79 protein-coding genes and 1 tRNA gene (1 of these 80 running past the window's edge) are annotated in these 115,343 nt (G+C 66.6%); 54 read left to right on the top strand and 26 right to left on the bottom strand.

Annotated features, from left to right (window positions below; all coding sequences use genetic code 11):
• Positions 1–21: 21 nt before the first annotated feature.
• Both NGB94_RS12235 and NGB94_RS12240 read left to right on the top strand, forming a co-directional pair.
• Entirely contained in the window at positions 22–105 is an 84-nt protein-coding gene (locus NGB94_RS12235) for an integrase core domain-containing protein (protein ID WP_418910588.1), read from the top strand.
• Between the two features lie 160 nt (positions 106–265).
• On the top strand, positions 266–1,816 hold the full coding sequence (locus NGB94_RS12240; protein WP_325790921.1) for a TIGR01906 family membrane protein: 1,551 nt from the start codon (positions 266–268) through the stop codon (positions 1,814–1,816).
• Between the two features lie 69 nt (positions 1,817–1,885).
• Here the strand turns inward: NGB94_RS12240 and NGB94_RS12245 are convergent, their stop codons facing one another.
• The gene (locus tag NGB94_RS12245) at positions 1,886–3,700 is read right to left on the bottom strand and encodes an AMP-dependent synthetase/ligase (protein ID WP_325790922.1); all 1,815 of its coding nucleotides are present in this window, start codon (positions 3,698–3,700) and stop codon (positions 1,886–1,888) included.
• Between the two features lie 38 nt (positions 3,701–3,738).
• A complete protein-coding gene (locus tag NGB94_RS12250) occupies positions 3,739–5,433 on the bottom strand; it encodes a dolichyl-phosphate-mannose--protein mannosyltransferase (protein WP_418910650.1) in 1,695 nt (564 codons plus the stop codon).
• Between NGB94_RS12250 and rsmI the strand changes: the two genes are divergently transcribed.
• Entirely contained in the window at positions 5,432–6,325 is an 894-nt protein-coding gene (rsmI, locus tag NGB94_RS12255) for a 16S rRNA (cytidine(1402)-2'-O)-methyltransferase (protein WP_325791035.1), read from the top strand. The two genes, NGB94_RS12250 and rsmI, sit on opposite strands and share 2 nt — an antisense overlap.
• A 131-nt stretch (positions 6,326–6,456) precedes the next feature.
• Entirely contained in the window at positions 6,457–7,935 is a 1,479-nt protein-coding gene (locus tag NGB94_RS12260; protein WP_325790924.1) for an NAD-dependent succinate-semialdehyde dehydrogenase, read from the top strand.
• Between the two features lie 78 nt (positions 7,936–8,013).
• Here NGB94_RS12260 and NGB94_RS12265 read toward each other — a convergent pair whose 3' ends face one another.
• From NGB94_RS12265 to NGB94_RS12275, 3 genes are read right to left on the bottom strand one after another with little or no spacing between them, the layout of a single operon-like run.
• Positions 8,014–10,434, bottom strand: a complete 2,421-nt coding sequence (locus NGB94_RS12265; RefSeq protein ID WP_325790925.1) for a DUF3488 and transglutaminase-like domain-containing protein — start codon at positions 10,432–10,434, stop codon at positions 8,014–8,016.
• Complete coding sequence (locus tag NGB94_RS12270; protein ID WP_325790927.1) at positions 10,431–11,897, bottom strand: DUF58 domain-containing protein; 1,467 nt, start codon at positions 11,895–11,897, stop codon at positions 10,431–10,433. The genes NGB94_RS12265 and NGB94_RS12270 overlap by 4 nt, the downstream gene beginning before the upstream one ends.
• A 3-nt stretch (positions 11,898–11,900) precedes the next feature.
• The gene (locus NGB94_RS12275; protein ID WP_325790928.1) at positions 11,901–12,956 is read right to left on the bottom strand and encodes a MoxR family ATPase; all 1,056 of its coding nucleotides are present in this window, start codon (positions 12,954–12,956) and stop codon (positions 11,901–11,903) included.
• A 179-nt stretch (positions 12,957–13,135) separates the two neighbouring features.
• Here NGB94_RS12275 and NGB94_RS12280 point away from each other — a divergent pair, with 179 nt between their 5' ends.
• Both NGB94_RS12280 and NGB94_RS12285 read left to right on the top strand, forming a co-directional pair.
• Positions 13,136–14,053 (top strand): TatD family hydrolase, encoded by a 918-nt coding sequence (locus NGB94_RS12280; RefSeq protein ID WP_325790929.1) that lies wholly within the window; start codon positions 13,136–13,138, stop codon positions 14,051–14,053.
• A gap of 258 nt (positions 14,054–14,311) precedes the next feature.
• Positions 14,312–15,436 carry a ubiquitin-like domain-containing protein gene (locus NGB94_RS12285; RefSeq protein ID WP_325790930.1) on the top strand — a complete coding sequence of 375 codons (1,125 nt, stop codon included), beginning with the start codon at positions 14,312–14,314 and terminating at the stop codon, positions 15,434–15,436.
• Positions 15,437–15,500: 64 nt separating this feature from the next.
• On the opposite strand, the gene NGB94_RS12290 is transcribed toward NGB94_RS12285, so the two are convergent.
• Positions 15,501–16,739: a helix-turn-helix transcriptional regulator gene (locus NGB94_RS12290; protein ID WP_325790931.1), complete on the bottom strand. Its 1,239-nt coding sequence runs from the start codon at positions 16,737–16,739 to the stop codon at positions 15,501–15,503.
• 232 nt (positions 16,740–16,971) lie between these two features.
• Here NGB94_RS12290 and rsmA point away from each other — a divergent pair, with 232 nt between their 5' ends.
• Genes rsmA through NGB94_RS12305 form a run of 3 tightly spaced genes read left to right on the top strand, consistent with a single transcriptional unit; the run spans position 16,972 to position 20,697 of the window.
• On the top strand, positions 16,972–17,850 hold the full coding sequence (rsmA, locus tag NGB94_RS12295) for a 16S rRNA (adenine(1518)-N(6)/adenine(1519)-N(6))-dimethyltransferase RsmA (protein ID WP_325790932.1): 879 nt from the start codon (positions 16,972–16,974) through the stop codon (positions 17,848–17,850).
• Positions 17,847–18,815 (top strand): 4-(cytidine 5'-diphospho)-2-C-methyl-D-erythritol kinase, encoded by a 969-nt coding sequence (locus NGB94_RS12300; RefSeq protein ID WP_325790933.1) that lies wholly within the window; start codon positions 17,847–17,849, stop codon positions 18,813–18,815. The genes rsmA and NGB94_RS12300 overlap by 4 nt, the downstream gene beginning before the upstream one ends.
• Positions 18,816–18,837: 22 nt before the next feature.
• Positions 18,838–20,697, top strand: coding sequence for an ABC-F family ATP-binding cassette domain-containing protein (locus NGB94_RS12305; RefSeq protein ID WP_325790934.1), 1,860 nt, complete (start codon positions 18,838–18,840; stop codon positions 20,695–20,697).
• Between the two features lie 21 nt (positions 20,698–20,718).
• On the opposite strand, the gene NGB94_RS12310 is transcribed toward NGB94_RS12305, so the two are convergent.
• Positions 20,719–21,777: a TetR family transcriptional regulator gene (locus NGB94_RS12310; protein ID WP_325790935.1), complete on the bottom strand. Its 1,059-nt coding sequence runs from the start codon at positions 21,775–21,777 to the stop codon at positions 20,719–20,721.
• 152 nt (positions 21,778–21,929) lie between these two features.
• Between NGB94_RS12310 and NGB94_RS12315 the strand changes: the two genes are divergently transcribed.
• From NGB94_RS12315 to NGB94_RS12410, 20 genes are all read left to right on the top strand, one after another.
• A tRNA-Gln gene (locus NGB94_RS12315) sits at positions 21,930–22,001 on the top strand.
• An 82-nt stretch (positions 22,002–22,083) separates the two neighbouring features.
• Entirely contained in the window at positions 22,084–23,595 is a 1,512-nt protein-coding gene (glmU, locus tag NGB94_RS12320) for a bifunctional UDP-N-acetylglucosamine diphosphorylase/glucosamine-1-phosphate N-acetyltransferase GlmU (protein ID WP_325791036.1), read from the top strand.
• Entirely contained in the window at positions 23,592–24,575 is a 984-nt protein-coding gene (locus tag NGB94_RS12325) for a ribose-phosphate diphosphokinase (protein ID WP_091606667.1), read from the top strand. Before glmU ends, NGB94_RS12325 begins: the two co-directional genes overlap by 4 nt.
• A gap of 332 nt (positions 24,576–24,907) precedes the next feature.
• Positions 24,908–25,501: a 50S ribosomal protein L25/general stress protein Ctc gene (locus NGB94_RS12330; RefSeq protein WP_325790936.1), complete on the top strand. Its 594-nt coding sequence runs from the start codon at positions 24,908–24,910 to the stop codon at positions 25,499–25,501.
• Positions 25,502–25,507: 6 nt separating this feature from the next.
• A complete protein-coding gene (pth, locus tag NGB94_RS12335) occupies positions 25,508–26,092 on the top strand; it encodes an aminoacyl-tRNA hydrolase (RefSeq protein WP_325790937.1) in 585 nt (194 codons plus the stop codon).
• Between the two features lie 539 nt (positions 26,093–26,631).
• Positions 26,632–29,250 (top strand): AAA family ATPase, encoded by a 2,619-nt coding sequence (locus NGB94_RS12340; protein ID WP_325790938.1) that lies wholly within the window; start codon positions 26,632–26,634, stop codon positions 29,248–29,250.
• Positions 29,251–29,264: 14 nt separating this feature from the next.
• The gene (locus NGB94_RS12345) at positions 29,265–31,946 is read left to right on the top strand and encodes a helix-turn-helix transcriptional regulator (RefSeq protein ID WP_325790939.1); all 2,682 of its coding nucleotides are present in this window, start codon (positions 29,265–29,267) and stop codon (positions 31,944–31,946) included.
• A gap of 189 nt (positions 31,947–32,135) precedes the next feature.
• Positions 32,136–33,194, top strand: coding sequence for a Gfo/Idh/MocA family oxidoreductase (locus tag NGB94_RS12350; protein WP_325790940.1), 1,059 nt, complete (start codon positions 32,136–32,138; stop codon positions 33,192–33,194).
• 5 nt (positions 33,195–33,199) lie between these two features.
• The gene (locus tag NGB94_RS12355) at positions 33,200–34,195 is read left to right on the top strand and encodes an NAD-dependent epimerase/dehydratase family protein (protein ID WP_325791037.1); all 996 of its coding nucleotides are present in this window, start codon (positions 33,200–33,202) and stop codon (positions 34,193–34,195) included.
• Positions 34,192–35,334, top strand: a complete 1,143-nt coding sequence (locus NGB94_RS12360) for a DegT/DnrJ/EryC1/StrS family aminotransferase (RefSeq protein WP_325790941.1) — start codon at positions 34,192–34,194, stop codon at positions 35,332–35,334. The genes NGB94_RS12355 and NGB94_RS12360 overlap by 4 nt, the downstream gene beginning before the upstream one ends.
• The gene (locus tag NGB94_RS12365; RefSeq protein WP_325790942.1) at positions 35,331–36,029 is read left to right on the top strand and encodes an acetyltransferase; all 699 of its coding nucleotides are present in this window, start codon (positions 35,331–35,333) and stop codon (positions 36,027–36,029) included. The genes NGB94_RS12360 and NGB94_RS12365 overlap by 4 nt, the downstream gene beginning before the upstream one ends.
• Positions 36,026–37,153 carry a DegT/DnrJ/EryC1/StrS family aminotransferase gene (locus NGB94_RS12370; RefSeq protein ID WP_325790943.1) on the top strand — a complete coding sequence of 376 codons (1,128 nt, stop codon included), beginning with the start codon at positions 36,026–36,028 and terminating at the stop codon, positions 37,151–37,153. Before NGB94_RS12365 ends, NGB94_RS12370 begins: the two co-directional genes overlap by 4 nt.
• The gene (locus NGB94_RS12375) at positions 37,150–38,685 is read left to right on the top strand and encodes an oligosaccharide flippase family protein (protein ID WP_325790945.1); all 1,536 of its coding nucleotides are present in this window, start codon (positions 37,150–37,152) and stop codon (positions 38,683–38,685) included. The genes NGB94_RS12370 and NGB94_RS12375 overlap by 4 nt, the downstream gene beginning before the upstream one ends.
• The gene (locus NGB94_RS12380) at positions 38,682–40,859 is read left to right on the top strand and encodes a glycosyltransferase (RefSeq protein WP_325790946.1); all 2,178 of its coding nucleotides are present in this window, start codon (positions 38,682–38,684) and stop codon (positions 40,857–40,859) included. The genes NGB94_RS12375 and NGB94_RS12380 overlap by 4 nt, the downstream gene beginning before the upstream one ends.
• Positions 40,856–42,856 carry a glycosyltransferase gene (locus NGB94_RS12385; protein ID WP_325790947.1) on the top strand — a complete coding sequence of 667 codons (2,001 nt, stop codon included), beginning with the start codon at positions 40,856–40,858 and terminating at the stop codon, positions 42,854–42,856. The genes NGB94_RS12380 and NGB94_RS12385 overlap by 4 nt, the downstream gene beginning before the upstream one ends.
• Positions 42,853–43,674, top strand: a complete 822-nt coding sequence (locus tag NGB94_RS12390; RefSeq protein ID WP_325790948.1) for a hypothetical protein — start codon at positions 42,853–42,855, stop codon at positions 43,672–43,674. Before NGB94_RS12385 ends, NGB94_RS12390 begins: the two co-directional genes overlap by 4 nt.
• Entirely contained in the window at positions 43,671–44,384 is a 714-nt protein-coding gene (locus tag NGB94_RS12395; protein WP_325790949.1) for a hypothetical protein, read from the top strand. Before NGB94_RS12390 ends, NGB94_RS12395 begins: the two co-directional genes overlap by 4 nt.
• Positions 44,381–45,802 carry an O-antigen ligase family protein gene (locus NGB94_RS12400; protein WP_325790950.1) on the top strand — a complete coding sequence of 474 codons (1,422 nt, stop codon included), beginning with the start codon at positions 44,381–44,383 and terminating at the stop codon, positions 45,800–45,802. The genes NGB94_RS12395 and NGB94_RS12400 overlap by 4 nt, the downstream gene beginning before the upstream one ends.
• On the top strand, positions 45,802–47,094 hold the full coding sequence (locus tag NGB94_RS12405; protein ID WP_325790951.1) for a hypothetical protein: 1,293 nt from the start codon (positions 45,802–45,804) through the stop codon (positions 47,092–47,094). The genes NGB94_RS12400 and NGB94_RS12405 overlap by 1 nt, the downstream gene beginning before the upstream one ends.
• A gap of 168 nt (positions 47,095–47,262) precedes the next feature.
• Positions 47,263–51,738, top strand: a complete 4,476-nt coding sequence (locus tag NGB94_RS12410; protein WP_325790952.1) for a DUF4082 domain-containing protein — start codon at positions 47,263–47,265, stop codon at positions 51,736–51,738.
• A 28-nt stretch (positions 51,739–51,766) separates the two neighbouring features.
• On the opposite strand, the gene NGB94_RS12415 is transcribed toward NGB94_RS12410, so the two are convergent.
• The 5 genes from NGB94_RS12415 to NGB94_RS12435 all read right to left on the bottom strand — a co-directional run bounded on the left by NGB94_RS12415 (position 51,767) and on the right by NGB94_RS12435 (position 58,413).
• Positions 51,767–52,852 carry a hypothetical protein gene (locus NGB94_RS12415; RefSeq protein ID WP_325790954.1) on the bottom strand — a complete coding sequence of 362 codons (1,086 nt, stop codon included), beginning with the start codon at positions 52,850–52,852 and terminating at the stop codon, positions 51,767–51,769.
• The gene (locus tag NGB94_RS12420) at positions 52,849–54,156 is read right to left on the bottom strand and encodes an MFS transporter (RefSeq protein WP_325790955.1); all 1,308 of its coding nucleotides are present in this window, start codon (positions 54,154–54,156) and stop codon (positions 52,849–52,851) included. The genes NGB94_RS12415 and NGB94_RS12420 overlap by 4 nt, the downstream gene beginning before the upstream one ends.
• Positions 54,157–54,163: 7 nt before the next feature.
• A complete protein-coding gene (locus tag NGB94_RS12425; RefSeq protein WP_325790956.1) occupies positions 54,164–54,880 on the bottom strand; it encodes a hypothetical protein in 717 nt (238 codons plus the stop codon).
• Positions 54,870–57,599 (bottom strand): WecB/TagA/CpsF family glycosyltransferase, encoded by a 2,730-nt coding sequence (locus NGB94_RS12430; RefSeq protein WP_325790957.1) that lies wholly within the window; start codon positions 57,597–57,599, stop codon positions 54,870–54,872. The genes NGB94_RS12425 and NGB94_RS12430 overlap by 11 nt, the downstream gene beginning before the upstream one ends.
• 181 nt (positions 57,600–57,780) lie before the next feature.
• Positions 57,781–58,413 carry an acyltransferase gene (locus NGB94_RS12435; protein WP_325790958.1) on the bottom strand — a complete coding sequence of 211 codons (633 nt, stop codon included), beginning with the start codon at positions 58,411–58,413 and terminating at the stop codon, positions 57,781–57,783.
• A gap of 227 nt (positions 58,414–58,640) precedes the next feature.
• Between NGB94_RS12435 and NGB94_RS12440 the strand changes: the two genes are divergently transcribed.
• The 11 genes from NGB94_RS12440 (at position 58,641) to NGB94_RS12490 (ending at position 81,719) form a co-directional block, all read left to right on the top strand.
• Complete coding sequence (locus tag NGB94_RS12440; RefSeq protein ID WP_325790959.1) at positions 58,641–61,340, top strand: helix-turn-helix transcriptional regulator; 2,700 nt, start codon at positions 58,641–58,643, stop codon at positions 61,338–61,340.
• Positions 61,341–61,517: 177 nt separating this feature from the next.
• Positions 61,518–64,307 (top strand): LuxR C-terminal-related transcriptional regulator, encoded by a 2,790-nt coding sequence (locus NGB94_RS12445; RefSeq protein ID WP_325790961.1) that lies wholly within the window; start codon positions 61,518–61,520, stop codon positions 64,305–64,307.
• Positions 64,307–67,030 carry a LuxR C-terminal-related transcriptional regulator gene (locus NGB94_RS12450; RefSeq protein WP_325790963.1) on the top strand — a complete coding sequence of 908 codons (2,724 nt, stop codon included), beginning with the start codon at positions 64,307–64,309 and terminating at the stop codon, positions 67,028–67,030. Before NGB94_RS12445 ends, NGB94_RS12450 begins: the two co-directional genes overlap by 1 nt.
• An 855-nt stretch (positions 67,031–67,885) precedes the next feature.
• Positions 67,886–69,364: a sugar transferase gene (locus NGB94_RS12455; protein ID WP_325790964.1), complete on the top strand. Its 1,479-nt coding sequence runs from the start codon at positions 67,886–67,888 to the stop codon at positions 69,362–69,364.
• Between the two features lie 416 nt (positions 69,365–69,780).
• The gene (locus NGB94_RS12460) at positions 69,781–70,269 is read left to right on the top strand and encodes a hypothetical protein (RefSeq protein WP_325790965.1); all 489 of its coding nucleotides are present in this window, start codon (positions 69,781–69,783) and stop codon (positions 70,267–70,269) included.
• Complete coding sequence (locus NGB94_RS12465; RefSeq protein ID WP_325790966.1) at positions 70,266–71,555, top strand: hypothetical protein; 1,290 nt, start codon at positions 70,266–70,268, stop codon at positions 71,553–71,555. Before NGB94_RS12460 ends, NGB94_RS12465 begins: the two co-directional genes overlap by 4 nt.
• A gap of 103 nt (positions 71,556–71,658) precedes the next feature.
• Positions 71,659–77,037: a PKD domain-containing protein gene (locus tag NGB94_RS12470; protein ID WP_325790967.1), complete on the top strand. Its 5,379-nt coding sequence runs from the start codon at positions 71,659–71,661 to the stop codon at positions 77,035–77,037.
• 55 nt (positions 77,038–77,092) lie between these two features.
• The gene (locus NGB94_RS12475) at positions 77,093–78,394 is read left to right on the top strand and encodes a DUF1972 domain-containing protein (RefSeq protein WP_325790968.1); all 1,302 of its coding nucleotides are present in this window, start codon (positions 77,093–77,095) and stop codon (positions 78,392–78,394) included.
• 3 nt (positions 78,395–78,397) lie between these two features.
• The gene (locus NGB94_RS12480; RefSeq protein WP_325790969.1) at positions 78,398–79,141 is read left to right on the top strand and encodes a CDP-alcohol phosphatidyltransferase family protein; all 744 of its coding nucleotides are present in this window, start codon (positions 78,398–78,400) and stop codon (positions 79,139–79,141) included.
• Positions 79,132–80,484, top strand: a complete 1,353-nt coding sequence (locus NGB94_RS12485; RefSeq protein WP_325790970.1) for a YveK family protein — start codon at positions 79,132–79,134, stop codon at positions 80,482–80,484. Before NGB94_RS12480 ends, NGB94_RS12485 begins: the two co-directional genes overlap by 10 nt.
• Positions 80,481–81,719 carry an O-antigen ligase family protein gene (locus tag NGB94_RS12490; protein ID WP_325790971.1) on the top strand — a complete coding sequence of 413 codons (1,239 nt, stop codon included), beginning with the start codon at positions 80,481–80,483 and terminating at the stop codon, positions 81,717–81,719. The genes NGB94_RS12485 and NGB94_RS12490 overlap by 4 nt, the downstream gene beginning before the upstream one ends.
• Here NGB94_RS12490 and NGB94_RS12495 read toward each other — a convergent pair.
• Entirely contained in the window at positions 81,695–84,280 is a 2,586-nt protein-coding gene (locus tag NGB94_RS12495; RefSeq protein WP_325790972.1) for a right-handed parallel beta-helix repeat-containing protein, read from the bottom strand. The two genes, NGB94_RS12490 and NGB94_RS12495, sit on opposite strands and share 25 nt — an antisense overlap.
• 121 nt (positions 84,281–84,401) lie before the next feature.
• On the opposite strand from NGB94_RS12495, the gene NGB94_RS12500 reads away from it, so the two are divergent.
• The 3 genes from NGB94_RS12500 to NGB94_RS12510 are packed head-to-tail and all read left to right on the top strand — an operon-like array spanning position 84,402 to position 88,260.
• Complete coding sequence (locus NGB94_RS12500; protein WP_325790973.1) at positions 84,402–84,863, top strand: adenylyltransferase/cytidyltransferase family protein; 462 nt, start codon at positions 84,402–84,404, stop codon at positions 84,861–84,863.
• Positions 84,860–86,035: a glycosyltransferase gene (locus NGB94_RS12505; protein ID WP_325790974.1), complete on the top strand. Its 1,176-nt coding sequence runs from the start codon at positions 84,860–84,862 to the stop codon at positions 86,033–86,035. Before NGB94_RS12500 ends, NGB94_RS12505 begins: the two co-directional genes overlap by 4 nt.
• Positions 86,032–88,260, top strand: a complete 2,229-nt coding sequence (locus NGB94_RS12510; RefSeq protein ID WP_325790975.1) for an acyltransferase family protein — start codon at positions 86,032–86,034, stop codon at positions 88,258–88,260. The genes NGB94_RS12505 and NGB94_RS12510 overlap by 4 nt, the downstream gene beginning before the upstream one ends.
• Before the next feature lie 36 nt (positions 88,261–88,296).
• On the opposite strand, the gene NGB94_RS12515 is transcribed toward NGB94_RS12510, so the two are convergent.
• Positions 88,297–89,565 (bottom strand): acyltransferase, encoded by a 1,269-nt coding sequence (locus tag NGB94_RS12515; RefSeq protein WP_325790976.1) that lies wholly within the window; start codon positions 89,563–89,565, stop codon positions 88,297–88,299.
• 157 nt (positions 89,566–89,722) lie between these two features.
• On the opposite strand from NGB94_RS12515, the gene NGB94_RS12520 reads away from it, so the two are divergent.
• Both NGB94_RS12520 and sufU read left to right on the top strand, forming a co-directional pair.
• On the top strand, positions 89,723–91,039 hold the full coding sequence (locus NGB94_RS12520; RefSeq protein ID WP_325790977.1) for a cysteine desulfurase: 1,317 nt from the start codon (positions 89,723–89,725) through the stop codon (positions 91,037–91,039).
• Positions 91,040–91,041: 2 nt separating this feature from the next.
• On the top strand, positions 91,042–91,491 hold the full coding sequence (gene sufU / locus NGB94_RS12525) for a Fe-S cluster assembly sulfur transfer protein SufU (RefSeq protein ID WP_325790978.1): 450 nt from the start codon (positions 91,042–91,044) through the stop codon (positions 91,489–91,491).
• Between the two features lie 2 nt (positions 91,492–91,493).
• Here sufU and NGB94_RS12530 read toward each other — a convergent pair whose 3' ends face one another.
• Positions 91,494–93,179, bottom strand: coding sequence for a sensor histidine kinase (locus NGB94_RS12530; RefSeq protein ID WP_325790979.1), 1,686 nt, complete (start codon positions 93,177–93,179; stop codon positions 91,494–91,496).
• 122 nt (positions 93,180–93,301) lie between these two features.
• Between NGB94_RS12530 and NGB94_RS12535 the strand changes: the two genes are divergently transcribed.
• Complete coding sequence (locus NGB94_RS12535) at positions 93,302–94,090, top strand: response regulator transcription factor (protein ID WP_325790980.1); 789 nt, start codon at positions 93,302–93,304, stop codon at positions 94,088–94,090.
• Positions 94,091–94,147: 57 nt separating this feature from the next.
• On the opposite strand, the gene NGB94_RS12540 is transcribed toward NGB94_RS12535, so the two are convergent.
• The 3 genes from NGB94_RS12540 to NGB94_RS12550 form a co-directional block, all read right to left on the bottom strand.
• Positions 94,148–94,522 carry a hypothetical protein gene (locus tag NGB94_RS12540; protein ID WP_325790981.1) on the bottom strand — a complete coding sequence of 125 codons (375 nt, stop codon included), beginning with the start codon at positions 94,520–94,522 and terminating at the stop codon, positions 94,148–94,150.
• A gap of 279 nt (positions 94,523–94,801) precedes the next feature.
• Positions 94,802–96,199: an NAD-dependent succinate-semialdehyde dehydrogenase gene (locus NGB94_RS12545; RefSeq protein ID WP_325790983.1), complete on the bottom strand. Its 1,398-nt coding sequence runs from the start codon at positions 96,197–96,199 to the stop codon at positions 94,802–94,804.
• Between the two features lie 107 nt (positions 96,200–96,306).
• Complete coding sequence (locus NGB94_RS12550) at positions 96,307–96,732, bottom strand: VanZ family protein (protein ID WP_325790985.1); 426 nt, start codon at positions 96,730–96,732, stop codon at positions 96,307–96,309.
• A 281-nt stretch (positions 96,733–97,013) separates the two neighbouring features.
• Between NGB94_RS12550 and NGB94_RS12555 the strand changes: the two genes are divergently transcribed.
• The 5 genes from NGB94_RS12555 (at position 97,014) to NGB94_RS12575 (ending at position 100,868) form a co-directional block, all read left to right on the top strand.
• The gene (locus NGB94_RS12555; RefSeq protein WP_325790986.1) at positions 97,014–97,526 is read left to right on the top strand and encodes an alternate-type signal peptide domain-containing protein; all 513 of its coding nucleotides are present in this window, start codon (positions 97,014–97,016) and stop codon (positions 97,524–97,526) included.
• Between the two features lie 96 nt (positions 97,527–97,622).
• Positions 97,623–98,186, top strand: a complete 564-nt coding sequence (locus tag NGB94_RS12560; protein ID WP_325790987.1) for a hypothetical protein — start codon at positions 97,623–97,625, stop codon at positions 98,184–98,186.
• Between the two features lie 8 nt (positions 98,187–98,194).
• Positions 98,195–98,935 carry a signal peptidase I gene (locus tag NGB94_RS12565; protein ID WP_325790988.1) on the top strand — a complete coding sequence of 247 codons (741 nt, stop codon included), beginning with the start codon at positions 98,195–98,197 and terminating at the stop codon, positions 98,933–98,935.
• The gene (locus NGB94_RS12570; RefSeq protein ID WP_325790989.1) at positions 98,935–99,849 is read left to right on the top strand and encodes a hypothetical protein; all 915 of its coding nucleotides are present in this window, start codon (positions 98,935–98,937) and stop codon (positions 99,847–99,849) included. The genes NGB94_RS12565 and NGB94_RS12570 overlap by 1 nt, the downstream gene beginning before the upstream one ends.
• The gene (locus NGB94_RS12575) at positions 99,846–100,868 is read left to right on the top strand and encodes a hypothetical protein (RefSeq protein WP_325790990.1); all 1,023 of its coding nucleotides are present in this window, start codon (positions 99,846–99,848) and stop codon (positions 100,866–100,868) included. Before NGB94_RS12570 ends, NGB94_RS12575 begins: the two co-directional genes overlap by 4 nt.
• A gap of 42 nt (positions 100,869–100,910) precedes the next feature.
• Here the strand turns inward: NGB94_RS12575 and nhaA are convergent, their stop codons facing one another.
• The 4 genes from nhaA to NGB94_RS12595 all read right to left on the bottom strand — a co-directional run bounded on the left by nhaA (position 100,911) and on the right by NGB94_RS12595 (position 103,961).
• Entirely contained in the window at positions 100,911–102,290 is a 1,380-nt protein-coding gene (gene nhaA / locus NGB94_RS12580) for a Na+/H+ antiporter NhaA (protein ID WP_325790991.1), read from the bottom strand.
• Positions 102,291–102,413: 123 nt separating this feature from the next.
• Positions 102,414–102,635, bottom strand: coding sequence for an SCO4848 family membrane protein (locus NGB94_RS12585; protein ID WP_325790993.1), 222 nt, complete (start codon positions 102,633–102,635; stop codon positions 102,414–102,416).
• Between the two features lie 27 nt (positions 102,636–102,662).
• Positions 102,663–103,160: a DUF2505 domain-containing protein gene (locus tag NGB94_RS12590; protein ID WP_325790994.1), complete on the bottom strand. Its 498-nt coding sequence runs from the start codon at positions 103,158–103,160 to the stop codon at positions 102,663–102,665.
• 111 nt (positions 103,161–103,271) lie between these two features.
• Entirely contained in the window at positions 103,272–103,961 is a 690-nt protein-coding gene (locus NGB94_RS12595; RefSeq protein ID WP_325790996.1) for a hypothetical protein, read from the bottom strand.
• Between the two features lie 282 nt (positions 103,962–104,243).
• On the opposite strand from NGB94_RS12595, the gene NGB94_RS12600 reads away from it, so the two are divergent.
• Entirely contained in the window at positions 104,244–105,941 is a 1,698-nt protein-coding gene (locus NGB94_RS12600) for a M28 family metallopeptidase (protein WP_325790997.1), read from the top strand.
• 212 nt (positions 105,942–106,153) lie between these two features.
• Entirely contained in the window at positions 106,154–109,768 is a 3,615-nt protein-coding gene (gene mfd, locus NGB94_RS12605; protein WP_325790998.1) for a transcription-repair coupling factor, read from the top strand.
• A 129-nt stretch (positions 109,769–109,897) separates the two neighbouring features.
• Here mfd and NGB94_RS12610 read toward each other — a convergent pair whose 3' ends face one another.
• The 3 genes from NGB94_RS12610 to NGB94_RS12620 are packed head-to-tail and all read right to left on the bottom strand — an operon-like array spanning position 109,898 to position 114,188.
• Positions 109,898–111,331 carry an FAD-dependent oxidoreductase gene (locus tag NGB94_RS12610; RefSeq protein WP_325790999.1) on the bottom strand — a complete coding sequence of 478 codons (1,434 nt, stop codon included), beginning with the start codon at positions 111,329–111,331 and terminating at the stop codon, positions 109,898–109,900.
• Positions 111,332–111,384: 53 nt separating this feature from the next.
• A complete protein-coding gene (locus NGB94_RS12615; RefSeq protein ID WP_325791000.1) occupies positions 111,385–112,842 on the bottom strand; it encodes an aminobutyraldehyde dehydrogenase in 1,458 nt (485 codons plus the stop codon).
• A 53-nt stretch (positions 112,843–112,895) separates the two neighbouring features.
• Positions 112,896–114,188 (bottom strand): glycosyltransferase, encoded by a 1,293-nt coding sequence (locus tag NGB94_RS12620; RefSeq protein WP_325791001.1) that lies wholly within the window; start codon positions 114,186–114,188, stop codon positions 112,896–112,898.
• Positions 114,189–114,296: 108 nt separating this feature from the next.
• Here NGB94_RS12620 and NGB94_RS12625 point away from each other — a divergent pair, with 108 nt between their 5' ends.
• Complete coding sequence (locus NGB94_RS12625; protein ID WP_325791002.1) at positions 114,297–114,908, top strand: TetR/AcrR family transcriptional regulator; 612 nt, start codon at positions 114,297–114,299, stop codon at positions 114,906–114,908.
• On the opposite strand, the gene NGB94_RS12630 is transcribed toward NGB94_RS12625, so the two are convergent.
• Positions 114,887–115,343 carry the final stretch of an ABC transporter ATP-binding protein gene (locus tag NGB94_RS12630; RefSeq protein ID WP_325791003.1) on the bottom strand. Its footprint extends 662 nt past the window's final position, so 457 of the gene's 1,119 nt are visible here — the last part of the coding sequence; its start codon lies off the right edge, out of view; the stop codon is at positions 114,887–114,889. The two genes, NGB94_RS12625 and NGB94_RS12630, sit on opposite strands and share 22 nt — an antisense overlap.

Raw genomic sequence — 115,343 nt, forward strand, 5'->3', positions numbered from 1 at the left:
AACCAAGCCCGCACCGATGCCCTGCAACCGTGGCTAGACTTCTACAACCACCAACGCCCACACAGCAGCCTCGGAGGCAAAGCACCCATCACCCGGTGTAACTAACGTGCTGTCTCAGTACACCTAGGCCGCTGCGCCTGGACAAACCCGTTGTCCGGACTCGCCGGTGACTCCTTCGGTTCAGGGACCCGTGGCCGGTAGTGTCTATGAAGGACGAAACCGGATACCCCCCCCCACCACCCCGGTGACTTCATACAGGATTGGGATGAGAGACGAAGCAGTGGCAAGCCAGGACCAAGACCCCACTACGGAAGGCGTCCCTTCAGGCCGAACGCCGGACGGACGCGGCGCCAGCCCGTCTGACGCCAGCGAGACGATAGTCAGCGGTACCCACGCCGCTGCGACAGGCTCCCGCGGGGACAGGACGGCTCCGGACGAACACGATGCCTGGGACGCAGAGTTCTCCGGGCTTGCTGGAACGGATCCGAATCCCGTCCAGCCCCCGGCCGCGTCAGACGACGGCAAGGAGACCACGGGCTCCCGCAGCGAGGAGGACGCGGCAGGAGCTTCGGCCGCCGCAACTGAATCGCGCGGTGGGACTGCCGCCGCCGAAGCCGCCTCCGGCGTACCCGCCGCGGAAGCCGGCGCCGGGGCTTCTGCGGCCCAGGCAAACGAAGCGTCCCGCAGCGCAGGCGGGTCCAGGCCAGGCCGTGAGCGCGAGGAAGTCCCGGGAGGCCATCCTTCCGTTGCACAGCGAAGCACGCTGCCGATGCGCGCTGCCAGCACCATGCCGGACCTGAGCCGCTACGACGCCCAGGAACAGTCCGGCACAGCCGACCGGGATGAATCACCCTCCGCCCGGGTTGAATCACCCTCCGCCCGGGTTGAATCACCCTCCGCCCCCCACCCAACAGCGGCAGAAGGCGGCCCCTGGTATGGGCCCGGGGCGTCGGAACCGCGGGAAGCGGGGCAGCAGGGTCCGGGGAACGCAGCCGAGTCCGAGACCACGTCCCAGGCCGCCGCAGACCCGGTCATCCCTGCCGACGAAGCCGCCCGCCGCAGTGCTGAACGCGAACGTGCTGCCAGCGCCAGGCCCGTCCTGGGCAGGATCATCCAGATTGCCGTCGCAGTATTCTTCCCGGTGATGCTGCTGGCCGCCGCCATCCGCGCCGTGGCCACTCCGGTCTTCCTCTGGTTTGAGTACAACCGCCCGGGATTCCCGGCCGACAGCTTCGGATTCAGCACCGAAGACCGCATGACCTACGGGTCCTATGCGGTCGACTACCTGCTGAACTTTGCGTCTCCGCGGTACTTGGGAGACCTGGTGACCCCGGACGGCGATCCGCTCTACCTGGCCAGCGAAGTTTCCCACATGGCCGACGTGAAGACGGTCCTGACCCTCGCGTTCGTGACGGCACTGGGGATGGCGCTGCTCAGCTTTGCGGGTGGGATCTACCTGGCCCGGCGCTGCCCCGGCGGAATCCGGCGGGCACTGTTCGCCGGAGCCGTGGCCACGCTCGCGATCATTGCGGGGCTGCTGGTGGCCGCTGTCCTGGCCTGGGAAGAGTTCTTCACCATGGTGCACAACATCTTCTTTGCCCAAGGCAACTGGACCTTCCGGCTTGATGACACGCTGATCCGCCTGTTCCCGGCACAGTTCTGGATGGACGCCGGTGCGGCCATCGCGGCGATCGTGCTCCTGGTCTGCGTGCTGGTCATGGTGTTCACCTGGCCCACTAAGAAGCGCCGGGAACGCTCGCGCCTTGCCAGGGAAGAAAGCCGGCGGCGCTACCTGGAATCCCTCGACGCGCTCTAGACGCACGTTAAAGGACTAAGGCCCGTTCCAACGGGCCTTAGCTCTTTAACGTGCTTACAACTGCGGCGGCTACTTCGCGTAAAGCTTCTCGACTTCCGCGGTGAAGTCCGCGATCACGGCCTGGCGCCGCAGTTTCAGCGTGGCCGTCACGTGGCCTGCGTCAAGGGAGAAATCCCGCGGCAGGACGGTGAACCGGCGAATCTGCTCGGCCCTGGAGACAGTGGCGTTCGCAGCGTCCACAGCTTCCTGCACCTGGGCCAGGACCAGCGGATGCTCGGCCAGCGGTGCTCCGGAAAGGCCGACGCCGTTTTCACGCGCCCAGGCGGCCATCGCCTCATCGTCGAGCGTTACCAGGGCACCCACGAAGGGGCGGCCCTCGCCAACCACCACTACCTGCGAGACCAGCCGGTGCTCACGGACCTTTTCCTCCAGCGGCCCTGGGGCTACGTTCTTGCCGCCCGCAGTGACCAGGAGATCCTTCTTGCGGCCCGTGATGCTCAGGAAACCGTCGTCGTCCAGCGCACCAAGGTCACCGGTGTGGAACCATTCGCCGCTGAACGCTTCAGCCGTCGCCTCGGGATTGCGGTGATAACCGGTGAAGACGCCGACGCCGCTGACCAGCACCTCGCCGTCGTCGGCAATGCGGATCGAGTTCCCCGGCATCGGCAGGCCAACGGTCCCAACCCGGGTCAGGGGAATGGTGTTGACCGAGGCCGGAGCCGTGGTTTCGGTGAGGCCGTAGCCTTCCAGGACTGCTATGCCCGCACCCCTGAAGAAGTGCGCCAGCTGCGGGCTCAGCGGGCTGGCTCCGGAAATGGCGATGTCCATGTCTCCGCCGAACGCTGCCCTCACCTTCGGGTAGAGGAGCCGGTCGAAGGCCGCGTGGCGGAGGCGCAGGGCCAGGGACGGACCCGTTCCGCCGCGGGCAGCGCTGTCCCGGGCCTCTGAATAGGCGATGGCTGTGGAGGCCGCGGATTCGAACAGCCGGCCCTTTCCGGCGGCGGTTGCCTTCTCCTGGGCGCCTGCGTAGATCTTCTCGAAGATGCGGGGCACAGCGAGCAGGAAGGTCGGCCGGAATGTGCGCATGTCATCGACCAGTGCGGCGGCGCTGGAACTGTGTCCGACGGTGACGCCGGCCGCCAGGCAGCCTACCTGCACGGCACGGGCAAGCACGTGGGCCAGCGGCAGGAACATCAGGGTCCTGGCGCCGGGCCGCTTCAGCATTTCCGGCAGCAGCTCGATCACGTTGACGGCGAAGACAGCGAAGTTGCCGTGGCTGATGCTGCAGCCCTTGGGGCGTCCGGTGGTTCCGGAGGTGTACACCAGGGAGGCCGTGTCGGAGAGCGTGCGGGAGGAGCGGACAGACTCCAGTTCCTCATCCGGGATGCCGCTTCCGGAGGCAGCGAGGGACGTCAGCGTATCCGGTCCCTCTTCGCCTGTCAGTTTCCAGATCCGGACCGGAAGCTCGGCTGCTGCCGCACCTGCTTCGATGACGCGGGCCTTGTTCTCATCGCCGGCAAAGACTATGCGCGCCCCGGAGTCGGTGAGGATCCACTGGACCTGGCTGGGGGAGGAGGTTTCGTAGATGGGAACGGTGACGGCGCCGGCGAACCAGATTGCCAGATCCACTACCGTCCACTCGTAGCGCGTTCCGGACATCACTGCCACGGTGTCTCCGGGACGGACGCCCTGTGCCATCAGGCCCTTCGCAGCTGCCCGGACCTGCTCCAGGAACTGGACGGCGGTCACGTCCTGCCAGCCGGAACCGGTCTGGCGTGCATAGAGCGCAAGATCAGGGGTCCGCGCTGCCGTAGCCAGCAGCAGGTCGGTGATATTGGAGTCCGCGGGGAGCTTCACGAACAATCCGGTGGAGGATTCGCGCACGGGCCCTCCCTTTCTGTGCAAGCACATTGCGTTGAGACCTAGATCCAGCTCGGCATCCAGATTCGGAGCCGCCAATCAGAATAGGGGATGATTTCAGCCGTCCAGACCGGATAGAAGAACACGGAGACCAGAACCACAGCGGCCAGGAAGCACGCTGTGAGGGTGGCACCGCGGCGTCTGCGCAACGGCGGATCGGCTGCCCGTCCCAGGGCCAGCCCCAGAGCGTAGGTCAAAGCCAGCACGAGGAACGGCACAAAGGAGACGGCATAGAAGTAGAACATGGTCCGGTCCGGAAAAGCGAACCAGGGCAGATAGCCGGCTGCGATGCCGGACAGCACGGCTCCGGCCCGCCAGTCCCTGCGGCCGAGCCAGTAGGCCAGGAGGACCAGCAGGCTCAGCAGTGCAGCCCACCAAATCAGCGGGTTCCCCAGCGACGTGATCGCCGAGGTACAGGAGTCAGCCCCGCAGCCGGCCTGCTGGGCGTCCGGGCTTTCGTAGTAGAAAGACGTGGGACGGCCCAGGAAGAGCCAAGTCCAGGCGCTGGCTTCGTAGGAATGTTCAGAAGAGAGGCCGTTGTGGAAGCTGTAGGCGCTGCGGTGGTACTCGGCGAGGGACCGCAGGGAATCCGGGACCCATCCGAGTCCCGGCGGGGCCGGATTGGACTGGGCCCACTGGCGTCCGTAGGCATCGCTTGAAAGCAGCCATCCGGTCCAGGTGGCCAGGTACGTTGCGGCAGCCAGCGGGATCATGGTCAGGAACGCAGGGATGCCGTCCTTCAGCAGGCCGGCGGGCCAGCTGCGGATGCCCGCCACCCGGCGGGCACTGACGTCCCAGAGCACGGTCATGATGCCGAAGACCGCCACGAAAGCCAGCGCCGACCACTTGGTTCCCACGGCCAGTCCGAGGCAGACGGCGGCTGCCAGGCGCCAGGGACGCCACAGCAGCCACGGACCGGTCCTCAGTGCAGCCGGCTCCGGCGGGACGTCCGGAGGCCGGTGCAGTTTCCGGGCAAGCCTTCGCCGTCCGTCGCTGCGGTCCAGGAGCAGCGCACCGAAGGCGGCAACAATCCAGAAGGTGAGGAAGATGTCCAGCAGGGAGGTCCGCGACAGGACCAGGTGATGCCCGTCAACGGCGAGCAGCAGGCCGGCAATGCCGCCCAGCAGGGGAGACCTGAAAAGCCGCCAGGCAATCAGCGCCAAGAGAAGTACGGTCAGCGTCCCGGCCAGGGCCGCCGAGAAGCGCCAGCCGAAACTCGAGCCGGGGCCGAACAAGGCCATGCCGAAGGCGATCAGCCATTTGCCTGCCGGCGGGTGGACAACGTACTCCGGTCCCTCAAGCAGGCCGTCCGGCTGCCCGGCAGCGAAGGTGTCATTCGCGTCTTCCGGCCACGCGCGTTCGTATCCGGAGACCAGGTAGGAATAGGCGTCCTTGACGTAATAGGTCTCGTCGAAAACCAGGGTCCCCGGTTCATCCAGGCGGACAAAGCGGAGCAGTCCGGCGAGCAACGCGGTGCCCAGGGCTGCGGCCCACGCCCATGAGCTGGAGGGGAGCGCCGCACCCAGCAGCCTCTCCCGCAGCGACTCTTCCGTGAAGGCCCTCCCCGGCGCCTGTATTACGGGTGCCGTGTCCCGGGCCGGGGCGGTGGGCAGGGGCTGGGTCACGGGCTCAACTCTATAGCCTGTCGCGTAGGGTTGGAGGGTGAACTCCAGCAGCAGCGAACCCAAGCAGCCCATTGACGCCGAGCACGCAGGGACGGGCGCTCCGGCAGGCACGGGCCAGATAGTGCTGGCCGCCACGCCGATCGGCAACATGGGTGACGCGACCGTCCGCCTGATCGACCTGCTGCAGCACGCTGACGTCATTGCCGCCGAGGATACCCGCCGCCTGCACCGCCTGGTCAGCGCCCTGAAAATCAGCACCAGCGGGCGGATCATGAGCTACCATGAGCACAACGAACAGGCCCGCACGCCGGAACTGCTCGAATTGGTGCGCGGCGGAGCCACCCTGCTGATGGTCACCGACGCAGGCATGCCCTCTGTCTCCGACCCCGGCTACCGGCTGGTGGAAGCCGCGGCTGCCGAAGGAATCGCCGTGACGACAGCCCCTGGTCCTTCTGCGGTCCTCACTGCGCTGGCACTCTCCGGCCTGCCCACGGACCGGTTCTGCTTCGAGGGATTCCTTCCCCGGAAATCCGGGGAACGTTCTGCCAGGCTTTCCGAGCTGGCGCACGAGCAGCGGACCATGGTGTTCTTCGAGGCACCGCACCGTCTTGAACCGATGCTGCGGGCACTCGACACGGCCTTCGGCCCGGAACGGCCCGCCGCCGTCGCGCGGGAACTGACCAAGCTGCATGAACAGGTGCTGCGCGGACCGCTGCGTGAACTGCTGGAATGGGCTGAAGCCAGCGAGGTACGCGGGGAAATCGCCGTCGTGGTCGGGGGAGCCGGAGAAGCTGAGCCGGAAGCCCCCGAGGACCACGTTGGTGCTGTCAACGACCTCATTGCCCAGGGATCCAGGCTCAAGGACGCGGTGGCTTCCGTCGCTTCCGATGCCCGGATCAGCAAGCGGGAGCTGTACTCCGCGGTGCTGGCCGCACGCGGCAGCACGCCGCAGCAGCCTTCCTAGCCAACTGCACAGGGTTGCCGGAATGTCCTTGTGCAGAGGTGCATTTACACTGGTCGGCGGCGGGCTTTACGGTGAAGTCAGCACCGGGCAGATTGTGATCCGGAAAACCCGCATACTTTGGAGGCTCACCCATGGCTGTAACCGCTGAACGCGAGGCCGCACTGCTGGCCCAGGTTCCCACCGGCCTGCTGATTGACGGAGAGTGGCGCGAAGCCACGGGCGGAAAGACCTTCGAAGTCGAGGATCCGGCGACCGGCAAGGTGCTGCTGAGCATCGCAGACGCCAGCACCGAAGACGGCGCGGCTGCCATCGATGCCGCTGCGGCCGCCCAGGAGTCATGGGCCGCCACCCCGCCGCGGGTGCGCGGAGAAATCCTGCGCCGTGCCTTTGAACTGGTAACCGCCCGTGCTGAAGACTTCGCGCTGCTGATGACCCTTGAAATGGGCAAGCCCCTGGCCGAAGCGCGCGGGGAAGTGGCCTACGGCGCCGAATTCCTGCGCTGGTTCTCCGAAGAGGCTGTCCGGGTGACCGGCCGCTACGGCACCGCTCCGGACGGCAAGTCCCGCATCATGGTCACCAAGAAGCCGGTGGGCCCCTGCCTGCTGATCACTCCGTGGAACTTCCCGCTCGCGATGGCGACCCGCAAGATCGCTCCTGCGGTTGCCGCCGGCTGCACGATGGTGCTCAAGCCCGCAAAGCTGACCCCGCTGACCTCCCAGCTGTTCGCAGCCGTCATGATGGAAGCCGGCCTGCCGGCCGGAGTCCTGAACGTCGTCTCCACCACGAAGGCCGGCGAAGTCACCGGCCCGATCATGAAGGATGACCGGCTGCGCAAGGTCTCCTTCACCGGCTCCACTCCCGTGGGCCAGGGCCTGATCCGCGATGCCGCGGACAAGGTGCTGCGCACCTCGATGGAACTGGGCGGCAACGCGCCGTTCCTGGTGTTCGAAGATGCAGACATCGACAAGGCCGTTGACGGAGCCATGGCCGCAAAGCTGCGCAACATGGGCGAAGCCTGCACCGCAGCCAACCGGTTCATTGTGCACGAGGACGTCGCCGACGAGTTCTCCGAGAAGTTCGCAGCCAAGGTCGCGGCAATGACCACGGCCCGCGGCACGGAAGATGAATCCAAGATCGGTCCGCTGATCGATGCCAAGTCCCGTGACAAGGTCCACTCCCTGGTGGAAGACGCGATCGACGGCGGCGCAACCGCCGTCGTGGGCGGCGCACCGGTGGACGGCCCGGGCTACTTCTACGCACCCACCGTGCTCAAGAACGTCCCCGCAGGCGCCCGCATCCTCCAGGAGGAAATCTTCGGCCCGGTGGCTCCGGTCATTACCTTCTCCACCGAAGCTGAAGCCGTGAAGCTGGCCAACGCCTCGGAATACGGCCTGATTGCCTACGTGTTCACGGAGGACCTGAACCGCGGCCTGCGGATCGGCGAGAAGCTGGAAACCGGCATGCTGGGCCTCAACGCCGGCGTCGTTTCCAACGCGGCTGCTCCGTTTGGCGGCGTCAAGCAGTCCGGCCTGGGCCGTGAAGGCGGAGACGAAGGCATCGAGGAATACCTGTACACGCAGTACATCGGAATCGCCGACCCCACGGCATAGTCCTGACGCCGCGCTCCGCGGCCTGCCGTCTGGTCCCGTTCCGGGGAGAGATTTCCCCTGGATCGGGACCAGCGGCGGTTAACGGCCGGGGGAGACTCCGTCCGGCTGCGAACCGGCAGGCCGTGGCTCCGCCTGTCCGGAACGGCCGCGCGAAGCCGGGAAGAAGGACGCCGGAATGAACCGGGCCCGGAGGCGGGCAGGTACGGACACGGATGCGCGCAGCGCGGTGTGCAGGGTCTCGACGTCCTGCCAGTCAGCCGGTGACCTGACGGTGCGTGGACCGGCCACCCGTGCCGGGTCCGCGTAGGCCTCCGCCTCGTAGGCGGTGCGCAGCCGTGCCAGGGCGTTAGCGGCCGGCTGCGGCAGTGCTGCCTGGACGGCGAGGCGGTCCGCAAACGAACGCGGGCTGTCGGCAGTACGGGCCCGGTAGCCGAAGTCCTGGGCCAGGTCAGTGGCCTCGGACCAGGCAGCCGCCGCGCTGCCGGTCTGGCCGTGTTCGCTTCTGCGCAGTCCGCTGCGCCGGCGGCGCAGTGCCCAGGGGGTGAGTATCGCGGCCCCCGCCACGAGCAGGCCGATTCCGACGCCGGCCCAGGGTGCTCCGGCGGTTTCCTCCGGTTCCAGCGGCTGCGACTGGGCGCCGGGCTCGGGAGCGGCAGAGGGAAGTGCCGGAGGCACCGGATTCTGCAGTTCCCGTTGATCGGCGTCGGCCTGTGCCGCGGACGCAGCATTCTGCTGCCGCTCCACGGCGTAGCCGGGCACGACGCCGCGGGAAGGCGTGGGCTCGAAACGCACCCAGCCTGCGCCCTCGAAATAGAGTTCCGGCCAGGCATGCGCGTCCCGCGCGTCGACGGCGTACTCGTCCAGTTCCGTGCCGTCCGGCCCTTCGATGGTGCTGCCGGTTGCGCGCCCGGGGGCGTAGCCAAGGCCCATGCGGCTGGGGATGCCAACCTCCCGTGCCATCACGGCCATCGCCGAGGCGAAGTGAATGCAGTAGCCCGACCGTTGTTCCAGGAACCGCGCCAGGACATCTATCCCGTTGCCGTCGTATCCGCCTTCGACCGGAGCTTCCAGGGAATAGTCGAATTTTGGCCCGCGCAGGAAAGACTGCAGCGCCAGTGCCTGCTCGTACGGACCTTCAGCGTCCGCCACCGCCTCCCGCGCAGTGTCCCGGATGATCTGGGGCAGGTCATCGGGGAGATCCGTGAACATTGGGTCCACGGCATCGGAGGGGGAGGCGGGGAGGCCGGCGAGAGCGTCGCCGGTGACGACCGGAGCCTCGCTGAGGACCTCGTACCCGGCGCGTGGCTTGGAACTGCCCGTGGCGGAGAGGATGGTCATGGTGGACGGATCCCAGGTCCAGGAGCCGTCGAGGCCCGATACCGCCGAGGGCGCGTAGGGAGCCAGCAGCCAGGGACTGGCATAACTGGGTGAGCTGATCACGGTGCGCACGGTGTCTGTGGGGATTGCCGGGTCCGCTGTTCGGGCGGGGGTCATTTCATCCACGCCGGTGAGGCGGTCATTCTCGCGGGTATCCGGTGCCCAGCGGCTGCCGGAGAAATCCTCCAGGGTGGTGCTGCGCAGATAAAGGGGACGGGTGGAGTCTGTGGCGTAGGTGATCCGCCCGGTGGCCGTGGGCTGGCGCAGGTCATTGCCGAGCGAGACAACGGGGTTCAGCCCCGTGGTTCCGTTGAGGAAATTGAAGCGCGCACCCTGAGGAAAGGCGCCGGCGTTGAAGCCCGGGATGGCAAGTGACACCAGCAGGGCTGCCACTACGGCCCCGGCACCGATTCCTGCTGCGCCTGCGGCCTGTGGGCCGGAGGGGCGGGAAGGAACATCCGATCCGGCGGTGGCTGCCGACCGTTCCCGCCGTTCCTGCCAGGTCCCGGCAGCCAGGATCAGCAGGTAGCCGGCGGCAGCGGCCGCGAAACCGGCAACTCCCACACTCTGCGGCTTGATGATCGCAGGAACCAGCAGGACGGTAAACAGCCCAAACCCGCTGGCTGCGGGCATCCGCAGGGTGACGGCGAGGGTATCCACCAGCACGGCGATCAGGCCTACGGCGAGGCAGGCGACAAAGACGACGCCGGTATCCGGGGTGACGGGAATTACCTGGGTGATGACCGTGGTTTGCGCCCCGGCGAGCAGGGTTCCGGCCCGCTCAAGGGTCGCGGCCGTGGGAATGATGCCCAGGAAGGCCGAATCGGCCGAGAACATCAGGGTGAGGATCAGGGTGAGCGCAGCCATGCCGGCTACCGGCACCAGCGCCGTGGGGAACCGGAACCAGCGGGCTGCTGCGGTGCCCGCTGCGACTGCTGCCACTGCAGTGCCCAGCGGCCAGAGCCAGGCGAGGCCGTCCAGGACTCCGTGCACACTGAGGGCACACAGCAGCACGGCCACGGCGGATACAGCTCCGGCAGCCCACTGGGCATTGCCCGTACGGCGTGCCCGCGGTGCCGGTCCGGACTGCTGCGCCCGGGGCGGGGCAAGCGTCGCCGTCATGGCCGGTGTCCCGGCTGGGAGAGCGCAGCGGCCTGCTCTGCCGCACCGGACCAGGCTGCGGCCACCGGCTGGGATGGAGCCACCGCCTCGGCAGTCCATCCCGCTGCCCGCAGGAGGGCCAGCTGGGCGGCCGCGGCGGCCGGGCGTTCGGTGATCACCAGTGCAAGGGCTGAAGGAACGGCATCGGCCGCCGGTGCCAGTGTCCGGGCGTCTTCTTCGCTGAGCGCACCGGTGATGACCACCAGCGGACCCCGGTGCCGGCCGTCCAGCAGTGCTTCCACCAGGGCATCGCCAAAGGGCCGGTGCGCGGCAGGACCGGGGGAAGCGCTCCGCTCAGGCAGCGGATGGGCCCCCGCCGGCGTTGGACCGGTTGCCGGCCGCCAGGGCCGGGAACGCGGCGTCGCAGGGGCGGAGGACGCCGCGGCAGCCTGCTCCAGTCCAAGGGCAGCCAGGCCCTCGCCGAGATCGCTGACGGCCGCGGCTCCGGTGAAGATGTCCGCACCCTGATCAGCTGCCGAGGGGGAACGCAGCAGCCCCGGGCGGGCCAGGGCATCCAGCAGCCGGACCGCGAAGCCGCGTTCCAGCAGGTCAGCGCCTACGGACATCACGGCGGAGACAGCCCATTCGAAGGTTTCCGAACTGGCCGGTGCGGCGTCGTCGGCGTTTTCGTTCCAGAACGGGGACAGGAAGCCCTGCTCGTAACTCGATTCGCGCTGGTCCAGGACCAGGGTCGCCCGCGGGGTTGCCACCGTCTCTTCCTGGCGGACCATGAGCTCGCCGTGCCGCGCCGTGGCGGACCAGTGCACCCGGCGCATGGGGTCTCCGTGCCGGTACTCGCGTGTGGTCACGTCGTCCTGGCTGGGCACTCCCTGGACCCGGGTCGAGACTGACCCGTCGCTGCCGCGCAGGCCGTGCAGCACGGCGGCGGGCAGCTCCGCCGGGACGGGTTTCACGATCAGTTCGTCGGTGCCGCCAATGGTGTGCCGTGCCACCGCCAGCCCGAAGGGGTCAAGGAACCCGGCGCTGACCGGTCCGATGCGGTAGAGACCGCGGCGGGAGGACCGCAGGCGGTACTCGTAACGGCTGGCGTGGCTGGAGTCCGCGCGCGCGGCGGGGAAGCGGAATTCAGGGCTGGTGCCGAAACGGGCCGGCAGTTCCTCTGTCATGCGCGCGGTTCCGCCAAAGGGCTGGACCGGACGCACCGCAAGCCCCACGCTGACCGGTGTTCCGGTTTCCGCAGTTGACGGCATAAAGGTGCGCTGCACACTGAACTTCGGCTTCAGCAGCCGCAGCGCAAGGGCACAGACCAGCGGCAGCAGGACTAGGAACACTCCCAGCAGCAGCAGGTCCCGGCGGCCGAGCACCTGGGCCCCCAGAAGTGCCGCCACACCGGACGCGACCAGCCCCCAGCCGCGGCCGGTCAGTGCAGGCCTGCTCGCCGAGAGCAGCGCAGGTTTTCTCATCGGCTAGGGCCGGACCATTCCGGGACGCGCCCCCGGAGGCCGGGGGACGGGCACCTTGGAAAGGACCGCGGCCAGCAGGGAGGCCGGGGTCTCGCCGGCGCTGAGCGCCTTGCGCTCCAGGATGAGCCGGTGCGGCAGGACAGATCCGGCCAGGCGGGCGACGTCGTCGGGCAGGACAAAGTCCCGGCCCTCCAGTGCCGCACGGGCCTTGGATGCGCGGAGCAGCTGCAGCAGTGCCCGCGGACTGGCTCCGAGCCGGATGAGGGGGTGGTCCCTGGTGGCGGCGCCGATCGCCACCGTGTATTCCTTGACCGCGGCGGACACGTAGACATCCCGTACCCGGGCGGTCATCGCGGCAATGTCCCGCACGGAAGCAACGGGCACGATCGAGTCCAGGGGAGAGACGGACTGGTGGGTTTCCAGCATCTCGATCTCCGAAGCCGTGTCCGGGTAGCCCAGTGAAATGCGGGCCATGAACCGGTCCCGCTGTGCCTCGGGCAGGGCGTAGGTGCCTTCCATCTCCAGGGGGTTCTGCGTGGCCACCACCATAAAGGGCTCGGCAAGCCGGTAGGTTCCGCCGTCGACTGTGACCTGGCGTTCCTCCATGCACTCAAGCAGGGCGGACTGGGTCTTGGCAGACGCGCGGTTGATCTCATCGCCGATCACGATGTTGGCAAATACGGGCCCCTGCCTGAACTCGAAGCGGTGGGCATCCTGGTTGTAGATAGACACCCCCGTCACATCCGAGGGGAGCAGGTCCGGAGTGAACTGGATGCGCGTCACCGAACAGTCCACCGCCCGCGCCAGGGTCTTGGCGAGCATGGTCTTGCCGACGCCGGGCACGTCTTCGAGCAGCACATGGCCTTCCGCGAGGAGCACCGTCAGTACCAGCCGGGCCGCTTCGTCCTTGCCGTCAATAACGGTGTTGACGGCGTCAAGAATGCGGGTGCTGGCGGCCAGGAAGGAATCCGCCTCCTCTGCCGCGCTGCCGGTGAAGGGCGCTCCGGCGCCCGGTGCATCGAATCCGGCGGTGGCAGCGGATGTGTTGCGAGTGTCCATGGATACCTTCCAAGCCTCGGCGCAGTCAGCCGGGAAGAGCCCAGTCCCGGCCGGCGGTTGAGTGCCCCATCAGCTGCCCTCCCGGCACAGGCAGGCCCCAGGGGTGCCGCAAAGCCGTTCCCGGCAGCCGCCGGGGCACTTAGTACGTACAGGGTACAAGCTCACTTAGGCTTAAAGACATGACTATCGACGGCGCTTATGTTCCGGGAGAAATACCGCAGACCTACCTTGCCCGCGGACACAGCCAGCGGGAGGAAGGCCGCAGTGCGGAAAAGGCCTTCGCGCCCGCGCCGGAACCCCTGCCCGTCCCGGTGATGGACAACCACACACACCTCGATTTCGGGGTTGCTGGCGCACGCACCGCTTCAGCGGCGCTGGACGCGGCGGCCGCCGCAGGTGTCCAGGGCGCTGTCCAGGTAGGAACGGACCTCGAATCCTCCCGTGAGGCCGTTCGGCTGGCCGAGGAAGAACCGCGGCTGCTGGCCGCCGTCGCGATCCACCCGAATGACGCCCCGGAACTGGCCGCCGCCGGGACCCTGGAGGACGCGCTCGCGGAAATCGAGGCGCTGGCTGCCAGTCCGCGCGTCCGTGCCGTGGGCGAGACCGGCCTGGATTATTACCGGACCGGCCCGGAAGGCGTCGACGCGCAGCAGTATTCCTTCCGGCAGCACATCGGCGTTGCCCGCCGGAAGGGCATTGCGGTGCAGATCCATGACCGCGAGGCACACGATGACGTGGTCCGGATCCTGAAGGAGGAGCAGCTTCCGCCCGCCGTGGTGTTCCACTGCTTTTCGGGTGACGCCGAACTGGCCCGGATCTGCAACGAGAACGGCTGGTACATGTCCTTCGCCGGGACCGTGACGTTCCGCAACGCCGAAGGGATCCGGGACGCGCTGGCGATCGCCGATCCGTCACTGGTGCTGGTGGAAACGGATGCCCCGTTCCTGACTCCGCACCCGTACCGGGGCCGGAACAATGCGAGCTACATGATCCCTTATACGGTACGGGCGATGGCCGATATCCGAGGCGCCGGGCTGGAGCAGTTCTGCAGCCGAATCGCCGAGAATACGACCGGCGTCTACGGCTCCTGGGACTAGGTGTCAATCCCATAGGCCGAAACTGCAGTTTGCCCGGAGATCACGGTTCGGTTACGGTAGGGACCTATTAGCCGGGGTCGGGGAAGGCTTCCGGACTGATACCAACCGCCTTAGAGAACCATGCCCTGCCTCGGCAGCCGGTGTAGCCACGACGGCGATGGTCCCTGCCTGCGCGCGCCGGCACTCCGTGAGATCCGGAGCCCTGCCCGGTGTGCGCCCAAGTCCCCGTGCCCGGAAGCTCGAAAAGTTTGGAATTCCGTGGCAACTGCAATCGTGAGGCGCGGGCTGAAGCTCGGAGGCCAGGCCGCCGTTATGGTGGCGCTCATCCTGGGACTCGTGGCCTTCGTCGGCACCAACAAGTCCGTCGTCCTGAACGTGGACGGGGAAACCAGCGACATCATGACCTTCGGCGGCACCGTTGAGGACGTCCTGGAAAAGGCCGACGTCCAGCTTGCAGCCGCTGACCGCGTGGTTCCCGATCCGGCAACCGAAGTCCGGGACGGCACCACGATTGAAGTAACCACGGCCAAGACCGTAGCCGTGAACGTAGACGGTACCGGCCACACCGTTCAGACCACCGGGTCCACGGTGGCCGACCTTATCTCCGAACTCCGTGTTTCCGCGAAGTCATCGGTCTCCGCCTCGCTGGACACCTCCCTGCTGTCCGTGCGCGGACTCTCCATCTCCACCCCCAAGACGGTGACCCTGCTGGTTGACGGCAAGACCTCCCAGCTGGAGACCACCGCCTCCAGCGTCGAGGAGCTCCTCGCCGAGGCCGGCGTGAGCCTTGGATCCTCCGACCGTCTTTCTGTGCCGGCACGGGCTGCCATCGCCGACGGCATGACGCTCAAAGTGACCCGGGTCGCCGAGGGCACGCAGGACACGGTGACCGAGGCCGTGCCGTTCGAAACCCGCACCGTTGACGACGCCGAGCTGCTCGAAGGCGAAAAGAAAGTCACCGAACCCGGCACTGCCGGCGAACGCACCCTGGTGTTCAACACCGTGGTGGTGGACGGCCGTGAAGTAAGCCGTGTCCTTGCGAGCGAAAGCCTGACGCGCGAGCCCGTTGCCGAAACAGTGGCCGTGGGCACCAAGAAGCGCCCCGCGGCGCCTGCCCCGTCAGGTACTGCACCGGCAGGCGGCGCCTGGGCCGCGCTCGCTCAGTGCGAGTCCGGCGGCAACTGGCACATCAACACCGGCAACGGCTACTACGGCGGACTCCAGTTCAGCACCCAGAGCTGGCTCGGCGCCGGCGGCGGTGCCTACGCCCCGGTGGCAAGCGAAGCCACTCCCGAGCAGCAGATCGCGGTTGCGGAGAACCTCCGTGCCAACGGCGGCTGGGGCCACTGGCCGTCCTGCTCCCGCAAACTCGGGCTGCTCTAGTTCCCCTGGAACCCCGACGGAAAAGCCGGCCCCTGTGGCCGGCTTTTCCCGTTCCGGAGCAGTTTCACCGGACCGTGCCCGTGCCTGCTGCCAGCGCCGCCGCCAGCGCCTGCACATGCCCGGACCGGTCTGCTGCGCCGGCCAGGCGAAACAGCGACTCGCTTTCCTGGAATCTGTCCGCGGCAGCCTCGACCCGGCCCAGTGACTCCAGGCTGAGGCCAAGCTGCAGTGCCACTTCCCCCGCCGTCTGCGGGGACAACGAGCCACGCCCGGCCCATGCCTCGGAGAGCAGGTCCACTGCCCGGGCATAATTGCCGTTCAGATGCTGCCAGCGCCCGTGGGCGTGAACCAGGTCCAGCGCGTCGCTGGCCGAGGCCCCCACAACGGCCAGGGCAGCCTCGGCCTGCCGGATGCAGGCGAACGTCTGGGCATCGTGCAGCCCCGAGGCCAGGCGCATGCTGGCGGAGGCCTTGTTGAACGCAGCCCACAGCCCCACGTCCAGGCGCGGGCTGAGCAGCGCCGCCGCCCGTTGGTGGTAGCGCACGCCGGTCCCCGGGTCACCGCGCCGGAATGCTACGTTGCCTGCCGCCCAATAGGCCTTGCCTGCCAGCAGGCTGTCCGGCACGGTCTCCGCCAGGGGCAGGACCATCACCCGGCAGTACTCCCAGGCCTGGGACAGCCGGCCGCTTTCCGTGAGCGCCGCAACCAGGCTCAGGTACGCGGCGAGTGTCACTTCCTGTCCGGACGGACCATCCTGGGCGGAGGCAACTGCCTCCCGGCCGTGCCGCACCGCATCCGGCAGCTTCCCCGCCCCCTGGCAGGCACGGGCGAGCAGCTCCAGCGCCCGTGAGCGAAGGTCCGGTCGGCTGCGGGCCAGGGGATGCCGGGCCAGCGCGGTGGCCTGATGAATGCAGAACGAGTAATGGCCCAGCCGGAGCCGGGCGCTGCCTGCCAGCAGGGACAGTTCCCACCAGTCCTGAAGGTCACCCTCGGACCGGGCTGCGGCTGCTGCAGCCACCGCGGTCTCCAGGCATCCGAAGTAGTTTCTCTCATCCCAGGCCTGGCACGCGGCCAGCCCCAGCCAGAGGGACCCCTCCGGGCCGCCCGGCCGCGCCCTGCATCCGGGGGCTGCTGCCAGCCCGCTGGCCAGATGGCCAAGGACATCCCGTCCCGGCTCCCGCCGGCCGGCTTCAAGCAGGGAGACCTCCCGTTCACGCAGCAGTGCAGGTGCCCCCAGTTCCCTGCGGCTGAGGAATCTCTCCTGCCGGGCTGTTCGAAGCCTTTTCCCGAAGGTTTTACCCATGACAGTTACCGCCGTTCTCCCGGTGCGCCAGACTTGGATCAGCCGCGGTAAAGGACGCTACAGTCCGGTCTCCGGCTACGGCAGAGCAACTGTGAAAGAGCGGAAGGAATCCCATGAGTCTTTTCCAGCCATCTTTTCCGCCGGCCCGTGAGTCCCGTGTGGGGGACTGGCCTGACTAGCAGCTTCGCCTGCGCACACGGCCTCCAGCGGCCGCGGGCGCTAGTATGAGGCAGTGACTGAATCCGTTTCCGCACCCGTTCCGCGGCCCAAACCGCTCCTTGGCGCCTCCGATATCCGTGCGCTGGCGGAGGAGCTGGGCGTTCGGCCCACCAAGACCCTTGGCCAGAACTTCGTCATAGACGGCAACACGATCCGCCGCATCGTCGCTGCCGCTTCGGTGGATCCTGAAGAGACCGTGCTGGAGGTTGGTCCCGGCTTGGGCTCGCTCACCCTGGGGCTGCTTGATGCCGCCCGCGAAGTGGTTGCCGTGGAGATTGACCCGGTGCTGGCCGCGCGCCTGCCGCAGACAGTGCAGACCTGGCGCCCGGAGCAGTCCGAAAACCTCCATGTGGTGCTCGAGGACGCGATGCGCGTTACCGAGCTGCCCGCCGAGCCCACTGCCTTGGTGGCGAACCTGCCCTACAATGTTGCAGTTCCGGTGGTGCTGCACCTGCTGGAAACCTTCCCGAGCCTGCGCCACGGCCTGGTTATGGTCCAGGACGAAGTGGCCGACCGGCTGGCTGCCAGGCCGGGTTCCAAGACCTACGGCGTCCCCTCCGTGAAGGCAGCGTGGTACGGAACCATGCGCAAGGCCGGGGTGATCGGAATGAACGTCTTCTGGCCCGCGCCCAAGATTGCGTCCGGCCTTGTGGGTTTCGAACGCCATGAACCGCCTGCCACCTCAGCCACCCGCGAAGAGGTGTTCGCCGTGATTGACGCTGCCTTCGCGCAGCGCCGCAAGACCCTGCGCGCCGCGCTGGCCGGCTGGGCGGGCAGCCCTGCCGCTGCGGAAACTGCGCTCCGCACTGCCGGGGTGGACCCCAGCGCCCGCGGTGAAGTCCTCGACATTGCCGCCTATACCCGGATTGCAGAGGCAAAAGCCGCATCGTGAACGGATCCTTCCAGGACCCGGCAGCCGTAACGGTCAGCTCGCCGGGAAAGATAAACGTCTCGCTCCAGGTGGGGCCGCTGCGTGCTGACGGCTACCACGCGGTGGCCAGTGTCTACCTGGCGCTGAGCCTGCGCGAAGAGGTACGTGCCGCGCACGCGGCGCGTCCCGGCATCACCGTCTCCGTTGAAGGCGGCGGCCCGCTGCGGATTCCCGTGGACGGGATTCCCCTGGGGCCGGACAACCTGGTGGCCCGCGCCGCGGCGGCGCTGGCCGCACACGCCGGAATCACCGAACCGGCCGTGGAACTGACCATCACTAAGCGTGTCCCCGTAGCCGGCGGCATGGGCGGCGGATCGGCTGACGCCGCAGCCGCGCTGGTTGCCTGCAACCTGCTCTGGGGAGCCGGACTGGACGAAGCTGAACTCCGGTCACTGGCTGCGGGCCTGGGTGCGGACGTGCCGTTCGCGCTGGAAGGCGGCGCCGCCGTCGGGCTTGGCGTCGGTGACCGGCTCACCGCCGTCCCGGCAGAGACCCCGCTGCACTGGGTCCTGGTCGCCTCCGGATCGGGCCTGTCCACCCCTGCCGTGTACGGCCGGCTGGACGCACTCAGGTCTGAAGCCCAGGCCGTGGGTGCGGCTCCGGCTCCCGAACCCGATGCCGCCGACCCCCGTGTGCTCGAGGCACTTCGCTCCGGGAACGCAGCGGCGCTGGCCGGCGTTATCTCTAACGACCTGCAGCCCGCAGCCCTGTCCCTGGCACCCGAACTTGAAAACGTCCTGGACCGCGGACGCCGGCTGGGCGCGCTGGCCGGAATCGTGTCCGGCTCCGGACCCACACTTGCCTTCCTGGCTGCGGACGCAGGCTCCGCTGCAGCGCTGGAAACGGCACTTCGCGCCGACGGGCACAATGCACTGGCCGTCCACGGCCCTGTTGCCGGGGCAGCGCCCGCGGCCGACAAAACCTGAACACCGACGAAAGTAGTTCCGATTGGCACACCTGCTTGGCGCTGAGAACCTCAGTATCGCCTTTGGCACCCGCACCATCCTCGACGCCGTCTCCCTTGGGCTCGACGAGGGGGACCGGATCGGCATGGTGGGCCGGAACGGCGACGGCAAGTCCACGCTGATGCGGCTGCTCGCTGAGCGGCAAAGTGCGGACAGCGGCCGGGTCACCCGCCGCCGCGATGTCACCGTGGGCTACCTGGACCAGTCCGACGTGCTCGACGGCGACCTCACCGTGGGGCAGGCAATCGTGGGCGACGCCGCGGACTACGAGTGGGCTTCGGACCCGAAGATCCGCGACGTGATGAGCGGCCTGGTGCAGGAAGTTGACTGGAACGCACAGGTCTCCTCCCTCTCCGGCGGCCAGCGCCGCCGGGTCGCGCTGGCGAAGCTGCTGATGGGGAACGACGACGTCATCATGCTCGACGAGCCCACCAACCACCTCGACGTCGAAGGCGTGGCCTGGCTGGCCCGGCACCTGAAACAGCGCTGGCGGGCCACCGACGGAGCACTGCTGGTGGTCACCCACGACCGCTGGTTCCTGGACGAAGTCTGCACCCGTACCTGGGAAGTGCACGACGCCGTCGTCGAGCCCTTTGACGGCGGATACGCCGCCTACGTGCTGGCCCGCGCCGAACGCGACCGGATGGCGGCCGTCGTCGAGAACAAGCGCCAGCAGCTGATCAAGAAGGAACTGGCCTGGCTGCGCCGCGGCGCCCCGGCACGGACCTCCAAGCCGAAGTTCCGCATCGAGGCCGCGAACACCCTGATTGCCGACGTGCCCGAGCCCCGCGACACGCTGTCCCTGAACAAGATGGCGACGGCGCGGCTGGGCAAGGACGTCCTGGACCTGGAAAACGTGTCCCTGGAACTGGGGGACACCCAGCTCTTCCGGAACATCACCCTGCGGCTGGCTCCCGGGCAGCGGCTGGGCATCGTGGGTGTCAACGGCGCCGGCAAGACCACGCTGCTGCGCCTGCTCAACGGCACTGTTGAACCGACGTCGGGCCGGCTGAAGCGCGGCAAGACCGTGCAGACCGCGGTGCTGACCCAGGAAGTCCGTGAACTGGACGAGGTCGCCGACCTGCGGGTCATCGAAGTGATCGAGAAGGAAAAGCGCGTCTTCAACGTGGGCGGGCGTGAACTTTCCGCCGGGCAGCTGGTGGAGCAGCTGGGCTTCAGCTCCCAGCGGCAGTGGACGCCGGTGCGTGAGCTTTCCGGCGGCGAGCGGCGGCGGCTGCAGCTGCTGCGCCTGCTGGTGGGGGAGCCGAACGTGCTGATGCTCGACGAACCGACCAACGACCTCGATACCGACACGCTGGCCGCGGTGGAAGACGTGCTGGACGGCTGGCCCGGAACCCTGGTGGTCGTCTCGCACGACCGTTACCTGCTGGAGCGTGTCACTGACACCCAGATGGCCCTGCTCGGCGACGGGAAGCTGCGGGACCTGCCCGGCGGCGTCGACCAGTATCTTGAACTGCGTGAAGCAGCGCTGGCCTCCGGTGCCGGCGGCGGAAGTTCCTCGCAGGCCAGCCGGGCAGCGCAGGCAGGTGCCTCCCGGCCGGATGCTGCCGGCACCGGTGCCGTGGCTACCGCTGTGGCGGGCTCGGCGTACTCCGAAGCGGATAAGCGAAACGCCCGCAAGGACCTCACCCGGATTGAGCGCCAGCTGACCAAGCTCGCCGGGCAGTCGGAGAAGATCCACGAACAGATGAGCAGGGAAACGGCCGGCGGCAGCCCGGACTTCGAGGTGCTAGCGGACCTGAACGCCAAGCTGCAGGCCGTGGCGGCCGAGCAGGAGGAGCTGGAGATGCAGTGGCTCGAGGCTTCGGAGATCCTCGAGTAGCCCCTGCGGGTGACGCCGGGGTCAGCCGGAGACGCTGAGGTCGGTGCCTTCGGAGGCCAGCAGCTCGGGCAGCACGTGGTCGCGCAGCAGCGGAGAAATATCATCGCGGGCGAACGCCTCTGCCGGCGTGAGCCAGAGCGTCTCCTCGATTTCCGCCGCGGCTTTCGGTGCAGGGGTGTTCCCCGTTCCGCAGGGACCGGAAAGGCTGAGTGCGAACAGCCCGGCGTCGATGTGGGTATTCGCCTCGTTGGCTGCGGGACCGTACCAGCGGCCAATGTCCGCCAGGTCGCCCGGGGTGACCGCCAGGCCCAGCTCCTCGTTCACCTCGCGGGCGGCGGCCGAGCGGAAATCCTCGCCGGCTTCCAGCTTTCCGCCGGGCTGCATGAACTTCCGGGTGCCGCGCTTGCGGACCAGCAGGATCCGTCCCTCCGAATCACGCACGAGGACAGCGGACAGCGTGAGGACCAGCGGTATGCCGCCTCCGGGAATGTGCCCGAGTGCCGGTTCCTTCTGCAGACCGGTCAGGCCGTTCCAGGAGAGGTTCACCAGGTGCGCTGCCACCGTGGCCTTGTCCGGTGTGCGGGCGTCAAGCCACCACTGGCCGGTCATGGCGACCATGCCCACGAGCATCTGGGCGTACATTCCGCCCACCTCGGCACTCAGCCCGCGGCTGCCAAACTCCTTGGAGAGGATGTGCTCAACGTCCGCGGCGATGCGGGAAAGAAGGGTGGAGAAGGTGCCTTCAGGCTGCGACGGTGGAGCGTCCCGGACCAGGATGCGGAAACCGTCGGTGTGGTTCTCAATGTAATCAAGCAGTGAATAGGCCGCGCGTTCCAGCAGCACCCGCGGACCGGCGTCGGCGCCCAGGGCTTCCGTGATGGCTGCCAGCAGGCGGTCGAACTCGGTGTCCACTACTTCCGTGTACAGCGCTTCCTTTGAACCGAAGTGTTCGTAGACCACCGGCTTGGACACTCCGGCCCCGGCGGCAATGTCCTCGATGGTCGCACCTTCAAGTCCCCGCAGGGCGAAAAGGGAGCGGGCGACGCCGATCAGCTGGGCCCGCCGCTGGACTCCTGTCATACGCGGCCGTGACCGCGCAGTTGTTATTCTCGCCACCGTCCCAGTCTACGCATTGGCGTGAGCCACCCCGCGGGCCGGCGGTGCTCCAAGTCGCGGAGCGGGGTTCGGACATGGCAAACTGGACTCTTGTGTGCGGCATCAGCCACACATTTTCCGCCCTGGTGTAACGGCAGCACCCCGGCCTTTGGAGCCGTGGAGTATAGGTTCGAATCCTATGGGCGGAACGCTGGGAAGCAGCCGTGCGGCACGCCTGGAACTGCCCCGGTGCCGTGGCCGGACAACGTGTAGGAGCGCCTTTTCGTGAGCATGCAGGATACGCAGGGAACCGGACCGAACGAAGGCGCCGCACCAGCCGCGGTCATAGTCCTGGCCGCCGGCGCGGGCACCAGGATGAAATCCCGTACTCCGAAGATCCTCCACCCCATGGGCGGCATTTCAATGGTTGGGCACGCCCTGAATGCCGCCGAAGCCCTGCACCCGCGGACCCTCGCCGTCGTCGTCCGCCATGAGCGCGACCAGGTGGCCTCCCACATCGCTTCCCTGATGCCCGGCGCCATGATCGTGGACCAGGATGAAATCCCCGGGACCGGACGCGCTGTCCAGGCCGCCGTGGAGGCCGTGGACGCCCTTGCTCCGCTGGAGGGAACCGTTGTGGTGACCTACGGCGACGTGCCGCTGCTGGAAGCCGCCACCCTGCGCGAGCTGGTCGCGGTGCACAACGTGGACTCCAACGCCGTCACGGTACTGACGGCACGGGTCGCCGACCCCACCGGCTACGGCCGGGTGCTGCGTGCCGAAGACGGAACGGTCACCGGAATCGTGGAGCAGAAGGATGCCACGGCAGAGCAGCTGGCTGTGAACGAAATCAACTCCGGCATCTATGCCTTCGACGCCGCCGTGCTCCGCTCGGCCCTGGCCTCGGTCAGCACCGACAACGCGCAGGGCGAGATGTACCTGACCGACGTCCTGGCCATCGCCCGCGCAGCCGGCGGACGCGTCGCCGCCGTTGAAACCACCGACCAGTGGCAGGTTGAAGGCGCCAACGACCGGGTGCAGCTCGCAGCCCTGAACGCTGAGCACAACCGCCGGAACCTTATCCGCTGGATGCGTGCCGGCGTCACCATCGCGGACCCGGCAACCACCTGGATCGATTCAACCGTCATCCTGGACGAAGACGTCACCATCCTTCCCGGCACCCAGCTGCACGGCACCACCACGGTGGCGCGCGACGCCGTCGTCGGCCCGGACACTACCCTCACCAACGTGGTGATCGGCGAAGGCGCAAAGGTGATCCGCACGCACGGATCAGACGCCGTGATCGGTGCGGGCGCCGACGTCGGGCCCTTCGCCTACCTGCGCCCCGGCACGCGGCTGGGAGAGCGCGGGAAGATCGGCACGTTCGTGGAGACCAAGAACGCGCAGATCGGCACCGGCTCCAAGGTTCCGCACCTTTCCTATGTGGGGGATGCCACCATCGGTGAGCACTCGAACATTGGCGCAGCTTCCGTATTCGTCAATTACGACGGCGAAAACAAGCACCACACCACGGTCGGATCGCACGTGCGGATGGGCAGTGACAACATGTACGTGGCGCCCGTCACGGTTGGGGACGGGGCGTACAGTGGAGCTGGAACGGTGATCCGCAAGGACGTTCCGGCGGGCTCGCTGGCCATCAACGTTGCACCCCAGCGCAACCTCGAGAACTGGGTGTCGGCCAACCGCCCCGGTTCCGCTGCTGCGCAGGCCGCCGAGCGCGCCCAGACACAGACTTCCCTCTCCGGTACTGATATCCCCACGCGAGAAAGCGAACAGTCATGAGCAGCGTAATCACCGCACAAGGTGAAAAAAGGCTTGTCCTAGCAACAGGACGGGCACACCCTGAGCTGGCGGAGGAAGTGGCCAAGTGCCTCGACACGGAGCTGCTGCCGCTTGCTGCCTATGACTTCGCCAACGGCGAGATCTACGTACGTCCCGGCGAGAGCGTGCGCGGCAAGGACGTTTTTGTCATCCAGGCCCACCCGGCACCGCTGAACAACTGGCTGATGGAACAGTTGATCATGATCGACGCACTCAAGCGTGCCTCGGCCCAGCGAATCACCGTGGTCTCCCCGTTCTACCCGTACGCCCGCCAGGACAAGAAGGGCCGCGGCCGCGAGCCGATCTCCGCCCGCCTGGTGGCAGACCTGTACAAGACCGCCGGCGCCGACCGCATCATGAGCGTAGACCTGCACACCTCGCAGATCCAGGGCTTCTTCGACGGCCCGGTTGACCACCTGATGGCCATCCCCCTGCTGGCCGACTACATCCGCACCCGCGTGGACGTTTCCAACGTCACCGTGGTTTCCCCGGACACCGGCCGCGTCCGCGTTGCCGAGCAGTGGGCCGAGCGCCTGGGCGGCGCTCCGCTGGCGTTCGTGCACAAGAGCCGCGACCTGACCGTGCCCAACCAGGCCGTTTCCAAGCAGGTCGTGGGCCAGATCGAAGGCCGCACCTGCGTGCTGATCGACGACATGATCGACACCGGCGGAACCATTGCCGGTGCCGTGCGCGTGCTGAAGGAAGCCGGTGCCAAGGACGTCATCATCGCCGCCACCCACGCCGTGTTCTCCGATCCGGCAGCGCGCACCCTGGCCGAGTCCGGCGCCCGCGAAGTCGTGGTCACCAACACCCTCCCGATCCCGGTCAACAAGCGCTTCGAGCAGCTCACTGTGCTCTCGATCGCCCCGCTGATCGCCCGCGCCATCCGCGAGGTCTTCGAAGACGGTTCCGTGACGAGCCTGTTCGACGGCAAGGCGTAGCCATCCGCAGCCCCCTTTTCGTCGAGAGGCCAGTTACGGCCGGTTTGAGCGCTCAAACCAGCCGTAACTGGCCTCTCGGTGGTTTGGGGGAGCGGGAGCGGGATGGACAGCGCGACGCCGGGAAGCTGGTAACATTGTCTCCGATGCCTAGGCGAGGGAGGCCCCGGAATATCCCGGAGGCACTCCGTTATCGACGGTGGCTGGCAACTTCTCAACTGCACGCGCCCTGACTCAGTTTCTGAGGACCGGCGCAGATGATGCAGCTGGTTCGTTCCGATACCGGCGCCGAATAGGCAACTGAAATCCCGGAAGAACCAACACAGGAGTTTGCAATGTCTGAGCAGAAGCTCGCAGCCTCGACCCGCACCGACTTCGGCAAGGGTGCAGCCCGCAAGGCCCGCGCCGCCGGCAAGATCCCCGCAGTCATCTACGGCCACGGCGCCGATGTCATGCACATCCTGCTGCCCGCCAAGGCAACCACGCTGGCCGTCCGCACCCCGAACGCGCTGCTGGAAATCGACGTCGACGGCGAAGGCCACCTGGCCCTGGCCAAGGACATCCAGCGCGACCCGATCAAGCAGATCATCGAGCACATCGACCTCCTGACCGTCCGCAAGGGCGAGAAGGTCGACGTCGAGGTCAACGTCCACGTTGAAGGCGAAGTTGCCCCCGGCGCCGTTTACAACCAGGAAGCCGTGACCGTCCTCGTTTCCGCCGACGCCACCAACCTGCCGGAAACCGTCACGGTCTCCGTCGAAGGCCGTGCCGCAGGCGAGCATGTCACCGCCGGTGACATTGAGCTCCCCGCAGGCGTCGAGCTGCTGCTGGACCCGGAGACCATGGTTGTCAACATCTCCGAGCCGGTCGTTTCGGCTGCCGACGAGGCTGAAGAAGCTTCCGAAGAAGCTGCTGCCGAAGAGGCGTAGTCCTTCTTGACCAGCAACACCTGGCTTGTAGCCGGGCTCGGGAACCCCGGGCCCGGCTACAGCCGTAACCGGCACAATGTTGGCCAAATGGTCCTGGACGAGCTGGCCTCACGCATGGGCGGCAGGTTCAAATCGCACAAGTCCCGTGCGCAGGTCCTGGAAGGCCGCATCGGCATCGGCGGTCCCCGCGTGGTCCTGGCGAAGCCGCTCACCTACATGAACCTCTCCGGCGGACCGGTCTCCGCGCTGGCGCGCTTCTACGGGATCGATCCGGGGAACGTCGTTGCCGTGCACGACGAAATCGACATTCCCTTCAACTCGGTCAAGCTCAAGCTCGGCGGCGGTGAAGGCGGGCACAACGGACTGCGCGACATCAGCAAGGCCCTCGGCACCAAGGACTACCTGCGGGTACGTGTGGGCGTTGGCCGTCCTCCGGGCCGGATGGACACAGCGGACTGGGTCCTGAAGGACTTCGGCACGGCTGAGTCCAAGGAGCTGCCCTTCCTGCTTTCCGACGGCGCAGACGCTGTTGAGCTGCTGCTTTCCGACGGTCTGCTCGCCGCCCAGCAGAAGTTCCACAGCGGGGCCTGACGCTCCTTCCGGCGTCCTCGGCGGGTAAAGCCGCAGGTCACCTGCCACGAGTAGCCGCCGCAGAATATTTAGGTATAGAACCCGTGCCCGCGGTCCCCCAAGGGAGCATTGTTTGGTCCCCGGGCCGGGCCTACACTGGCGGTAGCCTTCGGGCTCCTGAAGCGGGGCCGGCGTCGGGAGGCCTCCGAGACTGGGCCACCCCCATCCCGGCGCCGGTCCCTTACAACTCTCCTGAAGCAGTACTTCCTCCCTCAGCCCATTTCATCCGGCGTTTGCCGGCAGCATCGGTTTGCGCCGTGGCCCGAGCCCTCCACCTATCCCGGACAGCCGACCGGCACTTCCCGGCGGCGACATCCGCACTTGCATGCCTTCCTATGGGCGCTGATGGAGCGTACTCTTTCCTGCAGCGGATTGATGGCAAGCGCGGCTGCGCAGCGAGCCACATCAGGCACTGAATCGGGGATCTGGGGGGAACATATGGAAGGGCCTGCTTCGTACGGTCCTGGCAGGCGGCCGCATCTGTTGCCGGCCGGCACAATATGAGGCTGCCCAGGCCGCTGGCGGGACTCGTGGGCCGTGACGCTGTGCTCGGACGCCTGGAGTCCGCCCTGGCTGGAGGACGGGGAGCGCTCATCGTCGGGCCGCAGGGCGTTGGCAAGTCAGCGCTTGCACTGGCGCTCATCGACCGTGCCCGCGGATTCCGGGTCGAGACGCTGCACGGGACAGCAGTCTCCCGGCGCAGCCCCTACGGTGCCCTGGCACCGCTGCTGAGCGAGCTGCCGCTGACCGGAGGCCTGAATCCTGTGAGCGCACTCCACGAAGTGCGCAGGCTGCTCCGTGCGAGGGCAGCGGGCGTACCGCTCCTGCTGGTGGTTGACGACGTCGACGAGCTCGATGAACTCTCCGTCCAGGTCATCGCCCAGCTGGTGCGTTCCGGGGAAATAATCCTCGTGGCCACGGCCACGGATCTGCTGCGCGCTGAACCGGAGGTCCTCTCACTCTGGGCAGACGGGCACCTGGACCGGATCGACGTCGAACCCCTCAGCCGGACGGAAACCCGGACACTGATGGAAGGTTTCCTGAGTGGGCCGGTATCCGAACCGGCTGCCCGTGACATGTGGGTGGAAACGCAGGGTAATCCGCATTTCACCATCCTCATGACGGCTGAACAGGTGCGGCAGGGACGTTTGGTCCTCTCCGATCAGACATGGGTCCGTGCCGGGTCCTATTCCCATAACGGCGCCGTAGCAGAAGTCATCTTCACGCGTTTGTCCAGGCTGCCTGCGGACCACCGCAAGCTGGTGGAGGTCCTCTCGCATGTCAGCCCGCTGCCGTTGCCCACAGTGCTGGTACTGGTTGCCCCCGAAACACTGGACGCCCTCGAAGAAGACGGAACGGTTGTGCTCGAACGCGGGGCGCTGCCGGCGGTGAAGCTCTCGGACTCATTGTTCGTCTCGGTGGTCGCTGCCAACGTTCCCCTGGGCCGGAGCCACCAACTGTGGAAGGAACTGTCCGATTCGCTGCCGGACCCCGGGGTCCTTACCCCTGCGGCGCTGTCCGGCTTTGTCTCCTGGTCGCTGGCCTGCGAGGCGGAACCAGGAGCGAACTGGGTCCAGATCGCCGCCAGGTTCGCCAACGATTCAGGCAAGCCGTCATCCGCGCTGGCCTTCGTAGGTTCGATCAGTCCCGATACCCGTGACCAGGAGCTAGTCCTCGAGGAAATCCGGGCGCTGATGGCGCTGGGGGAAGACCAGGCTGCCCTCGACGTCCTGACGGGTTTCGAACCGGATTTTGATCCGCACAGGCGCCGGAGCTGGGTTTCGCTCATGATCCTGAAGGCTGCGCTGCTGCGCAGTCTTTCCAAATCAGGGGACCCCGGTCTGGTCCTGCGCAGCCTGCGCCAGGCCCCGGACGGGCTCGGGGAGGCGCCGGACACCCCGGAAACCACCGCCGAAATCGACTATGCCCAGGCAGAACTCCAGCTGGCCGACGGGAACTGTGTCCAGGCCGTCCAGCCCCTGCGGTCGCTGGCGGCACGAAGCGGCATATCGGAGCGGATGCGTGCCCTTGCCGTGGCTGCGGCAGCGGAGGCCATGGCGGTCACCGGGCAGGCCGGCGAAGCGCTGGGCCTGGTGGATGAACACTGGGCCCTGCTGCGTGCTCCCCATCCGGCACCGGACCAGAGCGTCATTCTGAACCGCCTGTTCTACGCCTTTTATGCGGCCGGAGACCTGGACCGTGCGCTGCGCTTTGTCCGTGAGAATACTGAAGGCATCCACGATGCCTACCGGGGCACTGCCGGTGAGCTGGTCTGGGGCGTGGTCCGTGCGGCCGCCGGTGAATCCGATGCAGCGGTAGAGGCCCTCGAGCCGGCAGTGAGTCAGCTGAGGTTCCGGGATCCCCAGGACCTGCTGCCCCTCGCCGCGGCGCTGCTGTCCTATGCCCACGGACTCAGCGGAAACCCGTCCCGTGCCGCCCTCTACCAAAAGCTTGCCCCCCGTTTCCGAAACCACCCGTTCTGGCATGCGGCACGGGTCACCGAGTTCTTCCGGACGCTGGCCCGCCAGGGCCGGGAGAAGGAAACCGCCGCACGAAGCCTGGTTCAGATGGGCGAGGAAGCGGAAGCCCGGGGCAACATTTCCTTTGCCCTGGGCTGCTACGAAGCGGCCGCAAGCAGGGGAGACATGTCCGCGGCCGCGCAGCTCGCCAGGCTCGCCCCTACCGCAACGGGCCGCTGGGCCCAGGTCCTGGCATCCTATGGCCGCGGGCTGCTGGGCAGCGATCCCTGGATCCTGCTGGAGGCAGCCGAGGGCGCTGCCAAGCTTGGCCATCACCTGCTGGCCCATCACGCCGCAGGCCTGGTCCGCACTGTGTCCCCCGCCGGCGGGGGCAGCATCGCCCGCCGGGCCGCTGCCGTGGAGAACGCTGCGTACCGAAGGCTCCTGCGGGAAAACAGCATCCAGAACATGCTGGAGGGCCTCAGCGACTTCGACGCGCGGCTGGTTCAGCTGGCGGCAGGGACAGCATCAAGGAACGAAATTGCCGAGGAACTGCACCTGTCGCCGCGCACCGTGGACTGGCACCTGAACAAACTGTTTCGAAAGCTGCATGTGTCGGGAAGAACTGAGTTGAGGGATGTTCTGCGCTCCGCAGAATGAGGTATGGGGGAAGAATGCAGGGTTTTGCATCACAGCAGCTGGTGGGCCGGGAGGCGGAGGTCCAGTCGGTCCTGGCCGACCTGCGCTCCGCTGAGCTCAGCGGCGCCCTGCTGGTGGCCGAAGCGGGCATGGGCAAAAGCGCGCTGGCCAACGTCGTCGTCAGCAAGCTCGAACACGAAATGCCGGTTTTCAGGATCCATGCCAGCGCAGCGCTGACCGGGATCCCCTTCGGTGCCCTGGCACCGCTGCTGCCTGTGCTTTCGGCGGACGATACGGACTCGCCCCTGGCTGTCATGCGGGCGCTGCTCGGGAAGCTGCGTCCGGCAGCCGCGCGCGGCACGGATACCACTCCGCTGATGGTCGTAGACGACGCCCACGCCCTGGATGAAGCCAGTGCCGACCTGCTGTCCCAGCTAATGGCTTCGGGCAGGGTTCGGATGCTGGTGCTGACCAGGAGTATCACTGAGATCCCCGCAGGAATCCCGGCCCAGGTATGGAGCGGAGCCATTGCGCGGCACCACCTCCAGCCGCTGACTGAATCCCAGGTCCACGAGCTTTGCAGCCAGGTGCTCGGCGGGCCGGTGCTCAGCACTACCAGCGCTGAACTTGCCATGCGGAGCGGGGGCAATCCCATGTTCGTGCTGGCGCTGGTCGCCGAGACCCGCCGCAACGGCGCTCTGACCGAACGGCACGGGGTGTGGCTGATGGGAGAAAACGCCGACCCGCCGCAGGGCCGGCTGGCGGATCTGCTGAAGGCACAGCTCTCCGGGCTGTCCGGCGAGGAACGGGAAGCAATGGAAATCATTGCGCTGGCAGAACCGGTGCCCGTGGCGGTGGCGTTCAAGCTTGGCCTGCACCGTTCTGTGGACGCGTTGACGGCGGCGAACCTGGTCACCGTGGAAGACGAGGGCAACCGGCTGCTCCGGCCCCGGCATCCGCTGTACGGGCAGCTGGTGCGGCACATGGTCCCGGCTGCGCGAAGCGCACGCCTGCGCCAGCGGGTCCTGGCCATCATGCCTGATGACACGGAGTCCATGGACGGCCTGCTGCGAAGCGTCGGCTGGTCGCTGGACTGCGGAGCCGCTGTCCCGGACGAGCAGCTGCTGAGGGCCGCGTACATGGCCAACAACTTCTTCGACAGCGATTTTGCGCTCCGAGCCGCAGGAGAGATCAAGGATTCGGCCCTGCTGCCCGCCGCCAGGATCCAGAAGGCCCGCGCCCACTACCACCGTGCCAACTTCGATGCGGCACGGGAGCTCGTGACCGGAACAGTGGAAGCCGCAGCCGACCTGACGACGGCGAAGCTGGGCACCCTGGTGCGGGTCCAGCTGCTGCAGAGGCTTGCCCACGTGCCTGACGGGTTCCACGAGGCACGGGCGGCCTGGGAAGCTGCGATCCAGCGGATTGAGCAGACAGCTGCCGCCGCCGGAACGCTGGATGAGGAACTGGAGGCGGATATCGCCTCCTCGTGGCGCGGCGCCGCACTCCTGGGGGCACTGATTGCGGTGGCCGGCGGAGACCACCGCGGCACGGAGTCCGCGGTCAGGGACCTGCTGGTTCAGGCAAGGGAAGCGCAGGACGCTGAGGCAGTGCTCGTCTCCCTGGCGCTCCTGGGGGAAATCCATTCAAGCAGCGGGCGTGCGGAAAGCGCTGTGGCACTGACGCGCGAGGCGCTCTCCATCGTGGCCCACAGCGAGCACCGGTTCCTGACGTACTACCAGTTTGTCCTCCACCGCCACCTGTCGGCGCTGCTGTGGGCCGGCTACTGGGACGAAGTCCTCAGTTCCGTGCACCAGGACCTTGTGGGGGCCTCGCAGAGCGCGCTCCGGGTCGGCGGCACGGTGGACTTCTGCCTCGCCATCATGGAACTGCGCCGGGGCAACCTGGCGGCGGCACTGCCAAAGCTCACCGCCGCGATCGAAGGAATGCGGACCCATGATCCGGACGGCAACCTCGCTGTTGCCCTCTCCATTGCCGCCCAGCTGGCCGCGGGTGCGGGAGATCTTGAGCGGGCGGACGAACTGCTGGCAGACTGCGACCGGCTGGAGCCAAGGGGCACGGTCAGCACACGCTTCATAGCCCGGGGCAACCGCCTTGCCGCCGGATATGCCAGGACCGGGGATCCCAAGGCGCTCGCGGCCCTGCGCGAGGCGGGTGAGCAGGCCGAGGAACATGGTCTCGCAGCAGCTGAATTCGAGTTGCGCTGCCTGAGCATGCGGGCAGGGGACCCCACAGTTATGAACCGCCTGCTGAAACTCTCCGAAGAAATCCAGGGCCCGCGGGGCCGTGCCGTGAACGTGTTCGCCAGGGCTGTCCTGGACCAGGACGTACAAGGGCTGCTGCGCTTTGCCTCCGAGCCGAAGGACGTCGATGCGCGTGCCCTTGGGCCGATGGCACTGCAGGAGGCGCTGCGGATCGCCAAGTCGCAGGGGGACCGCACCCAGATCCAGCGGGTCCAGCGGATGATCGGCAAATCCTCTGCCGGTGCGGAAACCGGGCGCAGTGCCTCTGCGCCGGCCCTGACCCGGCGGGAAAGGGACGTAGCAGGGCTGGTGGCCAAGGGGTACCGCAACGCAGAGATCGCCGGGCAGCTGTTCCTGTCGGTGCGGACCGTGGAGGGCCACATCTACCGCATCTTCGAGAAACTCGGCATCAGCAGGCGGGAGGAACTCACCGCCGAGCTGATGGGGGAGTAGTTCCCGGGAGGGACTACCCGCCGCGTCCGCAGTACCCGCCTGCATGGCCGAGTAACGACCCGTAGGCGGTACTCATCCGGCCTGCTGCTGCCGCTTCGTAGGGTGTCGCGCAGTATCAGAGCTCAGCCGCCCGGCTGCGGACAGAACGCAGGTCTCCAAGTGCCCCCTTTCCCAATCCCTGGATCGGCTTTGCCCGAAGCGCCGCTTTCGGTGGCGGTCATCGGCGCCGGCTACTGGGGTCCCAACCTCGCCCGCAACTTCAATGCCGGTTCCGACTGGCAGCTCTCAGCCATCTGCGACCTGGACACCGACCGTGCCGCACGGCTTTCCCGGAGCGTGGGCAACGTGCCGGTCACCGGTTCAGTCCAGGAACTGCTGCAGGATCCGGAGCTCGACGCCGTGGCCATAGCGACGCCGGCGCGGACCCACCACGCCCTGGCGACGGCCGCGCTGGCCGCGGGAAAACACGTCCTGGTGGAGAAACCGCTGGCGGATTCGCTGGCCCGCGGCGAACAGATGGTCCAGCAGGCGGAAGCAGCCGGACTGGTGCTGATGGCGGACCACACGTACTGCTACACGCCGGCTGTCCTGAAGATCCGCGAGCTCATAGCCGGAGGCGAGCTCGGCGAAATCCTGTTTATCGATTCGGTGCGCATCAACCTGGGACTTATCCAGCCCGACGTCGACGTCTTCTGGGACCTGGCCCCGCACGACCTGGCGATCCTGGACTTCGTCCTGCCCGGCGGGCTGCAACCGGTCCGTGTCTCGGCACACGGAGCCGATCCGCTGGGCGCCGGCAGCGCCTGCGTCGGACACCTGGTCCTGGAACTGGAATCAGGGGCGATGGCCCACATTCACGTGAACTGGCTCAGCCCCACCAAAATCCGCCAGCTGGTGATTGGCGGCAGCCGCCGCACCCTCGTCTGGGACGACCTCAACCCGCAGCAGCGGCTGAGCGTCTACGACCGCGGCGTCAACCTCTCCCGTGCGGCCGGGGAGGAGGAACGGTCCCAGTCCAATATTTCCTACCGCCTCGGCGACACCTGGTCTCCTGCCCTGCCCGAACACGAGGCGCTCGCGGCGATGGCCACTGAATTCGCCGCCAGCATCCGCACCCGGCGTCCCGCCCTGACCAGCGGAGCAGCCGGTGTGCGGGTCCTGTCAGTGCTCGAAGCCGCCACCCACAGCCAGATGAGCGGTGCTCCCGTCCCGCTCCGCCCCACTCATGAACTGGAATCCGCCTCATGACACACATCCAACCGCTCCGCGGAGCATCTGTCCTCGTCACCGGCGGCGCCGGCACCATCGGCTCGGCCATCGTGGACCAGCTGCTCGACGCCGGGGCCGGAGAGATCCGGGTCCTGGACAACCTGGTGCGCGGACGCCGCGCCAACCTTGCCGATGCGCTGGCCGATTCACGGGTGCGCCTGTATGAGGCAGACATCCGGGACCGGGACGCGGTGAACGACCTGACCCGGGGCACCGACTTCGTCTTCCACCAGGCTGCCATCCGCATCACCCAGTGCGCCGAGGACCCCAGGCTGGCCCTGGAAGTGCTGGCGGACGGAACCTTCAACGTGCTCGAGGCAGCGGCGGCGCACGGCGCGGCACGCGTCATCGCCGCTTCCAGCGCCTCGGTGTACGGCCTGGCCGAGGAGTTCCCGACGCGTGAGAACCACCACCTGCACAGCAACGACACGTTCTACGGGGCTGCGAAGGCCTTCAACGAAGGAATGCTCCGCAGCTTCTACGCCATGTACGGGCTGGCCTACACCGGACTGCGCTACTTCAACGTCTACGGGCCCCGGATGGACGTTCACGGCCTCTACACGGAGGTTTTGGTTCGATGGATGGAACGAATCGCCGACGGGCGTCCGCCGCTGATTTTCGGCGACGGAGCCCAGACCATGGACTTCATCTACACCACTGACATAGCCCGGGCGAACCTGCTGGCCGCAGTCCAGGACACCCCGGCGGGGATCTACAACATTGCCAGCGGGACCGAAACCAGCCTGCTGGAGCTGGCACGGGCCCTGCTGGTGGTGATGAACTCAGACCTCGACGTCGAGTTCGGCCCGGAACGGACGGTCAACGGCGTGAGCCGGAGGCTGGCCGATACCTCTGCGGCTGCGGCGGACCTGGGTTTCAAAGCGGAAGTTCCCCTCCACAAGGGCCTGACGGAGCTGGTCCAGTGGTGGCTTCCGCTGCGCTCGGAGATCGCAGCCGGACGCGGGAGCGCCGGAGCATGAGCCGGATCAACGTGATGAAGCCGTGGCTGGGGGAAGAGGAAGCCGCAGCGCTCAGCGAGGTCATAGCCTCCGGGTGGATTGCGCAGGGGCCGCGCACGGCGCAGTTCGAGGCTGCCTTCGCCGAACGGATGGAAACTGGCCATGCCGTGGCCGCCTCAAGCTGCACGACCGCGCTCCACCTGGCGCTGATCGTCGCCGGCGTCAGTCCGGGAGACGACGTCGTAGTTCCTTCCTTTTCCTTTATTGCCACCGCCAACGCACCCACCTACGTCGGTGCCCGGCCGGTGTTTGCCGATGTGGATCCCCGCACCGGCAACCTCACCGCGGAGACGGTCCAGGCCGCCCTGACTCCGGCGACCCGAGCGGTGATCGCCGTCGACCAGGGCGGAGTCCCGGCAGACCTGGCACCGCTGCGTGCACTGTGCGATCCATTGGGCATCACGGTCCTGGAAGACGCTGCCTGCGCCGCCGGCTCCCGGTACGCGGGGCGTCCTGCCGGGGCCGGTGCGGAGATCGCGGCGTGGTCCTTCCACCCCCGGAAGATCCTCACCACCGGGGAAGGGGGAATGCTGACGACGTCGAATCCGGACTGGGCGGCCCGCGCCCGGACACTGCGCGAACACGCCATGAACCTTTCGGCGGCGGAGCGCAGCGCGAGCATCCTTGCCCCGGCGGAGGCCTACACCGAGGTCGGCTACAACTACCGCATGACAGACCTGCAGGCCGCCGTTGGCCTGGTGCAGCTGGAACGGCTCGACGCCGTGGTGCGCCGCAGGCGCGAACTGGCCGCCGGTTACGCCAAGGCCTTCGCGGAAATCGAGTTCCTGCGCCCGGTCGAGGACCCGCCCTGGGGCGAATCAAACTTCCAGTCCTACTGGATCGAGGTGCTGCCCGGATTCGGGACCGACCGCAACGGAGTGCTTGAGGCACTGGCCCGTCAGGAGATTTCAGCACGGCGGGGCATCATGGCAGCCCACCTGGAACCGGCATACCGGAACAGGGACACCGGTACGGCTTCGCTGGAAGCCACCGAGCGGCTGAGCGCCGGCACCCTGATCCTGCCGCTGTTCCACGAAATGACCGAGTCCGAACAGGCCCGGGTCATCGAGACCGTGGCCGCCAGCGGCAGGAAGCCATGACCATGCCCACGCTGCTGCTGCTCGGCGCCGGAGGACTGGCACGGGAAGTGCTGGCCGCGCTCCGCCGGACCCGGTCCTACCGGATTTTCGGGTTCCTTGACGACGACGCAGCCCTGCACTCAACGCTGGTGGACGGAGTCCCGGTCCTGGGCGGCCTGAGCGACGCGGCGAACTACCCCCGCTGCAGTTTCCTGGCCTGCGCCGGATCCGGAGCCGCCCGCGCCGGGATGGTCCAGACCCTGGCGCGCACCGGGGTGGCCGAGGAACGGTTCGCGACCTTCGTGGACCCGGGAGTCCACATGACCGAAGGGTGCACGGTGGGCACCGGGAGCATCCTCCTCGCCGGAACAGTCCTGACGGCAGCCGTTACGGTAGGCCGGCACGTTGCCGTCATGCCCAACTGCACCCTGACGCACGACGACGTCCTGGAGGACTACGCCACGCTCACCTCGGGCGTATGCCTGGGCGGCGGCGTCCGCGTCGGGTCCGGAGCGTACCTGGGTATGGGAGCGACCGTCCGGCAGGGTGTGCGGATTGGTGCGGGGACCGTCGTTGGCATGGGATCGGCAGTCCTGAGGGACCTTCCCGGCGGACAAACCTGGGCGGGTGTTCCCGCCAGGGAACTCCGCCGGGCCGGCACACACCTTACCGCCGCCCTTCCGGGTGCGGAGAGCAGCTGGAAGGATCACCGATGAAAACACCTCCCGCCGTTACGGTGCCGCTGGTGGATCTCGCCGCGCAGCATGCGGAAGTTGATGAGGAGATCCAAGCCGGGCTCAAGGAAGTCTTTGCCGCCACCGCTTTCATCGGCGGCCGCCACGTTGCGGCCTTCGAGGATGCCTACGGGCAGTGGCTGGGAACCGCGCACTGCATTGGCGTAGCCAACGGCACGGACGCACTGGAACTTGCGCTGCGGGCCTGCGGTGTGGAGCCGGGGACGGAAGTGATCCTGCCGGCCAATACCTTCATTGCCACCGCGGAGGCAGTGAGCCGCGCCGGAGCCCTGCCGGTGCTCGCGGACGTCGATCCGGAGCACCTGCTTCTGGACTCCGCCAGCGCGGCCTCGGCAGCCGGACCCAAAACCCGTGCCCTGATGCCCGTGCATCTGTTCGGCCAGACCGCACCGGTGGAGGAACTGGCCTTCACCGCGCGGCGGTTTGGCGCCGCGATCGTGGAAGACGCCGCGCAGGCCCAGGGCGCCGAACGGTTCGGCCGGAAGGCGGGCACCCTGGGCGACGCCGCGGGAACCAGTTTCTATCCCGGAAAGAACCTCGGCGCCGCCGGGGACGCCGGGGCGGTCCTCACGGAGGACGCTGACACTGCGGACCGGGTACGGCTGCTTGCGGACCACGGCAGCCGGGTCAAGTACCGGCATGAAGCGGCCGGCATGAACTCCCGGCTGGATGCCGTGCAGGCCGTTGTGCTCAGTGCCAAGCTCAAACGGCTCGCCGCATGGAACCAGCGGCGCCGGGACGCCGCGGCGGCCTACGGGGAACTGCTCGCCGGGATTCCGGGGCTGGTGCTGCCCGCCAGCGCGGAAGGCAACACGGACGTCTGGCACATCTATGCCGTGCGGGTGCCGGCAGGGGAGCGGAAGCGGATTCTGCAGTTCCTTACGGACGCGGGCATCGGCGCTGGAATCCATTACCCGGTGCCGGTGCACCTAACCGGTGCCTATGCACACCTTGGCTACGGGCCCGGCGACTTCCCGGTCAGCGAAGACGCTGCTGAGCGGCTGCTGTCACTGCCGCTGCATCCGCACCTAAGCCGGGAACAGCAGGAATACGTCGCTGAAAAGCTGGCGGAGGCGCTGCGGTGACAGCACCCCCGGAGTCAGCCGGGCTGGAGGGCATTGGGGCGCGTGCCGCCCGCGGCGCCCTCTGGAGCGGTGCCAATGCCCTGATGATGAAGCTGGCTGGAATCGCCGTCATGGTGGTGGTGGTTCGCCTGGTGACTCCGCACGAGTTCGGGGTGTTCGCCGCTGCTCTGGTGGTCCACGCGATCGTCTCATCCTTCGGCGAGCTTGGGCTCTCCTCGTGTGTTGCCCGGCGGGACCTCGACCCCGAACGGGTGGCCTCGACGGTCGCCCTGCTGGCCATCGCCAGTTCCTTCGTCCTGGCCGGGGGCATGGCGCTGGCAGCAGATCCGCTGGCCCGGCTGCTGGGTGCCCCGGAGGCAGCCGCACCGATCCGCGTGCTGGCGATCGCCGTCGTCCTGGGCGGTGTCTTCACCGTTCCCGGTGCGCTGCTGGTGCGTGAATTCCGGCAGGGCAAGGTGTTCCTGGCCTCCGCTGTCGCCTTTGTGCCGGGGAACCTGGTCCTGGTTCTGCTGGCACTGCAGGGCGACGGCGCCATGGCCTTCGCCTGGTCCCGCGTCGTGAGCCAGCTGGTGAGCGGGATAGTCATGGCCCTGAGTGTGGACAGGACCTACTGGCCCCTGCTCCGCCGGGCAGAAGTGGGGCCGGTACTGCGCTTTGGCCTGCCGCTGGCGGGTGCAAACCTGCTGGGCTACAGCCTGCTCAACGCTGACTACGCAATTATCGGCGCCTTCCTGGGCCCGGTGGAGCTTGGCATCTACACGCTGGCCTTCACAGTGGCGTCCTGGTCCACCTCGGTCATGAGCTCCACGATCAATTCAGTTGCCATGCCGGCGTTCTCCGCGCTGGGTGCCGGGTCCGCGGAACTACGGGCATTCCTGGCGCGGACTTCCCGGCTGGTGGCGCTGATCGCTTTCCCGGTCACGGCGCTGACGCTGGTGCTCGCCGGGGAACTGGTGGCGGTGCTCTACGGCGGAACCTGGGCGCCGGCTGCTCCGGTCCTGCGGGTCCTGGCCCTGTACGGCGGAGTCTTTGCGCTTTCGCTGCTGCTCTCGAACCTGCTGGTTGGGCAGGGCCGGGCGGGTGCCGTCTTCGGCGTGCAGGCCGTCTGGCTGGTCCTGCTGATTCCGGCAGTAGGGCTCAGCCTGGGGCCGTTCGGGCTGACCGGCGCCGCGTGGGTACACGTCGCCGTGATCGTTGCCGTGATCATGCCGCTGTATCTGCGCGCCGTCCGCGGATCGGTTCCGGCTCCGGGCCGGCTCCTGCTGCGGGCCGCGGCAGGCCCGGCGGGAGCCGCCGCGGCAGCCGCTGCGCTGGCCCTGGCAGCAGTTTCCTTCGCCGGCGGGGACCTGGGCAGGCTGCTGCTGGGAGGCTTCGCCGGCTGCGTGGGCTATCTCGCGTTCAGTGCGCCCATGCTCCGCCGGGTGCTGCCGGCCCGGGCCGGCGGCTCCGCCGGAAAGCTGCTGGCAGCTTACGACCGATTTGAACGTCCGCTGCTGGCAAGGCTGCGGCCCGTCAGGGAGGGGATCCGATGATCCACCCGAGCCAGGAGAAGCCCCGGCTTCTGTTCTTCCGCTGGGCCAAACCAGGGCTTCCCGGATTCCTGAACCGGCACCTGGATGAACATGTCCAGACGCTGGAGCACTTCTTCGAGGTCCGGGTCATCGACCGGGACTGTGACTACGAGGCCGAGTGCGACGCCTTTGAACCGGCCCTCAGCATCTTCGAATCGGGCGTCTACGCGGGAGAACGCAGCATCCGCAACACCTCCAGCCACCCGGAGGTCCCCAAACTCGGCTTCCTCCACTCGGACCCCTACGACCTGGCCCGCGCGGTCTTCCTCTCGGATATGGACCGGTGGGGCGTTGACCAGTTCTTCACCACCTCAGTGGCTATGGCCGAGTACACCCCGGAAATCGCTGACCGGCTTTTCGTCTGGCCCAACTCTGTGGACCCCGCCGTTTTCCATCCCTACCCGGTGGAGAAAAACATCCCGGTCCTCTTTACCGGGAGCCAGGAGCGCCACTATCCGTGGCGCAACGCCGTCGGGCGGGTCCTGTCCCGCAGCTTCGCGACTATGACCATGCCGCACTACGGATGGGGCAAGGCCGGCGGCCGCACGGTCTTTGGGCAGGATTATGCCCGGCTGCTCAGTGCCAGCATTTTCGTACCCGCGTGCGGAAGTATGTCGCGTGACCTGGTGCGCAAGCACCTGGAGATTCCAGCTGCCGGCGCCTGCCTGGTCGCGGAGGACACCCCGGCGCTCGCAGCATTCGGATTCAAAGACATGCAGAACTGTGTACTGGGCGAGGCTGGGGAGATCGCCGGGAAACTGGACGCATTGCTGTCCGATCCCGAACAGCTGAAAAACATCACCGCGGCGGGACACGATCTGGTGCACGGAAACCATGTACAGTCCCGCCGGAACCAGGTCCTGCAGTGGCTGCAGCTCCAGGCAACCCGTAGCCCGGGCGAACGCATTGTCCAGGCCGGACCAGCCGGCAGTCTCTTCCTGGCTCCGGCCGGGAACGTGCCTGCCCCTTTCCGGACCGGCGGACGGGACCGGGAAAACCTAGCGGCAGGCTGGCAGCTGCTGGCGGACAGGGACACCGAGGGCGCCCGCCGCGAGTTCCTGAAATGCCTGAACTTCTACTTCATTCCGGAAGCCGTGGTCGGTGCGGCGTGGACGGAACTGGCTGCAGGCGACGCCGAGGCGGCCCGGGACTGGACCACCCAGGCGCTGGTGGACACGTTTACCGACCGGTCCGCGCCGGACCCGGACCCGGTGCTGTGGGCAACCCATCTGCGGGCGCTGCTGTGTTCGGGGGAACGGCAGCAGGCGTTAGCCGGGGCGCTGCGCTTTCCCGAACTGCGGCACCGCGAACTGGACCGGATGCGATGCAGGCTGGGCGTGCCGGTGCCGGCGCCCGGGACTGCCCGCCCTTCGGTCTGCCCGGTGCCGGACCATCCCGGGGAAAGCTGGGATGCCGGGATCCAGCGCCAGCTGGAGGCCTGCGGCCAGTCCCCGGAGGGCCTGCACCTTGCCGTCCGGGGAAGCGCAGCGGCCGGGATGCCGCCGCCCTCAGGCCTGCGTCCGCGTTCATACACAGTGCCGAAGCTGCGGGCAGCGGAGCATGTGCTTAGCCGTGCCCGCCGGCGTGCACTGCGCCGTCTCCGCTGGCGGCTCCGCACCGGAGCGGTGAAGCGGCTGCGGATCGGGCTGTCCCCGCTGAAGCAGCGGCTGGTAACAGACGAATTTTCCCGAATCCTCACGGACGCCGTGCGCCGGGAGGGACTTGACGGTGCGGTGCTGTTTGGGGAACCGTCCTCCTCGCCGCTGCAGCGGGCGCTGGAGCGCGGCCTCGCGCTGAACCCGTCCCTTCCACCTCTCGTTGTTGCGGAGCCCGGCGCACAGAACGGTCCGGAGAACCTGGACCCGGCACGGACCGCTGCCTTCGTATCCGACGCGGAAGCGGCGACGGGGGCAGCGGACTTCCTCTCCGGCTGCGCCCTGGTGGTTTTGGCCAACACCGTTTCGCCAGGCGGATACCGGGTGTTTTCCGGGCTGGCTTCCGGGAACCGGCTGGTCCTGCTGGCCCACGACCCGGTCCGGGGGACAGCACTGCTGGGCAGTACCGGACGGGTCCGCGGCCGCCCCGGCGGCGCTGAGGTGTATCCGGCACGGCGCACGGAAGGGAGCCTCCCATGAGCAGCAAAGGCACTCTGGTGTGGATGGCCGGCACCCGTTGGGACAACCTGGACGGAACAGAGAAGCGGCTCGCTGCTGCGCTGGCCCAGTACCGGGAAGTCCTGTGGGTCGATCCGCCGGCGCCGGTTTTTGGCGGCACGGCCCGCGGACTGCGTCCCCGGACAGATGAGCCGGCACCGCAGCTCTCCCGGCTGATAGTCCCGGTCCCGCCGGGAGCCTGGCGGCCGGTGCTGGACACCGTTTCGGGCTGGCTGCTGCATCGGGCGGTGCGCTCCGCGGCCGGGAAGCGGAAAGCACCCGGCGCCGTCGTCGCGGCGGGACCGCTGACGCGGTTTCCGCGCCTGGCAACCGGCGTGAAGGTCTATTTCGTCACGGACGACTGGCTTTCCGGGGCCGCGCTCATGGGGCTCTCCGAAGCACGGATCAGGCGCTGCATGCTCCGAAACCTTGAAGAGGCGGACCTCGTGGCAGCGGTCAGCGAAGACCTGGCCGGCCGGCTGCGGCAGCTCCGGCCGGATACCGCCGTGCTTCACCTTCCCAACGGCTGTGTGCCCTCGGCCGCCCCGGCGGATGGGGACGCCGCCGGGGAACGGCACGGCGCCGTGCTGCTGGGGCAGCTGAACGAACGCCTCGATCTCGACATCCTGGATGCCGTCGCGGCAGCGGGCATTCCGCTGGCGCTCGTTGGCCCGCGCACGGAGCGGGACCCCGCTGTCCGGGCCCGGCTGGATGCGCTGCTGCAGAACAGGAGCGTGGCGTGGGAGGGGGAAATCCCTGCTGAGGCGGTTCCGTCCCGGCTCTCCGCCGCCGGGGCAGGCATCACGCCGTATGCGGAGACGGACTTCAACCGGTCCAGTTTCCCGTTGAAGACTCTGGACTACCTCTCCGCCGGGTTGCCGGTCGTCTCGACCGACCTGCCGGCAGCACGCTGGCTCGGCACCGGACACGTGCTCCGTACCGGCACTCCGGCTGAATTCACGGACGCCCTCCGGCGGGTCCTGTCCGAAGCACCGGATTCCGCGAAGACCCGGGAGCGCCAGCAGTTTGCGCGCGGACACTCCTGGGATGCCCGCGCGCGCACCCTGCTGGACGCCGTCGAAGCGGCAGCCCCGGCCTGGACCGGCGACCACTTCCTGATTACCCGGTTCAACCTGCCTACACCTGGGCCGGAATCCCTGGTGCGGGCACGCGAAGGCTGGCTTCGCGAACGGGCCGGACTGTTCGAAACCTACTGCCTGCCCTCGGTGGCGGCACAATCAAGCTCCCGGTTCCGCTGGCTGGTCTATTTCGATCCCGAAAGCCCGGCGTGGCTGCGCGAACGTATCCGCGAGTGGTCCGCAGACGGACTCTTCACCCCCGTTTACCGGACCGCAGTGGACCGGGCCGATCTGCTGGCTGACCTGCGCAGCCTGGTTCCCCTGCCGTCACCTGAGCTGATGACCACCAACCTGGACAACGACGACGGCGTGGCCACGGACTTTGTGGAGCGGCTGCAGCACGCTGCCGCCCGGGTGCGGGGGAGGACGGCGCTGTACCTGCCGAACGGACTGATCCTCGCCGGGCCCGGGCTGTTCGCGCGCCGGGACAGGACCAACGCTTTCTGCAGCGTGGCCGAACCCTGGCCTGATGCGGTTACGTGCTGGGCCGACTGGCACACGATGCTGGGCCGCAGCATGCCGGTCCGGGAAGTAGAGGGGCCGCCGGGCTGGCTGCAGGTAGTGCACGGGGGAAATGTCAGTAACCGGGTGCGTGGACACCGGGTTTCCCCTGCAGGCCACCTGCAGCGTTTTCCCGGCCTGATTGCCGGTGCACAGCCGCCTACCGCGGCACAGCGGGTGAGGGACACCCTGGTTGAGACGCCGCGGCGGACGCTCGGTTCCGGGCTGCGGACTGCGGCAAAGACCGTGCTGCTGCGGGTTGCGGGCAAGGAAGGCCTGGACCGGGTCAAGGAACACCTCGGCGCCCGGCGGAGTGCCTCAGGAGGGGGGACGCCGTGACTACACCTCAGAGCCTGGCGGTGCTGGTGCGGCGCTGGTACCTGGTCCTTTCCGGCATCCTCTTCACCGCGGTTCTTTGCTGGGGAGCGGTCCAGGTAGTGCCGCCGTCCTACGACGCCCAGGGCAGCATGGTCCTGATGCCTCCGCCTGCGGCAGTGGGGGACGAAGGAAATCCTTATCTGCAGCTGGGCGGGATGAGCGAAGCGCTGGATGTGCTGGTCCGCCAGGCCAGCGCCCCGGCGGTCCGGGACCGGGTACTGGAGGATTATCCCTCGGCGACCTACACGATCGAGCCGGACCGCAGCACCAGCGGTTCAATCGTGGTGGTGCAGGCGACGGCCGAAACGGAAGCTGAGTCCCTGACCGTCCTGGACCGGGCGTTGGAAACCCTCCCTGCCGTGCTGACCCGGATGCAGGATGAACTGGCGGTCATTCCGGTACAGCGGATCGACATCATGCCCGTGGTAGTGGATGACGAAGCGGCGCTGAACTCGAAACAGACCCTGCAGGTACTGGCTGTTGCCGCCGTCGCCGGGCTGGCCGGGACGTTCCTGCTCACGGGGCTGGCCGACGGGCTGCTGCTCTCGCGCCGAAACAGGATGGAAAACACTGCGGCAGACCCGGCGAGCGGGGCTGCCGGACCCGACCCGGCCGCTGCTCCCCATGTACCGGCGCACGCAGGCGGACGAACCGCAGCGGCGGTCACCGCAAAGCGGAAGCAGACCAGGGCCGGCACTCCGGGAAAGAGTCCGGCAAGGGCATCGGCCAGGCAGGCCCCGGCTGATACCGTCCCGGGGGAAGACGCCAGGGCCCGGTGACTCCAGCCCAGCTTTTGAGAGTCCTCCGGCGCCGCTGGTATGTGCTGCTGGCTGGCCTTTGCTGTACGGCATTCGCGTTCCTGACGCTAACCCAGTCCGCGACGGTCTATGCCACGCAGGCGGATCTGGTCTTCATGGAACCAGCTGTTCCCGGGCAAAGCCGGACCCTTACCGGGACAGAGCCCCAAACCCTCATAGATTTCACAGCGATCGTGGAGCGGACGTACCTGGCTGGAACGAAATCGGCCAAACTCGCCTCGCCCACTGCGTCCCTGTTCGGCACCGGAATCCGCCGCGGAACGTCCGTGGGCATGCTGGATACCGGAGGGCAGTGGCTGTCGTCCTTCAACCGTCCGGTGCTTTCGGTACAGTCTGCCGGTCCCAGCCCCGGGGAAGTGGCGGCGGAAATCGATCGGGTGCATGCGGAGGTTCGCGCGGTGAGCGATGAACTGCAGCTTAAGGCGGGCGCACGGCCGGATTCACTGATCATCGTTGAGCGCGCACCGGAGGACCTCATTATCAGCTCCTTTGGAAAGACACGCATGGGGGAGGCCAAAGCTCTGGTGGTTCTTACGCTGACCGGGTTCGGCCTGTCCTGCGCCGCGGCAGCTGGAAGCGACGTTCTGCTGGCCCGCCGCACGCAGGCACACGGCAGGCACCGGAGTCCAGGACCGAAGCAGCTGCCGGAACCGGCCGGGAGGATCCCGTGACAGCGCCGGGACCCCGGAACCCGTACGCCCTCCGGCGACCCCCTCATGCTCCGGCGGCCGGCGACGTCGTTTCCTTCCTGACCGTCTATCTGATTCTTACGCTGGCCGTTCCGTCCTACCTGACTCTCAGCGCGCTGGGGTCCATGGGCAGGCCCTCCACGCTGTGGGCACTGCTGGGACTTTTCTGGTGGTTCTTTGAGCGGCTGCGGCGAACCACCAGGCTGAACGCGGGATCACGGGCCGTGCGGTGGATCCTGCTCCTGTTCCTGGCGGCTGTCCTGGTGAGCTACGCGGTCTCGAATCTTCAGGGAATACCGCCCAGCGAATCCTCCCCGGCGGACAGCGGCATGCTGCGGGTGGCCGGCTGGGTGGGCATTGCCCTGCTGGCCAACGACGGGATCAGCAGCCCCGGGCGCTGGCTGACGCTGGTCCGGCGGCTAACCCTGATCAGCGGCCTGGCGGGCCTGCTGGGACTCGCCCAGTTCCTGGCCGGACAGAGCCTGCTGGAATGGTTGTCCATTCCGGGTTTCAGCGCCGACGGCGGTCACGAGGTTTCCAGCCGGGGCGATTTCATCCGGCCTTCCGGAACTGCAACGCAGCCGCTGGAATACGCCGTCGTGCTGTCAATGGCGCTGCCCCTGGCGCTGACGCTGGCACTGACAGACAAGGACCGCAGTCCGGCGGCGCGCTGGTTGCCGGCGGCGGCGCTGGCGCTGGCATGCCTTATGTCCGGCTCGCGCTCCGCGTTTATCGGAGCAGCGGTGGGCGTGCTGGTGCTGATCCCCACCTGGCCCTCCGCCGTGCGGATCAGGGTGCTCGGTGCCCTCACCGTGATGCTTGGACTGGTGTACGTGAGCGTTCCCGGCATTGCGGGAACCATCCGCGGGATGTTCCAGACCCTCGGCAACGATTCAAGTTCCCTGTCCCGGACCGAGAGCTATGTTGTCGCGGCGGAGATTGCGTCCAGGAATCTGTTCTTCGGCCGTGGTTTTGGCACCTTCCTGCCCAACTACCGGATCTTCGACAACGGTTATCTGACGGCCCTGGTGGAAGTAGGGCTCGCGGGCCTGGCGCTGCTGGTCCTGCTCCTGGCCAGCGGAGTCTGGGCAGCCCTGTCCACGGCGTACTCCCTGGCTCCGCCGAGGAGCCTGGCGCGGGCGCTGGGCACGGGGCTGGCCGCAGCGATACTGGCCGGGGCGGTGCTGCTGTCCTTTTTCGACGGCCTGAACTTCCCCATTTCAGCAGCACTGCTGTTCCTGGCGGCGGGGCTGGCCGGCGCCTACCGTGGCCTGGCCCGAGCTCATCCGGGGTTCCCCGAGCCCGGTTTGGGAATGTTCCAGCCGGGTATGGCGGGGCCCGGTGTCCCCGGGCCGGCGGGCCGGCTGCCCGGCAAACCGTCGCCTTCCGGGGAACAGTAATGCGTGCCCGCTCCCGCGCCGGAACCCGGGTGCTTCCCTGCGTACTGGCGGCCGCCGCTGCCCTGGCCGGATGCAGCGGTGCCGCCGAACCCGCGCCGGCACCCCCGTCCGAACCGGGGCTCGCCCTGCCCCGCATCCCGTGGGAAGGCGGGCCGGATTACTGGAGCAGATTCTCCAACGCCGAAGCGGCCGGGTGGTCAGAGCCGGGGTTCTTTCCCATCGTCGCCTGGCACAACGGCATCAGCACCGATGCCGAGGTGCAGTATGACAAGTCCCTGGGCATCAACACCTACATCGGAGTGTCCCGGGAGACACCGTTCAGCCTCTTCGAAGACAACAACGTGTTCTGGATCGGCGACCGGATCAACGACTCCTTCGACCCCGCGAGCCCCAACTGGGTGGGCACGTTCCTGGATGACGAGGTGGATGGCCGTTTCAGCCCGCCGGACGGCCTGCGCCAGCTGGAGAGGAGGGCAGCGCAGGCCCCGCCGGGCACCTTCCGGATGGCGAACTTCACCCAGATGATCATCAGCAATGACTTTCCCGCCGAGGACGCCGAGGCGCTCGTGAACGGGCCCACGGACGTAGTCTCCCTGGACATGTACTGGTACACGGTTCCGCACTGTTCCCAGGACCCCTACCGCAGCCCCTACCTGGTGGAGATCAGCAGGCAGGCCTGCCGGACGGCTTCCAGCTACGGCCATGCCGTCGAGGCCCTGCGGCTGCGCGACGCCGCTGACGGGGAACTGCAGCAGCTCTGGCACTTCGTGGAGAACCTGAATGGGGGACCCATAGAGGGGACGTACTCGGGGTATGTGGAACCGGGACAGGTGCAGGGAGCCGTCATGAGCGCGGTCATCAATGAAGCCCGGGGAATCCTCTACTTCAACCAGAGCTTTTCCGGGGACTGCCAGAGCTCCAACGTCTTCAGGGCTGCCCAAATGGACCCGGGTTTCTGCGGCACGGCGCAGGTGCAGGCAGTTGCGGAAGTGAACCGCCGCATCCACGAGCTGGCGCCGGTGATCAATACGCAGTCGTACGGGTACTCATTCGGTCCCGGGCTGGACACCATGCTCAAGGTCCACGACGGACACGCCTACGTGTTCGCGATGCTTGAGGGCGGTACCGAAGCCGGCAGGCGGACGTTCTTCCTGCCCCCGGGCGTTGCAGCAGAAGATGCTGAGGTGCTTTTTGAGGACCGTTTCCTGGCTGTAGGGAGCGATGGAACGTTCGAGGATGCCTTTGACCGCGAATACTCGTTCCACATCTACCGGCTCCCGCTGGCGGGCTAAACCGGATTACCCGTCTAAGGTGCCTCTGCGCCGGACGCGGGCCAGCGAAAGTCCGGCCGGCCGGGGGAGGAATACACGCATGCGCCGGTAGCCGCCACTCGCATACATCGCAGCCCGGACTCCTACCGTGGGGAACCTGAAGAGTCAGTGAAGAACAGGTCACCACAGATGAACAGTGCAGCTCCAAACAGTTCATTCCGGCGCAGCCTCCGCGCCCAAGCAGCACTGATGCTGGCGGTGCTGCTGGCTGCAGCACAGCCGGCTTTGCCGGACGCACTGCTGGTCCCCGCGGCGGCCGCGGCAGACTGTTCCGCAGCCGCCAGTCCGGTGGCCTGCGAGAACGCGAAACCCGGCGCGGACCCGGATGAATGGGACATTGAGAAAGCCGGAGACCCCAGCATCCAGGGGTTCTCCACCGACATCAGCGTCAACGCCGGGGACAGCCTGGACTTCAAGATCGACACCGATGCCTCCGCCTACACCATCGAGATCTACCGCACCGGCTGGTACCAGGGACTCGGGGCCCGGCACATCGACTCGGTAACGCCGTCGGCCGCGCTGCCGCAGAACCAGCCCGAATGCCTCCGCGACGTCAGCACCGAACTGGTGGACTGCGGCACCTGGCACCGCTCTGCCACCTGGCACGTCCCCGACACGGCGGTCTCCGGGGTCTACGTGGCGCTGCTGAAGCGCACGGACACCGGCGGAGCCAGCCACATCACCTTCATTGTGCGCAGCGATGCGTCCACGGCCGACGTCGTTTTCCAGACCTCGGATCCAACCTGGCAGGCTTACAACACCTACGGCGGGTCCGACTTCTACCGCGGCGCCGCCAACGGACGCGCCTACAAACTCAGTTATAACCGGCCGGTGACCACCCGGGCGGACAACGACGGCCGGGATTTCTACTTCAGCGCCGAATACCCGCTGGTGCGCTTCCTGGAAAAGAACGGCTACGACGTCACCTACCAGTCCGGCGTGGACACGGACCGCTACGGAGAGCGGCTGCTGAACCACAGCGTGTTCCTCTCCGTGGGACACGACGAATACTGGTCCGGTGCACAGCGGCGCAACGTGGAAGCAGCACGGGACGCCGGGGTAAACCTGCAGTTCCTCTCCGGCAACGAAATGTACTGGCGCACCCGGTACGAACCCTCACCGGCCGACGGCGGCGCCCACCGGACCCTGGTCAGCTACAAGGAGACGTGGGCCAACACCAAGATCGACCCGGTGCCGGAGTGGACCGGCACCTGGCGCGATCCCCGGTTCGCCGCGCAGAACCAGGGCGGCGGCCTTCCCGAAAACGGCCTCACCGGGACCGCCTACGTGGCCAACTTCTCCGACCTGCCGGTCACCGTCAGCGCTGAGGAAGGGAAGTACCGGCTTTGGCGGCACACTGAACTCGCCGCGCAGAATCCCGGCACCCGGACGGAGCTGGCGGCGCACACCATCGGCTACGAATCGAACGAGGACCTGGACAACGGCTTCCGTCCGCCAGGGCTCGCCCGGCTTTCCACCACCACCGGTCCCACACCCCAGTACCTGCGCGACTTCGGCAACACGGTCACGGAGGGCACCACCACCCACCACGTCACCCAGTACCGGGTACCCGGCGGGGCACTGGTCTTCTCCGCCGGCAGCGTGCAGTGGACCTGGGGACTGGACCGGGAACATGATGGCTGGGGCGCACCGGCGGACCGCAGGATGCAGCAGGCCCAGGTCAACCTGCTGGCGGACATGGACGCCCAGCCGGCAACCCTGGACCCTTCCCTGACCCGCACCTCCAAAAGCACTGACACGTCCGCGCCGTCCACAGCCATCACCTCGATCCTGCCCGGAAGCACGGTCGCCAACGGGCAGGCCGTGACCATCTCCGGAACCGCCGCGGACACCGGCGGCCAGGTTGCCGGGGTAGAGGTGTCAACCGACGACGGCGAAACCTGGTCCGCGGCCGAGGGCACCACCGCCTGGCGGTATACCTACACACAGCACGGCATGGACACCCAGACGATCCGCGCCCGCGCCGTCGATGACAGCGGGAACTTTTCCGCAGCCGGGGTCTCTGCCCCGGTGAGCGTCCAGGGCCCGTTCACTGTTTTCGGCGGGGTGGAACCGCAGACACCGGACGGCCTGGACCGCTCCCCGGTGGAACTGGGCATGCGTTTCACCCCGTCAGTGTCAGGGTTCATCAGCGGAGTCCGCTTCTACAAGTCAGCCGCCAACACCGGCCAGCACACCGGAACCCTCTGGGACAGCGCCGGAAACGCCCTGGCCAGCACCGTGTTTACCGGAGAGAGCGCATCTGGCTGGCAGCAGGCAGTGTTTGCAGAACCCGTCGCCGTCACTGCGGGGAGCGGTTACGTGGTCTCCTACAGCACCCAGGCCGGCCACTACTCCACCGCCCCGGAATACTGGTCGGCACACGGCAGCAACGCAGCCCCGCTCCTGGTCGCCGGAGGGTTCGGGGCTCCGCCTGCCGGGGTATTCAACACCACACCCGGCCGGTTCCCGGCAGACAGCTACCGCAACACCAATTATTTCGTGGACGCTGTCTTTGAAACGACCAGCAACGCCCCGCTCTCCGCGTCCTCCCATACCCCGGCAGACGGCTCCACCGGAGTCCAGACGGCCACCCGGATCAGCGCCGTGCTGTCCCGGGAAGTCCTGCGTGAAAGCGTGAGCATGGAGCTCCGCGACGCTGCCGGGAACCCGGCCGCGGGCACCACCCGGTACTCCGCGGCCAGCCGCACGGCCGAGTTCCTCCCACAGGAACCCCTCGCCGAGGGCACCCGGTACACCGCCGTGCTCACTGCCACGGATACCGAGGGCCGTGCCCTGGTGGCCGGTGGAACCTGGTCCTTCTCCACCGCGCGGAACGTGGCAGAAGGAGAATGCCCCTGCAGCCTGTTCAACGAGGACACGATTCCCGCCCTGCCGCAGCTCTCCGACGGGATTCCGCTGAGCCTGGGCGTCGCGTTCCGCCCGGACGCCGCCGGCACGGTTACCGGTATCCGCTTCTACAAGGGACCGGGCAACACCGGTGTCCACACAGGGCGGCTGTTCGGCCCCGGCGGCACCGAACTGGCAGCGGTGACGTTCACCGGCGAATCCTCCTCCGGCTGGCAGACCGCGTCCTTCGCGGTTCCGGTTCCGGTGCAGGCCGGCCGCGAGTACGTGGCGGCCTACAGTTCACCAACCGGAGGGTACTCAGCCAACCCCGGGCAGTTCGCCGGCAGCTACACCTTCGGGCCGCTGACCGTTCCGGCTGACGGCGGCAGGTATGTCTACGGCGGAACCTACCCGGACCGGACGTCCACCTCCGGTTACCTGGTGGACGTGGTCTTTGAGCGCAGCGGCCCGGCCCTGGGCGTGCACGCGAAGGCACCGGCCGACGGCGCCACGGGCGTCCCTGCCGACACCCGGATTTCAGGGACGTTCTCCCACGACGTGGTGCCGGGATCCGCCGCCTTTGAAGTCCGCGGGCCGGACGGGCAGACGGTGCCGGGGCAAACCTCCTACGACGCCGGAACCCGCACCGCCACGTTCACCCCCTCCGCCCGGCTGGCCGGGGGCGCCGCGTACACGGTGCAGCTTCACGCCACCGCCGTGGGCGGACTGGCCCCGGACGGCAGCGGCAGCTGGAGATTCACGACGGCGGAACCACCGCCGGAGACCGAGTGCTGCAGCCTGTTCCCGCCGGATACCGTTCCGGCCGTGGCGGTGGTCGCGGACGGCTCCCCGGTGGTCCTGGGCACTGCCTTCCGTTCTTCCATGGACGGCGTGCTCCGCGGCCTGAAGTTCTACCAGGGACCCGGCAACACCGGCACGCACACGGGCCAGGTATTCAAGGCTGACGGCTCTGTCCTGGCCTCGGCCACGTTCACCGCCGCAGCCGGTACCGGCTGGCAAAGCGTACGTTTCACCACCCCGGTTCCGATCCGGGCAGGGGAACAGTACGTAGCCGCCTACACCTCGCCGTCGGGCACGTATTCCGTCACCCCGGGCCAGTTCGCCGCGGCCTACGAATCCGGCCCGCTCACGGTGGATCCCTCCGGCGGCCGCTTCACGTACTCCGGCGGATATCCCGGCAGCACCTCAGCGGCCAGCTACCTGGTGGATGTCCTGTTCGAGCCCGCCGAGCTTCCAGAAGAACCTGAAGTCCCGGACACCGGCTGCCCCTGCAGCCTGTACGCCCAGACGGACGTCCCGCTCATCGATCGGGTCCTGGACGGAACACCGGTCACGCTGGGCACCGCGTTCTCCGTTGCCGGCGCAGGAGAAATCAGCGCGCTGCGCTTCTACCGCGGGCAGGGCAACACCGGCCCGCACACCGGGTACCTCTACGACGCCGACGGAACCGAACTCGGCCGGGTCACTTTCCCGGCCGGCGGCGGCTCCGGCTGGCAGTCCGCGCTGCTGGCGCAGCCGGTCCGGCTGGTGCCCGGCACCGAGTACACGGTGGCGTACACCGCGCCGGCCGGCGTCTACTCCGCCACCCCCGGCGGTTTCGCTGCCGGACGGGACCGGACACCGCTGCTGGTCCCGGCCAACGGCGGGCGCTACTCGTACTCCGCGGCGTTCCCCACCACGCAGACCGGGGCCACGTATCTGGTGGACGTGGTGTTCAGGCGGGATCCGGACTAAGAATGCCGGACCGGGTTACCGGACCGGGTTACCGGACGACGGCGGGAGACCAGGCATGCTCGATGAACAGCCTCGGTTCCCCGCCGGCGAGGTCGAGCGCCCAGATGTCCGAGTCGCCGGGTGTTCCGTCCCGGGGCATCCCGTACAGCACCGTGCCCTCATCGAGCCACTCAACCTGGTCATCGACGCTCCGTGTTTCGCCCAGGACCGTCTCGGTGAGAGTGTCCAGCTCAAGCACGGCGACCCGCCAGTGCGGAACGGCCGACCCGGAGACCTCCTTTTTGTAGGCGATCCGCCGCCCGTCCGGTGAGAGCGATGGGCACTCCACGCCGTCCCGCAGCGCCGTGAGCGTACGGGCCAAGAGGCTGCCGCGCACCAGCCAGGTCGAGGATCCGCTGGCCGCCGTGGCGTAGAAGGTGTCCCCGTCCGTGCCGAACGTTATGCCCCAGATATTTCGGTCGACGGCGGTCACCTCCGCGCCGTCGACCAGCAGAGTGAAGTCCTGGATATTGCCATGCTCCGTGCCGTCCGCGCCGGTAATCCGGGTTTCCGTTGAAAACCCCGTGCCGGCGTAGGAATGCCCCGTCACGAAAGCGGTGGACGCGATCAGCCCGCCGTCCGCAGAGACCCTGGTGCGGCTCGGGATCCCGGCCAGCGGCCAGGAAGCGAGTGTGTTGCCCTCGGCGTCGAGAAGCACGTCTGAAAACGCCGTCAGCACGCCGGCCGCGGTCTGCAGACAGGAGCGCACGGTGCCGGCGGCGTGGACCCGGTCGCACACCGTGTCCTCTACCCGGCGCGCACCGGCGGGGTCCGCCAGCGGCACCGTGGCAAGGTGCCCGTACCCGTCTCCCGCCGCCGTGTTGCGGAACACCAGATAGGCACCTGCCGGCAGCGCACGGGAGGCGTCCACCGCCACCTGCGGCGCAGCAGCTGAGCGCTCGCGGTAATCCTGCAACGCGGTAAACCCGTACAGTGCACTGCCGGCGACGACGGCGGCAGTCACCCCCGCGAGCACCCGCCACCGGGCTGCCGAGGCCGGCGGGATCCCGGCATCGGGAAGCGCATCGGGGGAAGGGGCAGCCGGATATGGTCCGGAGCCTGCCGGCGTCGTCATGGGGTGTCCGCAGCGGGGACCGGGCGGCGGGCCGCGGACCGGATGAGCCAGGCCGCGGCGGGCAGCGCCAGGGCCAGGGCGCCCGCCGCCAGCCACAGCGCGGGCTGCGGCCCCAAGGTGTACCAGAGGACGCCGAACAGGCTCGAAGCAACCAACCTGCCAAGGGCAACCACTGTCTGGGCTGCGGCGATTCCGGTCGCGCGGACCCTTTCGGGCACCAGTCCTCCCATCAGCGCTGCCAGCACTCCGTCCGTTGCCGAGTAGAACGCGCCTAGAGCCAGCAGACACAGCGAAGTGGCCGCCGGGCCGCCGAAACCGGCGCAGACATAAGCGGCCAGCAGGCCGGCATGGCCCAGCAGAAACACGCGGTGCCTGCCCCAGCGGTCCGCGGCGCGGCCCAGTGGAATGGCCAGCAGGAGATACGCGGCATTGGTTCCCACGAAAAGCAGCGGGAACCACACCGGGCTGAACCCGCCCGAGGCCAGCAGCAGCAGATACAGGAAACCGTCGCCCACACTCAGTACGGAAAGCAGCCCGGCGGCCAGCAGCAGGCGACGGACCAGGGGAGTGTTCAGCGACCGCAGGGCACGGCGTCTGCCGTCCCGTTCCCGGGCCAGCGGCCCGGAAACGGAGCTTGTTTTTCCGCCGGCCGCGATGTCCCCGCGGGACTGCGCACGCAGGTTAGGGACCAGCAGCACGAGTACGGCAACGCCCAGGACAGCAGCACCCAGGGACAGCACGAACACTGTTGAGTAGCCCTGCGGAATGACCAGCAGGACCCCGAAGGCCAGCAGCGGTCCGGCGGTTGCCCCCACAGTGTCCAGCATGCGGTGCACGCCGAAGGAACGGGCCAGGTGCTCCGGCTGCGCCGCGGCGGTGATCAGCGCATCCCTCGGTGCGGTCCGGATGCCCTTGCCGATCCGGTCCAGTGAAATAACGGAGGCCACCGCCCCCACCGAAGCTGAGAGCAGCAGCCCGGCACGAGCAGCCATGGACAGCCCGTAACCGGCTGCCGCCACCCACTTCGGCCGGTCCACTGCGTCAGAGGTCCAGCCGGCACCGATCCGCACTACGGCACTGATGCCCTGCTGCAGGCCGTCCAGGAAACCGTACGCCAGGATGGACAGTCCCAGCGCTCCGGTGAGGTACACCGGCAGCACCGCAGCCACGGCTTCGGAGGAAACATCGGTGAGCAGGCTGACGATGCCCAGCCAGATGATTACCGGAGAGAGCCGGAAGGGCACCCCGGACGTGGCCGCACGGTTGAGCCGGCGGGCCCGTTGGTCGGCAAGGGAAAGGTACACGGGACTCCTACAGGCCGGCGCGCAGGACGGCGAAAACGAAGTACTCGGTGCCGGTTCCGGGCACGGAGCCGCCCGCGGTTACCGTCACGGAACTGTCGCCGTAGGAGAAGACCGCGGTGGTGACTCCTCCAGCGGTTTCCGGGGCGCCGGGCTGGAATCCCAGGGCCGCGAAGTGGCCGTCGTAAAACTCCAGCACGGCTGCCGGATCAGCTGCTGCGCGCAGCCCGGCCTGGAGGGTGTTCCCGGAGGACGCCACCGAGGAGGAGATCACACGGGAACCGGGTACCGGGGGCACCAGCTCCTGCGGGAACGCATCCACCAGCCGGTCCTCGGCGGCGTCCGCGTCCGGCAGCGGCAGCGAGAGCAGGGCCCGCGGCTCCGGGAGCACGCGGGAGGCCGGAAGTGAGCCCGCCGGCTGCCCGGCACCACCCGGGGGAACCTCCAGCGGACGGCTCTGGTCCGGTGCAGGCGCCGGCGGAAGCGTGTTGGATGCGGCATCGGTTTCCGTTGGCACGGCGCCGCCGGGAACCTCACCTGCCGCGATTCCCTGGCCGTTCTCTCCGGGAGCCTGGGCCCCGCTGTTCCCCGGCATCCGGGACAGGATCATACCCGCGGCAACAAGCAGGACAGAGACCACCAGCCCAAGGAACACCAGGACCCGGCGGGTCTGCGGCTGCCGGCTGCCCCGCTCCACGGTTCCGGACGGGAGGCTTTCAGGACGCAACGTTCTGCTGCTGCCGTTCCGGGCGGGTGCTTTCATCGCGTTCCCACGAGGTATCCGGCCCGGCCGCTGACGCGAGCCTCCGGCCAGCCAGGGTGAGGGCGGCGTAGACAGCGGCGTCCAGCGCGCTGCGCGGTCCCCGGATGGCGCCCAGAATGCCGGCGGCACTCGACGCAGCCGTACTGTTCAGGGCTCCCTGTTCAGCATTGCCGCGGTAGGTACGCCGCAGGACGGCCAGCAGCCCGGGGATGTCCCGGGGCAGCCGGACCAGTACGGGTGGGCAATCCAGCACGGTTTTCTCCTCCTCGGGGAAGAACCGCTCAACGTACAGATCGTCCGCGACGACCGCTGGCAGCATCCCCAGGCGCTCGCCGGCCTCTGCGCTGAGGGCATAGGCACCGGCCCCCCAAAGCGCCTGCCTGGAACCGGGCAGGTTCCTCCGCGCCCGGTAGTAGGACCTGACCAGCGGGTTCGCGCCGTCGAGGTCATATTCGACGGCGGGGCGCACGGCAAGGGAGCCATTGACCAGTGCCTCGAAGACGGCTCTCACAGTCTCAGGACGTACCCGGATGTCCGCGTCCAGATACAAGCGCGGCCAGTGCGATGCGGCGGCGTTTCCGGCGTTGATGGCGGCGGTCTTGGACGCTTCGTCCAGCTCAAGAACCCGGACCCCCGGCCGCAGCCGGGCCTGACGGGCGGAGCCGTCGGTGCATCCGTTGCACACCACGATCACCTCCGCGCCGGCCGCCACTGCAGGACCAAGGGCGTCCAGGGTCGGGCCGATGACCTGTTCCTCGTTATGGCAGGGAATGATGACCGTTCCCGCGGGAAAGGGAGCAGGAGAAGAAGCCCTTCCTGCAGCCGCCTCTGCTGCGTGGAGGTGATGCTCCGGCACAGCGGCGCGGCGCGCATGGGGGAGCCGGCGGCGCCTGCCCTCGAGCAGCAGGGCCGGAACCGCCTTGCTGTGCCCGGCCCTGCCCGTCCTCAGCACCTCGGAGAGCAGGACTGCGGCCCGGAAGGCTGCCGCATAGCCGCGCCCGCGGTGCAGCTGGGCGTACCGGACCCGGTTCACGGCCATGAGTGCCGCAAGGTCGTCGGACTGGCCGGATCCGCCGCGCCGGTGGGTCATCGTGGCGGCGGGTTCGAACCACACCTGCGCTCCCGCCCTCCGGGCGCGGTGGAAATACTCGGTTTCCTCCGAGTAGAGGAAGAATGACTCGTTCCACCCGCCGAGCCTTCTGGCGAGCGGCATGTCCACCAGGAGAGCCGCTCCCGTTGCCCAGTCCACGGGATGGGGATAAAGGTAGGCTTCGGCGTCGTACTCTATCTCCGAGAGCCAGCCCGGGCGCCGGGGGAAGCGGCGGCCGGCGAAGGCATCACCGACGGCACGCATGATGCTGGGTTCCCGGCGGAGGGAAGGGTAAGTGCTTCCGTCCTCGTCGGCGAGCAGGGGAACGACAATGCCGGTACCCGGCTGCTGCAGACGCTTGAGCATGGCTGCCAGGGCGCCGCGGCCGACTCGAAGGTCAGGGTTCAGCACCAGCACTGCTCCGGTATCCCCGGCATGCCGCGCAGCAGCGTTGATCCCGCCGGCATAACCGAGGTTGCCGCCGGTTTGCACCAGCACGACGTCGGGATGGGCAGCCACTTCAGAAACCGTGGCATCCGTGGAGGAGTTGTCCGCGACCACAACGCGAATGGCAAGGTCCTCGGTTTCGGCGCGCAGGGAGGCAAACAGGTCCGGTATGTCACCAGCATTGTTATGGGTGACGGCCAGCACACACACGTCTGCGTAGCTGCCGGCCGGCACGAAGCTGCGGGACACGGGCGACGGGGACGGGGCCGCGGGAGGAGGTACTTCCCGTATGGGTACGGGAAGCGGGGCAGCGCCAGCCGGCCGCTGCAGCCGTACGTACGCCGGCGGACCCTGCAGCAGATAGCGCCGTGACAGCCGGCGCGGTTCCAGTGCCAGCCGCCAGGCCCACTCCAGGCTGTTGGCACTGGCCCAGTCCGGCGCGCGGCGAATGCGTCCGGCCAGGAAATCCACCACCGCTCCGAAAGCCAGCAGGACCCCGGCCCCGGTGGCCGCACCGTTCTCTGCTATCCACAGTTCCTGCCGCGGTTTCCCGAGTCCGACGATCAGCACGTCCACTCCGGTCCGCGCTATCTCAGCGGTCAGGGCCAGATTGGCGGCGGTATCTCCCAGCTTGGCGCGTTCGGGTGCCCAGCACCCCGCAATGTGCAGCTTCGGCCGCAGCCGGGGCAGTATCCGGAGCAGCCGCTGGTGGGTCTGCGGCGCCCCGCCCAGGAAGCCAACGCTCAGGCCGTGTTCTTCGCAGCGGTCCAGCAGCGGGTTGATGAGGTCGCTTCCGGCCAGGCGCGGCCATTGCCGCCCGGTGATCTTGCTGGCCCGGGCGGCGACCGGCGCACCGTCCACGAGGCTGAGCCACTCCACGGGCCCGCTGCGACCACAGCTGTCCAAGGCGCCTGCCCAGCGTCCGCCGTTGCCGAAATAGTGCAGGTGGTCCAGATTCACCGACGCCACAGCCAGGGGAGGACAGGCACCTGAACCTGCGCGCCCCACTATGGTGCTTACTGCGTCGCGGGCCGACAGCAGGTCGACACGCATGCCGGCCAGGACCAGCTGGGTGCTCCTGCATTGGGGGTTGGATCCGTACCGAACGGGCACGGCGGTGCCCGGATTACTGCCTAGCTGAACCAAGTCCTTCTCCTCCACCTCGTTACTACCGCCAGCGAGAATAGGAGGGAGTGCAGAAGGGGCACTGGGTATCGATTACTGGTCTCTGCGCGGGCTGCATCGCCGGCGGCGGGTAATTCTGCTAGGCCGTACCCGGGTGGGGGATCTTGTCAGGCATATTCCAGGCATTGCCGGGTGAAGCTGCTCAGTCCCGGTAGCTGGTCTGCTCCTGTTCGCGGCTGGAGGACGGCGCCAGTACGCCGTCTGCAGCAACCTCAAAGACGGCGCCGGTGACGGGGCAGCTCCACTCGTCCGGACCGGGGCCGGCGGTCAGCGGGTGACCCGCAGGGCCAACCCATCCCACCTGCCGCGCCGGGACACCAGCGACCACCGCATAGGCAGGAACGTCCCGGGTCACAACTGCCCCGGCGGCAACTGTTGCCCAGGACCCGATCCGGACGGGCGCTATGCAGACCGCCCTGGCGCCGATCGAGGCACCTTCTTCCACCTCGACGCCTACGGGATCCCAGTCCTGCGCGGTCTTGAGGGAACCGTCAGGGTTGACCGCGCGGGGATAGACGTCGTTGGTGAACACCACGGCCGGCCCTACGAAAACTCCGTTCGCCAGGACCGCCGGTTCATAAACCAAGGCGTGGTTCTGGATCTTGCAGCTGTCTCCGATCCGGACACCCGGGCCTATGTAGGCGCCCCGGCCGATGATGCAGTCCGTCCCAATCACAGCGTCTTCCCGAACCTGGGCCAGATGCCAGATAAGGGTCCCGCTGCCCACCGCTGCAGTTGCGGCGACATCTGCCGACGCCTCGATCCTGCCCTTCATGCAAGTTCCCTTCCCTCCCGCGGACCGTTTGTCCGGCGTGCCTGCCACACCCTACAGCCGGGTCCGCCGGACGGGTAGGCGGCATTCGCTCCCAAGTAGTCACGGCATCCGGGGTGTGCGGCCACACGGACCAAGTGGTCCAAAGCCCAGTAACAACTACCTGTTGGCGCTGGAACTCCGTGTACCTACGCTCTGATTCGGGCCTAATACCTTGAGGCAGGAATCAAATGCGCGCTGCACCACCCCCACCTTTGTATCGCGGACGTGCCGCCGCCGGAACGCAGATCCGGCTGGTCGGAAGGAACGAAGAATTCAGCTCTGTAGTCTCTGCGGTGGAGTCGAACGGCGGCGCCGTGATCGTCGGTCCTGAAGGAATAGGAAAAACCGCACTGGCCAACGCCGCGGCCCGGGCGGTTGCACAGGAGGACTTTCACGTAGTGCACTTCCGCGGCAGCAGTTTTTCGGCCGAAACCGCGTACGGCGCCCTGGCCTGGGTGCTCAGTGAAATGCCTGATACCCCGCTGGGAAATCCGGTGCACGTGCTGCGGGCGCTTAAGGAGCATTTGGCTCAGCGGGCCGAAGGGCGGCGGACACTGCTGGTGGTGGACAACGTCCATGAGCTTGATGCCCTGAGTCAGACGGCAATAGTCCAGCTGATGCGGCAGTCCGCAGCCGCGATGCTGGCGACGACGCCGGACCTGCTCCGCTGCGGAGAGGAGCTGGTGCGCCTGTGGTCAGAAGGGATGATCCGCAGAATCGACCTGGGCCCGCTTGAACCGGCCGGTGCCGTCGCGCTCATGGAACAAATCACCGGCGGCAGGCTGTCAGCACTCGCCGCGCATACTGTCTGGCGCCAGACACGGGGAAACCCGCTGTTCACGTCACTGCTCTGCCGCGACCAGGTAGCTGCGGGACGGTTGAAGGAGCGAGGGGGAATCTGGACACTGGCCGGGCCGCTTTCCTTCAACGGTGAAATCGCGGACTGGCTGGAATCCTGGTATCGGCGGATCGGGAGCCGGGAACGCCGGATAGTCGACCTGGTCTCGCTGTGCCCCGGGATTCCGCTGCACGCACTGCTGGGCGTCGCTGACGCCGAATGCATAGAGTCCCTCGAAGAGCAGGGGGTGCTGACGGTCAGCCACGGAGAGGGAGCAGTCCTGCTGAGTGACCCCCTCTACGCGCGGTTGGTCGCGGAGCGGGTGCCCATGGGCCACTTCTTCGAACTCTGGCAGGAGCTGCTGGCCGCCGGCCTTGATCCTGAGTCGTGGCCGGACCGGCCGGCCAGGGCTTTCGCCCTGTGGGCGGCGGCCGCCGGCAGCCCTGTTGACGCCGCGCTGGCTGCCCGGGCCTGCGCCGCCGCGAACCGGGACGGGGAACCGGCCGATGCCCTTCGCATTGCCGACGCAGTGCAGAACCCGGGGACGCACCCCCGCCTGCAGCTCGAGCGGGCCCGGGCTCTCCGTGCCGTCCAGGAGCTGCAATCAGCCGAAGCGGAGCTGCGCCGGCTCCTTGAACGGGACGATCCTGAGACGACCGTCCCGGCGCTGCTCGAACTGGCGCTGGTGGTCCGGTCGATGCCGGAGCCGTCGATGTCTCCGCTGGAAGCACTGGGCCTGGCCGAAGCGGCTGCGCACTCGCAGCCGGAGCCGGCCCGAACCGGGTTGCTCCATCAGGTGACTGCGGCCCGCGCCTTCCTCGCGGCCTTGGATTCGAATCCCGCTATTGCCCCTCCGGAACTCGGGGCGCTCTGCCTGGACTGGGCGGTTCCCGCCGCCGTCCTGCTCCCCGCCCGCGCCAGCCGCTGCCAGCTGCTGGCGCTGGAGGGCAGGGCGCAGGAAGCGCGGCTCGAAGCGGCGGAGCTGTGGGAGAGCCTGAAACAGGCACGGGGGCTGCCGCTCGCCGCCGGCGCCGAGATCCTGGACGGGATCCTGTGCACCTACATCATGTGCGCCGAACCGCTGCAGGCGCTGACGCTGCTGGACCAGGCCAGGAAGGTCCGCTATCTGGAAACCCATTTAAGTGCCTGGTCCGAATTGCCGGCAGGTGTCATCCATGCACTGTGCGGGCGGTCTGATGCCGCACTGGAATGCCTGCTTCCGGCACACCGCCAGCTGGAGGTTGACGACCGCGGTGAACTGCTGCCGCTGGCGCTCGCCGCCATGGGGTTCTGCTACGCGGAACAGGACGAGTGGGACATGATGGCGGAGTACCTGGCTGCCGTCCCGGAGTTCAAGACCGTCCCACCCGCACACGTACTCACCGCCACCCGTTTTTTCCAGTTGGCCGCGGCACTTCGCTTCAGTACCGATGGGCAGCCCTCCGCGGAACTGGCCGCCCAGGGACGCCGCGCTGCGGGGCTGGGCAATTATCCCGCAGCAGTCCTGTGCCTTTCGGCGGCGGCGCTGTCCGGTGACACTGCAGCTGCAGCGCTGCTCGAAACAACGGCAGGGTCCGGGGACGGTGCTCCTGCCCGCATGTGGGAAACCCTTGGGGCCGGGCTGGCGCGGAAATCCGGACGGGATCTGTTTGATGCCGCTGCCGCGCTGCTCGCCCGTGGCCTGTACGGGCACGGCTACCGGGCGGCGTTGGCTGCCCAGGAAGCCGCTGAGACTGCAAACCAGCGTGAACTGGGGCGGCAGGCCCGAATGGTGGCCAACGAGTGCTACCGCATGCTCGCTGAAGCGAACAGCCTGGCGAGCCGCCTTGGGACGTTGTCCGATTTTGAGCGTGACCTCGCACGCAGGGCCGCATCAGGTGCCAGCAGCGCCCGCCTGGGCAGCGTCCTGCACCTCTCACCCCGAACAGTTGACTGGCACCTGGGCCGGATCTTCCTAAAGCTTCATGTATCCGGGAGAGCGGAACTAAGGCGCCTGCTGGGTGACGGCAAGAGCGCCCGGCTGCCGGAGGTGACCCAGTACTTCAAGTAGCGCATGTGTCTCTCCGGAGGCTCATCCAAGTAGCGGTCCCGAATAACACCGGTGTAACCCGAGTAGGTACTGCTGATTACTGGTGATTGCTACTCAGGCAGGTGCCATGGGCCCTACCTAGTCTGTTGAACGCCTGCTGCCGCGGGCATAGACGGTTTGCTAGGAAGAGGTCTCACAGTGGAGAAGCAACATTCGTCCGGCGCCTACTCACTTGTGGCGCGTACGCCGGCCCATACGCAACATGCCGCGACCCGGCAGGGCCACGAGTCACCGTTCCTGGGCAGGTCAGGACTGGTCAAGGCCATGGCAGGGTGCCTGAATCCTGACTCATCTGCCTCCGGCTGCCTGATCATCGGCGAGGCCGGGAGCGGCAAGAGTGCACTGATGCGGCACGTACTGGCCCTGTACGGGCGGGACGCCTACACCGTCAACATCCGCGGTTCGGCCTTCGCAGGCAGGACGGCCTTCGGAGCCCTTACCTTTATGCTCTCCGAGCTCGATCCGGAGTCAGCTTCACATCCGGTGCTGATCCTGCGGGGCCTCACGGAGCTGATCCGCGAGCGCGCGGAAGGACGCCCAGTCGTCCTGGCCGTGGACAATGCCGAAGAGCTGGATGAGTTTTCCGCCATGGTGCTAAGCCAGATGGTGATCAACCGGTCGGCCCACATGTTCGCCGCGTTCCGCGATTTCAGTGCAGCGCCGGCTGAGTTTATGGGACTTTGGCGCGAAGGCCTCCTGACCCGCCTTGATCTTGAGCCCATGCTGCCCGCTGAATGTGCCCACCTGCTGGAAGCGGAGCTGCGGGGACCCGTCAGCCGCGCCGCCGCGGAAGACCTGACCAGGATCAGCGGAGGCAACCCCAGCATGCTCCTTGCCGCTGCGGCAGATTACCGGGAGAGCGGGCGGGCCAGGGCCGTGGACGGCGTTTGGGTACTGGACGGAGATCAGTCCTGTGCCTTCACGCGGCTGGCCTCCGTGATGGGCTTGAAGCTTGCCGGACTCAGCAAAGACCAGCGGGACTTGCTTGACCTGCTGGCGCTGGCCGGCGCGCTTCCGCTGAACCAGGTACTCGAGAAGGTGGAGAGCAGGCAGGTTGACGCACTGCAGGAAGCCGGGCTGCTCCAGCTTGAGCACCGGACTGCTCCTGCCCTGTCCCTGGTTGATCCCGGCCTGGGGATGGTCCTTCGGGGCCAGGCGGACGCCGCCAGACGGCGTGAGTTGCTTGACCAGCTGCCGCCGGATCCGGATGTGTCCTGGCCGGTGCACGCGGCACGGTGGCTGCTTTCCGCCGGTGCCAAGGTACCGCCGGCCCTGGCGCTCGCTGCCGGCCGGGCGGCAAACGCCGAAGGAGATCCGGCAGCGGCCCAGGAATTCATCACCTCAGACCCCAACCACCTGTCCTCGCCGGCATCCGTCCTTGAACTTGCCCGTGCCCTCCTGGCACGCGGCGATGCTGCCGGAGCGGCCGACGCCGTCGTCCGGCACCGCGGGTTCGACGATTCCGGCGCGCCCGTCCCTGACACCGTGCGGCTGCTGCTTCTCGAAGCTGCTGCCGGCTGCCGGGCCAGCGCAGAGCAGCAGTTCGTCAACACCGGTGCAGCCGACAGCCACGCGGCCCGCCTGGACGAAGCAGAACAAATCCTTGGCTCCCTGACCGCCGGCGGGCTCGGCCGCGGCGAGTCCGCACAGCTGGAGAGGGAACTGGTCCTGGCCCGTGCCCGGTGCCTGGCACAGCACGGCCAATACGGTCAGGCCGCGTCCTTCCTGTCCGCTGTGTATGCCCGCGGCGATGAAAACGGCCGCGGGTTCAGGGCACTCGTAGGATCCTGGCTCTGTGTTGCCTGGGGTATGACAGACCGGCAGTCCGACGCACTGGAACTTGCGTCCGTGCTCTGGCCTTTGCTTTCCGATGTCCAGGAACCGGATCTCGAGCCCTCCGAAGCTGCCCAGGCACAGGCCCGGATCCTCCACGTCCTCATGGTTGCCGGTGCCCTTGATTCCGCTGCGGAGTTCCTTGCCCGGGGAGCCGGCACAGAGGGCGCCGGAAGTTTCGGCGGCACCCTTCACGAAGTCTGCGAAGGAGTCCTGCACGCTTTCGCCGGGCGGGGCGCCGCTGCGACGGCGCGGCTGCTTCCGGCAGCCGGGCAGCTGGCGATTTCCGACCCGGACGGCCTGCTCCACACCGTCAGCGCGGTCGCAGCCTATGCTGCTGCGCTGCAGGGCCAGCACCAGCGCGCCGAGGGGCACCTGCGGACAGCCGATGCAGTGCCCGCCACGCCGTCGTGGGCACTGCAGCGTACGGCCGCGCACTTCGCCGTGCTTGCCAGGAACCTGCTTGGCTCGAACGACTCCGGTGAGGCACTCGCTGAGCTGGCGGTCCGGGACGAAGCCCGCGGGGCGGGCGCGTATGCCGTGCTCAGCCTGCTCAGCGCCGTCCGGATGGGGGACATGGGCCAGGCACAGCAGCTCCTGGACGTGGCGTCCGGGCTGCAGGGACGCTTTGCCCGGCTGTGCGAGGACTATGCCAAGGGAGCAGCGGGATGCGATCCGCAGCTGCTGCTGCTCGCTGCTGACGCGGGTGCCGCGCTCGGGCACGAACTGCTTTCCCGCGAAACCGGGGAACGCGCCCTGCAAATCGCCGCCGGCGCCGGGGACCGGGCAACGGTCCGCTTCATCCATCGAACCCGGCGGCTCCAATCCGGAGAGTCGGAGAACGACGTCGAGGTTGAGGACTGCCTGCGCGGACTTACGGCGCGTGAACGCGTTATCGCCAGGCAGGCAGCGGCGGGAACCAGCAACAAGACGATTGCCGCTGAACTCTCCATTTCGGTTCGCACCGTTGAAGGCCACCTTTACCAGATCTACTCCAAACTGCATGTTGGGAGCCGGCGGGAGCTGGCGAAGCTGCTCAGCGCCGGCCAGACGCCCGGGGCCAACCATTCAGGTGCAGCACAGGGGGTACGGTAATGCAGCACCAGGAACAGACCGTGCCGGAAGTGCTGAGGAGCGCTGAGGCCGACCAGGTCGCGAACCACCTCCTCGACCCAATGCTGCGCGGATCGATTGTGCTGGCGCCCGAGGGCATGGGAAAGAGCGCCCTGGCAGAAGAGGTGCTCCGCCGGCTGGAGGGGATCGTAACTCCTTACCGGATCCACAGCAGCCCGGTGCTGGCACGCATCCCGTACGGGGCGCTGACTCCGTTTATGGAGCGGGCCCTGGCAGAAGACCTGGATTCTCCCCTCGTGGTGCTTCGGAACATCCGCAAGTGGTTCCGGGTACGTGCTGAAGCCGGACAGGCACAGGCGCTCCTGGTAGTGGAAGATGCCCACCACCTTGATGAGGCGTCCAGCCACGTACTGGTCCAGCTTGCGATGTCAGGTGAGCTGCGCCTGCTCGTCCTTTCGCGCATCCGAAGCGCCAATATCCAAGAGCTGCTCTCCCTGGCACGAGACGGGCTGCTCGCGCGCCTGGATCTTGAACCTCTGTCCAGGGACGCGGTCCACCGCCTGTGCGTGCAGGAACTGGGCGGGACTGTGCTTCGTGCCTCCAGCGCCGTCCTGGCGCAGGTATCAGGGGGAAACCCGCTGTACGCGAAAGCGCTGCTGGATGGGGCGCGGAGGCGCGGCGAACTGCTTCAGCGCAACGGGTCCTGGTACCTGCGTACCCTTCCGGCTGCGCTGGAACCAACTGTCCAGGATCTGGCCAAACGCCTTCTGGCAAGCCGGTCAGACGAAGAACGTGCAGCGCTGGAAGCAGTTGCTCTGGCCAAGATCCTTCCCCGTCCTGCCCTGTCAGCCGTCGCAGGTCCATCCGCCGTGCAGGCTCTGGTGGACGAGGGACTCCTCCTCCAGGTGCCCGATGTTCCTGACCAGCTTCAGCTGGCGCAGCCGCTTCATGCCCACGCCATCCGTTCCCTGGTTCCCCCGGTACGCAGCATAGAGATCCGCCGGCAGCTGATGCAGGGCAGCGGGCACGCGCTTCGGTTCCAGAACACTCTTTACGCCGCATGGGCGCTGGACTGCGGTGAAGCACCCGAGCCCTTCGAACTGCTTCAGGCGGCACGGTCAGCGAATGCTGAAGGAGATGCCGAGCTGGCGCTCCGCCTGGCACAGGCTGTCCCGGCAGATGCACTGGCTGCGCGCGCACGCATTGAAGCCGCTGTTGCCCACCTGACACTTGGAAATCTCTCCGACGCCAGGGCCGGCCTGGAAGACGCGGTTAGCGGTGCAGCGGATGTGGAAACCCTGGACATGGCAGTACTGGCCACAGCACAGCTGGCAGCATGCTCAGAGTTCGCCGCCGAACGGCTCCGTGCCCTGGCCCGGGACTGGTCGGCACGGGAAGCCCTGCTTGGCGGAACGGGTTCAGGCACCAGCCGGGAACGCTGGGTGGCTGCCGGACAAAGCGTCCTGGCACTGTGGGCGCGGATCGCGGACGGGAATCTGCTGACCCCCGGAGAAACCGCGGCCGTGACCCGGAAACTGCTGGACGAGGACGCAGCCAACCCGGAACGGACAGCGGACCGTACAGGACTCAGGGCGCTGGGCTATGCGCTCGTGTGTGAAGTACATACCGCGGCCGGAGCCACCAGTGAGGCGCTGCGAGCTTCCGAAGAAGCGGCGCGGGAACTGGCAGCGAATCCACAGGTGCAAAGCCGGGTGCGGGGGACCGTCTGGGTCCGGCGCGCTTTCGCGCTGCTTCACGCCGGAAACTTCGAGGAACTGGGAGAGCTGCTCGCGGCGGAGCTGCGCACTTCTCCGCAGTATTTGCTGGCCTACGGCGGCAGCATTGGCGTAATCGAAGGGGCCCTCGAAATCCATCAGGGCCGGTTCCGGAAGGGTCTTCGCCGCCTGAAACCTGCCATCGCAGCCCTTCGGTTCCGGGACCCCGAGCGGCTGCTTCCCTACGCGCTGGCCGTCGGAGGGTACGCGGCAGTGGTGGTGGAGGACGACTCACCGGCGGCAAGTTTTGCAGGCGAGCTGAGGGGACTGGGGTATTCGGGACCGAAGGGACTGGAACTCACAGCCCGCGCCTTCGCTGCAGCCGCCCTCTCTCCGCAGGGCGGCGAAGAGCCGCCGCCGCCACAGGTGCGGGCGCTGGCCCAAGAAGCGCGTGCGCTTGGACAGTTCGCGGCGGAAAAGGACATCCTGGAACTGGCGCTGGCGGTGGGCGACCTGAAGCAGGCGCGGCGTCTCATGGACCTCACCGACGGCTTCGAAGGCGGCGAAGCAGCTGCCCTGCATGCCTATGCAGCGGCCGTTGCCGCGGACAACCCGGAGCGAATGGTCACCGCCGCAGACGAAGCTGTGCGCCGGCGGAAGTACCTGGTGGCGGTGGAATGCATAGGACATGCCATCCGCTATTACGGTGCGCACAACAACCTGCGCCGCCAGCGTGCGCTGATCCAGCAGCTGCGCCGCCGCCGCGAGGAACTGGCAGGGGTAACAGTGTCCTACCTCAGCCCCAGCGTTCATCAGGTCAGGCTCACGAGGCGCGAGCACGAAATAGTCGAGCTCCTGCTCGAAGGCGCCGGCACCAAGGACATCGCGGCGAAGTTCACGCTGTCGCAGCGTACGGTCGAGGGCCACGTTTACCGTATCTACGTCAAGCTCGGCATCAGCAAGAGGACAGAGCTGGAAGCTGTCTACCGGGCGCTGGAAGCTGAGCCGAAGGTTCATGCAGTGCTGTAACCCCGGCGGCGACTCATCCCGTGCCTGCCGCGGGCCAAGTAGAAGCTACGGACCATAGGGTACGGAACCAACCGGATCAAGTGACGTTCCTGCTTTTTGAAGTGCGAACTACTGGTGTGGCCCGGGAAAACCTGCCGTTGACTTGGCTTGTCAGCACGGCAGGGAGCCAAAGCCAGCGGCAGGTAAATCTGCTCGGTTCGTCAAATGGCAGCTCCTCTCCACTGACCGTCAGGACCGCACCTCGTGTGTGCGCGGGCCTCCCAGAAGCGGAGCCGGCGGCGTCGAAGTCTGCTGAGACCCAGACTTCCCCCCAGCCGTCGCCGGCTCCCCTCTTCGCTTCCCTTATCTGCCTCGTCCACGGCGTCATTTTCTACCGCCCGTACGGTGCTGAATCCCCAATGACCTCGGGCTCCACCGCTTTTCGCCACCGGATTGGTAAGGCGCCTTTTTCCAAGCGCGTAGCCGTGCAAGTAGGTACATCTGCAGGGGCGAGGTTGGGCCAGTGAGGCGAGTACCCGGTACTCGTGCCGCGGGGCGCCGGCGATCCTAGGTTGGTGGCCGTTGGAAGGCGTAGCTACGAAGGATGACGGACTCGTTATGAGCGCAAATACACATCGGCTGCCGGGCAAAGTCCTGGAGGGGGAAGCAAGACGTGTTACCGAACAAGTCCAGGCCCCTCCGGGAATCCGGCGTCACACTCAGACCCAGAGACACGGAGGGGGTGAGGCACTGCTGCAGGCTCCTGCATCGGGCAGTGCACTGCAAAACGAGTACGTGTTCCCACCTCCTGCCGCCCGGACACTTACAGCGGAACCGGCCGGAGGAACATCCGCGGTGCTGCCGGTACAGCCTTTTGTGTTCCCTTCCTTTATCACGCGTTCCTCCAGCAGATCACGGGCGTCGAAGACTCCTGCCGTCTTTTGGAACCGGCGCTACGAACGAATCCTGATCCTCACTGACGCTCTGGTAGTAACCCTGGCGCTGCTGGCAGGGACCATGGCCAGATTCGGTACGCAGGCGGCCGAATTGCGCGTTGGAAACCTCGCCACCACCTACTGGGTTTTCTCGGTGCTGCTCGGAGCTGGATGGATGCTGGCGCTGCACGCATACCGAAGCCGGGACCCCCGGATCGCGGGAATGGGAACAGACGAATACAAACGGCTGGTCAATGCAGCGTTTGCGGTAACAGCCGGGATGGTCTTTGCCTCCTTCGTCCTGCAGTTCGACCTGGCCAGGGGATACTTCGCGTTTGTCCTTCCTGCGGGCACCGCAGGACTTGTCTGTTCCAGGTGGCTGCTGCGGCAATGGCTGAAGAGCCAGCGGCAGCGCGGGCGCTTCCTCTCTCGCGTGGTGGTCCTGGGCCGCCCCAAGGACGTGCGCTACGTGGCCCACCAGATCGCTGCGAAAGCGGGAGCTGCGTACAAGGTGGTGGGCGTTGCGGTTTCAGGCAAACCCCGGTCCACCCTGGAGGTGGACGGTGTCAGTCTTCCGGTGGTCTCCGATACAGAGCACGTGGTCGATGCGGTGGGCAGGCTCGGAGCTGACGCCGTGATCGTTGCCGGGCCCACTAAGGGCGGGAGCGGCTACGTGCAGGAATTGGGCTGGAAGCTGGAGGAATCCGCGGTGCAGCTGATCCTCACCACGGGGCTGACCAACGTTGCCGGCCCCCGCATCCACTCCCGGCCGGTCGAGGGCCTGCCTCTGATGCACGTGGAACTGCCCCAGTACGCCGGCGGAAAACACCTTCTCAAACGCGGCATGGACATAGTCCTGTCGGGGCTGGCGCTGCTTGCCCTGGTTCCCGTCTTCCTGATCCTGGCGCTGCTGGTCCGCCGCGACAGCCCCGGACCGGTCCTTTTCCGCCAGGAAAGGGTGGGACGCGGCGGAGAAGTGTTCGAGATGCTCAAATTCCGCTCGATGGTGCAGACAGCAGAAGACGACCTCGCCGGACTGCTGGACCGCAACGAAGGCTCCGGGCTGCTGTTCAAAATGCAGCACGATCCGAGGGTCACGAACGTGGGCCGCTGGATGCGCAAGTACTCCCTTGATGAACTGCCCCAGCTCTGGAACGTCTTCCTCGGGCATATGTCCCTGGTCGGTCCCCGTCCTCCGCTGCCGCGCGAAGTGGCCCAGTACGGCAACCGGGTGCACCGGCGGCTGTACATCAAACCCGGCCTCACCGGCATGTGGCAGATCAACGGGCGCTCGGAACTGAATTGGAAAGACGGCGTCCGGCTGGACCTCTACTACGTGGAGAACTGGTCTGTTGCGGGCGACCTGATCATTCTCTGGCGCACGGCGAAGATGCTGCTTCGTCCGGTCGGCGCCTACTAAGCCCTGTTCCAGGAGCGCAGCCCAGCCTGCTTCAACGATGCAAGTAAGTCGGAAACTAAACCAAGTAATTCACTTCTGGGATGCGGAGTGAAAAACATATAAGGCAGTAGCCGGTACTCGGGCGCTGACCTTCCTGCAAAAGATAAGTTTCTTCAGTTTCTTCATACCAGTTAATTCAAAAGATAAGCGGTCTCGTAATGGTTAATAGAACGACGGCAGGGGCAAATCCGGGCCATAACTCCCGCAAGTTTCAGCGCGTGCTGCTGGGTGTAACCGCGCTGCTGCTGGCGGGCTGTTCCTGGAATTCCACCGATGCTGTGCAGGTTCCTGGACCTTCCGCGTCAGCTGAAATTTCCGCGTCAGCCGCGCCGGCGGATCCGCGCCCAACTCCTGAACCGGACGAAAGCGAAGGACCGTTGGGCGGGCCCGCATTCGAGCCGGACAACGCGCAGCCTGCCGATGAAGCCCCCATGGTTCTCCGCAGCGATGCCGCTGAGAATCCAGTACCGGTGGAACCCTCGCTCTTCGGCGGGGAAGCGGTGTACGAGGACGGTGTTGTCGCAAAAACGTCGAACATCCGGCGGGGGACAGTCGACGAAGAGGGCATCGGCGTGGTGGCAGGAGCCGAATACATCGTGTTCACGGTCTCGCTGCGCAATGGATCCTCCGAAACCCTGGATTTGACTGCAGTTGTTCCGACACTGCTTTACGGGGAGGACCGCGTGTCTGCTGCCCCTGTGTATAGAGGTGTTAAAGCGTTCGACCTGACCGGAAACCTGGAGCCCGGGGCGGCAACCGAAGCCGAGTACGCTTTCCAGTTGCCGGCGGGAGCCACGGATCCCGTTCTCTACCTGGATCTGAACGGATCCCACGCACCTTTGATTTTCCGCGGTGACCTGCCATGACCCGCAGTCCGTTCCTTTCCCGCGGCGCCACCCGTTATGGTGCCGTTGTTGGGGCTGTGGGAGCCCAGGCCAGCCAGGCCCTGGGCAGCTTCCTGATCCTCGCTGTAGCGGCACGCTCGCTGGACCTGGGAAGCCTTGGACTGCTGAGCCTGCTGTATGGACTGCTTGTGCTCTCGGCCGCAACTACCAGCGGGTTCGTGGGTGATTCCCTGACCGTGCTGAACCGCCAGTCCAACGCGCTGCGCGGGGGACTGCAAGTGTGGTTGTTCCTGTTGTCTGCCGGATGTGCCGTCGCTGTCCCGCTGGCTGTTTGGGCGCTGGGCCTGGTCGACCCGATGCAGGCCTTCCTGCTCGGCGTGGCTATTGCTGCCTACTTGGTGGAGGACGTGCTCCGGCGCCTGCATATGGCGTGCCTGCTCTTCCAGCGGATCGTGCTGATGGATCTGACTGTCATAGCGGCGGCTCTCCTTCTCCTGCTGCTGGTGGGGCAGCAGACGGAACTGACGGTGACGTCATTCCTGGCAGCCATCGCCGTCGGCCAGGCCGCCGGCGCGGTTGCCGGAGTGGTTGCGCTTCCCGCCGCCGAGCGGGTCCTGGTCAGTCTGCGAGGTGCGCAATGGCGGACGGTCGCAGCCTATGGCAGCTGGCGCGCGGCACAGCAGGCTCTCCGCCCGGCCCTGCTCACCGCCCTGCGAAGCGCAGTGGTCATGTTGGTTGCGTTCGAAGCCAGCGGGGCACTTGAACTCGCCCGGGTGTACGCTGCGCCCGCAATGCTGGTCGTGGGCGGCATCTCCTCGTACCTTTTCGCGTCCTTTGCCCGTGCCCGCACCGTTCCCTTGGAACAGCTGCTTCGCCGGGCGGACCGCGGCGTACTGGCACTGCTCTGCATGACCGCGGTGTGTACCGCAGTGGCTATGGCGGCGTTGCCCACGGCCGGGCCGCTGCTCCTCGGCAGCCTGCCTGAGCTGACAGCGGTGGCCGGCTGGCTGATTTACACCGCAGCGGTTTCCGCCGCCACTCCTTACGGGGTCCTGGCAGCCGTGAGATGCAACCCTGCACGGATCTTCCTCATTCGATCCGCCGACACGGTGGTTTCCCTGGGTGCCGTCGTTCTCGTCGTCCATTTCACCGCAAATGCTGCTCTGGCTCCTTTGGCCGCAGCCTTCGGGGCAGCGCTGGGAGGGCTTGCCATCCGGCAGATTCTCCTGGTGCCGCTGCGAACTGCAGAAACAAAAAACACTATCGTCAGCACGCCCCACGAAAGAGAGCTGGAGAAGAATGCGTAAAGGAAATCGGACGGAGTCTTTTCGTGGGGAAGCAGCCAGCAGAAATCGCTTCACCAAACTTCTGGCAGTCCTGGGGGCAGCGTCCCTGCTAACGGGTCTGGTAGTGGCACCTGCCCAAGCCGCGCCCGGTCCCGCGGTAGGGCAGCCTCGAACACTCTCGGATGCTCCCTCGCCGGAGGCGGCCCTGGAAAAGGAGCTTCCCGAGACCCTCAGCGCTGATGTTCTCACCACTCCGCAGATCAACGGGGTTGTCTGGAGCACCGCGGTAAATGGGAATGTAGCCTACGCCGTGGGAAGCTTCACCCGAGCGCGTCCCTCGGGCGTTCCTGCGGGAGGTGCCGGGGAAGTTGTGCGCAACAACGCCATGGCTTTCGAAATCTCCACGGGAAAGATCCTGCCGTGGAACCCGAACCTCAATGCGCAGGCATTAGAGGTGGAAATGAGCTCGGACAATTCAGAAATCATCGTCGGCGGAAGCTTCACCACGGTGGGTGGTCAACCGCGCAGCAAACTGGCCATCTTCTCCGCATCATCGGGAGCGCTCCAGCCCTTCAGCGTCAGCATCGCCGGCAGCGTCCAAACCGTATATACCACCGCAACCACCCTGTACGTGGGCGGATCATTCAAGCAGGCCGGCAACCAGCCGCGCGGCAATGCCGCTGCCTTCAACCGATCAACCGGAGCGCTGCTGCCATGGGCGCCCCAGACCGACGACATCGTGCACGGCATCATTGCGTCCGCGGACAACAGCCGGGTCGTGCTGGGCGGGCGCTTCCAGACACTGAATGGTTCCCTGCAGATCGGTATCGGCGCCGTGGACGGAGCGTCCGGCGCAAGCCAGCCGTGGATCAGCACACCCATCCCGCAGACGCAGATAAGCGTCCCGAAGAACAACACGTCCTGGGTTACCCAGATGATTGAGAAGGACGGTGTCATCTACGCGTCGGCCAATGGCATGGGCCATCACTGGTTTGACGGCCGCTTCGCCGCGGACTTCTGGACCGGCGACCTTGTCTGGCTGGACAACTGCTACGGAGCCTCTACGGACGTGGCCGTCATGGGCGAAGTGCTCTACAGCGTTTCACACGCCCATGACTGCTCGTCGCTGGGCGAATTCCCGGAAACTACTCCGCAAACCTGGCGGCGAAGCTTGGCGGAAACCATCTATGCAACCGGTACTGACCAGGCGCCTCCGGGCAGCAACAGCAAGTACTCCGGGCAGCCGGTACCCTCGCTGCTGCACTGGTATCCCTCGATCAACACGGGCTCTTTCACCGGTCAGTACCAGGGCGGATGGGCACTCGACAACAACGACGACTATCTGGTTGAGGGCGGAGAATTCACCACTGTCAACGGTAAAGCCCAGCAGGGACTTGCCGTCTTCGCGAAGAGGTCCATTGCTCCCAACAAGGTGGCGCCGGTCTACTCCGCAGCGCTCAAGCCCTCACCGCTCTCAACAAGTGCGGGCAACGTTCGTGTGGCGTGGCCCAACACCTGGGATTACGACGACGCCGTCCTCACCTACGAAGTGCTGCGGGACAACAGCCTCACCGCCATTGGATCAGTCGACGCACGCTCCGTGTGGTGGAAGGGACAGGCACTGGGCTTTACGGACACGGGCCGCACGCCCGGGGCCACACACACCTACCGCATCCGGGTAAAGGATGCCTCGGGAAATGAGTACATTGGCCCGCGCTCTGATCCTGTGACGATTTCCAACTCCACACCCTCGGCCTATTCACGAATGGTCAAGGAGGACGGTGCACTTCTGTACTATCCCCTGGACGAGCCCGCAGGCAGCATCGCCTACAACCACGTGGGCTACGACGACGGCGACGCGGGGGCCGGGATTTCCCGCGGCGCCGCAGGCGCCCTCACCGATAATGCGGCCTCTCGCTTCGACGGCAGCGCCACCGCGTCCATAGCAAACCGCACGCTCGGCCCGGGTATGGACACCTTTACGGCTGAGGCCTGGTTCCAGACAACGACCACCACAGGTGGAAAGATCCTGGGCTTCGGCAACCAGCGGACGGGCAATTCGTCTTCATACGACCGCATGATCTACATGGACAACGAGGGCCGGATTTGGTTCGGTGCTTATCCCGGCCGAACTGTAACGGTCAATTCGGCCAAGTCCTACAACGACGGCGAATGGCACCATGTCACCGCCACCATGAGCGCCGCCGGCATGGCACTGTACGTCGACGGCGTCCGCACTGCCTTCAGGGCTGACAACACCCAGGGACAGGCATACGACGGTTACTGGCGGATCGGCGGCGACAACATGGGCGGCTGGCCCGGCCAGCCCGCCACGGGGAGCTTCAACGGCAACATCGATGAAGTTGCCGTCTACCCGACCGCGCTGACGGCGCAGCGCGTGGCTGACCATTACACCGCCAGCGGCCGCATACCGAAGACCCCTGCGGTCCCCACGGACAACTATGGAAAATCCGTTTACAGCGACTCGCCTGAGATTTTCTGGCGGCTCAATGACAGTGGCACGGCAACAGCCCAGGACACGAGTTCGTCGATGAACGATGCCCTTGTCTCCGGGGGTGTCACGAGGAACACCTCCGGCGGAGTCGGCGGAAGCGGAAGCTTCACCTTCAACGGCTCGGACGGCATCGCCGCTGCCGGGGCTTCCGCCAGCAACCCATCGGTGTACAGCACCGAGGCGTGGTTCAAGACCGACACGAACGCGGGCGGAAAGATCATCGGATTCGGCAACTCCAACACCGGGTTGTCCGGCAGCTACGACCGGCACGTGTACATGCGCGATGACGGAAAGCTGACGTTCGGCACCTACACCGGGTCCGAAAACACGATCACGACTGCCGACTCCTACAACAACAACCGGTGGCACCACGTGGTCGCCACCCAGTCCGCAGAGGGGATGAAGCTTTACGTCGACGGCGTACTGAAGGGCACCAACCCGCAAACAGCAGCCGAGCCGTACACCGGGTTCTGGCGTATTGGCGGTGACCGGACCTGGGGCGGTGCCTCAAGTCCCTTCTTCCGCGGCACCATCGACGAAGCGGCCGTGTACAGCACGGCCCTCTCCGAAGAACGCATCCGCGCCCACTACAACGCCAGCGACCTGGCCAATGCAGCCCCGGTTGCGAAGATCACCTCCACCGTCGACGGATCAAACGTGGTGTTGTCAGGAGAGGGAAGCACTGACTCCGACGGCAGGATCGTTTCCTATGAGTGGGATCTGGGTAACGGTGTTACCGCCGAGGGCGAGCGGGTCCAGCATGTTTTTGAGGAACGGGGTGAGTACCTTGTGACCCTCACCGTGACCGACGACGCTGGGGCCACCGCCACGGCTACGGCAACAATCGTCACCAGCGGACCGAATATCCTGCCCGAAGCGGAGTTTACCGCCACAGCGCAGGGACTGGCAGTGAGCCTTGATGCCGGAACGTCTGCCGACAGCGATGGAGAAGTCACAGGCTATCGGTGGGACTTCGGCGACGGCACCACCGGCACCGGGGTCAATGCCGGCCACACCTACGACGCAGCGGGCACTTACACCGTCCGGTTGGTGGTCACCGATGACAGGGGCGGTGAAGGAACGGCCACACAAAGCGTGACGGTGGCCAACGCTGCTCCGACGGCGCAGTTCGAAAGCTTGGCCTCGGGACTGGACGCGACGTTTGACGCTGCCGCTTCCCGGGACGTTGACGGAACCATCAGCTCATACGCCTGGGACTTCGGCGACGGAGCCACGGGCAGCGGCGCCACCTCAGGCCACACTTACCAGGGGCCGGGCACCTACACGGTCACGTTGACTGTCACGGACAACCTCGGTGCCAAGGCAACAGCCCAGGCAGAGCTGAAGGTGGACCGCACAAACGTAACGCCAATCGCTTCTTTCTCCACCCAGGTGCGGGACCTGACGGTCGTCTTTGATGCCGCAGACTCCACTGACCCGGACGGGACAATCAGCTCATACGCCTGGGACTTCGGCGACGGCACAACCGGCACCGGAGTTAATCCAACCCACACCTACGCAGCCGCCGGGGACTACCTCGTAACGCTGACTATCGTGGACAACCGAGGAGCTGCGAGCACAGCAACGGCTACAGCCAGTCCGCAGGCCCCGGTTCCCGCCGGGCCTACGGCGGCCTTCACCTCATCCGTCAATGCGCTTCGGGCCAGTTTCGACGCTTCGACGACCAGCGCCGGGACAGGCAGTATCACTACGTACGCATGGGACTTCGGGGACGGCTCGACAGGAGCCGGCCGCAACCCGGTCCACGACTACGCCACGGGCAGGCAATACACCGTCACGCTGACAGTCACGGACAGCAGCGGCTTGAGGGATTCCGTCTCTCAGACCATTGCGGTCAGCAATCCTGCGCCGGTGGCTGCGTTCACCTCCAGCACCAATGGACGGTCGGCCGGGTTCTCGGCAGAGAACGCAGGAACAGGAGCCACCTATTCCTGGGACTTCGGGGATGGAACCAGCGGCACGGGTCTAACGCCCACACGGCTGTACGCCGTGGACGGCGACTACTCAGTGCGGCTCACGGTCACCGCGGCCAACGGCGCCACGGCATCAGTGACCCAGAATATCCGGGTTGCCAATGCCGCGCCTGTCGCTGCATTCACCTCCGTCGTTTCGGATCTCTCAGCGGCTTTCGACGCCTCCGGTTCAACGGACGTGGAGGGGGCACCGGCAAGCTATGCCTGGTCGTTCGGCGACGGCACCTCCGGAACAGGCAAGACTGCCGCGCACACGTATTCCCGGTCCGGAACGTACACCGTGACCCTGACCGTCACGGATTCCGACGGGGCTACCGCTGAGCAGAGCGGGCAGATCCGGATTGAGAGCACCGTACCGATGGTCTACGCCCAGGACTCGTTCGGGCGAACTTCGGCCAGCGGCTGGCTAACGGCGGACCAGGGCGGTGCCTACACCCTTGTCGGCTCGACTGCGAACTTCACGGTGTCAGACGGAGTTGGGCGTCTTCGCCTCGCTACGGCCGGGGCCGGCCTCACCACGTACCTGTCCGGTGTCAGCGCAGCGGACACGGAAGTGCAGGTGGAGATGGGCCTGGATAAAGCAGCCACAGGCGGCGGCGTTTACCAGTCGGTCTATGCACGTGACATCGCAGGGAAGGGCAACTACTCGGCGAAAATCCGGTACATGTCCAACGGCACGGTGGGAGTGAGCCTGAACCGGGGCGATGTTTACCTGGTCCCGCAAACCACCATCACCGGTCTGACCTACCGGCCCGGTGACCGGCTGACGGTCCGTGTTCAGGCCACCGGTACCTCACCCACAACCCTGCGGGCCAAGGTGTGGAAGACGGGAGAGGCAGAACCAGTGCAGTGGCAGCTCTCGGCGACCGACTCCACAGCGGCGCTGCAGGCTCCGGGCCGGATCGGCCTGGGCGGGTACCTCTCCGGCTCGGCCACGAACGCTCCGGTCACCGCATTCTCGGACAATCTTTGGGCCGGCCAGCCGCGTCCCTGATTCCGGGAGATTCACGTCCCGCCAAACCTCTCCCTCCGACAGAAGGAACAGCAACATGCATACCCAACAAAGCCAGCTCAGGGTGGCCATGGTCGGCACACGCGGTGTGCCGGCGCACTACGGAGGGTTCGAGACGGCCATTGAAGAAATCGGATCCCGGTTGGTGGACAGGGGAGTTGAGGTCACCGTCTATTGCCGTCCCCATAATGAAGAACGCCCTTCCCACCACCTCGGCATGAAACTGGTTCATCTGCCCGCGCTTCGGCTGAAAACCGGTGAGACGCTCAGCCACACGGCCTTGTCCGCCATGCACATGCTCCGTGGGCCCAAGTTCGATGCGGCTTTCTTGTTCAACGCCGCCAACGCACCGTTCCTGCCGCTGCTGCGTCGCTCCGCCAGGGGTGTGGCCGTTCATGTGGACGGGCTGGAGTGGAAGAGATCCAAGTGGGGCGGCAGAGGCCGAAGCTACTACCGCTGGGCGGAACAGGCCTCCGTCCGCGGAGCGGATGCGCTCATCGCCGACGCGGCAGGAATTGCCAGCTACTACCGCAATGAGTTCAACGCCGACACCCGGCTTCTGGTCTACGGGGCGCCGGAGAAAGGCAACCTAGCCATCGACAAGTTGGACGCCGCGGGATTGGTCCCCGGCGGCTTCCACTTGGTCGTGGCCCGGTTCGAGCCGGAAAACCACGTTGACCAAATCCTGGAGGGATACCGGAGCAGCAAAGCGCAGCTGCCCCTGGTCGTGGTGGGATCCGCGCCCTACGCGGCGGCGTACACCGAGCAGATCAAATCCCTGGCGGCAGGGGACAGCCGGATCCGGTTGCTGGGCGGCGTCTGGGACCAGGAACTGCTGAGCCAGCTCTATACCCACGCCAGGACCTATATTCACGGCCATTCCGTCGGTGGAACCAATCCTTCCCTGCTGCGCTCCATGGGGTCTGGAACAGCGGTGCTGGCTTATGACGTCGTCTTCAACCGCGAAGTGCTCGGTGCAGATGCCGGCCGTTACTTCGACAGTGCGGCGCGCCTGACCGGGCTGATCGAAGAACTGGACGCGGATGAGGGGCAGGCACGAGCCATGGGTGCCAGCGCCAGGGAAAGGGCGCAGGCCGCCTACCGCTGGGACGACGTCGCCGAAGGTTACCTGCGGCTCGCCAAAGACCTCGCCAGCGGAAGCAGCACCCGGAATCGACGGGCCGTCCGCAACCCGGACTCCGGGTGGAAGGCGAACGGTCCTGACGGGCCGGGAACGCTCCGCAACCTCATGCCGGAACTTGCTCCCGCATCCGCACCCCCACCCACCAGACCGGACCCACGACCGGCGACTGATGTCGTCCAAACTAGAACGAGGTAGTAAATGACACTGCGAACTGGGGCGCAGCCAACATTCCGAGAAGCGCTCGACGGACTTTCAACGGCCCAAAAAAGCTCCAAAGGAGCACCTGCATACTCCCGCTATGTAAACCGGCGCCTTGGCCGGTATCTGGCTGCAGCCGCCTGCACCGTGGGCCTGAGTCCAAACCAGGTGACAGCGCTTAGCGCACTTTCGACCTTCAGCGGCATTGGGATCATCGTTGTTGTCCAGCCAACCTTTCTGGCTTCCCTGACAGTGTCACTACTGCTGGTGCTGGGGTACGCCCTTGACTCCGCGGACGGACAACTCTCCCGGCTAACCGGCAGGGGGTCTATGGCGGGGGAGTGGCTGGACCACACTATAGATGCCTTCAAGGTCGGCTCTATCCACCTCGCTTTCCTGGTCTGTTGGTGGCGGTTCTATGACCTCGAGGCGCGGTGGCTGCTGCTGCCGCTGCTGTTCCAGGTCCTTGCCACCGTTCACTTTTTCTCCACCCTGCTGATGGACCAGCTCCGGCGCAGCCTCGGTGCAGCCGGAAAAGCGCCCATGGACGCCAACCGCTCCTCCTCCGCGCTGTACTCACTGGCAGTACTGCCCACGGATTTCGGAGTTATCTGCATACTGTCACTTCTGCTGTTTGTTCCCTGGCTGTTTACCGGTCTCTATATGTTCCTCTTCGCTTGTACCGCCGCGTTTCTCGTTCTGGCCCTGGGCAAGTGGTACCGAGAGGTGAAGTCATGGAACTGAGTGAATACCTGCTGCTGTTCCGCCGGCGCCTGCTGCTGATCCTGTTCATTGTGTTCCTTGCTGTGGACGCCGCGATCCTGGTGAGCTGGGTAAGCCCTAAATCCTATGAGGCCCGCGCGGACCTTTTCGTAAAGGCTCAGTCCTCCAGCAGTTCGTCCTATGAGGATTCGCAGTTCACCCTTCAACGGGTGAAGAACTACCCGGATCTGGTCAGGAGTCCCCAGGTCCTGGTGCCGGTGGCCGAAAAACTCGGCAATGACATGACTGCTTCCAGCCTTGCCCAGCGGGTCAGTGCCGAAAACCCCAAGGACACTGTGTATGTAAGGGTCACGGCCTCCGCTGCATCGGGCGAGGAAGCATCCGTCATCGCCAACCTTGTCGCCGAAAGCCTGGCCGATCAGATCCGGCTGTTGGAGAACGATGAGGATTCGCGGGCGGCTGTAGTCGACCCCCAAATCACGGTCCCCGCTGACCCTCCAGCCCATCCTTCGTCACCGGACATCGTCACCAACCTGGTCCTGGGGGCCTTTGGAGGCTTATTCCTAGGCCTCTTGGCGGCCATTGTTACGGACCGCAGGGGCGCTGCGCTGCATTCCGCGGAAGACGTGGTCACCGCTTCAGGAGTGGAACTTATTGGACGGATGCCGGTGCTGGGCAGAAGTGCCCGTCTTCCACTACGCAAGCAGGTAAGCGCGGACACGGAACTGCGTTCCCTGCTGACGCGCATTCTGCTCCGCACGGGAGGGCAGCTGCCCCGCATCGTCCTGGCAACGGGCGCATGCCAGCGCTCGACTGTGTCCGGAGAGATGATGCTCGAGGAATGGGGCCGCTTCATCGCCGACAGCGGACGAAGGGTTTGCGTCCTTCAGGGGGATGACGCAGTCCGTACTCCGTTCGGACTCCCGCAAGAGAGCCAGGGATTCACCGATCTGGTCACCGGCACTGTGGCGGCCGGAGAGGTGGTTCGCCAGGTGGGCAAAGGCTCGCTGTTCGCTGTTGCCGCCGGATCGGGGGCTTCCCATCTGGCCACTGACACTGGCCGGGACGCGGGAACCCTCATCAAGGAGCTCGCAGAGGATTTCGATGTGCTGCTCACGCTGGCTACCGCTTCCTCGGTGCCCCTGAATATGGAAATGGCAGGCGCCGTGTCACAGTGTGCGCTGGTTTTGGTCTCTTACGGATCAACGACTGAGGCCCAGCTGGATGCAGCAGTCATGGAGATGCGTTCCCTGGGCATCGAACCTCTGGGGATCGTCATGCTGGACGTGCCTGCAGGGGTACTGAAGGGTGTCCTTAGGTCCCGCCAGGCGGCGCCTCTGGCCGCCACGGAGGAACGCCAGTGAATACCTGGATCCAGAGGTCCGCCCCGTACGGGATATGGCTATTGCTGCTGGGCAGCACGGTGGCCTGGCGCAAGGGGTTCTATTACGAAGGCGGAGCCGATGGGGTAGTCCTGGCAAAGGCTGCCTGCCAGGCTCTGGCCTGCCTCCTTGCTTTCGCCCTTGCGGCTAACGCTCCGCAGCGACGGAAGATCCCGGGCAGGCCTTTCCTGCTGCTGTCTCTTTTCGTTTCGGTCGCGATGCTCGGTGCTGTCGCCGTTGGAGACGTGGGAGCCTCGGTTGTCCTGGCCGCGCGCCTGCTTCTAGTAGCGGCGACCGTGGGATTTTTACTGGCGGCTTCTCCCACCCCAACAGCCCTCAAGCCGCTGCTAGTGGCGATGGCGATCGTCGGTCTGATCAGTGCTGCCACTGGTCTGCCCGGCCTGTTGAGCGGACAAAGGCTTGCAGGTGTCCTTCCGCCGCTTCGGCCCAACGCGATCGCCATGCTGTGTGGAGTTCCTGCCATCGCCCTGGCTCATAACATCCTGCGGGGCAAAGGAACCTTCGTCCAGGTAAGCCTTCTCGGAGTATTGCTGGGCACAGTCCTTGCCACTGAATCCAGGACGGCTCTGCTGGGCCTAGCTCTGGCGGCAGTCGTGATTGTCCTCGGCCTCGGGAGGATGCGGCGTGCGGTCGCCACCGGACTGCTCGTGCTCGGAACGGTTATGCTCCCGGTTCTCCTCTACACCTCGGCGTTGATGAACATGGTGATGAGGCCAGGAAGCGCCTCCCTGCTGACCTTGAATTCCCGCACATTGGCCTGGGAGGCCGTGCTGGATACTTCCCCCCGCACATGGGAGCGGTGGGTCGGCGGGGGTCTGTCGATCAAGACGGTAACCGTCGAAGGGCAGTACTGGGATTCCCAGGTCTTGGACTCGAGCTGGATTTCCGCGCTTGCCCAGGCCGGCGTTCTCGGCGCACTTGTCCTTGCCGTGTGGGCTTTCTCTCTGCTGTCCCGCAGCCTGCGAAGGGCGCAGGACTCATTTTTGCCGGCCATGCTGCTGTTTCTGCTGCTGCGGAGCTTCCTCGAGAACGGGCTGACTGAAGTCAGCACCTCTTTCCTCCTGTTTTTTGCCATTTCGCTGGTGGTCTGGGAACCCCGGGAGACGGCAGCGGAGGCTGCTCCCTCCCGGGGTTACACGGTAATCAGCAGGTCACCGATTTCCGTCATGCCTCAGTTGGTAAAGGCGCCCAGATGACGTGCTCCCGAAGGCTGTCCGGCCAAGCCGGCAATGGAAGCAGGCAGTGGAACGGCAACTGCGCCGGCCTGGTCCTGGACCGTGCGGTTGGCGATAAGCGTGTTAGGCGCCAGGGGACTTGGCCCGGTGAGCTCCAGATGCGTTTTCTCCTGTCCAGTGGCCGTGCGGAATGCCGCGATACCGGTGTACACACGGGCGTTGGACTTGCCGCCGGACCATACCACTGCCCAGCCGGGTTGCTGCGCATTGACCCGGTGGTACACGTTGCCCTGGGCGGTGACCCGGAGCTGTTCAGCGGTGAACTCCCTGGAATAGTCCTCCACACACAGCAGGCAGTTTCCGGCTGCCGAGGTGGAAGCGATGATGTTGTTGCGGACGGTTACCGGTCCGTTGATCCACGTCATCGTCCTGTCGGGGAAGGGCTGGCGAGGATTGTGACCGGGAGTCGACTGGTTACTGGCCCGCCGCTTGTCCTGGACAATGTTTATTTGCCGGCCATTGCCGCTGAAGGTGTTGTTCCAAATCTCCACCTCGCTGGTGTTATTGACCTTGACTCCGAAGTTCCGGTTGTCAGCGATGACGTTGTCCACCAACCGCACCTTGGCGGAGATTTCGGCGGAGACACCGTGACTCGCATTGCCGGTCATGGCGTTGCCGGCCAGGTCAGCGTTGTATACGGACTCATCCAGCCACAGCCCTGTGCCGGCATTATTGCGGAAAGTGCTTTGCAGGACGCTGACGCCGCGCGTTCGTCCGACTTTCATGCCGCCGGCGACCGGCGCGGTCTTGAAACGCTCCACGTTGTTGCCGCTGGCATCCAGTCCGGTCACCATCAGTCCGTCGGCATACACGGCGCTGACACCCATCAGCCCGTTCCGGGCCGAGGTGACATTCCGCAGGGTGACCTTTCCGGCACCTACGGCAATACCGGTAGTGGAATTGTCGGTGATAGACACGTTCTCGAAGACGACGCCGGTTTTCTCAACGGTGACAGCGCCCATGTGGGGCACCGACGTGGCGAATCTCCGAATGCCGATTCCCCGAACTACGGAGTTCTCGGCGCGGACGCTCATGGCCTTGGCCAGCGCGCTGGCTCGAACGGTTTTTCCTGCCGGGTTCGTCCCCAGGTAGAGCTTCTTGGCAGCGTAATCAACGTAGAAGGTCCCGGCCGCAACCTCCGCCAGGGAACCTACCTGCTTCTGCGCCGCATTGTCGATCCATACCTGGTCGGGATGCGAGGCCATCGGGTAGGCCGGGTCTACGAAGGAACCTCCGTGCTCGGTTCCCGGCTTTCCCCACTGGTACGTGGGACTCGAATCGAAAGTGGGAGTCCACCCGGAGGCTGCGTAGACCTTACCGGTCGGCACGAAGTTGCTGACCTGACGGCTTCCATCCAGCCACACGGCCTCATTGGGGTAGGCCTGGACGGTCAACGGCTTGTTGACCGGGATGGTCACCTCCTCGTGATAGGTGCCGCCACGCAGAACAACCGTGCCGCCTTGGGAAGCGCGGGCGATAGCAGCGCCGATGGTGCGGAGCGGAGCCGCCAGTGTGCCGGCGGCGGAGTCAGAGCCGCCCGGCGCTGCGAAAACTGCACGGGCGGGAATGCCGTACGCGGTGCTTCCCACGGGGGCGGACCCTGTCGCGTTCCGGGAACCGGGTTCTGCCGGTGGCGGCGGGACGGCGGGCGGCTCGGGCACGGTGGGCGGTGCGGGGGTAACCGGCGGCTCAACGGGGGGAACCGGCGGTACCGGAACGGGCGGTGGCACAACGGGCCCCGTAGCCTTCCGCAGCTTCTGCGCGGCCAGATCATCATAGGCCACTGTCACTGGCTGGCTGGCTGCGGAGACATAGGTGGTGATCCGGAGCGTTCCCGCACCAATGATCCGGGCATCGCCCGAGTCCGAGGCGGTTTGCTGCCATTCGCCCGCTGTTGTACCGGCCAGCCATGCGCGGGCCTTGATCTCCACCGGCGAACTCCCTGTGGCCTGCAGTTCGACGTTCACCTTTTGTCCCGCGCCAACGCGGAATGGCAGGGCAACCGAGGGTGCCAGCGCCGATTTGGTGTCCGCTCCGTCTTTGGTGCGGGAGATGTCAAGAGCGGTATAGCCGCCCGGCAGGACACGGAGCGTGGCCTGGTAGAAGGAGCCGTCCTTGTAGCGCACCTGGAGTCCGGTATGGACTCCGCCTCCGCTCGTCGGGAGTTCGGATACCGAAACACCGTAGGAGGCCGAGAGGTCTGCCGCAAGGGACACGCCTGCTTCCACAGTGCGCGATGTGCCGGGCACCGGCATCTTCACGGTGCCCGTGCCCCCGGATACGGCGAGGGACGGAAGCCAGCTGGTGGTGTACCCGGTTCCGTTCTCGGATTTACCCCAGCCGTCCTGGACGGAGCGGGACATGGTGTCGCGCAGGATCGGGGTATCCGGAACGTATTCGGTCGTTTCAGCTGCAGAGGCGGGGACCTGAAAGGCAACGAGGCTAAGCAGTACCGCCGTGAGGACGGGAAGGTGCCGGCGTTTTCGGACGCGTTGGAAGGTGCTGGAAGAAGGGGGATTCATAGGGGTCTCTCGAGTAGGCCTGCCGCCCAGCTACAGACAAACGAAAAGTGTGATCAACCGAGACCTCCCGAAGTCAACCACAAAATGGCTTCGTTGCCAACATGTTATTGAAGGGGATGCTGTGAAAAAGTATGCCGTCGGCTACGCAGCCGGAGCATTTGACCTGTTCCATATTGGACACCTGAATATTCTCAGGCACGCAAAAAGCTATTGCGACTATCTGATTGCCGGAGTGGTATCGGACGAATTGTGTGAAAGCACCAAAGGTGCCCGGCCGATTATTCCGTTGGCTGAACGCCTGGAAATTGTCAGCAGCATTAAGTGTGTGGACAGGGCCTACGCCGAGGTTGAATCGGACCGGCTCGCCACATGGGAAGAGCTGCGGTTTGACGTTTTCTTCAAAGGGGACGACTGGCGTGGAACAGCTAAGGGGAGTGACCTGGAAAGGCGCTTCGCCGCCGTCGGCACTGAGGTTGTCTATTTCCCCTACACCGTGCACACTTCCAGCACAGCCCTCCGGCGCGCGCTGGCTGCATTAAGCGCCGGCCAGCCCCTCGGGGCCTCCGCAGGGGACCTGAGATGACCGTCCGGGCCGGGCAGCGGAATGCCGTGCTGGTCGCCCATCCCTCGGCAGAGCTCTACGGATCGGACCGGGTGCTGCTGGAGAGCGTCCGGGGGCTGAAGGAGGGTGGCGCCCGCGTGGTGGTGACCGTTCCCGCCGAAGGTCCCCTCGTGTCCGAGCTGCTGGAATGCGGCGCCGAGGTGGTGCTGTGCCGGACGGTGGTTCTACGCAAGGCACTGTTGTCCCCGCGCGCCCTGCCCATGCTGCTGCCCGCGTGCGTTGCGGCAACCGGGCGGATGCTGGTGCTGCTTCGGAGGCTGAAGCCGCAAAGCGTGTACGTCAGCACGCTCACGCTCCCGCTGTGGTCGGTTCTGCCGCGCCTGCTTGGACTCAGGGTCGTTGCGCATGTTCATGAGGGGGAGGACTCAGCCCGCCCCCTCGTCAAGCGGGCTATGGCTGCCCCGCTGTTATTTGCCTCCCGGATCCTGGTCAACAGCCGGTTCAGCGAAGCCGTTTTGCATGCGGCCCAGCCGCGCCTGAGGCGCCGCACCACAGTCGTGGACAATGCTGTCCCCGGGCCCTCCGCCCCGTTGCCGCTTCGGCAGGAAGTGCGCGGTGACGCCCGGATCACCTACGTGGGCCGCCTGGCGCACCGCAAGGGGGTGGACGTGGCCGTGGCGGCATTCGCCGAGCTCAGGGCAGCCGGGAGCGCAGCATGCCTGGACATAGTGGGGGCTGTCTACCCCGGCAACGAGGGGTATGAGGAACAGCTTCGCCAGACCATTCGGGATTTGGGCCTCCAGGACAGCGTCCACTTCCATGGCTTCCAACCCGACGTTTGGCCGTATTTGGCCAAGGCGGACATTGTGCTGGTGCCCTCCCGCGTTGATGAACCGTTCGGCAACACCGCCGTCGAAGCGATGCTCGCCGGGCGGCCGGCCGTGGTCAGCGACACATCAGGGTTACGGGAGGCGGCCGGCAAATACGGCAGCGTGCGGCTGGTTCCGCCGTCGGACCCTTTGGCCATCGCTGAGGCGGTGGAAAAAATGCTGGCCCAGTGGGACCGGTATTCCGACCTTGCCACTGAGGACGCGGTGCTGGCGGCCAGCCGCCACAGCCCGGAGCTGTACCGAAGCAGAATTGCCACGCTTTTGTTGCCGTCCGACGGGTCCTTCGCGAAGGGGAAAGTATGAACAGCCACGCACTGTCCGGGTCGCGCAAGTCCCTAGAGAACGACGCCGGGATCGCCGGTCCAGCGGGAACGCACCGCGTCTCCCGGCAACGGCGGGACATCCAGGGCCTGCGTGCCCTGGCTGTTGTAGCGGTGATCCTTAACCACCTTTTCGAGCGGCCTGTGGGCGGCTTTGTGGGTGTGGACGTATTCTTTGTTATCTCCGGCTTCCTCATCTCCGGACTGCTGGTGCGCGAGGTCGCGGCGAGCGGCCGAATCGATTTTGTCGCCTTTTATGTCCGGCGCGCCCGCAGAATCCTTCCCATGGCGCTCTTGGTAGTGGCGGTCACTGTGGCGGCCACATATCTGCTCTATAACCCGGCTAGGGGAGCATCCGTACGGACGGACGGCATTTTCGCCTCATTGTTCGCCGCGAACTGGCATTTCGCGGCCGTCGGAACGGACTACTGGCAGACCGACGGAGTGGTATCTCCCCTACAGCATTACTGGTCGCTGGCGGTCGAGGAACAGTTCTACCTCTTTTGGCCCTGGCTGATCATTGCCGCCGCCTTTATTGGAATGAGGACGGGCCGCCGTTCCGCAACTGCTGTCACCGCGGGGCTGATGGTGCTCGTGGCAGCAGCGTCGTTTGGCTATGCAGTGTGGCAAGTGGCAGCCGCACCCACCTGGGCCTACTTCTCGACGTTCACCCGCACCTGGGAACTCGCTGCCGGTGCGCTGGCCGCGCTGGCCCTGCCGTTCTTCGGGCGGCTGGACACCAGGCTGCGCAGCGCAATGGCGGTTACCGGGCTGGTGATAATCCTCGCCAGCCTGTTCGTAGTCCATCCGGGCAGCGGGATCCCAGCCCCCGGCGTAGCCCTTCCTGTGCTCGGGGCCGTCCTGGTGATTGCAGGTGGAACCGGACACACCACACGAAGCATGCTGCTCCTGACGAACCCGGTATCCCAATACCTGGGCCAGATATCCTACTCGCTGTATCTCTGGCACTTTCCCGCCATCATTCTGCTGCGCGTTTTCTTCCCCGATGCCGGGATGGCTTACGCGCTTGCCGTACTGTCTGTGACCATTGTCCTTTCTGTCCTTTCCTTCCATCTGGTGGAGGACCCGATCCGGCGTTCTGGCCTGTTTGGCAGGGCAGGGACACCCCGGGCGCCCGAAGGGCGGCAGGGCATTTCCAGCCGGGCACCTTCCCCCTGGAAGCCTGTTGCTCTTTCCGGACAGGGCGTGTTGACGGCGGCGCTTGCCGGAGTCCTGCTCCTGAACCCTGCCGGGCTAGGGGCGGGCGCCTCTTCCAGTGCCTCAGTGGCAACTGCGACGGGTACGCCGACGGCGAGTGCCGACGCCGGCGCAGCTGCAGACGCCGGCGCAGCCGTCCAGCCGGAGCCTGGTGCCGACGTTGCCGCAGCCGTTTCAGCCGCCCTGGCTGCCGGAGAGTTCCCGGAGTTTTCGCCATCCGTGGAGTCCCTTGGCACCTCGGCATGGATTAACGAGGTCAACAGCGACGGCTGTGCCGAGATCTCTGCCAGTAACTTCGATAAATGTGCCGAAGGACCTGCCAGTCCTGTCAAGACCGTAGCGGTGCTGGGGGATTCCTATGCCATCGCCTGGATGCCGGGCATCCGTGCAGTAGCCGAGGACGCAAACTACCGAGTGGTACCTCTGACCAAGGGCCAGTGCCCGTCCGCATCGGTCCAGGTGACACGGGACGGCGGCACGGATTATCCGGAGTGCGGAGAGCACCGGGAATGGGCCCTGGCACAGGTCAGGGAAATCAAACCGGACCTCCTCATCCTTGCGGATGCTGACAACACACTGTCCCGTCTCGCCTCCGGTTCAGGCGGAGACGGCACTCCGTCCGCAGTCAACGAGGTAGAGGGCGGGTTGGCGGACACCATCGCCGCGGTTCAGGACAGTGTTGGCGAGGTGCTGCTGCTCGCCCCGCCGCCCGCCGGCCGGAATCTCCAGGACTGTGTAACGCGCGTTGGATCTCCGGCTGACTGTGTGAGCACTGTCTCCGAACAGTGGCGCCAGATGCAGGAGGCACAAGAAGGCGCCGCGGGATCCACGGGTGCACGCTACGCCGCCACGGACAGATGGTTCTGTGACGCATCAGGTGCCTGCCCGGGATTCGTGGGAACGACCCCTGTACGCGTAGACACCTCCCACATCACGGCGGCCTATTCCCGCTTCTTGGCGCCGCTGCTGCAAAGCATCATGTTTGACTAGGGCATCCGGATCGGAGGCTGCCCCTTCGAAAAGACATCAGGAATGCTCTTCCGTTGCTGTAGCGGGACTGAATCCGGGGGACTTTCCCGGCTGATCAACCGAATTCAGTTCCGCGTTCGGGGACTCGGCGGCCGGTTCACGGCCGCCGTCGTCCAGCTTAGGCTTCCGTGTCCCCACTAGGAACGGCGGAGCATCGAGGAGCCAGGCGAACGGCGAGCGTTTGATCAGCGATCCGGCCGTTAGGCATAGCAGTATGGTCGGCAGCACCAGCAGGGGCGGCACGACGGCGGCAGCCACTCCCGGCGCACTCTGCAGCAGAGGCATCAGGCCGGTCAATTTGACCATCGCGCTCAGCGCAGAAACCAGGACAATATGGAAGATATAGACGGGTAGCGTCTGGGAACCAACCCGGCGCAGGCCGAGGGCCGCCCTTGAATCCATGTTGATTCGAGAAACAAGCTGCGCCGTGACGAACAAGGCCAGGCAAGAGAGCAGAGTCTCCAGCAGCAGCTCCATCCGGAACGCCGTCATTACTGCATAAACAGCGAGGTAAAGGCCGGCTGACAGGCCGAGGACGGCATAGCTTCGACGGCGGCTGAACCTCGCCCACAATGCAGCGCCGTGCACGCCCAGGTAGAACCACAGGAAGTTCGCCAGGACCGAGGGTATTTTGGCGGCATCGAATGGTTCGGTCAGCAGTCCCTGGGTATACGGCTGCACCAGGGGTGACAACGCACTCATCACGGCGAGGGGAATGAGGGCGTATGCGCTGCGGTTCCCCAGAACCCCCAGGAGAACTTTCGTGGCCAGGAAGAATACGGGCAGGGCATACAAGTACCAAAATGATGTGGGGAGCACCAGGCTCAGGAGCAGCTGCCCCACTTCCGGCTCGGTTTCGGTCGAGAGGAACGGGAGCCACCGGCGCAGCAGGAACAGCGCAGTCCACAGGACATAGACGTAATACAACCCGAGCGTGCGTGACCGGGAGCTGCCCAACGGGCGGCGCAGCGCTGAGATGCTCAGATATCCCGAGATGAAAAAGAACAGCGGCATCCTAAGGGGATTGAGCGCATCGCTGATTACCCACCACAAGCCCGGGCCGCTGTGGACCTCCGTCTCCATCCACAGGGACAGGTGATACAGGACCACCAAGACCATGCAAAGACCTTTTGAAAAATCGATCCAGGACAGCCGTTCTTTTCCCGCGCTGCCCGAATTGCCCCCAGTTGACACGCTTCCTCCTCTAATCGGCGTCATAGTGGCATATCCGCGGTCATTACGTAACCGAATTTCCGAACTATTCACCGCCCCCGCACAGTCTCCTGTGTGCCTGCCACCGGAACTAAGGCACTGCTCAGGTGCGCTCGCGGTCCTGCAGTGGGATGATTAGCACAGACTTGTGTTGCGTAATGGTGCCGGTCACCTGTGCGCATCCCCAACGGCCAGCCAAGGAGTTTCCCCCGTGCCTGTGGTTTCAACCCCCGAGACCCTCAAGCCCGCCGCAGGGCCGATTGACAACGCCGAGGTGCTGCGGATCCGCAACGACTTCCCGATCCTTGACCAGCAGGTCAACGGCCGTCCGCTGGTGTACCTGGATTCCGGGGCCACGTCGCAGAACCCGCTGAGCGTCATCGAAGCGGAGCAGGAGTTCTACGAGCAGCGCAATTCCGCCGTGCACCGCGGCGCGCACACCCTGGCCGTAGCCGCTACAGATGTCTTCGAGGACGCCCGCACCGCGATCGCAGGTTTTGTGAACGCCGCTCCCGATGAGATTGTCTGGACCTCCAACGCCACCGAGGCACTGAACCTGCTGACGTATTCCTTCTCCAACGCAGCGGCTGGCCGCGGCGGGCAAGCGGCCCGCCGCTTCGCTCTGGCGGAGGGTGACGAAATTGTGGTCACCGAGATGGAGCACCACGCCAACCTGATTCCCTGGCAGGAACTGGCTGCCCGCACCCGTGCAACACTGCGCTGGATTCCGGTGGACGACGCCGGTGCGCTGCGCCTGGACGAGGCCGAGCAGATCATCGGCCCGCGTACCCGGATCCTCTCCTTCACCCACGCCTCCAACGTGCTGGGCACCATCAACCCGGTGCCGGAACTGGTGGCCATGGCCCGCCGCCACGGCGCGCTCGTGGTGCTCGACGCCTGCCAGTCCGTGCCGCACCTGCCCGTGGATGTGAAGGCCTTGGACGTGGACTTCGCCGCGTTCTCCGGGCACAAGATGCTCGGCCCCACCGGGATCGGCGTGCTGTACGGCAAGTCCGAGCTGCTCAATGCCATGCCGCCGTTCCTGACCGGCGGTTCCATGATCACCACCGTGACCATGGACAAGGCTGAGTACCTGCCTGCCCCGCAGCGCTTTGAGGCCGGCACGCAGCGGATCTCCCAGGCCATGGCGCTGGGCGCCGCCGCAAACTACCTGCAGGAAACCGGCATGGACCGGATCCACGCCTGGGAAATGGAACTGGGCCAGCGACTGGTCTCCGGGCTGGAAGCCATCGAGGGCATCCGCGTGGTGGGTCCGCCGTCAGGCGTTGAGCGCATCGGACTGGCAGCGTTCGACGTCGCGGGCGTGCATTCCCACGACGTGGGGCAGTTCCTGGACGACAAGGGAATCGCGGTGCGGGTGGGTCATCACTGTGCGCAGCCGCTGCACCGACGGCTGGGCCTGGTATCCACCACCCGGGCGAGCACCTACCTGTACAACACCACTGACGACGTCGACGCGTTCCTGGACGCGGTAGCCGGCGTGCGTCCGTTCTTTGGAGTGAAGTAGCCATGAGCTCGGATTTGGAACAGCTGTACCAGCAGATCATCCTGGACCACGCCAAGACCCGGCACGGCGAAGGCCTCCAGGACGCGCCCGAGGGCGCGGCAGCGGGGGAGTCCCACCAGCTGAACCCCACCTGCGGGGATGAGATCACCCTGCGCGCGGTGCTGGGCGGGGAAAACCTGGACGGGATCAGCTGGGAGGGGCAGGGCTGCTCCATCTCCATGGCATCGGCCTCGGTGCTCACTGACCTGATGGCCGGGATGCCCCGGGAGGAGGCACTGAGCCTGGTGGAGAACTTCCGTGAGGTTATGCGTTCGCGCGGGACTGTTGAGGCAGACGAAGAAGTGCTTGGCGACGCCGCGGCGTTCTCCGGGGTTTCCCGTTACCCGGCACGGGTAAAGTGCGCCATGCTGGCGTGGGTTGCGCTGGAAGAGGCTGTGCGGGCAGCGGAGTAGGACTAGCCTGCAGCAGCCGCACGGGGAACGAGCGGCAGCTCAACACGGAACACGCTTCCAGCTCCAGGCCGGGACCTCAGGGTGATCTTTCCCCCATGGGCTTCCACAATGTCCCGCGTGATGCCCAGGCCGAGCCCGACGCCGGGAATGGCAGCTTTCTTCACAGCTGCAGACCGGAAGAAACGGGTGAAGGCTTCGCCCTGCTCCGCCTCAGTCATGCCCATGCCCTGGTCCTGGACCTCGATGACGGCACTGTCACCCTCCAGGCAGACCCTGATGGTGACGGTGCCGCCGCCGGGCGAATACTTGATCGCGTTGGAGAGCAGGTTGTCGAAGACCTGCTGCACCCGGACCGAATCGAAGAAACCGCGCACATCGTCTTGGGCATCCAGGGCCAGCTGCACTCCTGCCGCGTCTGCCCGCGGCTGGGCGGACCAGATCGCCGAGGCCGCCAGCTCGCGGAGGGACAACTCAACGGGCTCAAGATGCACCGAACCGGATGCCGTGGTTAGGAGGTCCGCCACCAGGACGAGCAGGCGCTCGGCGTTGCGCATCGCAACGGAGAGCGACGCCGCCAGGGATCCGGGCGCATCCTGGTCTTCCGTTTCGCTGATCGCCAGATCGAGATAACCGATGATGGAAGTCAGAGGTGTGCGGAGTTCATGCGAGACACTGGCCACGAAGTCTTCCTTGGCACGCAGCGCCTGCAGCATCTCCGTGACGTCGCTGAATGCGATGACCGACCCGTTGAACTCCCCCTTCTCGTCGGCGAGCGGACGGGCGGAAACCGACATGGCACGCTGCTCGATTCCGATGCCAACCGAGACGAGGCAATCCGAAAACGCTTCCCGGCGCATTGCCCGGGCAACGGGGCGTTCCCCGGCGGGCAGCGCCGTAACGCCGTCGGGCTTGAAAATGTGCATGTCCGCTTCGTCCCATTCGCCCGGGCCGGAAGGAAGAGCCAGCTCGTGGGTGGCCATTTGGCGGTTGTTCATCAGCATGACGTGGCCGTCCTTGGCCAGTACCACCACGCCAACGTCGATGGTGTCCAGCACCGCGTCCAGGAGCCGGGCGCGCCGGCGGCTGTCCTGCAGGCTCTGCTTCAGTTCCCGGTCCTTCGCCTCCAGGGCGCGCTGCTGGCCGGAGGCATCCTGCGTCATGACTGTGGCCGACTTATGGACCAGGAGCATAATGACCGGCACCAGGATTGACCGGGCGAAGTCCTGGAGGGACGGCTGGGTTCCGGCCAGCGGGCTCCAGATGATCAGCAGCGAACCCGTAATCGTCACTACGGACGCGGTCCGCGGCGCGAAGCCGGACCAGGCGAGCCAAAAAACCGGAAAAACCGTCAGCAGGAGCATTCCGGTGACATCGGGCTGGACCGCCCGGTAAAGCAGGGCAATGACGGCAAAGTCCAGGATGGGAATAACCCAGTAGGCGGGCTGGAAGAACTTCTCCCACGGCAGGGCAGCGGACAGCACGGTCAAAACAGTGATCAGTCCCAGACCCGTGAGGAAAGCGGGATCGGAAAAAGCCGAGGGCTTGTTCATGAAAACCACGGGTACCGAAACGAGGACCGCAACGAACAGCGGAAGCTGGCTTAGCGTGACGCGAAGGCGAAGGCTGAGTTCATGGAAATCCCTTCGAATTCCAAGCACGGACAGGGCATTGCCCCGAAAGCTGGACATCTGCCCGGTACCTCGCAATTTCGCCGTGAATGGAATCCTCAGTTTATCCGCAGAGCCTGTAGGATGCCCAATAAGGGGAGCGGGTACAGCAGGTCTCGCAGGACAGGAAAAACCAAGAACCTATGGAAACTCAGCGCGTCGCCGTCATTATCGAAGACGACAAGGACATTCGCGACCTACTGCATGCAGTACTCCAGCAGTCGGGTTTTGAAGTCCATGCAAGCCCGACCGGCCTTGAAGGGGTCGAGGCCGTCCGCCGGCACAACCCGGCCGTTGTCACCCTCGATTTGGGTCTGCCGGACATTGACGGTTTTGAAGTCATCCGCCAGCTGCGTCTCTTCAGCGACGCCTACATTGTCATGCTCACGGCACGTGCCGAAGAGCTGGATACCCTCATGGGCCTCGAGGCCGGCGCGGACGACTACATCACCAAGCCCTTCCGCCCGCGCGAACTGAGGGCCCGTATCTCAGCGATGATGCGGCGTCCCCGCAAGGATTCGGCGGCTGCCGTTCCGGAGGCGGCCCCCGCACCGGCGGCTGCGCAGCCGGCAGCGGCGGCGGAGCCCGCTGCGGCGAACGGCGATGACGTGTTTACCCACAACGGACTGGTGCTCGACGCCGGGACGCGTACCACGCTGCTGTCCGGGCGCGACGTTGAGCTGACCCGCACTGAATTCGATCTTCTGCACGCTTTGCTGGAAAGCGGCCGGCGGGTGCGGAGCAAGACGGACCTGGTACGGCGGCTGCGCGGCGAGGACTACGACACGGGGTCCTACATCAGCGAGTCGGATGAACGCACCATCGAAGTCCACGTGGGAAACCTCCGGCGCAAGCTGGGCGATGATTCGCGTTCACCCCGCTGGCTCGAGACCGTCCGCGGAGTCGGTTACCGGCTGGCACCGGCAAACTAAGGACGCCAGGCCCGGCGTCCACGCCCTGGCGCTGCGCCTGGAAGGCTGCGGACGCGGCTAAATCCCTGCCAGCATGTCACGCAGGGACGCGAGCGTGGCTTCGCCGCACTGCTGCATCGGTTCCAGCAGGGACTGCAGACCGTGGATATCGGTTCGCCCCACCATGTCCTGTGCAATTCCGGCGTAGCCGGCAAGCTGCTTCGCTCCCGCCATCTGGCTGGAGATTTTGATGCTCAGCACAACGTCCATGGCACCGGGATAATCGCCTCCGTCGAGGGAATTCACCAGCCGCGCGTAGCGTCCCTCCCACATGTTTATGTAGTTGCCGACAAACTGGCGGCATACATCCGGGCCCATCTGGTCGCTGAGGTCGCGCAGGGACGCACGCGACACGAGGACTTGGGAAACCGGGCTCTCGATCACGGCGGTCATGCCGGGAAAGGGCGGGCAGGAGCAATGGCGCGGGCGCGGGTCGCGCGGCCCGGAGGCGCAGTGCTGTGACGGGGAGACATGGGGGTCCTCCTGGACGGCAGCCGTCCCCTTCTGGGGGAAGGCAGTGTGGATCAGTACCGCCAACGGTCCCATGCCAAGCTCAGGAACAGTCCCCGGCGAGGCTCAAGATCACAGAAAGTTTGCAGGGGCGAAAAGCACCCACAACGCGGCGACGCCTGCGCCCGGGAGGGTGCAGGCGTCGCCGGACAAACCGAATACTTAGTCGGCGATGTAGAAAAGCCGCTTGTTCACGAACTCATCCATGCCCAGCGGTCCGAGCTCACGGCCGTAGCCTGAACGCTTGACGCCGCCGAAGGGAATGTCAGCTCCCTCTCCGACGCCGTTGACGTTGGCCATGCCAACCTGGAGCTGCTGTGCCACCTTGCGGGCGCGCTCTTCGTCGGTGGAGAACACCGCTCCGCCCAGGCCGTAGTCGGAGTCGTTGGCGAGCCGGACAGCTTCCTCATCGCTGCCTACCTTGTACACCACGGCTACCGGACCGAAGAGCTCTTCGCGGTACGCACGCATTTCAGGAGTAATGCCGGTCAGGACCGCCGGTGCCAGGTAAGCGGCCGGCCCGTCCTGCAGGGTGCCGCCGGCGTGCAGGGTCGCACCCTTGTCCACGGCGTCCTTGATCTGCTCTGCGAGTCCCTCGGCAGCAGTGCGGGAGGAGAGGGGGGCGTACGTTCCCTCAGCTGCTTCCGCCGGGTTCCCGGGCTTGAGGTCCTTGGCCAGGCTGGTCAGTTCGGCGACGAAGTCGTCATAGATGTCCTCGGCGACGATCATGCGCTTGTTGGAGTTGCAGGCCTGGCCGGTGTTCTCCAGGCGAGTGGCCCAGGCGTTGGCCGCCGCTTCCTTCACATCGTCGGTGTCCAGCACAACGTACGGGTCCGAGCCCCCGAGCTCCAGCACAACCTTCTTGAGGTTCTTGCCCGCCAGCTCGCCGATGATGGCGCCGGCACGCTCGGATCCGGTCAGCGAAACACCCTGGATGCGGGGATCGGCGATGATGTCCGCAATCTGGTCATGGCTGGCGAAGACATTTTGGTACACGCCTGCCGGCACGCCGGCGTCGTCCATGATCTTCTGGATGGCCAGCGCCGACTTGGGGCAGGACTCCGCATGCTTGAGGATGATCGTGTTGCCCAGCATCAGGTTGGGTGCCGCAAAACGGGCAACCTGGTAGTAGGGGTAGTTCCACGGCATGATGCCGAGCAGCGGGCCAACCGGCAGCTTCTGGATAACGGCCCGGCCTGCGCCGATTGCCTTGATCTCCTGGTCGGCGGCCAGCGACGGTCCTTCGGTGGCGAAGTAGTTGAAGATGTCGGTGCAGTACTCGGCTTCGCCTGCCGATTCCGGCAGCGGCTTGCCCATTTCTTCGGTGATGATGGCAGCGAGTTCGTCCATGCGCTCGGTGAAGAGCTCCGCAACGCGGCTCACGATCCGGCTGCGTTCCTCAATGGGAACTTCCCGCCAGGACTCGAAAGCTGCCTGCGACGCTGCAAGCGCATCCTGGATCTCGGCGTCGGTGGCCAGCGGGAATTCTTCTCCCGGTTCACCGGTGGCGGGGTTCACTACCCGGTAGGACCTGGCCGTTGTCTTGGAAGTGGTGCTCACGTCCGTACTCCTTACGCATTTATGTGGGTTATGTCATCATGCCGCGAAACGCCCTCCCGGGTAAACAAAATGCCTGATGGTGACGCGAACCGGGGGATCAGCGGCCCTCATTGCCGCTGCTGCGGTTTTCCCGGCCGGCTTCTGGTTCCCCGGGCACGCCAGGCGTAGACCGCAACCGTGCCCAGCGCCGCTCCCAGCCCGTTGGCCATAACGTCGTGCGGCGTGGCGTACCGCTCGGGCAGCAGCAGGGCCTGCGCTGCCTCTATGCCCGCAGAAAGACAAAGACCGGCGACGGCGGCAAGCCAGCTCCAGCGCGGGCTCAGCCAGGCGGCGAGCAGCAGTCCGGCCGGAAGGAACAGCGCCACGTTGGCAGCCGCCTCTACGAGCGTGTAGCCGACCCATCCCGGAGCACCCAGGGAGTGCAGCAGTCCAAGCGCCTGGTCCAGGTAGCCGCGCATGCCCCGGTCAACGGGCTGGGGCCAGAAGACAATGCATGCCAGCAGAGCCGCATACGCCGCCAGACCAAGCGCCAATAGCGGCCGGTGACGGGGTTTACGGCCCGCTGGAGCTGCCTGCATATTCACTGGGTCCTCGTCATGTGGAGCGCCCCCCCGCGGGCGAAATCGGCTGAAAGTGCGGGTGCCTGAACTGGATTGCGCAGATTTTGCGGCCCCGTTGCGGGGCTCTTGAGCATTGTTGCAAGGTTTTCCAAACCCTGTGCCGGGACCGTCCGGTTTCTTGAGAATCGGATAGCAGATTAGCCATGTCGGCGGGAACAGTTCCCGCCCGGAACACAACTCTTTAGGGGAACCGAATGAACAAGATGGCTAAAGGCGCACTGGCAACCGGCGTAGGCGTGGCACTGCTTCTCGGCGGCGGCGGAACGCTCGCGATCTGGAACGACACCGCCAACGCCACCACCGGGTCGATCGTGGCCGGCAACCTGGACCTCACGTCCGGTGCCGCCGTCTGGAAGAAGGCCGACGGAACCGTCATCCCCGACATCTCCAGCTACAAGGTGGTCCCGGGTGAGGTGCTGAAGTTCGAGCAGCCCCTGACCATCAAGCTCACCGGCGACCAGCTCAAGGCCACCCTGGCACCGGAGTTCGCCGGAACGTCGAACGGCTTCTTCAGCCAGCTGAGCTACAACTACAACATCACGCAGGCCGGCACCGAGCTCAAGGGCCGCGACCTCACCTCCGCCAACAACGGTGCAGCCACGGTTACCGCGACCGTCACCTTCAACCAGGCCGCAGGCAACAACACCCAGAACGCGGCCCAGGACCTTTCCAAGATCATCTACAAGCTGGACCAGGTCGTCCGCTAAGTACCGCTTCATCCGTTCATTCGGGCCGTGCGCGGCAGCACGCCGCGCACGGCACCCCCTCCAAACTTCAGCACCGTCGGAAAGCAGGGCATGGCAATGAGAGCAGCACTGAAAGGAACAGGGCTTGTGCTCTGCGCCGTGCTGCTGGGGCTCATGACCGTTCAGGGCACCTACGCCCTGTGGAGTGCTGCTGCACCGGCAGCGGCCGGAAGCCTCCAGGCCGCGTCCTTCAACGTCGAGATGGATGGCGGCACCGGCGTCGTCATGATGCGCCAGCCTGACGGCAGCCAGGGCACCGTTGGCCTGGCGACCGCTCCGCTCGGGCCGGTGAACGCCGGCCAGTCGGTGTACGCCGGCGTCAAGCTGACCAACCTCACCGATGCCGGTGGAACGTTCACGCTGGCAGCGGCTGCCGGCCAGCCGGTGGTTGGCGGCAGCCTGGCGCCCCTGCTGGCAGTCGAACAGCGCGCCGTCAGCGGCGCGGACCTTGCCGCCTGTTCCAACCCGGCTCTTTTCACGGGCACTGCTGCCCGGACCCTCGAGCTCCCGAAGAGCGCCTCAGGCGTCCTTTGCTTTCGAGTAACGCTCTCAGCGGAGGCAAACGCAGAGGGCCAGACTTCCACCATTTCGATTCCGCTCACCGTCGAACAAAAAGGATAGTGACTTCCATGTCAACAGGCCGCAGCAATCCCTCTCCGGCGCTCCGGGCACTGAAGTTCACCGGCTCAGCCCTGAGCTTGGTGGCCATGTGCGCTGCCGCGCTGGCCGCCCTGGTCCTGATCGTTATTCCCCTGGTGACCGGATCGCAGACCTACACCGTGCTGACCAGCTCCATGGCACCGAATTACGCACCCGGCACCTTCCTCGTCGTGAAGCCGATCCCGGCAGACGAGCTCAAGACCGGTGACGTCATCACCTACCAGATCGAGTCCGGGGATCCCACGGTCATCACCCACCGGATCATCGGCATCTCCGCGGGCCAGAACGGCGAGCGGCTGTTCACAACCCAGGGAGACAACAACGACCTGGCCGATGAAGCTGCCGTCCAGGAAGCCCAGATCCGCGGCAAGCTCTCCTACGCCGTGCCGTACGTAGGATTCGTGGCGAACGGGCTCGGCAGCAGTGACCGCGGTGAGATCGCCCAGTGGGCTGCTGTTGGCCTGCTCGGCTACGGAATCGTCCTGCTGGTCCGCGGCACCCTTGAAGCCAGGCGCAAGTCTCCGGAACCGGAAGTGGACGCGGTGGTCCTGGAGCTTCCCGTCCGCGAAGACACCGGCCTCCACTCGCGCTCCGGCGAATCCCGCACTGATGCCTTCAGCGACGACCCGGTCCTGCACGACTGCGACCACTGCGACCACGCTGTTTCAGGGTTCCATTCGGCCCGCGCCCCCAAGAGCGTGGCAGTCTGATGATGCCCCTCCGCCGGCCCCATGCGCCCCGCGGTGCCAGGGCCGGCCTGGCGCTCCTGGGAGCGGGGGTGTTCGCTGCCATGTCGCTGGCAGCCGCCCCCGCTGCCCACGCGGACGCCGACTCCCTCCAGGTCAGCTTCGACGGCTCCCGCTTCACTGGCTCCGCCAGCCAGCCGGTCTTTCCTGAGGGACTGCACCTGGTTCCCGGCAGCTCGCAGACCGGAGCCCTGTGGGTGCGGAACAATTCAGCCGAACCGGCTTATCTGTCCCTGGCAGTGGCCGGGCGCGGAATCGGTCCAGAGCTTGCCGGTTACCTTGAATTCCGTTCCCGGTATGGTGCAGGCGCTGAATCCGCTGCCTTGCCCGGCAGCGTCGCCTGCAGCGACCTTGGAACGCCCGTGCTGCTCGAAGCCGGAGCAGCACGCCGGGTAGATCTCAGCACAGGCCTGGTCCTGGAAGCCCCGAACTCCACCATGAACCAGCGGGGGTCCTTCGACATCCTCCTGCTGCTGGACTCGGCCGGCGGACGTTCGGCCTGCCAGTCCGCTGAGGCTCCGGACAACCAGGTTCCGGCCCCCGGCGGGCAGGACGGCGGGAGCAACACCGGTGGATCCGGAAACGCCGTGCAGGACACGCCCGGAGCTGCCGCCGCACTCGCTGTCCCCGGAACCGGGGGAGCGGCGGCTCCGCTGAATGCCGTACCCGTGTCCGGAGGGGCGGGCGCGGGACCGGCAGGCCTAGCCAAGGCTTCCGGTACCCCTGACCTTCCGCCGCGGATCGCACCGGCGTCGTTCATCGAAAGCACCGTGGAGCCAATCATCCGCACCTGGCAGGGTACGTTGATGGTGTTGCTGGCAGCCGCCTTCTTCGCGGCCGCTGCTGCACGGATACGCATAACCCGAAGGACGCAATGAAGGAGAACGAGCAGGTGGGCCAGCCACGGAAGAAGAACGCGCTGCAGCGTTTCCGGCAGCTTCCCGGATCCCGGGTCGCTGCCGCAGCCTTCGCGGTAACCGTTGTGCTGGGACTGGGCGCACCGGCTGCATGGGCCCTTTGGAGCCAGCAGGGCACCGCAGCGATTACGGTAACCGCCGGCAAACCGGTGCCGTCCGTTCCTGCACCGCAGCCCACACCCACGCAGCCGTCCACTCCGCCCGGGACCATCGTCAACCAGGCAGATCCCGTGTTCGCGGCTCGCCCCGGAAAACTGTCCCCCGGCACCTGCACGGCAGCCACCGGGAATCTGCGCACGGACACGACCTTCACCTGGGCCGGGTCAGGACCGGTAACGCACTACGTGATTTCCGTGACCTCGACGAACGCCGCCTACCCGTACGCCCAGACACAGACTGTTCCGGCTGCCAGCGCCACGTTCCGGTTCGACCGCTCGGCCGTCGACCAGTACGGTAAGCCCGTCTCGAACCCGACGCCGTACTACACGGACTACCGTGTTCGCGTCATGCCCATGAACGGATCGGTAGCCGGTGACCCGCTCTACTGGACGTACAAGTACGAGCACTACAACGTCACCAACTGCTACTGGGCGGATCCGCACGCCGCGGCGGCACCCAACGCTGCGCCCCTGGGCAAGATCAATCCCCTCACATGCACACTCCCGGAGCTTGTGCGGGGCAGGGACGGATACGCCGATCTGGTGCTGAACTGGGCGGTTTCCTCCGGCGCAGCGAGCTATGACGTGACGATCCGTGCAGCCAACGGACGCTACGGTGCGCAGGCCAACCAGGCAGCAGCCCAGACCCGGTTCCGGACCAGCCTCACCCAGCCCGGCGGATCCACCCAGCACTTTGGCCAGTACTCGGTGCGGGTGCAGCCCATGAACGGAACAACGGCCGGAGACCCGGTGTACCTGACCTACCAGCTCGGGGCCAACAGCCACGAATGCTGGGCTACCGGAAACGAGCTGCGCGGCTGAGGGCCGGCCGCTGCCGGGGGATACCTGACCGGCAGCGGAGGGCTAGCGTCCCTGCTGCCCGTCCTCCTGCTGGAACACATCGGGGATGCCGTCATTGTCTGCATCGACCCGCTCGGCCTTCTCCAGGACGGCATAGTGCCGGTTGCGGATGGTCAGCAGGATTGATGCCAGGACAGCGGCGAGCACGGATGCGGTCAGGATGGCAATCTTGGCATCTTCATGGTGCGCCGAACCCAGACCGAAGCTGAGGTCGTTCACCAGCAGGGACACGGTGAAGCCGATACCGGCAAGGATGCCGATGCCGGTCAGGTCCACCCATTTCACGGACCTGTCCAGGGTCGCCTTGGTGAAGAAGGTCAGCACCCACGTGGTCAGCAGCACGCCGATCGGCTTGCCCAGCACCAGGGCGGCGACAATGCCGACGGCCACCGGATCGGTCAGTGCCCGGCCCAGGCCGTCAAGCCCGCCGAAAGCGACGCCGGCAGAGAAGAACGCGAACAGCGGAACGGCAAAACCGGTGGAGATGGGACGGAAGCGGTGCTCGAAGATCTCCGCCAGGCCGGGCTTGTCCTCACTGTGCGGCAGTGTTCCGCCGGACGGGTCGCGGCGCAGCACCGGAACGGCAAAGCCAAGCAGCACGCCGGCCACTGTGGCATGCACTCCCGAGGCGTGCATGAGGATCCAGACGGCGACGGCGAGGGGCGCCAGGAACACCCAGAACGGCCAGCGCCGGGCACCGAAGAACCGCTGCCCGCGCTGGACCAGCAGCGTGAAGGCCGCCAGCGGAATCAGCGTCAGGCCCAGCATCAGCGGGTTCACGTCTTCGGAGTAGAAGAGCGCGATGATGGTGATCGCAATGAGATCGTCCACCACCGCCAGGGTCAGCAGGAAGATGCGCAGTGCCGTAGGCAGGTGCGAACTGATGACAGCCAGTACCGCCAGTGCGAAGGCGATGTCGGTCGCCGTCGGAATGGCCCAGCCGCGGATGCCGTCGGACCCGGTGGCCAGCTGCACGCCAACGAAGATCAGGGCAGGAATGATGACGCCGCCAAAGGCCGCCGCCACGGGCACGATCGCCTTGCTGATCTGCCGCAGGTCGCCGGCAACGAACTCCTTCTTGAGCTCCAGGCCCACCAGGAAGAAGAAGATCGCCAGCAGCCCGTCAGCGGCCCAGGCGCCGACGCTCAGGTCCAGGTGCCAGGGCTCGTAGCCGAAGCTGAAGTCACGGATCGCGAAGTAGCTTTCCGACGCCGGTGAGTTGGCCCAGATGAGCGCGGCCACGGTGGCGATCAGCAGCAGCACGCCGCCGACGGTCTCCTTGCGCAGGATCTCCCCAATGCGCAGGTGCTCGCGGTAACTGGAGCGCCCGAAAAAGACCTTGGTGCCGCCCGACGGCTGGGAATTTGGCTCGTGTGAGGCCATGAACGAAGGCTCCTAAAAGGTAAGCGGGTACGGAAGATTTGCTGCCGACCAGACTTCCCGGCTCACCGTCCCCTATTTTACCGAGGCTGCGGCCCCGGGGCAGGGACACAGCAGCACAAAAGGCTAGCCGAGCAGGCCCCGCACGCCGATTACGGCGGTGGCCAGCGCGAAGATGATCGCCGTGCTGATCATCATGAGGTTGGTGGTCAGAAAACGGGTGGGCGCCCCGCTGGCATCACGTGCCTGCGGGTCCTTCAGGACTCGCTTGAGGAACACGGGCCAGACCATGATCGACCACAGGCCGGAGATCAGCAGAACGAAGGCAAGCGGGGTGGAAAGCTCCAAGTGAATACTCCTGGTAGGGCGCGGCTGCTAGTTGTTTTCGATCCACTTGCCGGCCTGGGCAGCCTGGATGGTCAGGGCCTTGCCGATCATCGGCTCGGCGGCCTTGGCGATCTTGTCCCCCAGGAAGGGGATGGAGGAGCTGACGGTTCCTTCTACGTCTACACGGGTGCCTTCGGCCAGGACAACCAGCCGCTGCACAGCGCTGACCTTCAGCGGCACGCCGCCCACGGACAGGTCAACGGAAGCGGTGCGGGAGCCGTCAGCGGCCGGGGCGTCCCACGCTTCCTTCTGCGTCACGGTCAGGGAGGACCCCACGAGCTTCTTTGCCATGTCCGGAAGGCGGTCCGTAGGCAGCTGGCGCACGGCAGTGAGGGTGAAGGGACCGGAGGTATCGCCGTCGACCGTCAGGGAAACCAGGGAACCGCCCACGTGTTCGCTGATGCTGCGGACGAATCCTTCGTCAGTGAAGGTCTTGGTCAGCGCGGCGGCGTCGTAAGGCAGGGTGGTGGAAGCAGACAGGGCCATGGGGTCCTCCGGTAGGAAATGTGCGGCAGGCCCGGCTTTTCAGCACCTGGCCCGCCAAACATCCTAGTCGCTTTCCCCGGGGAGCCCCCAAAGCGGCCGGTCCCGTCCGGCTCAGGGGATGCGTACGCACCCCACGATCTCCATGTCCGTGTTCTGCAGCACGATCGAGTTGCCGGATGCGTTGTCCGGCACCAGGAACGGCACCGTGACGGTGGCGGCTGCCGAACCGTCGGATGCGGTGGTGAAGTCCAGCACCACGGTGGCGTTCGGGTTGTCCCCGCTGCCTTCGTGGACGTACTCCGGCCCCAGGTCCCCGGGATTCTCGGCGCACGGACCCTCGTGCAGGATGCCCTGGTACGTGGCGCTGGCCGGGAAGTCCTGCCCCTGCATGTCCACGGTGGTGTCCATGTCCGTTTCAGAGATGGTCAGCTCCACTTCGGTACCCTCCGGGATCAGGGACTCCGTGTCTTCGGTGGGGTACGACGTCGCAATGGCGTTCTCGCACCACGGCCCGAAGCTGCCCTCGATGACTCCGCCGTCCAGCGGCGTCGGCGACGTGTCCGGGCACCGGTCGGCGGCGACGGTGCGGCCCGGTCCGGCGGCCTGGCAGGACGACGACGTCGCCTCGGGTCCGGATTCGCAGTCGCTGGGCAGGGTGGACGACGCCGCCGGGGACGTGGCGTTGTTTGCTGTGTCCTCCTGGTTCCCGGCGTTGGAGCAGGCTGTGAAGAACAGCGAAACCGCAGTCAGTGCCGTGAGCAGGAACAGGGTTTTGCTGGTGAGTCCCGGTGAACGTCCCATGGGGCAGGCCTCCGATGCGCTGGGATGAGGCGGTTCCAGTGATGCACGTGCTATCCCAGCGTGGCAGCAGGGGCGGGGAAAAGCCACAGTCCGTGCCCTCACGCAGGCGGGAAACCTAGCCGAATCCGCAGGATTTGGAAAGGGGGCCGAAGGATATTGGGCGCGGTTCCTCGGGCGCTCTGTTAGGACGCCGAAATCCCCACTAGCGTCGCGGCACGGCTTGTGCCACGGGGGCGGCGCGCAGCAGGCCATTCATTCACTCGCACTCTTAGTAGGGGAACGATGAAACTCAGTAAATCCATGCGCGGGGCTGGCCTGGCCGCCACCGTTGTCCTCACGCTTTCAGCCGGCGCACCGGCAGCGTTTTCCGCAGAACTGAACTCGGGCGGGAAGGGAAACCAGGGTTCGCAGCAGGGCCCGGGCAAGAACCAGGGAAAGCCGGGGAACGGCCACGGCAAACCGGACAAACCGGGGAAACCCGGGCACGGTCCCGGAAAACCGGGCCATGGTCCCGGCAAACCCGGGAAGGATGATTCAGAGAAGCTGCGGGACAAGGTGACCGTAGAGGGCGTCTATTCCCATCTGAAAGCCCTCCAGCGTGCGGCCGACCAGAACGGCGGAAACCGTGCGGCCGGAACACCGGGATACGAAGCCACAGCGCAGTATGTGGAGGGACAGCTGCGAAAGGCCGGCTACGAGCCGTTCCGCCAGCCCTTCACCTACGAACAGTTCGTCCTCAACGGAGACGCACTGGAGCAGGTCTCGCCGAATCCGGCGGCCTACACTGCCGGGGAGGACTATCTCACCATGAGCTATTCCGGCCCCGGGGATGTCACCGGCGAAGTTACCGCCGTGGACATCAACCTGAGCGGCGACCGCGCCAACACCTCCGGCTGTGAAGCCGGGGACTTCGCGGACTTCACTGCCGGGAACATCGCCCTCCTGCAGCGCGGTACCTGCCCCTTCGGAGACAAGGTGGCCAACGCCGCCGCCGCCGGGGCATCCGGCGCGATCGTCTTCAACCAGGGCAACGAGGTGCCGGGTGATGACCGCTTTGGACTCGTCAACGGCACGCTCGGGGACAGCCTCTCGCAGATTCCCGCCGTCGGCGTCACCTTCGAGCTCGGCGAGGAGCTGGCCGGAACGGCCGGTGCCGCACTCCGTCTGGCGGTTGACTCCACGGTTCAGGAAACCGAGACGTTCAATGTCATCGCGGATACACCCAAGGGCGACCCGACCCGCCAGATCGTGGTTGGTGCGCACCTCGACTCCGTATCCGAAGGACCAGGCATCAACGACAACGGCAGCGGAACCGCGGCCATCCTGGAGACTGCCGTCCAGCTGGGCAAGACCGGCAAGTTCAAGCTGGAGAACCAGGTGCGGTTTGCCTTCTGGGGCGCCGAGGAAGACGGACTCCTGGGTTCGGCACACTACGTCGAGCAGCTGGACGAGCAGGCCATCGCCAACACCCTGCTCAACCTGAACTTCGACATGCTCGGTTCAACGAACTTCGTCCGGTTTGTCTATGACGGCGACGGAGACGCCTTCGGCTCAACGGGTCCGACCGGCTCCGACGTCATTGAAGGTGTCTTTGAGGACTACTTCGCATCCCAGGGACTGGCAACGGCTCCCACGGAGTTCGACGGCCGCTCGGACTACCAGGCGTTCATCAACAACGGCATTCCGGCCGGCGGCCTGTTCACCGGTGCCGAAGGCCTGAAGACGGACGAGGAAGCTGCGCTGTTCGGCGGAACCGCAGGGGAGTCCTACGACCCCTGCTACCACGCGGCGTGCGACGACCTGGGCAACATCAGCAAGCAGGTACTCGGCGAAATGTCCGACGCCGTGGCCCACACCACGCTGACCTTCGCCCAGTCGGACGCGGATATCCGCGGCGGTGCAGGCGTGTCGGCACGGGCGCTGCCCTCGGCTCCGACAAGCTCCGGCCCCACCTACAAGGGCCACGAGGCCCTGCGCTAGCAGAACGCTCGCACCCACTAGGGAAGGCCGTCCGCAGGAAACTGCGGGCGGCCTTCCCCTTTGCCCGGTGCCATCGCGAGGGGCAGGAATTCGCCCTCAGCGGTATCCCCGCTTCCGGCAGGCGGGCAGCGGGTAGGCTGGAATTACCTACCCGGGGTTGATTGCCAGCTTCGGGTTCTTGCGTTGCCTGCCCTGAAGGAGATACCCCCGCAATGAGCCTGAACGGTCTGCGCGCCGCCCTCGCCGAGGACAAGTCCTACTCCCGCCTCAGGGCGCATGCCGCGCGGGTTCCGGCCAAGCGCAGCCAGGACCTGGAGATCGGCGCGCCGCAGGGAATGCGGGCCGCGCTGCTGGCGGAAATGGTGGACGGGCTGGCCGAAGCGCACGACGGCGCTGCTGGCAACACCGCCGGCGCACCGCCGGTGGTCCTGGCCGTTACCGCCACCGGGCGTGAAGCCGAGGACCTCGCCGCCGCACTGCGCAGCTACCTGCCGCTGGCCGGCATCGAGGAGTTCCCGTCCTGGGAGACCCTGCCGCACGAACGGCTCTCACCCCGCTCGGACACCGTAGGCCGGCGGCTCTCCGTCCTGCGCCGGCTGGCGCATCCGGAAAACGATCCCGTTCAAATCGTTGTCGCGCCGGTCCGCGCCGTCGTGCAGCCCCTGGTCAAAGGACTGGGCGACCTGCAGCCGGTGTCCCTGGCCGTAGGGGATGAACGCCCGTTCGACGCCGTCGTCAAGGCGCTCGCCGACGCCGCCTACGCCCGCGTGGACATGGTCTCCCACCGCGGAGAGTTCGCCGTGCGCGGCGGCATCCTGGACGTCTTTCCACCCACCGACGACCACCCCATCCGCATCGACTTCTTCGGCGACGAGGTGGACTCGATGCGCTGGTTCGCCGTCGCCGACCAGCGCACCCTCACCGGCGAGCACGTGGTCCACCCCAAGGAGCTCTACGCCCCGCCGTGCCGCGAACTGCTGATCACCCCGGACGTGATGAGCCGGGCTGCGAAGCTGCAGAGCCAGATGCCGGCCGCTGCGGACATGCTGGAGAAAATCGCCGGCGGGATCGCCGTCGAAGGCATGGAATCCCTGGCTCCGGTGCTGATGGAGGAAATGGTTCCGCTGATGAGCCAGCTCCCGGCCGGTTCCATCTCCGTGGTCATCGAACCCGAGAAGGTCCGCGCGCGTGCCCACGACCTCGAATCCACCAACGAGGAATTCCTCGCCGCCGCCTGGGCCACAGCGTCCGACGGCGGTGCGGCGCCGGTCGATCTCTCCGCCGGCCTCAGCGCGGACCTGGAAGCTGCCAGCTTCCGCTCCCTGACGGACACCCGCTCCGCGGCCCTGGCCAACGACGTCGCGTGGTGGGCCATCACCTCCTTCAACCCGGATGACGAAACCGTCCTGGACATCGACACGCTGACGATCAACGCCCGCGAACCCCGCGGTTACAAGGGCGACGTCGCGGAGATGATGGACTTCATCGGCTCCCGCATCAGGGACCAGTGGCGCCTCGTCGTCGTCACCGAGGGTCCCGGCCCGGCCTCCCGGCTGGCCGAACTGTTCCACGACAATGACATTCCCGCCGCCCGGGTGGAGTCCCTGGACTCCGCCCCGCAGCCGGGCATCATCGAGATCACCACCGCCAGCGCCGGACGCGGCTTCGTCTTCGACAACCTGAAGATGGGCCTGCTCACCGAGGCGGACCTGCTGGGCCGGGCCAGCACCTACTCCACCAAGGACATGCGCAAGATGCCCTCCCGGCGGCGCAACGCCGTCGACCCCCTGCAGCTGCAGGAAGGCGACTACGTGGTGCACGAGCAGCACGGTGTGGGCCGGTTCAAGGAACTGCTGCAGCGTGCCACCGGGGCCGGAGTGAACAAAACTGTCCGTGAGTATCTGGTGCTGGAGTACGCGCCGTCCAAGCGCGGGGCACCGGGGGACCGGCTGTTCGTGCCCACCGACCAGCTGGACCAGATCACCCGCTACGTGGGCGGGGAAACCCCGGTGCTGTCTAAGATGGGCGGCTCCGACTGGGCCAAGACCAAGTCCAAGGCGCGCAAGGCCGTCAAGGAAATCGCCGGGGAACTGATCCGGCTCTACTCCGCACGGATGGCGTCCAAGGGCCACGCCTTCGGGCAGGACACCCCGTGGCAGCGCGAGCTGGAAGAAGCGTTCCCGTACGTGGAGACCCCGGACCAGCTGACCACCATCAACGAGGTCAAGGCGGACATGGAACGCGAAGTTCCGATGGACCGCCTGGTCTCCGGCGACGTCGGCTACGGCAAGACCGAGATCGCGGTGCGCGCCGCGTTCAAGGCCGTGCAGGACGGCAAGCAGGTTGCGGTGCTGGTGCCGACGACGCTGCTCGCCCAGCAGCACCTGGAAACCTTCTCGGAACGCTTCTCCGGCTTCCCGGTCCGCGTCGCCACCCTCTCCCGCTTCCAGACGGCCAAGCAGGCCAAGGAAGTGATCGAGGGTGTGCTGAACGGGTCGGTGGACGTCATCATCGGTACGCACCGGCTGCTCTCGCAGGAGGTCCAGTTCAAGGACCTCGGCCTGGTGATCGTGGACGAGGAGCAGCGCTTCGGCGTCGAGCACAAGGAAGCGCTGAAGAAGCTGCGCACCAACGTGGACGTGCTGGCCATGAGCGCTACGCCGATTCCCCGAACCCTTGAAATGTCCCTGACCGGAATCCGGGAAACCTCCACGCTGGCCACCCCGCCGGAGGAACGGCACCCGGTCCTGACCTATGTCGGCCCGTACACAGACAAGCAGGCCTCGGCCGCGATCCGCCGCGAACTGATGCGCGAAGGCCAGGTGTTCTTCGTCCACAACCGGGTCTCCTCGATTGACCGGACCGCCGCGCACCTGCAGGAGCTGGTCCCGGAGGCCCGCATCGCCGTCGCGCACGGGCAGATGAGCGAGGCGAAGCTTGAGCAGATCATCGTGGACTTCTGGGAGAAGCGCTTCGACGTGCTGGTGTGCACCACCATCATCGAAACCGGCCTGGACATCTCCAACGCCAACACCCTGATCGTGGACCGGGCAGACCACTTCGGCCTCTCCCAGCTGCACCAGCTGCGCGGACGTGTGGGCCGCGGACGGGAGCGGGCCTACGCGTACTTCCTGTACCCGTCGGAGAAACCGCTGGGCGAGGTGGCGCTGGAGCGGCTGAAGGCCGTCGCCGCGCACAACGAGCTCGGTGCCGGCATGCAGCTGGCCATGAAGGACCTCGAGATCCGCGGTGCCGGCAACCTGCTGGGCGGGGAACAGTCCGGGCACATCGCCGGCGTCGGCTTTGACCTGTACATCCGGCTGGTCGGCGAGGCAGTGGCGGACTTCCGCGGCGAGGCCGAGGAGAAGGCCGCCGAGATGAAGATCGAGCTGCCGGTCAACGCGCACCTGCCGCACGACTACGTGCCGGGGGAGCGGCTGCGGCTTGAGGCCTACCGGAAGCTGGCTTCGGCGCTGACGAACGAGGCGATCGACGAAGTCCTTGCCGAGCTGGTGGACCGCTACGGCGAACCGCCGCAGGAGGTGAAGAACCTGATCGACGTCGCCCGGTTCCGGGTGGACGCCCGCTCTGCCGGACTGACGGACGTCGCGCTGCAGGGCAACTTCATCAAGTTCTCCCCGGGCGACCTGCCCGAATCCCGGACCATGCGCCTGCAGCGGATGTACCCGGGCTCGCAGGTGAAGCCGGCGCTGAACGCGATCCTGATTCCCAAGCCGAAGACGGCGAAGATCGGCGGCCGGGACCTGCAGGACGCCGAGATGCTGCAGTGGGCGCACCAGGTGCTGGACGCGATCTTCAAGGAGTAGGCGCTGGACCCAAAAAAGCGTGCCTCCTTCGGGAGGGGGATCAGGCCGAAGGAGGCACGCAGCTTGTTGTGCCGGACAGCCCAAAGGGCCCCCGGCAAAGGAGGCCCCAGGGGAACACCGGCAGGCCGGCTAGGAGTCGAACCCCATGCCGACGGCGTCCATGAGCTTCAGCCACGGACCGCGCTTACCCTGCCGGCGGTCCGAGCGGACCATGGCAGCGGTAGTGATCTTCACGCCGAGCCACGCAACAGGCTCGGGCGGGAAGGGCAGCGGCAGCTTGCGGACCAGTTCCAGGGAGGTGCGCCGGGTCTTGGCACCGGAGAGCAGGTCCAGCAGCACGTTGGCAGCGAACCGGCTGGCACCTACGCCCAGGCCGGTGAACCCGGCAGCGTAGGCTACCCGTCCGCCGTAGGCCTTCATGAAGAAGGAGAAGAACCGGCTGCAGGTATCGATTGCTCCACCCCACTTGTGGGTGAAGCGGATGCCCTCGAGCTGTGGAAAGGTCGCGAGGAAATGCGCGGCCAGGCGCCGGAAGGATTCCTCGCTCTGGTCGTATTCCGGCTTCATGCTGCGTCCGTAGTGGTAAGGCGCGTCGTAGCCGCCAAAGAGAATCCGGTTGTCCTCGGTGAGGCGGTAGTAGTGGAACCGGTTTGAGACGTCGTCCAGGCCCTGGCGCCGCGACCAGCCGATCGATTCGAGCTGCTCCTCGGTCAGCGGCTCGGTCATCAGCGCGTAGTCGTAAACCGGCACAGTGTGCAGCCGCGCGCGGCGCAGCAGCGACGGGAACACGTTGGTCGCCAGGGCCACCTTCGCCGCCGACACGCTGCCGCCGTCGGTCTCCACCTCGACGCCGTTGCCCGACTTGGCCAGCGAACGCACCGGGGAGTGCTCGAAGATCTGCACGCCGAGTTCCAGGCAGGCGCGCTTCAGGCCCCATGCGAGCCGCGCCGGATCGACCAGGGCGCTGCCCTTCTTGTTCCAGGCCCCGGCCAGATACAGGGGGGACTTCACTTCGGCCTGGACCTTGTCCCGGTCGAAGAACTCCGTCCCGTCGTGCCGGGCTTCCTCCTGCAGCCACTCAACCTGGTGCGGTTCGGTGGCCAGGGCCAGGGTGCCGTTCCACTCGAACCCGCAGTCGATTCCGTAGCGGTCGATGGTTTCGGCGAATTCGGCCAGGTTCTCGTCGCCCATGTCCTTGAGCAGGTCCACCTCCTTGGGCAGGTGCTTGACCCCGTTGCTGTAGCCGTGGGTCAGGCTGGCGGAGACGAACCCGCCGTTGCGGCCCGACGCCGCCCAGCCCACCTCCTGCCCCTCCAGCAGGACCACGGAAGCGGACGGGTTGCGTTCCTTGGCCAGCAGCGCGGTCCAGAGCCCGGTGTACCCGCCGCCGACCACCACGAGGTCAGCGGCCATGGGTGCTGCCAGCGGAGGCAGCGGAGCGGGGCGTTCGGGGCGGTCCAGCCAGTAGGGGGCGGGGGAGGCAGCGGAAAGGGCTGCGGTGACGGCGGCGGCCGGGATGCGCTGCTCGGCGAGGTCGTAGGCGGTTGGGGTGGTGCGTGGCACGGTATCTGCTTTCGATCGGTGGTGGTTCGCAGGGAGGGGCAGGGCGCCGCGGATCAGGCCGGGCGGTAGCCGGTGGTTTCCGGCGGCACCGCGTGGCGGATCATCAGGTGGCGGGTCACGGAGTAGTCCAGCAGCGGTTCAATGCTCATGTCCTTGCCGAAACCGGACCCTTTCACTCCGCCGTGCGGAGCCTCCGAGGCCAGCGGCAGGTGGTCATTGATCCAAGTGACACCCACTTCCAGCTGGTGGCTGACCCGGATGGCACGCCCGACGTCGGCGGTCCAGACTGAGGACGCCAGACCGTACGCGCTGTCATTGGCCAGGGCGACGGCGTCGTCCTCCGTGTCGAATGGCAGGGCCACCAGCACCGGGCCAAAGATCTCGCCCTGCACCAGTTCCGAGGACTGCCCTGCGCCAACCACAAGGGTGGGCGGGAAGTAGAAGCCGGGTCCTTCCAGCGGTGAGCCGCCTTCCAGCGCCTGGGCGCCGGCGTCGACCGCCCGCTGCACGAACCCGGCAACCTTTTCCCGGTGTGCTGCGGAGATCAGCGGGCCGATGTGCGTGGCCGGATCGTGCGGATCGCCGATATTGATGCCCTTAAGTTCCGCGCGCAGGGCGGCAACGGCGTCGTCGAAAATGCTGCGGTGGATGTACACGCGGGTGGCCGCGGTGCAGTCCTGCCCGGTGTTGTAGGTGGCGCCCAGGGCGACGGCTCGCGCCATCTGGGCTACGTCCGCGTCGGCGAAGACCAGCGCCGGGGCTTTGCCGCCCAGTTCCAGGTGCACCCGCTTGACGTCCTTGACCGCGCCCTGCATGACGGCGCGTCCAGTGGCCGTGGAACCGGTGACCGAAACCATGTCCACTCCCCGGTGTCCGGCCAGGGCGGAGCCGATGTCCCCGCCGCCGGTGACCACGTTCAGCACGCCGGCGGGCAGGCCTGCCGAGGCAGCCAGCTCGGCCAGCCGCAGCGTTGAACCGGGTGTCAGGGGAGCAGGCTTGAGGATCACGGTGTTGCCGGCGGCCAGCGCGGGGCCGGCCTTCCACAGCGCCATGATCAGCGGGAAGTTCCACGGCGTAATGCCTGCAACCACACCCACCGGGCGGCGGACCATCATGGAGGTGTAGCCGTCGGAGAACACACCTGCTCCGGTGCCGTCTACGGACCGGGCCGCGCCCGCGAAGAACCGCAGGTTGTCCGCGCCGAACGGGATCTCGCCGTCCAGCACTGTGGTCCAGGGCTTGCCGCCCTCGGTGACCTCACGCTCGGTGAGCGCCTCGGCGTCCTCCTCCAGCGCGTCAGCCAGCTTCAGCAGCACGCGGGCACGCTGTCCCGGGGTCTGCGCAGCCCAGCCCGCCGCGGCGTCGCGGGCAGCCGCAACGGCGGAGTCGACGTCGTCCACGGTGGACGCGGTGAGAGTGCCCGAGACTTCGCCGGTGGCGGGGTTGATGAGCTCCTGCACTTCGCCGTTGGAAGTGCGGTAGTCGTTGGAGATGAAAGTTCCGGATGCCATGGTGGTTCCTTGCATTGGTATCGATGTGGAGATTTGGTGCGTTTGGGCTGGAGCTAGTGTGCTGCGGCGACCTGTTCCAGTGCGGTCGCTGCGGCGGACAGGCCGTCGACGGCGCGGATCCGTTCTCCGGCTGCCTGGCAGCGGGCCTGGAGGTCCGCGTCGTTCAGCAGTTCAGCGATGGAGCCCAGCAGTTCTTCGGGTGAGCAGGTGTAGGTGTCCAGCCGCCGGCCGTAGCCGGATTCGTGGACACGCTGGGCGTTGTCGTACTGGTCCCAGAACAGCGGCAGCAGGATCATCGGCTTGCCGAAGTGCAGCGCCTCGGTGGTGGTGTTGTTGCCGCCGTGCGTGATGACCAGGTCCACCTCCGGAATAATGCGGGTCTGCGGGAGGAACTCGCAGCCCCACATGTTCTCCGCCAGGGTGATCTCCTCCGCGCGCGGGCCCTTGGAGACGATGAAGTTGTACTCGCGGGCGGTGCCGAGGATGTCCACGGTGCGCTGCATCAGTTCGACGTCGGCGCCGCCCAGGGAGCCCAGGCTGAAGTAGATCAGCGGCTTGGTGCCGTCGGTGAAGTGCCCGGGAAGTTCGACGGCGGATTCGGTCTCCCGCACGGCGGAGTCCACGCGGGTCCAGCTGGAATCCAGCGGGCGGCGGGCGGTGTAGTCCAGTTCCTCGGGGTAGACGTAGATGTTGTGCACTCCGCTGTGAATGAACTCCATCCGAGGCAGTTCCGGAGCGCCCTGTTCCTGGACCCAGGCGTTGAAGTCTTCCCAGAGATCCTTGTGCGTCCGTTCGTACTCCGCCCGGTACTCCTGCCAGCCGGTCTCATCGTCCTGGCCCAGCCCGGAGTAGGCCGGGGCGATCCCCGGGCCGGGAACTTCCAGCGGGTTGCAGGAGACGATCCGCACGAACGGCTTGCCTGCGGTGACCAGGGCAGGAAATGCCACCACGTTGTCCTCGATGATTACATCGGGATTTACTTTGGCAATTATGCGGCGCAATTCGGGCTCGCAGTATTTTGCCCCTTCAATTGCGCCTTCCCAGATCGGCCGGATAACTGTTTCAGCCTGCTCCAGGGTGGATTTCCGGAATTCGGGCGAGATGGCCTTGATGTATTCCTTCCAGAAGTCGCCGGCCTGCGCTTCGCCGTTGTCTTCCGCTGGGGGTGCGAAGTCGACCAGCGCCTCCTCGAAGCCCAGCGGAGCGAGTTTGCCCTGCCAGGACGACTCGGCGGCGAAGACCACCCGGTGCCCGCGCTTCAGGAGTTCGTTGCCGATTCCAATGCAGTTATTGGTAGGCCCGTAGGCGCTTTCCGGCATGAAAAGAAAAGTGCGTGAATTTGTCAATGGTGCCTCCTGAAATCGGTGGGTGATGCAAATTACTTATTCGAAATGCGGCTATTTTGGCGGACGTGCCCTATTGTGGTGACTCAGTCCATTCGAGGAAGGTTTTACATGGCACGCCCGAAGAACCAGACCGCACGCCGCAGCGAAATCGTGGCGGCCGCGCAGCGGGCGGTGGCGAAGCACGGTCCGGACGGGGCGAGGCTGAACCGCGTTGCCGAGGAAGCCGGGCTGACCAGCGGGGCGGTGCTGTACTACTACCCGAACATCGATGACCTGATGCTTGAGGCGAACCGGGAAGCCATGGAGCGCTTCTACGAACAGCGGGTGCAGATGCTCGCCTCGCTGCCTGATGATCCGGCCGCACGGCTGCTGGCCCTGATCCGCTCCGGACTGCCTTCCGGCCCCGACGACGCGCAGGTGGCCATGCTCTGTGCCCTGGGTGGATCGGCCGGCAACAATCCGGTGACCGCCACGCTGCTGACCTCGCTGTATGAGCGTCAGGTGGGCATGTACCTGGTGGTCCTGGAGCAGGGCGCCGCCCGCGGGATGTTTGCCCTGGCGCAGGATCCGCTGACCGTGGCCCGGAACCTGGTGGCCCTGGAAGATGCCTATGGCTACCGGATCATTGCCCGCCACCCCAGCATCGACGCAGAAGCGGCGGCGGAGCTGATCGCGGACTACGCGCGCATCGCAACTTCTCACGGGCTGACCGTTTCCTGAGCGGCACCGCGTGGGGAGGCCGCGCGGTCATCTTCCACGGCCACGGTCCGTGCCGCGTCGATGACCAGGCCAACCTGCGAGCCGCGCTGCGGAACCTGCACTGCCCGGACATTGCACGTAAACGGTGAGGCAAGGCCGGGCACCTGCACCGACACGGTGGAGGTGCCGCCCAGGAAGAACGTGTCCACTACGGTGCCCTCCAGCGTGCCCGCTCCGGCCGGTGCCAGGGTGACGTCCTCCGGACGCACGACGGCGGTGGCTGCGGTTCCGGCGGGCAGCGTGTGGTCTGCGGGAAGCACCAGTCCGGTTTCCAGGGCGATGCCGCCGGCGACGGCGGTGCCGTCCAGCACGTTGGCGGTGCCGATGAAGTCGGCCACGAACCGGGTGCGCGGAGCAGCGTAAAGCGCCACCGGGGTGTCCACCTGCTCCAGCCGG

The organism is Arthrobacter koreensis, from assembly GCF_035792275.1.
GTDB classification, from domain to species: domain Bacteria; phylum Actinomycetota; class Actinomycetes; order Actinomycetales; family Micrococcaceae; genus Arthrobacter_B; species Arthrobacter_B koreensis_A.

Coding starts and splice junctions, on each gene's coding strand:
- NGB94_RS12415 (WP_325790954.1), bottom strand. CDS start 52,852: ATGACGACGCCGGCAGGCTCCGGACCATATCCGGCTGCCCCTTCCCCC.
- NGB94_RS12560 (WP_325790987.1), top strand. CDS start 97,623: ATGAGAGCAGCACTGAAAGGAACAGGGCTTGTGCTCTGCGCCGTGCTG.
- NGB94_RS12505 (WP_325790974.1), top strand. CDS start 84,860: ATGACCGTCCGGGCCGGGCAGCGGAATGCCGTGCTGGTCGCCCATCCC.
- NGB94_RS12360 (WP_325790941.1), top strand. CDS start 34,192: ATGAGCCGGATCAACGTGATGAAGCCGTGGCTGGGGGAAGAGGAAGCC.
- NGB94_RS12440 (WP_325790959.1), top strand. CDS start 58,641: ATGCGCGCTGCACCACCCCCACCTTTGTATCGCGGACGTGCCGCCGCC.
- NGB94_RS12615 (WP_325791000.1), bottom strand. CDS start 112,842: ATGGCATCCGGAACTTTCATCTCCAACGACTACCGCACTTCCAACGGC.
- NGB94_RS12575 (WP_325790990.1), top strand. CDS start 99,846: ATGAAGGAGAACGAGCAGGTGGGCCAGCCACGGAAGAAGAACGCGCTG.
- NGB94_RS12310 (WP_325790935.1), bottom strand. CDS start 21,777: ATGACAGGAGTCCAGCGGCGGGCCCAGCTGATCGGCGTCGCCCGCTCC.
- NGB94_RS12595 (WP_325790996.1), bottom strand. CDS start 103,961: ATGGGACGTTCACCGGGACTCACCAGCAAAACCCTGTTCCTGCTCACG.
- nhaA (WP_325790991.1), bottom strand. CDS start 102,290: ATGGCCTCACACGAGCCAAATTCCCAGCCGTCGGGCGGCACCAAGGTC.
- NGB94_RS12345 (WP_325790939.1), top strand. CDS start 29,265: ATGCAGGGTTTTGCATCACAGCAGCTGGTGGGCCGGGAGGCGGAGGTC.
- NGB94_RS12495 (WP_325790972.1), bottom strand. CDS start 84,280: ATGAATCCCCCTTCTTCCAGCACCTTCCAACGCGTCCGAAAACGCCGG.
- NGB94_RS12380 (WP_325790946.1), top strand. CDS start 38,682: ATGATCCACCCGAGCCAGGAGAAGCCCCGGCTTCTGTTCTTCCGCTGG.
- NGB94_RS12600 (WP_325790997.1), top strand. CDS start 104,244: ATGAAACTCAGTAAATCCATGCGCGGGGCTGGCCTGGCCGCCACCGTT.
- NGB94_RS12250 (WP_418910650.1), bottom strand. CDS start 5,433: ATGGGCTGCTTGGGTTCGCTGCTGCTGGAGTTCACCCTCCAACCCTAC.
- NGB94_RS12480 (WP_325790969.1), top strand. CDS start 78,398: ATGACACTGCGAACTGGGGCGCAGCCAACATTCCGAGAAGCGCTCGAC.
- NGB94_RS12385 (WP_325790947.1), top strand. CDS start 40,856: ATGAGCAGCAAAGGCACTCTGGTGTGGATGGCCGGCACCCGTTGGGAC.
- sufU (WP_325790978.1), top strand. CDS start 91,042: ATGAGCTCGGATTTGGAACAGCTGTACCAGCAGATCATCCTGGACCAC.
- NGB94_RS12485 (WP_325790970.1), top strand. CDS start 79,132: ATGGAACTGAGTGAATACCTGCTGCTGTTCCGCCGGCGCCTGCTGCTG.
- NGB94_RS12410 (WP_325790952.1), top strand. CDS start 47,263: ATGAACAGTGCAGCTCCAAACAGTTCATTCCGGCGCAGCCTCCGCGCC.
- NGB94_RS12450 (WP_325790963.1), top strand. CDS start 64,307: ATGCAGCACCAGGAACAGACCGTGCCGGAAGTGCTGAGGAGCGCTGAG.
- NGB94_RS12435 (WP_325790958.1), bottom strand. CDS start 58,413: ATGAAGGGCAGGATCGAGGCGTCGGCAGATGTCGCCGCAACTGCAGCG.
- NGB94_RS12530 (WP_325790979.1), bottom strand. CDS start 93,179: ATGTCCAGCTTTCGGGGCAATGCCCTGTCCGTGCTTGGAATTCGAAGG.
- NGB94_RS12625 (WP_325791002.1), top strand. CDS start 114,297: ATGGCACGCCCGAAGAACCAGACCGCACGCCGCAGCGAAATCGTGGCG.
- glmU (WP_325791036.1), top strand. CDS start 22,084: ATGCAGGATACGCAGGGAACCGGACCGAACGAAGGCGCCGCACCAGCC.
- NGB94_RS12365 (WP_325790942.1), top strand. CDS start 35,331: ATGACCATGCCCACGCTGCTGCTGCTCGGCGCCGGAGGACTGGCACGG.
- mfd (WP_325790998.1), top strand. CDS start 106,154: ATGAGCCTGAACGGTCTGCGCGCCGCCCTCGCCGAGGACAAGTCCTAC.
- NGB94_RS12270 (WP_325790927.1), bottom strand. CDS start 11,897: ATGAGAAAACCTGCGCTGCTCTCGGCGAGCAGGCCTGCACTGACCGGC.
- NGB94_RS12510 (WP_325790975.1), top strand. CDS start 86,032: ATGAACAGCCACGCACTGTCCGGGTCGCGCAAGTCCCTAGAGAACGAC.
- NGB94_RS12265 (WP_325790925.1), bottom strand. CDS start 10,434: ATGACGGCGACGCTTGCCCCGCCCCGGGCGCAGCAGTCCGGACCGGCA.
- NGB94_RS12325 (WP_091606667.1), top strand. CDS start 23,592: ATGAGCAGCGTAATCACCGCACAAGGTGAAAAAAGGCTTGTCCTAGCA.
- NGB94_RS12280 (WP_325790929.1), top strand. CDS start 13,136: ATGACTATCGACGGCGCTTATGTTCCGGGAGAAATACCGCAGACCTAC.
- NGB94_RS12465 (WP_325790966.1), top strand. CDS start 70,266: ATGACCCGCAGTCCGTTCCTTTCCCGCGGCGCCACCCGTTATGGTGCC.
- NGB94_RS12370 (WP_325790943.1), top strand. CDS start 36,026: ATGAAAACACCTCCCGCCGTTACGGTGCCGCTGGTGGATCTCGCCGCG.
- NGB94_RS12540 (WP_325790981.1), bottom strand. CDS start 94,522: ATGACCGCCGTGATCGAGAGCCCGGTTTCCCAAGTCCTCGTGTCGCGT.
- NGB94_RS12565 (WP_325790988.1), top strand. CDS start 98,195: ATGTCAACAGGCCGCAGCAATCCCTCTCCGGCGCTCCGGGCACTGAAG.
- NGB94_RS12590 (WP_325790994.1), bottom strand. CDS start 103,160: ATGGCCCTGTCTGCTTCCACCACCCTGCCTTACGACGCCGCCGCGCTG.
- NGB94_RS12475 (WP_325790968.1), top strand. CDS start 77,093: ATGCATACCCAACAAAGCCAGCTCAGGGTGGCCATGGTCGGCACACGC.
- NGB94_RS12535 (WP_325790980.1), top strand. CDS start 93,302: ATGGAAACTCAGCGCGTCGCCGTCATTATCGAAGACGACAAGGACATT.
- NGB94_RS12240 (WP_325790921.1), top strand. CDS start 266: ATGAGAGACGAAGCAGTGGCAAGCCAGGACCAAGACCCCACTACGGAA.
- NGB94_RS12555 (WP_325790986.1), top strand. CDS start 97,014: ATGAACAAGATGGCTAAAGGCGCACTGGCAACCGGCGTAGGCGTGGCA.
- NGB94_RS12275 (WP_325790928.1), bottom strand. CDS start 12,956: ATGGACACTCGCAACACATCCGCTGCCACCGCCGGATTCGATGCACCG.
- NGB94_RS12340 (WP_325790938.1), top strand. CDS start 26,632: ATGAGGCTGCCCAGGCCGCTGGCGGGACTCGTGGGCCGTGACGCTGTG.
- NGB94_RS12260 (WP_325790924.1), top strand. CDS start 6,457: ATGGCTGTAACCGCTGAACGCGAGGCCGCACTGCTGGCCCAGGTTCCC.
- NGB94_RS12290 (WP_325790931.1), bottom strand. CDS start 16,739: ATGGGTAAAACCTTCGGGAAAAGGCTTCGAACAGCCCGGCAGGAGAGA.
- NGB94_RS12330 (WP_325790936.1), top strand. CDS start 24,908: ATGTCTGAGCAGAAGCTCGCAGCCTCGACCCGCACCGACTTCGGCAAG.
- NGB94_RS12405 (WP_325790951.1), top strand. CDS start 45,802: ATGCGTGCCCGCTCCCGCGCCGGAACCCGGGTGCTTCCCTGCGTACTG.
- NGB94_RS12570 (WP_325790989.1), top strand. CDS start 98,935: ATGATGCCCCTCCGCCGGCCCCATGCGCCCCGCGGTGCCAGGGCCGGC.